Genomic DNA, 113,545 nt, shown 5'->3' with positions numbered 1-113,545 from the left:
TGGCCGACCATCCCGACCTGGTCCGGGTGCGCCTGGAACTGGCCCGGGCCCTGTTCCTGACCGGCGAGGACGACCTGCGCGCCACCTTCCAGTTCGAGCGCGTGCTGGCCGGCGACCTGCCTGAGACGGTGCGGGTGAACGTCGAGCGCTTCATCGCCGCCATCCGCCAGCGCCGGGTATGGTCGCTCAATGCCGCCGTCGCCATCGTCCCCGACAGCAACATCAATTCAGGCCCCACCAGCCGCGAGGTCATCATCGAGGGCTTGCCGCCGCTGGAGCTCAAAGAGTCCGTAACCGAGAAATCAGCCGTCGGGGTACAGGCGTCGCTGGGCGGCACCTATCGCTTCACCCTGAGCGACAAGATCCGGCTGCAGGTCGGCGGGTCGGTGTTCGAGAAGGCGTTCGAGGACAGCCGCTTCGACGACACGATCGTGCAATGGTCAGCCGGGCCGCGCTACCTGTTCGATCGGGGCGACGTCGGGGCCTCGCTGGTCGGCTATTACCGATGGTACGGCAATGATCCCTATACCCTGGCGCTGGGTGGGCGCCTCGACGGCAACTACCTGCTGACCGACCGGCTGCGCCTCGACGCCGCGGCCCAATTGCGCCGGCTCGACTATGTCACCGCCAATGAAAATGACGGCACTGCCTTCGACACCGACGCGACCTTGCGCTTTGCCGTAACCCCGGCGGTCCTGACCTTTGCCACGGTGCTGTTCACGGCGACCGATGCCGAACTGAAGACCCAAAGCTATGAATCGCGCGGCGTGACCCTTGGCACCTATGTCGACCTGCCGGCCGGCATTTCGGTCGGCCTGTCGGCCCGTTATGCCCAGACCGACTACCACGGCGTCAATCCCCTGTTCCGGGAGAAGCGCCGCGACGAGGACTGGCAGGAGTCGCTGTTGCTGCTGCACCGGGAATTCAAGCTGCTGGGCGCGACGCCGACCTTCCGCTACACCCGCATCGACCACACGTCGTCGATCGACGTCTACGAATACCCCCGCGACCTGTTCGAGATCGGCCTGACCCGGCAGTTCTGATCAGCGCCGGCGCAGGAAGGCGATGAAGCCCAGGGCGAACAACAGGTCGCCAAAGGCCGCGGCCAGGGCCGGCGCGGCCAAGGTGCCGGCAGCGAAGTGCCAGCCGATCAGGACGACGACGCCCAGCTTGCCGAAAATCCCTAAGGGCAGGATATAGCGGGCGGCCTCCAGGTTGCGCGCGACCATGGCATAGCCCAGCCCGAAATTGATCACCAGCAGCCCGACCATCTGCAGCAGCACGGCCACGACAGGGGCCGGATCGACCAGGCCGAAAAGCGCGCCGCCCTGGGCCGGCACCAGCAGCGGCGGCAGGCCGGCCAGCATGTTGTAGGCGGCGGCGATCCAGAAAAAGCTACGCCAATGCCGGTCGCTCATGGGTTCCCCTCCGCTGTTTTGCCCATCATCGGCCCGCGCCGGCGGATCGACCCCTGGGCAAAACGACGCGGCGCGCCAGGCCGCCAGCGCATCGTGCATTTGATAGGAAGCGCTTCGTCACCCACAAATTTCGTCATGACCGGGCTTGTCCCGGTCATCCACGTCGGGACGAGCCACATCCGTTGACAGCATAGGCAGCTTGCCGACGTGGATGGCCGGGACTTCGCCCGGCCATGACGGCTGGAGTATCGCACGTCAACCAGGAAGGGCGTTGGTCTAGCGGCAGGCGATGTCGCCGATCAGGCGCGAGACGCTCAAAGGATCGCCCCGCGATCCTTCAGGGCCTGCACGACACCGGCACTGTCGACACCCTGGACCGCGACCTTGTCGAGCACGGCATGGGCGGCGCAGATCCCGGCCGCCTCGCCGGCCATCATATAGGCCGGCTCCATCCGGTAGCTGCAATCGACCACGCGGGTGACCGAGGCGCAGACCGGCACGATCAGGTTACGGCACTGCCGCTCCAGCGGCAGCATGGCCCGCAGCGGCAGGTGATAGCGCTTGGCGCCCATGCCCGGGGTTGCGGCGGTATTGCTGCCCTCGATGATCAGTTTGCCCTCGGGACTTGCCAGATATTGCACCGGGTGGCTGTCGTAGTCGTAGCCCCAGATCAGGACGCCGTCGTCGAAGCGGGCGCCGGCGCTGGTCTCCTGCTGGCGCAGCTTGTAGACGCCCTTCATGCGCCGCGTTTCACGGACATAGAGCTGGCGCGGCCAGTTGTCGTTGTCGGTGAACTCGCTGAGCGCCAGGCCCCATTCGTTCGTCGAGTCGCGGTAGAACTGGGGCACGCGCGGGTCGGTCGCGAAGAAATAGAGTCGGCCGGCCTGATAGGTCCGATGGAAATCGACGATGCTCTTGCGCCGGGCCCGGGTGCCGTTGGGATAGCCCCAGTTCTCGCCCACCGGCTCGTCATTGTTGCGGTCGACCTTGGGCAGGTCGAGCAGTTCACCGCCCGCGTGCAGCCCGTCCGAGGGGAAGCTGCGCTCCAGGTCGATCAGGTACCAGTTGGAATTGTAATTGGGCGGCCTGGTCCAGGGGCGGCGGTCGGCCGGGTCGTTGGTCAGGCAGAGGCGGAAGTTGTAACCCATGACGGCCCGGTCGGCGGCGCCCACGACGGTGCTCGGGAACGGCTTGACCAGGGGAATGAGCTTGCCCGCCGCGGTGAGCACGTCGACCGAGGTCCGCAGCGACTGGGCCAGGCCGAAGCCGGCCGTCGGCTCGCCATACTCGGCCTGGCCGTCGCGGCCGGTCTCGTAGGAGACCCCGGCGGCCACCATCAGGTCGCCCTCGTAGCTGCAATCGACATAGACCGGGGCGGTCAACTGTACCCCGTCCTCGAGCTTCACGAACCGGATGCGGTTGCCTTCCATCATCAGCGGCCGGGTTTCGAGCAGGTCCTGGGCGTAGACGGTGATCCCGGCTTCCGTGAGCAGGCCGCGGAAATGCGCCTCGGCGACATGGGGTTCGAAGCGGAAGGCCGAGGGCAGGCCGTAATGGGCACCCATGGCCCTGAAGAAGGCGCCGGTGAGGCCGCCGATCGGCTGCTTTTCGTTGGCATCGGCCCGGCTCAGGCCATTGGCGGTCATGCCGCCGATCGGGTTGGGGCCGACCACCAGGGCAACCTTCATGCCTTCGCGCGCCGCCGCATAGGCCGCGAAGACCCCGGCCGAGGTGGCGCCGTAGACGATGACCTGAAAGGCCTGATTGGCCGCCGCCAGGGAGGCGCCGGCCGCCAGGAAGACGACGGTCGAACTGGTCGAGGCCAGAAAGCCTCGCCTGGAGATAAGCTGGGTCATCGCTTCTTCCAACGGGACACGCGTCAATGTCGTACTGGCGCCGCGCCCCTGGTCCCCCGGATGGCGCGACATCCCCGGCCGCAATATATACCCGGCCGGGCCGGCGAGCCACCGATGGATGCGCCGGATCCGGCAATTACCTCCCCGCGCGTGTGCGGTGTAGTCCAAATTGGGGATGCGGGCCGACCGATACCCGAGGAGGAATAGGAGCATGGGTCGGCCACAAGGCCCGGATGGGGGACAGTCGATGGAAACCGCCTATCTCGCCGCGCTCGGCATCATCGGGCTGCTGGGGCTCAGCACCCTGGGCGCCACCCTGCGCCAGGCCGGGCCTTACGGCCGGCACATGACGGCGGGCCAGACCGGCACCATGCCGGCCCGGGCCGCCTGGCTGCTGTTCGAAAGCCCGCAATGGTTCGCCTTCGCCCTGACCTTCTGGCTGGTGGCGCCGCCCGAAGCCGGCCCGTCGAGCGTGATGCTGTTCCTGTTCGGCCTGTGGCAGGCCCACTACTTCTATCGCGGGCTGATCTATCCCTTGCGGATGCGGGACCGGCACAAGAGCTTTCCCATCGTCGCGGTCTGCTTCGGCTTCGTCTTCAACCTGTGCAACGGCTTTGCCAATGCCTATGCGGTCGGCCATGCCGCGCACCTGATGGACACCGCGTGGCTGGGCGACCCGCGCTTCATCGTCGGGCTCGCCGTCGCCGCCTTCGGCTGGGTGGTGAATTTCCAGGCCGACAATATCCTGCTGTCCTTGCGCGGCGACGGCTTCACCGGCTATCGCATCCCCCACGGCGGCGCCTTCCGCTGGGTCTCGTCGGCCAATTACTTCGGCGAGATCGTGTTCTGGTGGGGCTGGGCGATCATGAGCTGGACCCCCGCCGGGCTGGTCTTCGCCCTGTTCTCCATGGCCAACCTGATGCCCCGGGCGGTCGCCCACCACCGCTGGTACCGCACCCGGTTCCCCGATTATCCCAAGAACCGCCGGGCCGTGATCCCCCACCTGCTGTGAACCCCCCTGTTGTGAACCCGAGGGATACGAGATGACCCCCGCCGCCCGCACCATCTTCTGGTTCTCGCTCTACATCTTCGCCGCCGGCGTGCCGATGATCCTGGCACCGGCCCTGATCCTTCAGGTCATGGGCTTTCCCGTGGAAGGCCTGGACTGGATCCGGTTCTTAGGCGTCGTCGTGCTGATCGTCGGCTACTACTACTTCAACCTGGCGCGCGCCAACGTCACCGCCTTCTTCTGCTGGTCGGTCCAGATGCGCACCGCCATCGTGCCGGTCTTCATCGCCCTGATCCTGGTCTTCGACATGCAACCGATCGTGTTCCTGTTCGTGGTGCCCGATTTCCTGGGCGCGATGTGGACCTGGTCGGCGCTGCGGCGCGAAGGGATCAATCCCTATCGGCCGGGATGACGGCATAGAGCGCAAAAAATAGGGCGACGGGTTGCCCCGTCGCCCAGGTCACCGAATGGGGGATGAGCTCACCCGGTGGGAGGAACTGGTGCTGCCCTTCAGGCGAAGTGCAGGCGGCGCACCGGCAGGTTGGCACGGGCGAGATTACGCGCCGCCGCCTCGATCTGGCCCAGGCGGCGGAAGTGGCTGCCGTCGAGCAGGCGGAAGCGGGGATCGGCGGCGACGAAGCGGAAGCCGGTGCGCTCGCGCAGGGCGACACCGGCGGCGATGTCGTCGACTTCGATGGTGAAGGCGGGCGTGGCCTCGAGGCCCGGAATGGCGATGGACATGGGTGCTCTCCTGGCCGGCCAGGCGTTTTGCCCGGGGCCGGCTCTATCTGCGGGATGTAACGTGCGGGGGTGGGGTCAGCCGCAGCGACAACAGGCGGCGCAGGGCGCCATGCCACAGGAGAAGAGCCCGGCGGTCGGCTCGAAATACTTGTTCATCGGTCCACTCCTTCATATCAGGGGGAACCACGACCACCGTCGTGGCGCTTTAGCTGGGGTAACGCGGTGCAAGCTGCTCCCGTCAAATGCCGCGGGTCCGTCACGGGACTAGGCGCCTCGTCCCGAGGGCTGGATAAGATTTAGCCAATAAGCGTTCGTGGTTCAAGCATGTTTTACATGATCGAACCCATGCACAATCTGAATAACTTATTGCGCGTGTGGAAAGAAGGCTTCAGCCAGCTCGATCACCGTCTCCAGCCGGTCGTGGTGGACCCAGTGGCCGGCCCGTTCCAGGGCCTCGACGCGGACATCCTTGAAATGCGCCGCCCTGCCCGTGCCGACCGGGTCGACGGCCCAGCTCTCGGTCCCGCGCACCAGCAGGACCGGGCAGGCGATGCGCCCCCAGAATCCGGCCATTTCCGCGCTGCCATGCCAGATCGGCGCCAGCACCCGGACATAGGGGTCGTATTTCCAGGAATAGGTGCCGTCCTCGTTCTGGGTCGCGGCGTGGACGGTGAGGTGGCGGGCCTGCTCGTCGGTCAGGCGGGTATTGGCGGCCTTCATCCGGGTGACGCATTCCTCGATCCCGGCATAGCGCGGCGGGCGCTTGTGGGCGACCGCGCGGGTATTCTCGATCCATTGGCGCAGGCGCTCGTGCGGGGCAAGGCCCGCCTGTGTCGCCTCCATCGCGGGCGAGGGGCCCCAGCCTTCGATCACCATCAGCCGGGCGACATTCTCGGGGTAGGTGCCGGCATAGATGGTGGAGACGGCGCCGCCCCAGCTATGGGCCAGGATGTTCACCGGGGCGAGCTGGCGCTGGGCGATCAGTTGCGCCAGGTCGAGCACGAAGCTGTGGGTGGGATAGTGGCTGCCCGGGGCGTGGTCGCTGTCGCCATGGCCGCGCAGGTCGAGGGCGATGACATGGAAGCGGTCGCACAGCGCCTGGGCCACCCAGTCCCAGCTCCGGCAATGGTCGTTGCCGCCATGGACCAGGATCAGCGGCGGCGCCGCATCATTGCCCCAGTCGACGTAATGGAGGCGGAGCCCCTGGCTGAAATAACGGTGCGAGGTGGGGCCCAGGCCTGACATGCGTTGCTCTCCGTCTGTTCTTATTGGTGTTCTTATTCGCGTGCGCGGCGCAGCAGCACATAGAGCGCCCCTTCGCCGCCGTCCTTGCGCTGGGCCGGGTGCCAGCCCAGCACCCGGTGGGCATGGTCCGGCGCGTTCAGCCAGCGCGGCACCATCTGATACAGCACACCATTGGGGGCTTCATCAATCGGCCCGCGCCCACGACCCGTGATAACGATCACGCAGCGCAGCCCCGCGCCGTGGGCCGAGGCCAGAAAGCGATCGAGCGCGCGATGAGCGCGTTCCTGGGTCAGGCCGTGCAGATCCAGGCGGCCTTCGATCGGCAGCTCGCCGCGAATGAAGCGCTTCTGCTTGGCCCCGTCCATGCCCTCGATGCGTTGGGCGGGGGCCGGGGCCTCGCCCGACAGGGGCAGGTAGTCGATCGAGGTGACGATGCGGCGCGGCCGGGCACCGGGCAGGGGTGCCAGCGGCGGCGCGACCACGGCTTTCGCCGCCGCGAGGCGCTTCACCCCGGTCATGGCATTCTCCAGTGCGGCCTTCTCCTCAGGCGTGGGCGGCCGGCCGGGAAACATGCCCCTGACCTTGGGCGCCTTGGGGTCGCGCGTCTTGGCCACCGCTCACCCCGCCGCGGGCAGGCGTGCGGCGACGGCATTGGGCAGCAGCAGCCACCAGCGGCCGGGCTGCTTCATCGCCCCCGCCAGGCGCTCGGCTTCCGCGCCGGGGCCGAAGAAGACGTCGCCGCGCACCGGGCCGCGAATGGCGCCGCCGGTGTCCTGGCCCACCATCAGCCGGTGCAACGGCACGGGTGTCGCCCCCTCCGCCGCCGCGGGCAGGGTGGCGTCCAGCCAGATCGGCAGCCCCAGCGGATAGAACTTGCGATCGACGGCGAGCGAGCGGCCGGGGGTCAGGGCCACGCCCTGGGCACCCAGCGGGCCGGGACCAGGGCCCAGATCGCGAAAGAAGACGTAGGACGGGTTGCGGTTCATCAGGGCCTGGGCCTCGCCCGGATGGGCGTTCAGCCAGGCCTTGATCGACTGCATGGAAACCCGCCCGCGCTCCAGCAGGCCGTCCTCCAGCATCACCTTGCCCAGGGCCACGTAAGGGTGGCCGTTCTGGCCGTCGAAGCCGACGCGCATGATCGTGCCGTCGGCCATGCGCACCCGGCCCGACCCCTGGATTTCCAGGAAAAAGGCATCGACCGGCGAGGCGACCCAGATCAGCTCCAGGCCCTTGCTGCCCAGGGCACCCTCGACGATCTTCGCCCGGTCCTCGAAGGGTTTCAGGCGGCCGTCCTGGACCCGGCCGGCGATACGCTGGCCCTTCAGTTCCTCGCGGAAGTCGCCCAGGTCGACCTGCACCAGATCGTCCGGCCGGCGGTAGAGCGGCGTGGCATAGGTCGCATCCGGTGCCATGGCGCCCAGCAGTTCAGGCTCGTAATAGCCGGTGAACAGGCCTTGCGCGTCACCATTGTTGGTGGCGGCGACCGGGGTGAAGCGGTCTTCGATGAAGGCGCGCACGGCCGCGGCATCGGGCGCCGCCAGGGCCAGCACCTCGGTACAGACGCCGGTCCAGTCGGCGGCCGTGCCGCCGATCCCCAGGTCGGTCTCGGGCTTGCGCTTCATCACCCGTTCGCACGACAGGCGCAGGGCGGGCCAGGCCTGGTCCTGGGCATCCTGCGTCCAGCCGGGCAGGTCGGCGAAGCGGGCGACTTCGAGGACCAGCTTGGGCGGGGCCGGCGGCGGCGGGGCCGGCCGGGGACCATGACCACCGCAAGTGCTGCAGCGCCGGCGCCGAGCAGGAAGGTGAGCAGGCCGAAGGCGGAGGATCGACGCACGATGAGCTGTCCGGCCTGCGATGGTCAGGTCGTGGGCGCGGTCGCGATCAGCGTCCAGTTGGGGTCGCGGCTGCGGGTATCGCGGGCGAAGGTCCAGACGTCGGAGAGTTCGCGCACGGCCGTCGGGTGGCCATCGACCACGTTGCCGCCGCCATCCCGGGTCACGGCGATGACATCGGCGACGAAGCGCACGGTGATTTCCGCGTTGCGCCCGACCATGGCGGCCCTTTCGATCTTGGCTTCCCGCAGCGCCACGATCGTCTCCTCGACGGTGTGGCCGGCAGCCTTGCGCCTGGCGATCACGCTCGAGAAGCCGGCGAAGACATCAGGCGCCACCAGCGGGCGCAGGGCGGCTTCATCGCCCTTGGCAAAGGCCCCGACGATGAGCTCATAGGCCCAGCGGGCGCCCTCGATGAATTGGGCGGGCTCGAAGCCGCGATCGGCCAGTTGCACCGCGGTCAGGCCCGGGATGTTCTCGTCGCCTGGAAAGGCGACCGGATCGGCCCGGCCGGGCAGCGGCACCACATTGTCGTCGCCCGGATTGGTCTTGGGGCGCGCCAAGGGATCCTGGCTTTGCTCGTGACCGGTCCGCTGGCCCAGCACGCTCCACAGGCGAAAGCCTATGAAACCGGCAATCAGGGCCAGGAACACGATGTCGAGATATTCAAAGCCGTTGCCCATGGTGGCTTTCACGTCGCTTTCATGGAGGGAGTCGAACCAGCATACCGGCAGGGCCGGCCTGAATCCAGCAATGCCGGCCACGCGCTACTCCCTTCACATAGGGTCTAAACATGGCAATGCCAAGGCGCCGCTTGTTGCCCTGGGTCCCTTGTGGTAGCGGAGGGGCGCTTTTCTTCAGGACCATCATCATGACCGACACCAATCCGGGCGGCACCGACCAGGCGCCCCAGCTCCAATTCTCGATCCTGGCGCAATATGTGCGCGACCTCTCGTTCGAGAATCCCGGCGCGCCCGGCAGCCTGCAGCTTCAGAGCCAGCCCAAGATCGACATCGGCGTCGACGTCCAGGCCCGCCGCCTGCCGGAAGACCGTTACGAGGTCGAGCTGCGCATCCGCGCCAGCGCCGCCGACGGCGAGGCCAAGCCGGTGTTCGTGGCCGAGCTGGTCTATTCCGGCCTGTTCCTGATCCGCAATGCGCCCGACGATGCCTTGCAGCCGCTGTGCCTGATCGAATGCCCGCGCGTGCTGTTCCCCTTCGCCCGCCGCATCGTCGCCGACGTCACCCGCGACGGCGGCTTCCCGCCCCTGATGCTCGAGCCGATCGACTTCGTGGCACTGTACCGCCAGCACGTCGCCCGCAGCCAGGCCCAGGCCCAGCAGGCGGTTCAGCAGTAGTATCGCCAACAAACTCGTTCGTCATCCCCGCGAAGGCGGGGATCCACGCTGGGGAAGTGCACGGGCAGACCCGTATCGCCATCACGGTGGATCCCCGCCTTCGCGGGGATGACGGACTATGAAGGTGATTCCAGCCTACTCCGCTGTCCAGATCGCGCCCTTGATCTCGGCGATCAGCGTCGCGTGGGCGGCCAGTTCGGTGTCGCTGGGGGCGTGGGGCCGGGCCGGGCGGGCTTCGCGCTGGCGGCTTTCCGCCCTGGCGGAGGCCGAGCGGACCAGGGAGAAGCCCTGCTGCCGGCCGCCCACCAGCTCCAGATAGACCGCCGCCAGCAATTCGCAGTCGAGCAGGGCGCCGTGCTTGCCGCGCTTGGACAGGTCGATGTCGAAGCGCTTGCACAGGGCGTCCAGGCTGGCCGGGGCGCCGGGGAATTTGCGCCTGGCGATCAGCACCGTGTCGGTCGCCCGCTCGATCGGGAACGGCACGCGCGCCAGCCGCGCGAATTCGGCGTTCAGGAAGCCGATGTCGAAGGCCGCGTTGTGGATGACGAAGGGGCTGTCGCCGATGAAGGCCAGGAACTCATCGGCCACGTCGCCGATCGGCGGCTTGTCGAGCAGGAAGTCGTCGGTGATGCCGGTAACCTGCAACGCCCCTTCCGACATCGCCCGGCCGGGATTGACATAGGCCTGGTAGAACTGGCCGGTGGGCACATGGTTCATCAGTTCCAGGCAGGCGATTTCGACGATGCGGTCCTCGCCGGCGAAGTCGAAGCCCGTGGTTTCGGTATCGAGGACGATTTCGCGCATCAGGGCAGCCTTCCGGGCATCTTCGGGGGCGGAGTCAGGATCAGGCGGTCGACGATCGCGCGCACATGGTCGCGCGCGACCTGCAAGCCCTGGTCGGTCGGGATGACGAAATCGGCGCCTGCGCGCTTCTGCGCGTCGGGCACCTGGCGGCTGAGGATCTCGTCGAGCTTTTGCGGCGTCATGCCCGGGCGCTCCAGCACCCGGCGGCGCTGCACTTGCGCCGGCGCGGACACCACGGCGACATAGTCCACCCGGGCCTCGCCCCCGGTTTCGAACAGCAGGGGGATATCGAGCAGGACCAGCCGGGCCTGGGCCGCCATCTGGGCCATCAGGAAATCCCGCTGCGCCTCGGCCACCAGGGGGTGGATCACCGCTTCCAGCCGCTTCCACGCCGCCGGATCGCCGGCCAGGTGGCGGGACAGGGCGGCGCGGTCGACGGCGCCGTCGGCGACCACGCCGGGAAAGGCCGCGCCGATCGGCCCGACCGCCTTGCCGCCGGGGGCGTAGAGGGCATGAACCGCGGCATCGGCGTCATAGACCGGCACGCCCAGGGCGGCGAACATCCTGGCCGTCTCGCTCTTGCCCATGCCGATCGAGCCGGTCAGCGCCAGTAGGATCGGCCTGGTATAGGGGTCAGGCGCCAAGGACATGGGCACGCAACTCCGCGGTGACTGTCGGGGTGGTGCCGAACCAGGCGGCAAAGCCTGGCACCGCCTGGTGCAGCAGCATGCCCAGGCCGTCGACCGCGACATTGCCCCGCGCCCGCGCCGCCGCCAGCAGCGCCGTCTCCAGCGGGGCATAGACGATGTCGGTAACCGTGGCGGTCGCGGGCAGGGCGTCGAGGGGCAGGTCCAGCGCCGGTTCGCCCACCATGCCGAGGCTGGTGGTGTTCACCAGCAGGTCGGCGCCCGCCAGCGCCTGCGCCCGCGCGTCCCAGGCAACGGCGCCGACCACCGGCGCGAAAGCCTCGACCAGGGCCTGCGTCCGCTCAGCACTGCGGTTGGCCAGGCGGATGCCGGCCACGCCGGCATCGATCAGGCCGACCACCACCGCCCGGGCGGCCCCGCCGGCGCCGATGACGACGGCGGTCTTGCCCGCAAGGTCCAGGCCCGGCGCACCCTGGCGCAGATTGGCGATGAAGCCCGGGGCATCGGTGTTGCTGCCGCTCAAGGTGCCGTCGGCCTCGACCACCACGGTGTTCATGGCGCCGATGCGCCGGGCCGCCGCATCGACCCGGTCGACGACGGCCAGCGCCGCCTCCTTGTGGGGAACGGTCAGGTTACAGCCGCGGAAGCCCAGCTTGGGCAGGGCGCGCAGGGCCGCGGCCAGGTCGTCCGGCCGGACCGCCAGCGGCACATAGGCGCCGTCGATACCGTGCTGCTCCAGCCAGTAGCCGTGCAGCCGGGGCGAGCGGGAATGGCCGACCGGCCAGCCCATCACCCCCGCCAGTTTGGCCTTGCCCGAAATGGTCATGACGCCAGCACGCCGCGCAGGCGCAGATAGTCGAGCACCGCGAGCAGGGGCAGGCCCAGAATCGTGAAGTGATCGCCCTCGATGCGATTGAACAATTGCAGGCCCAGCCCCTCCACCTGATAGGCGCTGACCGAGGCAAGAACCCGCTCGCCCGCCGCCGCCAGATAGGCATCGAGAAACTGGTCGCTAAACGGCCGCATTTCCAGTTTAGCGGTGGCCATATGACGCCAGACCACGGCCCCGTTTTCCGCGATGACCACCGCCGAGATCAGCTCGTGGCGGCGGCCGCGCAAGGCCTGGAGATGAGCCCTGGCATGATCGAGATCGGCCGGTTTGTCGAACACCACGCCGTTCTGCACCAGCACCTGGTCGGCACCGATCACCAGGGCGCCGTTCCAGCGGTTGGAGACGCGCACCGCTTTCAGTTCCGCCAGGAAGTCGGCGATGTCGCGCGGCGGCACCGCGTCGGCCAGCATGCTGCGTTTTAGTTCCGCCTCGTCGACATGGGCGGGATCGATGCCGATGGGGATGCCGGCGGCCTCGAACATGGCGCGGCGGGTGGTGCTGCCCGAGGCCAGCACCACGGCGCGGGCGACCGGCAGGGAGGACATGGCTTCGGCGCTTGGGGCGGTGGTCGGGGACATGCTATCTCTATGGACAGTTTCGCGGATCGACGCAACGGGTTGACGGGAACCGGCCGCCAGATGAGTGACTTTTCCGAACTCGACCGTCACTTCGCCGGCCCCGCCAGCGCCGGCGGCGACCAGTTTCTGTCGGCCCGGGACCGCCTGATCGAGTTCCTGCTGGGCTACTCCCTGATCGAGAGTTATTTCTCGTTCGTGCGGGCGCGCAAGGCCTATCCCTTCCTGCCCAAGACCAGCGTCGTCCCCGGCAGCGCGGTGCCGCGGGGCGAACACCGGCACCAGAACACGGCCTTCCTGATCCTGCTCGACGCGCCGCTGCCCTCACCCCTGATCAAGCATTTCCGCCTGCGCAAATCGAACCGGGTGACGGTGCAGAACCTGCGCCAGTTCTCGGCCGACCTGGTCATCGACCAGATCGACCCGCAGGCGCTGGACCTGGCCTCGCCCGAAAGCGACGACCTGCTGCGCCGCCTGTTGCCCCTGGACTATGCCATCCTGGCGGAACGCGGCCACCCGGGCGGGCCGCTGCAACTCTCCAATTGCCATGTGAAGATCGAGCGCCTGACCGACAACGCGATCCGCGAGCTGGGCCTCGACCTCGGCTATATCGAGCGGCGCCTGTTCGAGCGCGGCGAAGACTATGTCGATGCGCTCGAGGCCAAGTTCTATGAGTACTACGGCTTCCCCGGCAATGCCTCGGGCCGCAAGTCGGCCGCGGCCATGGCGGCCCAGATGCTGGCCAAGGCCGGCGCCCGCTTCACCGTGCTGCTGGCCAACCAGGACGATTGCCGGATCACCGTGCTCGACGACGGCGCCATCATCACCCAGTACATGCTGATCCGGCTGGACCGCGACGATACCGCGCAATTGCTGCGCACCGCCCGGGCCTTCGGTGCGGCCGACGCCGGCCCCTACACGGTCATCCGCGACGGCCGCAATGCGCCGATCGTGCTCTACCGGGTCGACTTCGCCCGCGCCGCCCCGGCCCGCGGCGCCCGCCGCTCCGATGCCGACCGGCTGCTGCGCGAACCCTGGCTCGAAATCGTCGACGAATGGATCCTGCGCGTCCCGACCGCCGAACATGTCGAAGGCACCGACGATTCCGCCGCCGGCCTGCCCGTCGCCCTGCCCTTCGTCTGGGCGCGGTTGCCATAAGAGCGTCATCCCGGCCGCAGAGCCGGGATCTTGTGCCGGATGGAGACCGAAACCACTGGTCCTGAGATCCCGGATCTGCGCTGCGCTTCGTCCGGGATGACGAAGCGAGGAGAACCTAAAAGCTCTTGCCGTCGACCTGTTTGACCGTCAGTGCACCGCGATCGATCCCTTCGACGCAGCGCAGGTTGACCGCGACCATCGGGCCCTTGGGCCCCTGCCCTTCGGCGAACGGCGCGCAGCCGCAGGCCGGGCAGAAGTGATGTTGCAGGACATGGCGGTTGAAGGTGTAGGTCGCGAGGTTTTCCCGGGGCGTCGTCAGGACCAGGGTATCGTGCGGGAAGAACGCCAGCAGGTAGCCCTTGCGCGAGCAGTGGGAGCAATTGCATTCGATCGCCTCGGTCGGCTCGGCCGCCAGGGTGAAGGCGATTTTTCCGCAGTGGCAGCTACCTTGGCGCATCGGCTGGCATCCTTTGAGCGGCGTGTGACCGCGGGCACATCCTGGAACGGCCCGCCGGGTTCTTGTCTCCCCCATCAGCCTGGGAGTTTGAGATGAGTAAAGTAGCGCGGGTCAACGAACTGATCGAGGCCTGGAAAGTCTATCGCAACGGCGAGACCGAACCCGGCCGGTACGACACGCTGCGCCAGGACCTCTACAATGTCCGCAACGGCATCGGCACCTACCCGCCCCACCTGCTCGACCCCGACGACGAAGTGTTGGCCTCGGTCGAGCATTACTTCCTGTGTCGCGGCTGGGTCGGCAACGGCCATTTCCCGGCCTGGCAGGTCACCGATCTGGTGCTGCTCTACGATGCCGGCAAGATGCTGAACCTCACCCCGCGGCACAACAAGAACAAGCCCACCACGCCCCTGTCGGCGATGCAGATCGCCTTCCAGGCCAAAGGCATCAAGGACGGCGAGACCGATGCCAAGGTCCACGGCATCGACGTGCCGATCCTGCCCCGGATGCCGCCCAAGTACTACTGATCGGCGCGCCGGCCCGCGGCCTTCACATCAGGTTGAGGCGGTCGTAGTAGAGGTTGAGGATGGCCGCGGCGGTTTCCTCGATCGAGCGGCGCGAGACATCGATGACCGGCCAGCCGTGCTTCACGAACAGGCGGCGGGCATCGGTCAGCTCGCGCTCGATCGCCTCGACATCGACATAGTCGGTCTGCTCGCTCTGGCCCAGCACCAGCATGCGGTGGCGGCGGATCTGCAGCAGCCGGTCGGCCGAAGTGGTCAGGCCGACCACCAGCGGGCCTGTCGCCTCGAACAGTTCGACCGGCAGCGGGCAATTCGGCACCACCGGGATATTGGCGGTCTTGATCCCGCGATTGGCGAGATAGACCGCGGTCGGCGTCTTGGAGGTGCGGGAGACGCCGACCAGGATCACGTCGGCCTCGAACAGGCCGGGCGAGCTCTGCCCGTCGTCATGGGCCAGGGTGAAATTCATCGCCTCGATCCGGCGGAAATACTCGGCATCCAGCACATGCTGGCGCCCCGGCATCGCCCGCGCCGGCACGCCGAGATAGGTCGCCAGGTTCTGGATGATCGGATCGAGCACGTTGATCACCGGCACATGGCGTTCCAGCGCGCCTTCGTCCATCGCCTGGCGCAGGCCGGCGTTGACCAGGGTATAGAGGATGATGCCGCCGCTTTCCCGGGCCATGTCCAGGGCGCGTTCGATCTGGGTCTTGGTCCGCGCCATGAAGGTGACGTGCAGCAGGGCGGCCACATCGGGGAACTGCGACATCGCCGCCTTGGCGACTGAAGACAGGGTTTCGCCGGTCGCGTCCGAGACCAGATAGAGGTGCAGCCGCCGCGCGCTCGTCGCTGTGGATAACGGGGGTTCCTGGGATAAGTCGGGTGACTCCGCCAAAACCTCGGCCAGGACGGATTCGATGGGCTTTTCGGTCAACGTAACGCTCCCTTGAGGGGCTTTTTTCTACCAGCCTGTGGACAGGAACGCAGCCCTTGCTTCTTGCGACGACGCTAGCAGATTTATCCCCGTGATCCCCAATCCTACGCGTCAAGGCGCCCCTCGACTCTCCCGGCTTTAACCACTACTGAAGGGGCAACCGGTCGCCCAACGGCTGTTCTGGGGACAAGATCGGGTGGCCCTGGGGAATACCGTGATCCACAGGCACCCACCACCTCCACTACCTTTTTCTATTTATATAAAGGTATAGAAGTTGTCAGAGCCCAAGCCGGCAACGCCCGCGCCGATCCCTGCCAAGAGCAAGCTGTTCCTGACCGCCCTGAAGGGTGAGCCGGTGGTGCGACCGCCGTTCTGGCTGATGCGCCAGGCGGGGCGCTACCTGCCGGAATACCGGGCGGTGCGGGCGACGACACGCGACTTCGTCTCGTTCTGCCTGGACCCCGAGAAGGCCTGTGCGGTGACGCTGCAGCCCATCGAACGCTTCGGCATGGATGCCGCCATCCTGTTCGCCGACATCCTGCTTGTGCCTCACGGCCTGGGCCAAGGCGTGCGCTTCGTCGAAGGCGAAGGCCCCCGGCTGGACCCGGTGACCGACCTGGAGGGATTGAAGCCCCTCTCCTTCGAGCGTTTCCATGAACGGGTCGGTGCGGTTTACGAAACCGTGCGCCTGCTGAGCCGGCAACTGCCCGGCGATGTCACCCTGATCGGCTTTGCCGGGGCGCCCTGGACGGTGGCGACCTATATGGTGGCTGGTGAGGGCACCAGCGACCAGAAGCCGGCCAAGCTGTGGGCCTACCGCGATCCGGTCGGTTTCGGCCAACTGATCGACCTGGTCACGACGGCGACGATCGACTATCTGGCGGCGCAGATCGAGGCCGGGGCGGAAGTCATCCAGATCTTCGATACCTGGGCCGGTTCGCTGGCCGATGATGAATTGCAGCGCTGGGTGTTTGCGCCGATCGCACGGATCAGGACCGAGCTGAAGCAGCGCTACCCGAATGTCCCGGTGATCGGCTTTGCCAAGGGGATCGGGCCGATGCTGGCCGAGTTCGCGCCGGCGACGGGTGTCGAGGCGGTGGGCCTGGACCCGACCGTGCCGCTGGCCTTTGCGCGTGACGCGGTGCAGCCCGCGGCGGTGGTCCAGGGCAACCTCGATCCGCTGCTGCTGGTGGCGGGCGGTGCGGCCATGGCGGCACGGGTCGAGACGATCCTGTCGACCCTGGGGCCCGGGCGCTTCGTCTTCAACCTGGGCCACGGCGTGGTGCCGGAAACCCCGCCTGAGCATGTCGCGGCCCTGTCGGCGCAGATCCGGAACTGGCGTGCATGACGCGCAAGCTGGCCGTCGTCCTGTTCAACCTGGGCGGACCGGATTCGGCGGCGGCGGTGAAGCCGTTCCTGTTCAACCTGTTTTCCGATCCGGCGATCATTCGCCTGCCCCAGCCCCTGCGCTGGCTGGTGGCCAAGCTGATTGCCGGGCGGCGGACGAAAACGGCAATCGAGATCTATAACCGCATCGGCGGCCGCTCGCCCATTCTGCCGCTGACCCAGGACCAGGCGTGCGCACTGGAACAGGCAATCGAGGGGCTTGGTCTGGGGGTCACGGTGAAGACCTTCATTGCCATGCGCTATTGGCATCCCCGGGCGGCCGAGACGGCAGCAGCGGTGGCGGCCTTCGCGCCTGACGATATCGTCCTCCTGCCGCTTTATCCGCAGTTCTCGACCACGACGACGCAATCCTCGTTGCAGGAATGGCACCTTGCCGCGGCCAAGGCCGGGATTGCGGCGCCGACCCGGGTGATCGAGAGCTATCCCACAGACCAGGGCCTGATCCAGGCCCAGGCCCTGCTGCTGGGCAAGGCGCTGGACGAGGTCCGCTCGCCGGTGCGGGTGCTCTTTTCCGCCCACGGCCTGCCGCAGAAGGTGATCGATGCGGGCGATCCCTATCAGCGCCAGGTGCAGCAGACGGCCGAGGCGGTGGCAAGGGCGGTCAGCCGGCCGGGCCTCGACTGGGTCGTGTCCTATCAAAGCCGGGTCGGGCCGATGGAATGGATCAAGCCCTATACCGAGGCGGAGATCAGGCGCGCCGGCAGCGAGGGCATCGCCCTGGTGGTGCTGCCGATCGCCTTCGTGTCCGAACATTCGGAAACCCTGGTCGAGCTCGATATCGAATATCGCCACCTGGCCGAGACCTGTGGCGTGCCGGCATATATACGGGTGCCGGCGGTTGGTACCGAACCTGCCTTCATTGCGGGCCTTGCCCGGCTGGTCGAGACAAGGCTGGCGACGCCCGCGGAGTAGACGTGATGGATTTCATTCGTAACAACTACGATCTCATCAAGGCATTGCACATCATCGCGGTGACGACCTGGATGGCGGGCATGTTCTATCTGCCCCGGCTGTTCGTCTACCATGTCGGCAAGGCGCCCGGCTCCGATGCCTCCGAGACCTTCAAGGTTATGGAACGCCGCCTGCTCAAGGCGATCATCAACCCGTCGATGATCGTGACCTGGATCCTGGGGCTGTGCCTTGCGGTCGCGACCGAGGCTTGGGGCTCCGGCGGCTGGTTCCATGCCAAGTTTCTGCTGGTCGTCATCATGTCGGGCATTCACGGCATGCTGGTGGGCCAGGTCAGGCGCTTTGGCCGGGACGAGCGGCCGCATGGGTCACGCTTCTACCGGATCCTGAACGAGGTGCCGACGGTGCTGTTCATCGTCATCGTCCTGCTGGTGGTTCTGAAGCCGTTCTAGTTGACAGCCGGGCGGTTGCAGCGCAAGGTGCGACCGTCTGGGCATGCCGGTGGCCTTGACCTTGGCCTGTTGCGGGCATCCATCGGACCTTTCCTCCTCTTCGGACCTGATCGCGGCAACTGGCCCATCCGGTTCGGCTTTGCAGTTCCTGCAGCCGGCACCGCCCGTCCGAATCCTCCCCCCTTATCCCCGCCTCAGGCGTCGGTGAAACGCATGAATCTCCAAGAACTCAAAGAAAAATCCCCGACCGAACTCCTGGCCTATGCCGAGGAGCTCGAGGTCGAGAACGCATCGACCCTGCGCAAGCAGGACATGATGTTCGCGATCCTCAAGCAACTCGCGGACCGTGACCTGGAGATCACCGGCGGCGGGGTGCTGGAAATCCTGCAGGACGGCTTCGGCTTCCTGCGTGCGCCGGAGGCGAACTACCTGCCCGGCCCTGACGACATCTATGTCAGCCCCAGCCAGATCCGCCGCTTCGGCCTGCGCACCGGCGACACGGTGGACGGCCAGATCCGCGCGCCCAAGGATGGCGAGCGCTATTTCGCCCTGCTGAAGGTCAACACCATCAATTTCGAAGACCCAGAGGCGATCCGCCACAAGGTCCACTTCGATAACCTCACCCCGCTCTATCCCAACCAGCGCCTGAACCTCGAGCCCCATGATCCGACCATCAAGGATCGCTCGGCCCGGGTGATCGACCTGATCTCGCCCCTGGGCAAGGGCCAGCGCGCCCTGATCGTGGCGCCGCCGCGGACCGGCAAGACCGTGCTGCTGCAGAACATCGCCCATGCCATCACCGGCAACCACCCGGAAGTCTACCTGATCGTCCTGCTGATCGACGAACGGCCGGAAGAAGTGACCGACATGAGCCGTTCGGTGAAGGGCGAGGTCATCTCCTCGACCTTCGACGAGCCGGCGGTGCGTCACGTCCAGGTCGCGGAAATGGTCATCGAGAAGGCCAAGCGCCTGGTCGAGCACAAGCGCGACGTGGTCATCCTGCTCGACTCGATCACCCGCCTCGCCCGTGCCTACAACACCGTGGTGCCGTCATCGGGCAAGGTGCTGACCGGCGGTGTCGACGCCAATGCCCTGCAGCGTCCCAAGCGCTTCTTCGGTGCCGCCCGCAATATCGAGGAAGGCGGTTCGCTGACCATCATCGCCACCGCGCTGATCGATACCGGCAGCCGCATGGACGAAGTGATCTTCGAAGAGTTCAAGGGCACCGGTAACTCGGAAATCATCCTCGACCGCAAGATCTCGGACAAGCGCACCTTCCCGGCCATCGATATCACCAAGTCGGGCACCCGCAAGGAAGAGCTGCTGGTCGACAAGGGCACCCTGTCCAAGATGTGGGTCCTGCGCCGCATCCTGATGCCCATGGGCCCGGTCGACGCCATCGAGTTCCTGCTCGACAAGCTCAAGCACACCAAGACCAACGGCGAGTTCTTCGACTCGATGAACTCGTAACCGGATTGGTTGCGCTCATTCTGGCCCTCTCCGCCCTTCAGGGGGGAGAGGGTTGGGAGAGGTGAGTCGGCGGCACAAAGCGCGGTCTCGATCACACACCACCTCACCCTCCCATCGCTCTTCGAGCGACGGGCCCCTCCCTCTCCCCGCAAGCGGCGGAGAGGTGTAATCTTCGAATTCACATCGGCGGGAAGTCGTCCGGGCGGCTGAGGCGGCGGCACAGGGCGTCGAGTTCGTCCAAAGTGCGGTAGTGGATGGTGACCGCGCCGCCGGTCTCGCCCTTGTGGGCGATGGCGACGGGCAGGCCGACGGCGGCCGACAGGTCGCCTTCCAGCAGCACGGTGTCGCGATCCTTTTCCGGTGCGCCGGGCTTGCCCGGCACGGCCGCGGCCGGGGCCTTGGCCTTCTTGGCGAGGTCTTCCATCTGGCGCACGGTCAGGCCCTGTTCCACCGCCTTGGCCGCCAGGGCCACGGCATTGGGCAGGCCGATCAGGGTGCGGGCGTGACCGGCCGAGAGCCTGCCCTGGTCGACGAAGTCGCGCACCGGGGCCGGCAGGGTGAGCAGGCGCACGGTGTTGGCGATATGGCTGCGCGACTTGCCCACCAGTTGGGCGATGACATCCTGGGTCTGGCCGAATTCGTCGATCAGGCGCTGATAGCCGGCGGCTTCCTCGATCGGGGTCAGGTCGGCGCGCTGGATGTTTTCGACCAGGGCGACTTCCATCACCTCGGTATCGGTGAAGTCCTTCACCACCACCGGCACGGTGTGGAGCTGGGCGGCCTGGGCGGCGCGCCAGCGCCGTTCACCGGCGATGATCTCATAGCGCTCGCCAGGGCCCAGGCGCCTCACCAGGATGGGCTGCAGGATGCCGTGGGTCTTGACCGAGGCGACCAGTTCTTCCAGGGCTTCGGGGGTGAAGCGCTTGCGCGGCTGGTTGGGGTTGGCCTGGACCTGTTCGATCGGCAGCTCGCGCAGGCCGCGCGGCTTTTCGCCGATCGCCGCCGCCGCGGGGGTAACTGCCTCGCGGACCTCGCCCATCAGGGCGGATAGACCCCGCCCCAGCCCCTTCTTCCGGCCCTCGTCTGCCATGTTCGTGCGATCTTTCTGGTGTGTCAGGCGGCGATGCGCGCTTCTTCACGGCGCAGCAATTCGCTGGCCAGCTTGATATAGGCCTGGCTGCCGGCACAACGGTGATCATAGATCAGGGCCGGCTGGCCATGGGATGGCGCTTCCGAGATGCGCACGTTGCGCGGGATCACCGTGTCATAGACCTTCGTCCCTAAGAAGCCGCGGACGTCGGCCGCGACCTGGTCCGACAGGTTGTTGCGGGCGTCGTACATGGTGAGCACGATGCCCTGGATTTCCAGCGCAGGGTTGAAGCTCTCGCGCACCTGGTCGATGGTCCGCAACAGCAGGCTGAGGCCTTCCAGGGCGAAGAATTCGCATTGCAGCGGCACCAGCACCGAATGGGCGGCGACCATGGAATTCAGGGTCAGCAGGTTCAGGGACGGCGGGCAATCGATCAGGACATAGTCGAAGTTGTCGACAATGGCGGGCGCCGACAGGGCTTCCTTCAGGCGGTGCGCGCGGCGGGGCTGGTCGACCAGTTCGAGCTCGGCACCCGACAGGTCGATGGTGGAGGGCACCAGGGACAGGTTGGGAATCGCCGTGTCGACCAGGGCTTCGGCCAGGGTCGCCTCGCCCATCAGGGCTTCATAGCTGGTGACGGCGCGATTGGCGCGCTCGATCCCCAGCCCGGTGGAGGCGTTGCCCTGGGGGTCGAGGTCCAGGATCATCACCCGGCGCCCCACGGCGGCCAAGGCCGTTCCCAGGTTGATGGCGGTGGTGGTCTTGCCGACGCCACCTTTCTGGTTGGCGACGGCGATGATACGCACCCCGGCCTCGGCGGCGTCAGTCATGGTCGGTCACTCTGATCTGGAAGATGGTGGCCGAGTTATCGGTTCGACTCTCGTGCCGTTTGACGTCCAGTGTGTAGCGCCGAGCGGCCTGGGTCAATTCAGCCTCTGCCTCCTTACCCTTGGGGATAAGGTGAATAGTGTGGGCAGTTCTGTGCGGTGCCGCCCAATCGAGCAGTTTTTCCAGCGGGGCAAGGGCCCGGGCGGTAATCACGTCCGCTTCCAACGGCGCCAGGGTCTCGATCCGCAAGGCGTGGATCTTGACCTCGGCGCCGGTGATTCGGGCGGCCTCGCGCAGGAAGGCGCACTTGCGCTGATCGCTCTCGACCAGATGGACCTCCCCCACCCCCAGGATGCCCAGGACCAGGCCGGGAAAACCGGCGCCAGAGCCCAAGTCGACCCAGCGCCGCGGCTTGGCCGGTTCGATCAGGGTGGCGAGTTGCGCCGAGTCCAGCATGTGGCGACGCCAGAGATCCGGCAGCGTGGCCGGGCCGACCAGGTTGATCTTGGCCTGCCACTTGGCCAGGAGATCGGCATAGGCGGTGAGCCTGTCCAGTGTTTCACGTGAAACACCGGTGGCAGCCGCGAAGTCCTCGCGGGTCATGGCACGGGGCAAGCGCATGGGTCATGCCACCTTGGCAGTGTCGGCAGCAGCGCGCTTTTTCACGTGGGCCAGCAAGGCGGTGAGCGCCGCCGGCGTGATGCCGGGGATGCGGGCGGCCGAGCCCAGGGTCGGCGGCCGGGCGGTGCCGAGCTTCAGGCGCGCCTCCGCCGACAGCCCGCCGACCACCCCGTAGTCGAGATCGGCCGGCAGGGCCAGGCCCTCGTCCCGGCGGAAGGCGCGGATATCCGCCTCGGCCCGATCGAGGTAGCCAGCATAGAGCGCCTCGATTTCCACCTGCTCGGCCACTTCGGCATCCAGGGTCTCGAGGCCGGGCCAGAGCCCGGCAAGGCGGCCGAGGGTGACGCCGGGCAGGCGCAGCAGGTCCAGCAGCGAGCGGCGTTGGCCATCCTGGTTCACCGGCAGGCCCTGCCTGGCGGCGTCGCTGGGCGTGATCTGCGTGGCGCGGGCATGGGCCAGGGCGGCCTCGACCGCGTCGCGCTTGGCGGTGAAGGCGGTCTGACGCGCCGAGCCGATGCAGCCCCAGGACAGCCCCTTGTCGGTCAGACGGCGGTCGGCATTGTCGGCGCGCAGCAGCAGGCGGTATTCCGCCCGGCTGGTGAACATGCGGTAGGGTTCGCTGGTGCCCTTGGTCACCAGGTCGTCGATCATCACGCCGATATAGGCATCGGCCCGATCGAGCGAGACCCCCTCGCCCCCGCCGGCCATGCGGGCAGCATTGAGGCCGGCCATCAGGCCCTGGGCCGCCGCTTCCTCATAGCCGGTGGTGCCGTTGATCTGGCCGGCCAGGAACAGGCCGGGGCAGCGCCGGGTCTCCAGCAGGTGGCTCAATTCGCGGGGGTCGACAAAGTCGTATTCGATGGCATAGCCGGGGCGCAGCATCACCGCCCGCTCCAGGCCGGGGATGGTCTTGAGCAGGTCCAACTGCACATCGCGCGGCAGCGAGGTGGAAATGCCGTTGGGATAGACCGTGTCGTCGTCCAGGCCTTCCGGCTCCAAGAAGATCTGGTGACGTTCCTTATCGGCGAAGCGCACCACCTTGTCCTCGACCGAGGGGCAATAGCGCGGGCCGACGCTCTCGATCTTGCCGGAATACATCGGCGCGCGATGGATGTTGGCGCGGATCAGGTCGTGGCTGGCGGCGCTGGTATAGGTGATGCCGCAGGCGATCTGGGGCGTGGTGATGGTGCGGGTCAGGAAGGAGAACGGCTGGGGCGGGTTGTCGCCCGGCTGCATGTCCAGGCCGGCCCAATCGATGGTCTTGCCGTCCAGGCGCGGGGGCGTGCCGGTCTTCAGGCGGCCCAGGGCGAAGCCCAGCCGGGACAGGGTGGCGGACAGGCCGATGGAGGGGGCCTCGCCCACCCGGCCGGCGGCGACGGTTTCCTCGCCGATGTGGATCACGCCGCGCAGGAAAGTGCCGGTGGTCAGCACCACGGCTTGGGCGGTGATTGTGCTGCCATCGGCCAGCACGACGCCGGCGATGCGACCGTCCCGGATGACCAGATCCTCGGCCGCGGCGGCCTTGATCGTCAGATTCGGCTGTTCCGCCAACAGGGATTGGACGGCCTGGCGGTAGAGCTTGCGGTCGGCCTGGGCGCGCGGACCGCGCACGGCCGGGCCCTTGGACTGGTTCAGGACACGAAACTGGATGCCGCCCCGGTCGATGGCGCGGGCCATGATGCCGTCCAGCGCATCGATCTCGCGCACCAGATGGCCCTTGGCCAGGCCGCCGATGGCCGGGTTGCAGGACATCTCACCGATGGTCTCGATCTTATGGGTCAGCAGCAGGGTGCGCGCGCCGAAGCGGGCCGCGGCACCAGCAGCCTCGCAGCCGGCGTGCCCGCCGCCGATCACAATCACATCGAAGTCCATCATGGCGCGCACTTTATGGATAAGCCGGCGCCAGTCAAACACGGAGATGTGTCATCCAGGGGGTGCCGTGCGTTTCACGTGAAACAGTGGCATGGCGGGCGCAGGGTGCGTCCTTCGAGACGGCCCTGCGGGCCTCCTCAGGATGAGGGGAATCTTTGTGGCATTAAAATTGTCCTCATCCTGAGGAGCCACCGAAGGTGGCGTCTCGAAGGACGCACCCCACTCACCCCAAGCCATGTTTCACGTGAAACATCACTTGCCGATGCAGAATTCCAGGAAGATCACGTCGAGCAGGTCTTCGACATCCACCGTGCCGACAATCCGGCCCAGCGCGCGCAGCCCCAGGCGCAAGTCTTCCGCCCGCAATTCCGGCGGCAGATCGCTGGCCAGTGCCCGGCCCAGCGCATCCGCCGCCGCTTCCACCGCCAGCCGGTGGCGGGCGCGGGTCAGGGCCGGGGTCTCGCCTGGCTCCAACTGGGCGGCGACCCGGGCGGTGATCTGCGCCAGCAGTTGCTCGATGCCGGCCCCGGTCAGGGCGGAAACGGGCATGGCGCCATCGGGTGCCGCGCCCAGGTCGGCCTTGTTCATCACCAGGATGGTGCCGGTATCGGCCGGGGGCGGCGCCTCGCCGGGGGCAAATACCTGCAGGCGCAGGTCGGCGGCCTGGGCCCGGGCGCGGGCGCGGCGCACCCCTTCCCGCTCTACCGGGTCTTGCGTCTCGCGCAGGCCGGCGGTGTCGATCAGCAGGACGCGGTAGCCGCCCAGGTCCAGCGCCACCTCGATGGTGTCGCGCGTGGTGCCGGGAATGTCGGACACGATGGCGACATCGGAATTGGCCAGGCGGTTCAGCAGGCTGGACTTGCCGACATTGGGGGCGCCCGCGATGGCGATCTCGAAGCCGTCGCGCAGGCGCTCGCCCTTGCCGCCATCGGCCAGATGGGCGCCGATTTCGGCCAGCAGCACCCGGGCGCCGGCGATCACCTCGCCCTCGATCGCCTCGTCCAGGCCCTCGTCAGGGAAATCGATCAGGGCCTCCAGGCGCGCCAGCAGCACCTTCAGCCGGTCGCGCCAGCCCTCGTAGAGCTGGCCCAAGGCGCCGTCGAGCTGACGCAGGGCCTGGCGGCGCTGGGCCTGGGTCTCGGCATCGACAAGGTCGGCGATGGCCTCGGCTTGTGATAAGTCCAGCTTGCCGGCCTCGAAGGCGCGGCGGGTGAATTCCCCCGCCTCGGCCGGGCGCAGCCCCAGGGCCAGGAGGACGCCTGACAGGCGCTGCAGGATCGCCCGGCCGCCGTGGACATGGAGCTCGACCACATCTTCGCCGGTGAAACTGGCCGGCCCGGGAAACCACAGGACCAGGCCGCGGTCGATGGTCTCGCCATCGTCGGGGTCGCGCAAAGCGGTCAGGTGGGCGGTGCGGGCCGTGGGCCTCCGGCCGGCCAGGGTTTCCAGCGCCGGCCCCGCCTGCGGCCCCGACAGGCGCAGCACGGCGATGCCGGCCCGGCCGCGGCCGCTGGCGACGGCGAAGATGGTGTCGCCGGCCATGGCCTATTCGGCGGCCGGCTGCTTCTGCTCCGGCAGCAGCATCAAGCGCTCGACCCGCCGACCCTGCTTCAGGTGGCTGTCGAGGATTTCGTCGATGTCGTCATGGGTGCGCGGGGCATACCAGATGCCCTCGGGATAGATCACCACCACCGGCCCCAGTTCGCAGCGGTCCAGGCAGCCGGCCTGGTTGATGCGGACATGGGTCAGCCCCAGCTCGCCCGCGCGGATCTTCATGTAATTGCGCAAGGGAATGGCGCCGCGCGCCTTGCACGAGCCGCGGGGGTGGCCTTCGGGACGCTCGTTCACACAGGCAAAGACATGGGCTTCGTAATAGGGCGCGGGATCACCCGGCCGTTGCCGATCATTCACTTGGTCTCTTCCTTGGCGTCGGTTCGCTTCTTGCCGCGCACACTACTTGCCGCCGACCACAGCATGTCCTGCAATTTCTCGAAGCCCTGCAAGCCGCCCTGGATACCCATGGGCAGCCATTGCTTGAAGATCGTCTCGGGATCGATCACGTTCAGGTACTGCATCATGCGCCCTTCCAGCTCGGCGATGATGCGCTGCTGCACCGGCTCGAGGTCCGGCAGGCCCAGGGCCTTGCGGGCTTCCTCGGGCGTGATATCGAACTCGATATTGATCTTCATGGGGACCCTCTTTGCGCTCGACCGGCCCGCGGCCTCGTGGAACAAGGTTGAGTGTAGATCAGCAGGACTGTGACGCAACATGACCCTTTCCAACGTGCTGGGCCGCGAGACCAGCCCCTATCTTTTGCAGCACGCCGAGAACCCCGTGCACTGGCAGCCCTGGGGTCCCGATACGTTGCGCCTGGCCGCCCGGCAGGACAAGCCGATACTCCTCTCGGTCGGTTACGCCGCCTGCCACTGGTGCCATGTCATGGCCCATGAAAGCTTCGAGAACGCCGAGATCGCGGCCCTGATGAACACGCTCTTCGTCAATGTGAAGGTCGACCGCGAGGAACGCCCGGATATCGACACGATCTACCAGACCGCCCTCGCCGCCCTGGGCCAGCAGGGCGGCTGGCCGCTCACCATGTTCCTCACCCCGTCGGGCGAGCCGTTCTGGGGCGGCACCTATTTCCCGCCCGAGGATCGCCACGGCCACCCCGGTTTCCCCGCGGTGCTGCGCGCCCTGTCGGACGCCTATGCCAACGACAAGGAAGCGATCGACAAGAACCGCCAGGCGCTCGCCCAGATCCTGGCCGAGCTCTCGGCCAAGGCCCATCCCGGCGAGCTGACCCGGGCGCTCCTCGACACCGGGGCCGAACAGCTTGGCCGGGCCGTCGACCCGCGCCATGGCGGCTTGAGCGGCGCGCCGAAGTTCCCGCAGCCCTTCGTCTTTGATTTCCTGTGGCGCGCCCATCGCCGCACCGGCCTGGAGGTCTATCGCCAACTGGTCGAGGTGACCCTGGTCAACATGGCCCAGGGCGGCATCTATGATCACCTGCGCGGCGGCTTCGCCCGCTATTCGACCGACGATCGCTGGCTGGCGCCGCATTTCGAAAAGATGCTCTACGACAATGCCCTGCTGATCGATCTCTACACCCAAGTCCACGCCGCCACGGGCGAGAGGCTCTATGCCCAGCGGGTGGAGGAGACCATCGGCTGGGCCCTGGCCGAGATGCGCCGGCCCGAGGGCGGCTTTGCTGCCAGCCTGGACGCGGATTCGGAAGGCGAGGAAGGCCGCTTCTATGTCTGGACCAAGGCCGAGGTGGCGGGGGTGCTGGGGGCGGCCGACGCCGAATTCTTCGGCGTAATCTATGACGTTACCCAAGGCGGCAACTGGGAGGGTCATACGATCCTCAACCGCCTGCGCTGGTCTGAACTGGTCGACGCGGCGGCGGAGGCGCGCCTGGCCGATTGCCGCGCCCGCCTGCTGGCGGCACGGAACAAGCGGGTGCGCCCCGGCTTCGACGACAAGGTGCTGTCGGACTGGAACGGCCTGATGATCGCAGCACTCGCCCATGCCACCCCGGTGTTCGACCGCACCGACTGGCTGGACGCGGCAATCGGCGCCTTCGACTTCGTCATGACCGCGATGCGGCCCGGCGGCCGGCTGCACCAATCCTGGCGCAACACCCTCTCGCCCGTGCGCGGCACCATCGATGCCGTCGCCGACATGGCGCGCGCGGCCCTGGCCCTGTTCGAGGCGACCGGCGAGGCCCGCTTCCTCGATGCCGCCCGCAGCCTGGTGGCGGAGGCGGAGGCGCATTACGCGGACACCGCCAAGGGCGGCTTCTTCCTCACCGCCGACGATGCCGAGGCGCTGATCGTGCGCACCCGCAACGCCCACGACAACGCGACGCCCAGCGGCAACGGCACCATGGTCCATGTCTATGCCAGGATCGGCCTGCTGACCGGCGAACGGTCCTCTATGGACAAGGCAGAAGCCCTGGTCCGCGCCTTCGCCGGCGAGGTGACGCGCAACTTCGTCCCCCTCACCACCCTGATGACCGCCCACGACCTCCTCGCCGACCCAGTCGAGGTGGTGGTGGTCGGCGCCAAGGCGGACCCGGCGACCGCCCGACTGCGCCGCGCCGCCTATCTCGCCGGCCACCCGGACCGGGTGGTGCTGACGGTCGAGCCCGGCACCGACCTGCCCGCCGGCCATCCCGCCCACGGCCGCACCGGGGTCACGCGGCCGACCGCCTATGTCTGCCGCGGCCGCACCTGTTCCCTGCCGCTCGAGCAGGCAGCAGCGGTAACCGCTGAAGTTGCGGGCAGGCACCATGGCTGAAGCCGGGGTGAAGACGCCGCTCGGCACCTTCTACATTATGGTCCAGGCCGAGGCGATCACCCGCGCCGGCTGGTCGCCCGGCGGCGATGTGAAGCCCAAGCCCAAGAGCGACGACGCCATCCTGCTGCGCCTGGCCCAGGCCCAGGTGGAGGACTACTTCGCCGGCCGCCGCCAGGCCTTCGACTTAGCCATCGCGCCCCACGGCACGCCGTTCCAGCGCAAGGTCTGGCGCCGCATCGCCCAGATCCCCTGGGGCCGCTACGAGACCTATGGCGTCCTCGCCCGCGATCTCGACGACGTTGCCGCCCAGGCGGTGGGCCAGGCCTGCAGCCGCAACCCCGTCGGTCTCCTGGTCCCCTGCCACCGGGTGCTGGCCGCCGGCCCCCGGCTCGGCGGCTACGGCGGCGACGGCCACATCAAGGCCTGGCTGCTGGAACACGAGGGGATCACGGGGATCGGGGTGTAGCGGCGCGCTGCAGATACAGCGAAAAGTGGTAGGCGGTGCCCGGCCACTGCTATGATCGGCGTTCAGACTTCTGCCCCCTCGGAGGGTCGTGACCATGGCGGACAAGGGCTTGCCTCGCGAAGGTGAAATCCTCCTCTATACCGGCGCCGGCGGGCATGTCCGGGTCGAGGTTCTGTTCGAGGAAGAAAGCTTCTGGCTCACCCAGAAGCGCATGGCGGAGCTCTTCGAGGTGAGCGTTCCAACGATCAGCTATCACCTCAAAGAGATATTCGATTCAGGCGAACTCCAGCGGGAGTCAACTGTTCGAAAATTTCTAACGGTTCGAGTTGAAGGCGACCGCGAGGTTAGCCGTGAAATCGAGTTCTACAACGTCGATGCCATCATCGCCGTGGGCTACCGCGTCAACAGCCGGCAGGCGACGCAGTTCCGCATCTGGGCGACCTCGGTGCTGCGGGAATTCATCGTCAAGGGCTTCGCCCTCGACGACGAGCGCATGAAGCTGGCCAAACGCTTCGGCAAAGACTATTTCGACGAACTGCTCGAGCGCATCCGCGAAATCCGGGCGAGCGAGCGGCGCTTCTACCTGAAGATCACCGACATTTACGAGCAGTGCAGCATCGACTACGCCAGGGACGCGGAAGTAACCCAGCGGTTCTTCAAGGTCGTACAGAACAAGCTGCATTGGGCGATCACGGGCAACACGGCCGCCGAGATCATCAGTGCTCGCGCCGACGCCGCCAAACCCAACATGGGATTGCAGACCTGGAAGAATGCGCCGGGCGGCAAAATCCTGAAATCGGACGTGGCGGTCGCGAAGAATTACATGTCCGAGACCGAAATGAAGGATCTCGAACGCATCGTCAGCATGTACCTCGACTATGCCGAGAATCAGGCCCGGCGGCAGATCCCCATGAAGATGAACGATTGGGTCCAGAAGCTGGACGCCTTCCTCACCTTCAACGAGTATGAGATCTTGAAGGACGCAGGCAAGGTATCCCATGAGGTTGCCAAGGCATTGGCCGAGCAGGCGTATGAATCCTTCCGCGTGATCCAGGACGCGAATTTCGAAAGCGACTTCGAGCGCGAGGCGACACAGGCGATCGCCCGCGCAAAAGTGGAGAAGCCCCGCCGTGCCAGGAAACCGAAAAGTGACGGTGATTGATGTTGGCGGCCTTGAGCCGGGCCACCATGGCGGTGGCAGGGCCACATCAAGGCCTAGGCGATTCTGCGCTGGCGGCCTTCAGCATTTCTACGATCTTTGGCGTCCCCGGCCGGCCCGCTGTTCGGGCAATGTCGATCAGGGGAATACCCCAGCAGCGGCTTTGAAGGTCGGGGTGGAGGGCCAGGATTTCAGCAAGAATTTCCGGCTCGCCAGACAGGACGGCGGCGCATAAGACGCCGCGCTTCACTTCGGCGCTGGCATCCCTCATACCGCCCAGGGACAGGAGCTTGCGCATCAGCGCCAGTCGTCCGCCTGCCGCGGCAACTTCGACGGACGATCGTTCGCTTCCCATGGCGGGGCAGGTGCCATTCGCACGGATACCGGCTTGCAACAGGGCGAAAGCCTGATCGTCAGAAATGCTTTCCAGTGAACAGGCGAAGCCGTCAGCAAGTATCTGCGAATCCGCGGAAATGTCTTGCTCCTTTAGGCCTTCGACCGTATCCGGCCCCAGCACAATCCATCGGCGTGTGCCTGCAACCCTGTCAATTTCCCGTTCCAGATCTTGCAGGCCGGCCGGCGCCCCGACATGGGACCCCATACTGTCGATCACAGTCTTCTTCCTACCATCGATCTGTAACGAAATCTCGTAGGTCGGCGCATCATCAACCCCGGCATCATACCGATCTTCCAGCGAGAAAAAGTCGGCCGCCTTGAACTTTTCCAGGAGATCAGCGACGTCTCGCGTGGAAATTCGGTAGTCAATGGATGTTGCCACTGCGACAAAGTATCCGCCATCAAATGTAACCTTTCCGTCCCCATCAATCGTTACCTCATAGACGGGACAGCTCCCCATACAGACCCCCCGCCGCAGTGTGATAACCGTGTTAGACGCGGAGGGATCGTCGACAGGCTCCGATGTACAGGCGCCAAGCAATGCGAGCAGAACGATGGAGAGAATGGCTGACCGCAACATGTTCATGGCTGTCGCTCCAGGATCTGCACCACCTTCGACCACTGGTTTTCACGGGCATAGTCGAGCACGGACTGACCCGAATTCGAGCGGGCCGTCGTATCCGCGCCCGCCTCGATCAGAGCGATGGCAGCATCTTCCGATTTGGCTGAGAGCAGCGGCGTCCTGCCGAAGGTGTTTCGCAGGTTGATGTCTGCGCCCACAGCGACGAGGGCTTTGACACTTGCCGCGTCCGAGCGGTTAAAGGCTATCGTGCCGCCGTCGGCGAAGCGGCGGTTGAGATCAATACCCGCCGCGATGAGCAGACGCAGGATTCGGATAGTCTTGTCCCGGCCATCAGATTCTCGAGCTTCGCAAGCTCCCAGCGCCAGGCCCAGCGGCGGAATGAAGTCAGGCTCGCTCGACACTTCAAGATCAGGCTTCAATGTAAGCGCGGCGGCTACCAGATCGGGCTCGCACCACATGATGCCGGATATCAGAAAGTTATTTCTCGATCTCTGGCTGGCGCCTTCTGCGCCCCCCGCCTCGACAAGGACCTTGAATGCCCCGGCACGGGCGGCATACGCAGCATTTTCGACAGCGCTGTGGTCATCGCAGGTGCCATTGGTGGGGACACCTGCCGCCAGCATTTCCGATACCAACCATCCGGGGGCACCAGTGGCGCTGCAGGCCAGCACATCCGCGGCCTGCCTGGAGCGGAAATCCCAGTTGGCGGCGCGCAGCATGGGCATGGTCTCGTCGGTGCCGCTGATCCACCGCTCCACCTTTGCTGCGCGGTCAATCGCGACTTCGATCGCCGTTACCGTTGCCGGCATGCCGACCGATTGGCCGATATAGTCGGTTACTGTTTTCACGGCATCGCCGATCTTGATGGATACCTCGTAGGTCGGACTGTCCGTTACGGTTGCTTCGTACTTGTCTGCGAGCGAGAAGAAGCCCGCGGCCCTGAACCGTTCGACCAAGGCGGCGACCTCTTCGGGGCCACGCGATAGTCGAGGGTCCCTGCAAAGGCGACATAGCGATAACCGCTCCAGGTCACGTCGCCCGTGCCGCGTATCGTTACGCCATAGATCGGGCAGGGGCCGTAGCAACTACCGCGTCGCAGGGTGATCTCGGTCGAAGCCAGGTCGTTCTCGGGAAAGTCCGTCTTGCGCCCCTGGGGCGCCGCCGGCGACAGGGAGGCTGCCGGCTCCGGCGTACCGCAACCGGTCAAGAACATCGGGAGGGCAAGCAACACAAAGACAAGCAACCGGGCGGTCATTTTTCCCTACCGCTGCTTTGCAACCAGCTCGCTCACATCGCGCCATTTCTGTTCCTGGGCGATCTGGGCAATCGTTCGGCCGCCGGGGTCTTTCACGTGGACGTCGGCGCCGGCGATGATCAGGGCTTTCACGGTGTCGCGGCGGCTGGCTTCGGCGGCCAGGGCCAAGGTGCTGATGCCGTCGCAGGCGCCGTTGGGGCCGACGCCGGCGGCGAGCAGGTCGGCGATCAATCTCTCGGGCATGCGCTGGATGCCGCAGGCGAGCATCTGGGCGGCGTCGGGGGATTCGAAGCGCCAGCCGGCGCGCTTCAGCGCCGGGATGGTCTCGGGCGTGCCCTTGATCCACAGCTCGGTCATGGCGGCCTGGTCGACCGCCTTCTCCAACTGCTCGACACTCATCGGCATGCCCACGGCGTAACCGATGTAATCCTTCACCGACTTGGTCTTGCCGCCGAGGCTGAGGGTGAGCGTGGTGGTCGGGCCGTCGGTGATCTGCGCGCGGTAGCTGTCGTCGAGCGAGAAGAAGCCGGCCTGGCCGAACCGCTCGACCAGGCCAGAGACGTCCTGCGGCGGCACCTGGTAGATCACGGCGCCGGGGATCGCGACATGGGATTGGCCCTGCCAGGTGACGTGGCCGCTGCCCTCCAGCGTGACCTTGTAGACCGGGCAGGTGCCATAGCACGCGGTGCGTGTCATCGTCACCTGGGCCGTGGCGGGGCTGCCCGCCGGCATGGGCAGGGTGCGCGCCGGCGGGCGCTCCCGCGGCAGGACCTGGACATAGTCGACGAAGACGGCGGGCACCGCCTTGCCCTCGCGCAGGAAGGGCTTGTAGCGGGTGCGGCGCACGGCCTCCTCGGCCGCCGCGTAGTAGTTGGTCTTGCCGCCGATCACCTTGGCCTCGGTCACCTGGCCCCGGGCGTCGACGGCGACGGTCAGCGAGATGCTCTCGAACAGGTCGTCCTGGGTCGCGTCCCGGATGAAGATGAAGGGATCGGGCCCCTCCCGGTGGGCATCGACCTCGTCGCGCGGGATGGTGGGCTGGCCCCCGGCGGTGATTGCCGCGATGCCGCCGGTCGCGGCGACCTCGGTACGGGGCGAGGAGCTGCACCCGGCCAGGGCGGCGCTGGCGAGCAGGGCCAGGATGGGCCACGAAATCGCGCGGTATGCGCCGGTCATGGACGCCTCTTGAAATTGTATGCTGCCCGCCTGTCCCGTCGCGATGGTATCCGCGCGGCGGGCGCCTGTCGACGCCCGCTATCGCCGGCGAGAGCGGCCGCTCAGGCGTAGACGAAGGCCTCGTCGTCGAGGTCGATCGCGGGCAGCTCCTTTCGCTCGGCCCAATAGTCCTGGGTGTGCTGCCATTCGGGCTTGTCGCCCCGCTTGGGCAGCAGGTGCATGCCGCGCATCAGGTAGCCGGGGTTGAAATTCTCCGGGTCGATCCAGGGCAGCAGCGGCATGTCGCGGTCCTGCGGCCGCAGCGCCACCTCCACGCGACTGGCCCCCTTGGCCTTCATGTGGTTGAGCAGGCGGCAGACGAAATCGCCGATCAGGTCGGCCCGCAGGGTCCAACTGGCGCGGAAATAGCCGAAGACCCAGACCAGGTTGGGCATGCCGGTGAACATCATGCCGCGATAGGTCACCGTGTCGGCAAAGTTCAGCGGCTTGCCGTCGACGGTGAAGGCGATGTCGCCCAGGACGTTGAGGTTGAAGCCGGTGGCGGTGACGATGATGTCGGCCTCCAGCTCGAGGCCCGATTTCAGCAGGATGCCCTTGGCGGTAAAGCGCTCGATCTCGTCGGTGACGACCGAGGCCTTGCCGGCACGGATGCCCTGGAACAGGTCGCCGTCGGGATGAAGGCGATACGCTGGCGCCAGGGGCGGTAGCGCGGCGTGAAATGCTTGACCACGTCGTCCTCGTCCAGGAACAGGCGGGCGGCGTCGAGCAGTTCCTTGGTCACCGCCTCGGGCTCCTCGAACGAGCGCCGGGTGAACTCCGCCTGCTCCTGGAGGATCTTGCGCCGGGTGATCTCGTGGATCCAGGCCTCGTCGACCTCGAGCTGGCGCAGCGTGTCGGCCAGGTCGTTGGCGTTGCGCGCCGGGATGAAATAGGTGGGCGAGCGCTGCAGCAGCGTGACATGCCGGCAATCGCCGGCGATGGCGGGTACCAGGGTCGCCGCGGTCGCGCCCGAGCCGATGACGAGGACATTCTTGTCCTTGTAGTCCAGGTCTTCCGGCCAGGTCTGCGGGTGCACGATCCGCCCCTGGTAGGTCTCCATGCCCGGCCACTCGGGCGTATAGCCCTGGGCGTGGCGGTAATAGCCCTGGCACATCCACAGGAAGCCGGTGGTGATAAGGGAGGTTTCGCCCGTGTCGCCGGCGGTAACCTCCAGGGTCCACAGGTTGTCGGCGCTGGACCAGGTGGCCCGGGTGATCTTACGCTGGTAGCGGATGTGCCGCGCCAGGTCGTTGTCGGCGATCACCTCGCCCATATAGGCCAGGATTTCCTGTCCCGTGGCGATGGGCGTGCCGGTCCAGGGCTTGAAGCGATAGCCGAAGGTATAGAGGTCGCTGTCCGAACGGATGCCGGGATAGCGATGCATCTGCCAGGTGCCGCCGAAACTCTCCAGGGCTTCCAATACGACGAAGCGGGTACCCGGGCATTGCGTCGTCAGGTGATAGGCCCCGCCCACGCCGGAGATCCCCGCCCCCACGATCACCACGTCGAAATGCTCGGCCGGTTGGGGCTCGGTCTCCCGCGCCAGTGCTGTCGCCGCCATGATTGTTCTTCCTCCCGTTGTTTTTGTTGATGGTGCCGAAAATGACGCCTGCGTCAACTTTTATCGACAAGGCGCCCCGCCGCCTTGATCGAGATCAATCGGGTGATCCGGCTTCCTGGCCGCTATGCCATGACAACGCCATTTCTTGCCGCTAGCATCCACCCCCTAGAGACAGGGAGGCCAAAGCCCATGACCGGTTCGACCATCACCATCGGCGCCAACGACGGCGGCAGTTTCTCGGCCTATGTGGCCCGTCCCGCCGGGGCGGCGCCCGCGCCGGCGATCGTCGTCATCCAGGAGATTTTCGGCGTCAACCAGGTGATGCGCGATATCTGCGACTGGCTGGCCGGCGAAGGCTACATCGCCGTCTGCCCCGACCTGTTCTGGCGTATCGAGCCCGGTATCGACATCACCGACAAGTCCAAGGCAGAATGGGACAAGGCCTTCTCGCTGTTCTCGGCCTTCGACCGCGCCCATGGCATCGCCGATATCGAGACGACCCGCGCCGTGGCGGCGACGCTGCCCGGCTGCACCGGCAAGGTGGGTGCCGTCGGCTATTGCCTGGGCGGCCACATGGCCTATCGCACCGCGGCCCAGACGGTGATCGATGCCTCGGTCGGCTATTACGGCGTCGGCATCAACGATGCGCTGGACGTGGCCGGCGGCATCAGCAAGCCCTTGATGCTGCACGTCGCCGAGAAGGATGCCTTCGTGCCGCCCGAAGCGCAGGCCAAGGTGGCGGCGGCGCTGGGCGCCAACCCGCTGGTCACCCTCCACAACTATGCCGGCCAGGACCATGCCTTCGCCCGCGAAGGCGGCGAGCACTACGACGCGGCAGCGGCGAAACTGGCCAACAGCCGCACCCTCGACTTCTTCAAGACCCATCTGGCCTGAGGCGAGGCGGCGCATGATGGTGAACAGCCAGGCGATCCGCTTCCACGCCCCCGGCGGGCCCGATGTCCTGCGGCTGGAGCCGGTCGACCTGCCCGATCCCGGCTTCGGCGAGGTGCGCCTGCGCCAGACCGCGGTCGGGGTCAATTACATCGATACCTATCACCGCACTGGCCTCTATCCCGTGCCCCTGCCGTCGGGCATCGGGCTGGAGGCGGCCGGCGTGGTGAAGATGGTCGGCCCGGGCGTCGAGGGTGTCGCGGTCGGCGACCGGGTGGCCTATTGCACGGCGCCGATCGGCGCCTATGCCACCTGGCGCAACTTCCCGGCCGAGATGCTGTTCAAGATCCCCGACACGGTCGAGGACGAGCAGGCGGCCTCGATCATGCTCCAGGGCCTGACCGCGTGGTATCTGCTGCGTCGCACCTATGCCGTGAAGGCGGGCGAGACCGTGCTGTTCCATGCCGCCGCCGGCGGGGTCGGCCTGATCGCCTGCCAGTGGGCGCGGCACTTAGGGGTACGCCTGATCGGCACCGCCGGCAGCCCGGAAAAGGCGGCCCTGGCCCGGGCCCATGGCGCGGCCGAGGTGATCCTCTACCGCCAGCAGGATGTGGCGGCCCGGGTGCGCGAGCTGACTGGGGCAAGGGCGTGCCGGTGGTCTATGACGGTGTCGGCAAGGATACCTGGGAAGGCTCGCTCGACAGCCTCAGCCCACGCGGCCTGATGGTCAGCTTCGGCAATGCCAGCGGCGCCGTGCCGGCCTTCAATCCCGGCATCCTGTCGGCCAAGGGCTCGCTGTTCCTGACCCGCCCGACCCTGTACCACTACATCGCCGACAAGGCGGAACGGGCAACGGCGGCGGCCGAACTGTTCGACCTGGTCGGCCGCGGCATTATCAAGACCAACGTCCGCCAGCGCTATGCCCTGGCCGAAGCGGCCGAGGCACACCGGCAGTTGGAAGCCCGGCAGACGGTGGGCTCGACGGTGCTTCTGCCCTGAGTTCCCTCGCCCCCAGCGGGGGAGAGGGCTAGGGTGAGGGGGTGTCGGGCAATCGTCGTGGCTCCAGCAACCCCTCACCCCAACCCTCTCCCCGCTTGCGGGGCGAGGGAGTCAGAGGCTATCGCCGGCCGGCGCGGGCGGCGACGCCGGCGATCCGCATCAGGGCGCGGGCGGTCAGGGCGTCGGTCGGGTTGCCGGTGGTCTTGCAGTCGAGCTCGGCCTCGATCAGCAGGTCGACGGCATCGTTCAGGTGCCGCCCGCTCCAGCGGTTGAGCTGGGCCTTGAAGGCGCGGTCGCGGGGAAAGCGGACCGGCGGGCGAAGCTGCATCAGGGCCCGCTCGGCCGGGGTGCCGCTGTCGACCAGGCTGCGCGCCAATTGCAGTTGCAGCACCTGGCGGCTGACGCTGCGCAGGATCACGACCGCATTCTCGCCCGCCTGGCGGCACCGCTCCAGGCTGCGTTCGAGACGCGGCATGTCGCCGCTCAAGGCAGCCTCGACCACGTCGTCGATGCCGATATCGGAAGCGTCGCCCACGGCCGCGCGGACATCCTCCAGCGTTACCCGCTTCGCCCCCTCGCCCATGTAGAGCACCAGCTTGTCGAGCTCGCCGCGCGACAAGGCCCGGTCGGCACCCAGCCGCTCGATCAGCCAGGACTGGGCGCCCGGGTCGATGTCCAGCCTGGCCTTGCGCAGGACCGCGTCGATCAGGTCGTCGAGGCTCGCGGAATCGTCGGCGTAGCAGGCGATGGCGGCGCCATTGGCGGCCTCCTCGACGGCGGTGCGCAGGGCACTGCGCTTGCCCGGCAGGTCGCCGGCCTCGGCGACGATCATGGCATCGCCGGCGGGATCGTCGAGGAAGCCGGCGATCGCCTTGGCGTGCTTGTCGCTCAAATCGCGCAGGCGGATCACCCGGCGCCCGCCGATCATGGAAATGGCGGCCGCTTCGTCGGCCAGGCGCGCCGGATCCTCGTCCAGGGATGCCCCGGTCAGCTCGGCAACGCGGAAGGGATCGTTGAGGTCGGGCACCACGGCGCGGGCGATGGCGGTTGCCCGCTCGCGCACCAGCCCGCCGTCGGGCCCGAAGACCAGGGCCAGGCGCACCGCCGGGTCCGGTCTGGCCAGGAAGCGCTCGATCGACGGGCCGGTCAGCTTCATGGCGCAGGCCGCACGCGCGCCTCAGCTCCGGTGGGTTTCGAGGAAGCTGGCCACGCGGGCGCGGATCTCGTCGGCCAGGGCGCCGGAAGCCCGGTTATAGGCGTCCGACTGGGCCGAGATCGCGGCATATTCGGATTCCGGCACGTTGTAGGCGGCGGTGGTGCGCGCGGCCTCGGTCATCACCGAGTTGCCAGTCGCGACATCGACCAGGCGGAAATTGCCGCGCAGGGTGACGACATAGCGGGTGATCGAGGCGTCGGTCTGGACCAGGCCGCCCAGTTCGCTGCGCTCGAGCTTCACATCCAGGCGGTAACGCGGGTTGCTGGCCGAGCGGCCGGCCGAAATCCGGTCGATCAGGTCGTTGCGCAGGACCTGGGAAATCCGGTCGTCGCCGATCGGGGCGATGGCGACGCTGCCCAGCAGGGCCTCCGCCTCGGCGGAGGTCGACTCGCTGCCGTACATCGGCCGAAAGCCGCAGGCGGACAGGCCAAGGCCGAGGCCAAGGACGAGGACGGCGGCGATGCGGGCAACTGCCATGACTCAAACCACCAGGTTGACGATGCGACCGGGCACCACGATGACCTTGCGCACCGGGCGCCCGTCAATCGCTTTCTGCACCGGGTCGAGGTCGAGGGCCAGCTTCTCCAGTGTCTCGCGGTCGGTCGCGGCCGGCACCAGCAGGGTGCCGCGCAGCTTGCCCTGGACCTGGACCGCGATGGTGATCTCGTCGTCCGCCGACAGGGCGGGGTCGGCGACCGGCCAGGGGGTGGCCGTCAGCAGGGTCTTGGCGCCCAGCAGGGACCACAATTCCTCGGCCAGGTGCGGCATCATCGGCGCGACCAGCTGGACGATGGTCTCCAGCGCCTCGCGGGTGGCGGCGGGGCTGGCGCCGGTCTTGCCCAGGGCGGCATCCTGGGCCGCGTTGGCGAACTCGTAGAGGCGGGCGACGGCCTTGTTGAAGTGGAAGGCCTCGATGTCGGCGGTGACGCCGACGATGGTCTTGTGGGTGGCGCGGCGCAGGGGCGCATCCTCGGGCCCGTAGGCGCTATCGCCGACGGGGCCCAGGCGGCCCATCGCCTCGGTCACCATGCGCCACAGGCGCTGGGTGAAGCGCCAGGCGCCTTCGATGCCGCCCTCGGTCCATTCCAGGTCGCGCTCGGGCGGGCTGTCGGACAGCATGAACCAGCGGGCGGTGTCGGCGCCGTAGCGGTCGATGATGTCGTCGGGGTCGACGACATTCTTCTTCGACTTCGACATCTTCTCGACCCGGCCCGAAGTCACCGCTTCGCCGGTCGCCAGACGCACCAGGGCACCGCTCTCGCTCTTGCCGACCTCGGCCGGGGTCAGCCACTCGCCATCGGCCGACTTGTAGGTCTCGTGGTTGACCATGCCCTGGGTGAACAGGCCGGCGAAGGGCTCGGCGATCCCCAAGTGCCCGGTCACCTGCAGGGCGCGGACGAAGAAGCGGGAATAGAGCAGGTGCAGGATCGCATGCTCGATGCCACCGATGTACTGGTCGACCGGCAGCCAGTAATCGACCGCGTCACGATCGAAGGGTGCATCGCTGCGCGGCGAGCAGAAGCGCGCGAAATACCACGACGAATCGATGAAGGTGTCGAAGGTGTCGGTCTCGCGCCGGGCCTCGCCGCCGCATTGCGGGCAGGTCACGTGCTTCCAGGTCGGATGGCGGTCCAGCGGATTGCCCGGCACGTCGAAGGTCACGTCGTCGGGCAGGGTGACCGGCAACTGGTCTGCCGGCACCGGCACGATGTCGCAGGTGGCACAATGGATGACCGGGATCGGCGCGCCCCAATAGCGCTGGCGCGAGACGCCCCAGTCGCGCAGGCGGTAGGTGGTGGTGCCCTTGCCGGCCTGGAGTTCCTCGATCCTGGCGATCGCGGCGCTCTTGGCCTCGACGACGCCCAGCCCGTTCAGGAAGTCCGAATGATAGATCGTGCCGTCGCCGGTATAGGCCTCGGTCTCGACATCGAAGGTCGCCGGGTCGGCGCCGGGCGGCAGCACCACGGGGGTGACCTCCAGGCCGTATTTGCGGGCGAAGTCCAGGTCGCGCTGGTCATGGGCCGGGCAGCCGAAGATGGCGCCGGTGCCGTATTCCATCAGCACGAAATTGGCGACGTAGACCGGCAGGGTCTCTTCGGGCAGGAACGGGTGCTGCACTTCCAGGCCGGTGTCGAAGCCCAGCTTCTCGGCGCGCTCGATCTCTTCCTGCGAGGTGCCGCCCTTGCGGCATTCCTCGATGAACTTGGTCAGCACCGGGTCGGCCTTGGCCAGGGCGGCGGCCACCGGGTGGTCGGCGGCGATGGCGACGAAAGCCGCGCCGAACAGGGTATCGGGCCTGGTGGTATAGACCTCGACCGAATCCGCCGGCGCGCCGCCCTTGAACTTGAAGCTCAGGTTGGCGCCTTCCGACTTGCCGATCCAGTTCTCCTGCATCAGGCGCACCTTGGGCGGCCAGCGGTCCAGGGTCTCCAGGCCCTCTTTCAGTTCGTCGGCGAAGGCGGTGATCTTCAGGAACCACTGCGACAGCTTGCGCCGCTCGACCACCGCGCCCGAGCGCCAGCCGCGGCCGTCGATGACCTGCTCGTTGGCCAGCACGGTATTGTCCACCGGGTCCCAGTTGACCCAGGATTCCTTGCGATAGACCAGGCCGGCCTTGAGGAAATCCAGGAACAGCTTCTGCTCGTGGCGGTAATACTCGGGGTGGCAGGTGGCGATCTCGCGGCTCCAGTCTAGGGACAGGCCCATGGACTTGAGCTGGGTGCGCATCGCATCGATGTTCTTGTAGGTCCAGTCCGCCGGGTGAACCTTGCGCTCCATCGCGGCGTTTTCGGCCGGCATGCCGAAGGCGTCCCAGCCCATGGGGTGCAGCACGTTGTAGCCCCGCGCCCGCTTGTAGCGCGCCACCACGTCGCCCATGGCGTAGTTGCGCACATGGCCCATGTGGATGCGCCCCGACGGATAGGGGAACATCTCCAGGACGTAATACTTGGGCTTGCTCTTGTCGTCGCCCGCACGGAAGGCATCGGCCGCCTCCCAGGCGGCCTGCCACTTCACTTCCGCCGACCGGGGATTGTAACGCTCGTTCGACATCAGGGGGAACTATCGGCTTTCTGGCGGGAGACAGAGATATAGGGCGAGGGCTTCCACGCTGACAATGGAATATTGCCGGACATCCCTCACCCGGCCCAGTAACAAGTTCCCTCGCCCCCGACGGGGGAGAGGGCTAGGGTGAGGGGGTGTGGATCACACACGCGGAAGCAGAAATCCATGCCCGATCCAGCCATTGCTCGCGCCAGGCGCCTGCGCCGCGACGCCACCGAGGCGGAGCGGCTGCTCTGGCGGCTGCTGCGGGAGGCGCCGTTGCCCTTGCGGGCGCGGCGGCAGCATCCGGTGGCCGGCTATTTTGCCGATTTCGCCTTTACCAGCCCCGGCTGATCGTGGAGATCGACGGCGGACAACATGCCGGGAGCGATGCAGACGAGCGACGAACGGTGGCGCTCCGGGGCGCGGGCTGGCGTGTCCTCCGCTTCTGGAACAACGAGGTCCTGGAAAATCCCGAGGGGTCCTGGCGGCGATCGTCGCAGCCCTGGAGGCCCCTCACCCCGGCCCTCTCCCCGCAAGCGGGGCGAGGGAGTGAGGCGGTGCCTGCTACTGCCCGATGCTCTGGACGCGAAGCTGGCGGGCGCGGGTCAGGATGGCATTCTCGAGCTGGGCGACGGTCTCGGCCGAGACCGGCACGTCCAGCCACTGCCGTTCCGGCCCGATCTGCTGGCGGAACAGCGCGACCTTCAGGCCATCGGCGCGCAGGCGCCGGTCGAGGATGTAGACCGTGGCCTTCATGCGCTCGGACGGGCGATCGGGCGAGGAATACCAGTCGGTGATGATGACCCCGCCAAAGGGGTCGGCCGAGGCCAGGGGCATGAACGACAGGGTGTCGAGCGACGCGCGCCACAGCAGGGCGTTAACGCCGATGCCGCTGGTCGCCCCGTCGTCCCGGTTCTTACCGCCATCGAACAGGGTCAGGCCGTCAGGCCCCAGAATGCCGCCTTGCGGGGCGTTGGGGTCGGGCGCGGGGATGGAGCGGCCGCTGTAGGTCGACTGCGAGGGATACTGCTGGACCGGCTCACCGGCGCTCTCGCAGCCCGCCAGACCCAACCCAACCGATAGAAAAACGAGCGCTGCACGCAAACGCAGACCGATCATCAATGATTCCTCGCGCCTTGACACACGGGCTGACGCACCTGTGCGAAGGCCTTTGAATAAGGGATGCGGCCCGCCAAGGCAATGGCGGCCCGCGACGGCGGCGGGGCTAGAATGCCAGAAAACAAGTTCTCGGTTTCGTTAACGGGCGGTCACAAGTTGTTTCATTGATGCAACAGCCGCCACGCATTGTCTTCGTGACGCGCCGCACCATCGGGCATTCAGCTTGACCCGCCGCGCGCCGTGGGCCTCCCTATGCCCGGGTAACGACCGCAAGGTCGGATCGTCCGGGGGCCATTCCGGATAACACTTATCCCTCAGGGGGTTTTATGAAGAAGATTCTGTTGGGCACGACGGCGCTTGCCACCGCCGTTTTGATCTCCGCCGGCGCGCAGGCTGCTGCGGAACCGGTCTCGCTGAAGATCAGCGGCTATTTCAAGGGCTTGGTGGCTTTCGGCGACAACGGCGTCACCGACGCCCGCAACGTCGCGGTGAAGAGCTGGGACTCCGAAGTCCACTTCACGGCCAAGGGCGTGGCCGACAACGGCTTGACCTACGGTGCGCGCATCGAGCTGGAAGGCAACACCACCGGCAACCAGATCGATGAGGCCTTCCTGTTCTTCGAAGGCGGCTTCGGCAAGATCGAGGTCGGCTACGACGACTCGGTCGCCTACCAGATGCTCAATACCTCGCCGGCGCCCGACAAGCTCGGCATGCTCGCCCTCAACACGCCGAACTACGCCTGGGGCGGCGCGACCGCGCAGACCCTGGATGCGCTGTTCAACAACGACGCCGCCAAGCTGATCTATTTCACGCCGCGGCTCGCCGGTTTCCAGCTCGGCGTCTCCTATGCGCCGGACGTCAACTATAACAACAACGCCACCAGCATCGGCTCCGATGCCGACTTCACGCTCGACAACGACGCCGCCTACGGCCAGGGCACTTCGGTCGGCTTGAACTACAACCAGAAGCTCTCGACAGTCACTGTGGGCCTGTCGGCAACCTACAGCTGGTACGAAGCGGAACTGGCACCCGACGATGCGAGCTACTGGGGCCTCGGCGCCAGCTTGGGCTTCGGCATCGGCGAAGGCACCCTCACCGTCGGCGGCTCCTACGCCGAGAACAACGACCGCTTCGCCAGCGGCGTCCTCGCCGACACCCAGGCCTACGATGTGGGCGTCAAGTACGCCATGGGCCCGTGGAGCCTCGGCGCCAACTACATCTGGCAGGACTACGGGCGTAGCAGCGACGACGAGATGTGGGGCGCTTCGGTCGGCGGCGGCTATACGCTGGCGCCGGGCCTCGAGCTGTCGGCGGGCTACATCCACTACGACCGCGATGCCTCCCTGACCACGGTCCCCGCGGACGGCGACGCCAGCGCGGACGTCTTCGTCCTGGGCACGGGCCTGTCGTTCTGATCTGCGACAAAGCGTCGACCAAGAAGAAGAGGGCGGTTTCCGCCCTCTTTTTTCTTGGGCGGCGCGCGTATATAGGTGCCGTCGTCGCTTGATGGAGGGTCCGGGTTTGGGCCAACTGATCTGGCTCGCGTCCTTTCCCAAATCGGGAAATACCTGGCTGCGAACCTTCCTGCACCACCTGTTGATCAATCCGCCCGCCCCCCTGCCGCCGGACCAGTTGATCCGCTTCACGGTCGGGGATTCCATGCGCGTCTGGTACGACAAGGTCGCCGGCAAGCCGACCCAGGGCATGACAGAGGCTGAAATCGCGGCCTTGCGGCCGCGCGTGCAGGCCTCGATGACCGGCGCCTTTCCCGATTCCGTCTTCGTCAAGACCCACTCGATGCTTGGCGAACGCGACGGCACGCCGCTGATCTCCGAGGCGGTGACAGCCGGCGGGATCTATGTCGTGCGCGATCCGCGCGACGTCGCCATCTCGGGCGCCGACCACTTCGGCCTGTCGATCGACGAGATGATCGACAAGATGGCGGATACGCGGGCGATCGCCGGCGGCGACGTCAAGCATGTGGTCACCCATGTGTCGAGCTGGAGCCAGCATGTCATCAGTTGGACCGCGCAGCCGCTGCCGCAATTCCACGTTGTGCGCTACGAGGACATGGAACAAGCGCCGTTCAAGACCTTCGGCGGCATCGCCCGCTTCCTGGGGCTGAAGCCGCCGCGCGACCGGCTCGACCGGGCGATCAAGTTTTCCTCGTTCAAGGTGGTTCAGAACCAGGAAGCCAAGCACGGCTTCCAGGAGCGCAGCGGCCATTCGCAGCGGTTTTTCCGCGTCGGCAAGTCGGGGCAGTGGAAGGCGACGCTGACGCCGGCCCAGGTGGCGCGGATCGAAGCCGACCACGGCGAGCAGATGCGCCGTTTCGGTTACCTCTAGGCCCGACTCTCCCCGGTTTTTGCGGTCCGCGGGCAGGCGCGGCGCGGCTTTGGTGCCGGTTTCCGGCAGCAAGTCGGCTCTCCGATGTGTTACCCCACGGCCACAGGGCCGTCACAATGTCGGCGGCCAGTGCTGCGCTGCGGCGCCTTTCGCTTGACCCGGGGGGTGGGATGGAAATTCTATCGCCCAGTAGCGATCCACATCCGGATCGTCCGGGGGCCACTCCCGGCTGCATTGACCGAATGAGGGGATGATGAAGAAGATTCTACTTGGCACGACGGCGCTTGCCACCGCTGCTCTGCTTTCCGCCGGTGCCGCCCAGGCGGCTGCCGAGCCCGTGAAGCTGACCGTCAGCGGCTATTTCAAGGGCCTGATCGCTGCCGGCGACAACGGCGTCACGGACGCGCGCAACGTGGCCGTGAAGAGCTGGGATTCGGAAATCCGCTTCGAGGCCAAGGGCGTTGCCGACAACGGCCTGACCTATGGCGCGCGCATCGAGCTGGAAGGCAACACCACCGGCAACCAGATCGACGAGAGCTACCTGTTCTTCCAGGGCGGTTTCGGTCGTCTCGAAGTCGGCTACAACGACAACGTCGCCAACCAGATGCACTATCAGGCGCCCTCGCCTGACGCGCTCGGCCTGCTCGGCGTGAACTCGCCGAACTACGCCTGGGGTGGTTCGACCGCCCAGACCTACGATTTCGTCGACAATGACTCTGCCAAGCTGATCTATTTCACCCCGCGTATGGGTGGCTTCCAGCTCGGCGTGTCCTACTCGCCGGACATCAGCTACAACAACAACGCCGGCAGCGTCGGCGCTGACAGCGACTTCAACCTCGACGACGATCTGGCCTACGGTTCGAACGTCGCGGTCGGCCTGAACTTCAACAAGGAGTTCTCGGGTGTCACCCTCGGCCTGTCGGCTACCTATAGCTGGTACGAAGCCGAGTTGGCTCCGGAAGATCTGACCTACTTCGGCTTCGGTGGCAACGTGGGCTTCGGCGTCGGCGTCGGCACCCTGACCGTCGGTGGGTCGTACGCTCAGTACGACTCGGACGATACCTTCCTGGATACCGAATCCTTCGACGCTGGCGTCCAGTACGCCCAGGGTCCGTGGACCGTCGGCATCAGCTACATCAACGAAGACTACTCGACCCTGTTTGGCACCCCGACCAGCGATGGTTCGATGTGGGGCGTGTCGGCCGGCGGCGGCTATCAGGTCGCCCCGGGCCTCGACGTGTCGCTGGGCTACATCCACTACGACCGCGAGGCCGCTGTGACCACCGACACGATCGACGACACGACCTCGGACGTGTTCATCCTCGGCACGGGTCTCTCGTTCTAATTCAGAACGGAACCTGCGGGAAAAGGGGGCGGTTTCCGCCCCCTTTTTTTGTGCCCGCGCCCAAAACTTTCGCGCCGTCTACATCCTTCGGTCAACTTGCGCCGCCGGGGCCTGCTTCGCATAATCCGGCCCACAAAAGGCCAACCGGGAGGATGCCTCATGAGTTCGGAACCCCTGTACCCTGTGCTTCCCGCGTTTGCCGCCGGTGCCCACGTCGATGCGGCCGGCTATGCCCGTGACTACCGCCGCTCGGTCGAGGATCCGGCCGGCTACTGGGGCGACGTCGGCCGCCGCCTCGACTGGATCAAGCCGTTCTCGGCCGGCGCGGTGAAGGACACGTCCTTCGGCCCCGGTGACGTCCACATCCGCTGGTTCCACGACGGCGTGTTGAATGTCGCCGCCAACTGCCTCGACCGGCACCTGGCCACGCGCGGCGAGCAGGTCGCCATCATCTGGGAAGGCGACAATCCCGCCGACAGCCGCCGCATCACCTACCGCGAGCTTCACGCCGAGGTCTGCCGCTTCGCCAATGTCCTCAAGGCCCAGGGCGTCAACAAGGGCGACCGCGTCACCATCTACCTGCCCATGATCCCGGAAGCCGCGGTCGCCATGCTCGCCTGCGCCAGGATCGGCGCCATCCATTCCATCGTCTTCGGCGGCTTCTCCCCCGACAGCCTCGCCGGCCGCGTCACCGACTGCGCCTCAACCATCATCATCACCGCCGACGAGGGCCTGCGCGCCGGCAAGACCGTCCCCCTCAAGGCCAATGCCGACAAGGCCCTGGAACAGTGCCCCGACGTCAAATCGGTCATCGTCGTGCGCCGCACCGGCGGCAAGGTCAATGTCGTCCCGGGCCGCGACCTCTGGTACCACGAGGCCATGGCCGCGGTGGCGGCGGATTGCCCGCCCGAGCCCATGGGCGCCGAGGATCCCCTGTTCATCCTCTATACCTCCGGCTCCACCGGCAAGCCCAAGGGCGTGCTCCACACCTCCGGCGGCTACCTCGCCTATGCCAGCCTCACCCATGAGCTGGTCTTCGACTACCATGCCGGCGACGTCTACTGGTGCACCGCCGATGTCGGCTGGGTCACCGGCCACAGCTACATCGTCTATGGCCCGCTCGCCAACGGCGCCACCACCCTGATGTTCGAGGGCGTGCCCAACTTCCCCGATCCCAGCCGCTTCTGGCAGGTCATCGACAAGCATCAGGTCACCATCTTCTACACCGCCCCCACCGCCATCCGCGCCCTCATGCGCGAGGGCGAGGACTGGGTTGCCAAGACCGCCCGCACCTCCCTGCGCCTGCTCGGCTCCGTCGGCGAGCCGATCAACCCGGAAGCCTGGACCTGGTATCACCGCGTCGTCGGCGACGGCCGCTGCCCCATCGTCGACACCTGGTGGCAGACCGAGACCGGCGGCATTCTCATCACCCCCTGCCCGGCGCCACCGACCTGAAGCCCGGCTCCGCCACCAGGCCCTTCTTCGGCGTCCAGCCGGTCATCGTCGATGCCGAGGGCCACGAGCTCGAAGGTGCCACCGAAGGCAACCTGTGCATCGCCGACTCATGGCCCGGCCAGATGCGCAGCGTCTACGGCGACCACGAGCGCTTCGTGCAGACCTATTTCTCGACCTATCCCGGCAAGTACTTCACCGGCGACGGCTGCCGCCGGGATGCCGACGGCTACTACTGGATCACCGGCCGGGTCGACGACGTCATCAACGTCTCGGGCCACCGCATGGGCACGGCCGAGGTCGAGAGCGCCCTGGTCGCCCATCCCAAGGTCGCCGAGGCAGCCGTCGTGGGCTATCCCCACGACATCAAGGGCCAGGGCATCTATGCCTATGTCACCCTGAACGCCGGCGAGCAGCCCTCCGAGCCCCTGCGCAAGGAACTGGTCGCCTGGGTGCGCCAGGAGATCGGCCCCATCGCCAGCCCCGACCTGATCCAGTTCGCCCCCGGCCTGCCCAAGACCCGCTCGGGCAAGATCATGCGCCGCATCCTGCGCAAGATCGCCGAGAACGAACACGGCGCCCTGGGCGATACCTCCACCCTCGCCGACCCCAATGTCGTCGAAGACCTCGTCACCAACCGCATGAATCGCTGAGACCTAGCACCCCTCCTCACCCAACCCTCTCCTCTCAGAGGAGAGGGCTCTGTAACCCCCTCTGCCCTTCAGGGCGGAGGGGTTGGGGGAGGGGGGTCAGCCGCACCACCCGACCCGCGCCTTGCCGTCGTAAGGACGGGCGAGGCCTGCGGCGATGAGCTGGTCGGTCAGGGCCCGGCCGTCGGCGGTCGAGACCAGGGCCAGGACGCGGCCGCCGTATTTGTCGTAGCGGACATCGCGCAGGGTGACGGTGCCGCCGGCCACCAGCCGAGCCAGCAGGTCGCGGGCGGCGGCGGCCTTGCGCTTTTCATCGTCGCAGTCGCCGCGCAGTTCAGGGGTATCGATCCCGACCAGGCGTACCCGGGTGACCACTTCCTGGCCCAGCCAGATCATCACCCGCACTTCCAGCGTGTCGCCGTCCACCACCTCGAGGACATCGGCGGTGAAGGGGCCGGGCATGGCATCGGCCAGGCGCGCGCCAAGGCGGTCCGGGCTGGTGGCCCAGGCGCCGATCCCCAGCGCGCCGACGACGGCCAGGGCCAGAAGAATCAGAATCGGGCGAAGTCCGTGGGCCATGGCGCGAACAATAAGAGAACGAATGGCAGGCCGGCAAGCGGCGCAGTGGCGGCCTGTGCCACCCGATGCTAAGAGACACGCAAATTCGTCCTGCCCACAGATTTCAGGTTCCCCATGATCGCCCGCGCCCTCCTCTCGGTCTCGGACAAGACCGGCCTCGTCGAATTCGCCTTTGCCCTGGCCGAGCGTGGCGTCGAACTGCTCTCGACCGGGGGCACCGCCAAGGCGCTGCGCGATGCGGGCCTGAAGGTGGTCGAGGTGGCGGACCACACCGGCAGCCCGGAAATCCTCGACGGCCGGGTGAAGACCCTGCACCCCAAGGTCCATGGCGGCCTGCTGGGCCGGCGCGACGTGCCCGACCATGTCGCCCAGATGGCGGCCCACGGCATCGCCAATATCGACCTGGTGGTGGTCAACCTCTACCCGTTCGAGGCGACGGTGGCGCGCGGTGCCGATTGGGACGAGACGATCGAGAACATCGATATCGGCGGCCCGGCCATGATCCGCTCGGCCGCCAAGAACCATGACCATGTGACCGTGGTGGTCGAGCCGGCCGACTACAAGGCGGTGCTGGACGATCTCGCCACCCACGGCGGGGCGACCACGCTCACGCTGCGCCGGCGCCTGGCGGCCAAGGCCTATGCCCGCACGGCCGCCTACGACTCGGCGATCTCGGGCTGGTTCGCCAGGCAACTGGACGACACCTTCCCCGAACGCCTGACCCTGGCCGGCAGCCGTGTCGCGACCTTGCGCTATGGCGAGAACCCGCACCAGTCGGCCGCCTTCTATGCCACGGCGGAGAAGCGCCCCGGCGTTGCCACGGCCCAGCAGCTCCAGGGCAAGGGACTGTCCTACAACAATCTGAACGACACAGACGCGGCCTTCGAGCTGGTGGCGGAGTTCGACCCGGCGGAAGCGGCCGCCGTGGTGATCGTGAAGCATGCCAACCCCTGCGGCGTGGCCACGGCGCCGACCCTGATCGAAGCCTGGAAGAAGGCCCTGCTGTGCGATCCGGTCTCGGCCTTCGGCGGCATCGTCGCCACCAACCGTCCCTTGGACGGCGAAACCGCCGAGGCGATCGCCCAGATCTTCACCGAGGTCATCGTGGCGCCGGAAGCCGACGGGGCCGCCCGCGCGGTGCTGGCCGCCAAGAAGAACCTGCGGGTGCTGGTCACCGGCGGCCTGCCCGATGCCAAGTCGCCCGGCCTGATCGCCAAGACCCTGGCCGGCGGCCTGCTGGTCCAGACCCGCGACACGGTGGGCGCCGACGCCAGCCGCTTCGAGGTGAAGACCGCGCGGGTACCCAGCCCCCAGGAAACCGCCGACATGGCCTTCGCGATCAAGGTCGCCAAGCACGTGAAGTCAAACACCATCGTCTTTGCCCGGAACGGCGCCACGGTGGGCATCGGCGCCGGCCAGATGAGCCGGGTCGACAGCGCCCGCATCGCCTTCCGCAAGGCCCAGGACGCGGCCAAGGCGGCCGGGCTGGAAGAGCCGCTGACCAAGGGCTCCGTCGCCGCCTCCGACGCCTTCTTCCCCTTCGCCGACGGGTTGGACGTGCTGGTCGAGGCGGGCGCCACGGCGGTCGCCCAGCCGGGCGGCTCGATCCGCGACGGCGAGGTGATCGCCGCGGCCGACGCCGCGGGCCTCGCCATGGTCTTCACCGGCGAACGGCATTTCAGGCACTAAGCCCTCCGGCGCTCAATGCGCCTTGGGTTCTTTGACGCCTGAGAGCAGCCACAGGCCCAGGGCGAGGAACGGCAGGACCACGGCCAGGCCCCAGCGCTGGCTGTGGGTCAGGTCGGTGACCAGGCCGATCATGAACGGGGCCAGGAAGGCGGTCGCCTTGCCCGACAGGGCGAACAGGCCGAAGAACTCCGTGACCATCCCCGGCGGTGCCAGCCTGGCCATCAGGCTGCGGCTGGAGGCCTGGGCCGGGCCGAAGGGCAGGCCTAAGATCAGGGTGCAGGCCAGGAAGGCATGCTCGGCCGGGCTCGCGAACAGGCCGCGATCAGGGGCGGGGGCCGCCACCTCGATCACGAAGAATATCCGCTCGGGGCCGATCGACAGGATGCCAAGGATGCCGACGATCATCATCACGATCGCCAGGGCGATGGTGCGCTTGGAGCCGATGCGCGGCTCCAGCACGCCGCCGATGAACGAGCCGGTCATGGCCAGCACGTTCAAGAGGATGCCGAAGATGCCGATGGTCAGCAGGTCCCAGCCGAAGGTGGCACGGGCATAGATGCCGCCGAAGGCGAAGATGGCGAGCAGGGCATCGCCATAGATCATGTGGGCCAGCAGGTAACGCACCACATTGCGGTAGTGCTTCAGCCCGCGCAGCGTCTCGCCCAGTTGCCGCAGGCCCGCACCGACCGCGGCCCCGATCGCGACGCCGCGTGATTTCTGGTCGGGCACGAAGGCGAACATGGGCAGGATGAAGACGGCCAGCCAGAGCGCGGACAGGGGCCCCACCATCCGTTCGGCATCGAATGTCGCCTTGTCCAGGCCGAAGGCCGGCACCTGCGGCAGGACGAACAGGCCCAGCACCAGGCCCAGCGAGATCAGCCCGCCGACATAGCCAATGCCCCAGCCGATGGCCGAGAGCACGCCGATGCGCTCGGGCGGCACCAGGCTGGGCAGCATGGCATTGTTGAAGACGATGGCGAATTCGGCGCCGATGGTGGCGATGGTAATCGCCGCCAGGATCCCGAACAGCATGCCGCCGTCGATCCCCGGCACTGCCCACCACAGCACGGCGCAGCCGGCAAAGGTCAGGCAGGCCAGGGCGAAGATCCACGGCTTGCGCGGGCCGGCCGCATCGGCAATGGCGCCCAGCACCGGCGACAGCAGGGCGATGGCAATCCCCGCCACGGTCTGGGTGTAACCCCAATAGGCCTGGCCGGTCACCGGATCGGCGACGACGGCGCTGGTGAAGTAGGGGGCGAAGATGAAGGTGGTGACCAGGGTGAAAAAGGGCTGGAACGCCCAGTCGAAGGTCGTCCAGGACGCCTGCGCCAATTTGGAAGCCACTGCGCTATCCCCCTCCCCCAACCCCTCCGCCCTCAAGGGCAGAGGGGCGTCATCGAGCCCTCTCCTCCTGGGAGGAGAGGGTTGTGTGAGGAGGGAACCACGGAATGCCGTCGGTCCGCTACACCGAGAACTGGCCGCGCAGGTGGCGGCCGGCGAAGGTCAGCTTGGCGAGGCTGGCGCCGCCTGTCGACAATTCGTTGACCAGGGCCTGGGTGCGGCCGATGCCCGCCGCATTGACCTCGACCCAGCCGTCGACCCCGCCGGGCGCGGCACTGGCGGCCGCGGCCAGCAGGCGCTGCTGGGTATAGAGGTCGTCGACCAGGGCGTTGAGGGCCAGGCGTTCCCAATGGTCGGCCGGATCGATGGAAGCGGCCGCGTCGCGCAGGGCGTCGAGGCCGATGACATCGCCCAGGCGGAAATAGGTCCCGCCCATGGCGATCACCGCGGTCTGGGTGCCGGTGGCGGCGGCAACGATGTCGAGGCCGCCGGCCAGCGACGGCAGGGCGGCGATGGCCTGGGCCAGGTCGGCCGGCACGCCGGTGGCGACCAGGCTGTCGCGGGCGGCGGCCAGGCGCTGAGCCGGGCGTTGCGGCAGCAGCTCGCCCAGGGCGGCCGAAAGGGCGGCCATGCCGCCCTGGAAGCGGTCCACCGTGTTGCCGATGGCCATGGGCTGCACCTCGTTGTGCAGCAGCCACATGGTGGCCTGCCTGGTGGCGTCGCCGGTGCCCAGCAGCATCGCGGTCTGGGTCGCCGCCGGCACCCTGCCGTCCAGGGCGTCGATGGCCTGGCATACCCCGCGCAGGTCGAAGATGGCGCGGGCGGCGGTATAGGCCCTTGCGATGGTGCCGACATCGAAGCCGGTCGATTCCTGGATCCGGCTGATGAAGGTCGGCCCCACCCAGTTGACGATCGAATTAGCCAGTTGCGTGGCGATGATCTCGCGCCGCAGGCGATGCTTCTCGATGCCGGCGGCAAAGCGCGCTTGCAGCAGCTCGGGGAAGTAACGCAGCAGGTGCGACGAGAGATAGGAATCCTCGGGCGCATCGCCCTCGAGCAGGGCTTCCTGCAGGTACATCTTGGCATAGGCCAGCAGCACGGCCAGCTCCGGCCGGGTCAGGCCCTGGCGGGCCCGGGCGCGGGCGGTCATTTCCTCCTCCCCGGGCAGGAACTCGACCGCCCGGTCGAGCATGCCGTCGGCCTCCAGCATGCGCATCAGGCGCGACTGGGACTCGAGCGCCTTGTGGCCGCGCGCCTCGATCATGCTGATCGCCTGGGTCTGCAGGTAGTTGTCGCGCAGCACCAGGTCGGCGACGTCGCCGGTCATTTCCTTGAGCAGGCTGTCGCGTTGCTTGCGGGTCAGGTCGCCGTCGGCCATGACGCCGTTCAGCAGGATCTTGATGTTGACCTCGTGGTCCGAGCAGTCGACGCCGGCGGAATTGTCGATCGCGTCGGTGTTGATGCGCCCGCCGGCCAGGGCGTATTCGATGCGCCCGCGCTGGGTGGTGCCCAGATTGGCGCCCTCGCCCACCACCCGTGCCCGTAGGTCGCGGCCGTCGATGCGGATGGCGTCGTTGGCCTTGTCGCCGGCCTGCAGGTTGGTCTCGCCCTGGGCCTTCACATAGGTGCCGATGCCGCCGAACCACAGGAGGTCGACCCGCGCCTTCAGGATCGCCTGCATCAATTCCTGCGGCGTGACCTGCGCGGCGGTGAGGTCGAGCATGGCCCGGACCGGTTCGCTGAGCGGGATCGATTTGAGGTTGCGCGAAAACACCCCGCCGCCGGCCGAGATCAGGCCCTTGTCGAAATCGTCCCAGGACGAGCGCGGCAGGGCGAACAGGCGCTGACGCTCGGCAAAGGTCCTGGCCACGTCCGGGTCGGGGTCCAGGAAGATGTGGCGGTGGTCGAAGGCGGCGACCAGCCGGATCACCGGCGACAGCAGCATGCCGTTGCCGAAGACGTCGCCCGACATGTCGCCGATGCCGGCCACGGTGAAGGGCGTCACCTGGGTGTCGTGGCCCAACTCCCGGAAGTGGCGCTTCACCGCCTCCCAGGCGCCCTTGGCGGTGATGCCCATGACCTTGTGGTCATAGCCGGCCGAGCCGCCCGAGGCGAAGGCGTCGTCCAGCCAGAAGCCGCGCTCCTGGGCGATGCCGTTGGCGATGTCCGAGAAGGTGGCGGTGCCCTTGTCGGCCGCGACCACCAGATAGGGGTCGTCCTGGTCGTGACGCACCACGTCGCGCGGGGGCACGATGGCGCCCGCCTTGATGTCATCGGTTACATCCAGCAGGCCGCCGATGAAGATCTTGTAGCATTCGATCGCTTCGGCCTGGACCGCCTCGCGGCTGCCGGCCGCGGGCATGCGCTTGGGGTAGAAGCCGCCCTTCGAGCCGGTCGGCACGATCACCGCGTTCTTGACCATCTGGGCCTTCACCAGGCCCAGCACCTCGGTGCGGAAATCCTCGCGCCGGTCGGACCAGCGGATGCCGCCGCGCGCCACCCGGCCGCCGCGCAGGTGGATGCCCTCGACGCGCGGGCTGAAGATCCAGATCTCGACCAGCGGCTTGGGCTTGGGCAGGCCCTCGACCTGGCGCGAGTCGAGCTTGATCGCCAGGCAGGGCTTGGCCGCGCCCTTGGGGCCGGCCTGGAACAGGTTGGTGCGCAGGCTGGCATCGATGATGTTCAGGAAACGCCGCAGGATGCGGTCTTCGTCGAGGCTGGCGACCTCGTCGAGGGCCGCGACGATGGCCTCGCGCCGGGCGGCATAGAGGGCGGCGCGATCGCCGGCCAGCCGCGGATCGTGGCGCAGGCGGAACAGGGCGACCAGTTCCCGGGCGATCGCCGGCCAATGGGCCAGGGTCTCCTCCATGTATTCCTGGCTGAAGGCGATGCCGATCTGGCGCAGGTACTTGGCGACGGCGCGCAGGATCATGACGTCGCGTGCCGGCATCGCCGCCAGGACCACCAGGCGGTTGAAACGGTCGTCCTCGGTGCTGCCGGCCCAGGCCTGGGCGAAGGCGTCCTCCAGCAGGGGGCCCAGGGCATCGAGGGTCAGCTTGCCGCCATTGGGCTCGATCAGGCGGAAGTCGAGCATCCACACGATCAGCCCGTCGGCCAGGCGCAGGGCATAGGGGATCTCGTCCATCACCTTGAGGCCCATGTGCTCGAGCAGCGGCAGGCAGTCGGACAAGGGGACGGGCAGGCCCAGGCGATACAGCTTGAAGCGCAGGACGGACTGGTCGTCCTCGAGCCGGCGATAGACCGCCTGGGTGACGGCACCCAGCTCGCCGCGGGCGACCAGCGGCTCGGCCCGGGCGATATCGGCCAGGGCCGCGTCGGGCCCCTGGATCTCGCGATAGCCGGCGGGAAAGGCATTCTGCCAGCGCCGGTTCAGGCGCAGGCCCTGATCCTCGCCCTGGGCGCCGATCAGGGCCTCGCGCAGGCGGTCGGTCCAGCCGCGCGCGGCCAGGGTGATTTCTGCCTCGATCGCGGCAGCGTCCAGGGCCGGCACCTTCTCGGCCGTCGCATGCACCACCAGATGGACCCGGGCCAGGTCGCCCTGGCCGACCAGGCTGGTGCGCGACATCACCTCGCCGCCCGCGGCACGCATCAAGATCACCTCGATGGCCTGGCGCAGCGCCGTGTCGAAGCGGTCGCGCGGCAGGTAGACCAGGGCCGAGATCCAGCGCCCGAAGGGATCGACGCGCAGGAACAGGCCGGTGCGCGGCCGCTCCTCCAGGCGCAGGATGCCCAGGGCGATGCCGGACAGCTCGTCCTCGGAAAGCTGGAACAGCTCGTCGCGGGGATAGTTTTCCAGGGCATTGACCAGGGCTTTGCCGTCGTGGCTGCCCGGGGCGAAGCCGGCCCGGGCGACGACGCGGGCGACCTTGCCGCGCAGCAGCGGGATATCGCGCGGCCGCAACTGATAGGCGGTCGAGGTGAACAGGCCGTAGAAGCGGCGCTCGCCCACGGCTGCGCCCGCGGCATCGAACTGCTTCACGCCGACGAAATCCATCACCGCCCGGCGATGCACGGTCGATTCGATGTTGGCCTTGGTGATGATCAGGGAATCGGGCAGGTCCAGGACCTGGTGAATCCCGCCGGTCAGGTCCTGGCGCCCCATGCCGTGGCGATCGGCATCGCGCAGCAGGCCCAGGCCGGCCGCCTGGACCAGCGCCCCATCCTTGACGACATAGTCGCGGGCCCCCAGCAGGACGAAATTGTCGGCCGCCAGCCAGCGCAGGAATTCGCCGTATTCGGCGCGCTGGGCCTCGTCCTCGGGCGCGGCGGCGAGGCCGGCGATCGCCGATTCGAGCAGCGCCCGCATGGCCCGCCAGTCTTCGACCGCCGCCCGCACGTCGCCCAGGATCTTGTCCAGGGTGGCCGCCAGGGCATCGCGCGAGGCGGCGTCGCCATCCTCGTCGATTTCGATATGGATCATCGATTCGAGCACAGCGCCGGGCGCGTCCGGGGCCAGCAGGGCGCCGCGGCTGCCGTCGGCGCGCCGCTCGACCGCCAGCACCGGATGGGCGATCAGGTGTACGCCGCGGCCCTGGCGGGCCAGTTCGGCGGCGATCGAATCGACCAGAAAGGGCATGTCGTCGGTGACGGTCTCGACCACGGTATGGGCGCTTTGCCAGCCGTGGACGTCGAGCCTTGGATTGAAGACGCGCACCTTGTGATGGCCGGGCAGGCGCTCCTCGGCGAAACGCCAATGGCCCAGGGCGGTCCCGAACAGGGCATCGGGGGTGCGGGCGGTCAGGTCGTCGGTGGCCAGGCGGTCGAAGTAGCGCTCGACCATGGGCACGATCGCCTCGGCCCGGTCGCCCATTCGCTCGCGGACATGGTCGATCAGCGCCGTCATCTGGTCGCGCCGCGCCTGCGCCGCCTTGCTTTCGCCCATGATTATGTGCCCCGCTTGTGCCCTCGGTTGGCCGGAGCCTAGCCGAGCATCATGGCGGGGCCAAGGCCGATCAGGGCGGCTGACGTTGCGTCAGGGCCGAATTCGGCGGGCGATTTCTAAAGCCGGGTTTGAGGACTAGACTGCGGCAAACGGCCAAGGGATGGGACCGATCATGAATCTGTTCAAGGTTGTCACGGCGCGGGACGAGGTCGTGATCGGCGTGCCGGCCGAGGCCGCGTCCGAGCCCATCCACGGGATCCCGCTCGATACGCTGGCTGCCCGCCTGTTCGCCGCGGGCCATGTCGTGGTCTGGCAATACGCGGCCCAGCGCGGCCCCGACGGGGCGATTCGCCAGGCCCCCCTGCGCCGGATCGCGCTGGCCGCCGCCGGCGTGGTGCGGATCGAACCCTTTGTCAGCGAGCAGGAAGTGGTGGCACCCGACTGAGCCTGCCGCCTAGTCGCCGGCCTCGTCACCCACGGCCCCGTCACCCCCGGGCGGCACCGCCCGCCACATGGGCTGGCTGCCGCGCTTTTGCGCGCGCCGGTCCAGGAGCGCGAGCCAGCCCCGATAGGCGGCCAGTTCGATCCGGTCGAGGAAGCGGAAGGGCAGGCCGGGCAGCGGGTTGAAAGGATTGGTGCGGGCCATCGACCAGATTTCCAGCCGGCTGGCCGGCCGGTCGGTGGCCTCGCCCCGGCGATGCAGGCCGCGGGTATCGGCCACCACCAGGGTGTTGCGCCTGACCGCGAAGGCTTTGGGCGGCGGCAGGCCTAGGGCCGCCAATTCATCTTCCTGCGCCCGGAACGAACCCTTGGCGGAATAGCGATCGGCCAAGGTCGAGGCCGCGATGCTGCGCCGCCATTCCCAGGCCATGCGCTTAAGGGTCAGCCGGTGCGACCCGGGCACGTAGGTGAACGGGCCGTTGCGCGTGTCGACGTCGTCGAGGAACAGCCAGGCCTTCATGGTCGGCTGGAAGGTGTCGGCATGCAGGTTGCGCTGCGGGTCGGGCTGGCCGGGCAGCACGCCGGTGCGGATGGTCTGCACCCACTGGCCCGGCACCCGCAGGCGCCCGGCGACATAGCCCAGCAGGCGGCGGTAGCGGCGGTCCCGCAGCAGGGCGGCGGTGGCCGGCAGCCGGGCCAGCGCCTCACCGTCGAGCAGGATGCGGTGGGTGATGGTGTCGCCCTGGTGACATTCCCGGCCCGGCGCGCGCAGGGCGCGAACCTCGGCCTCCAGCGCGGCGAAGGCCTCGGCCGGCAGGAAATCGCCCTTCAGGATGAAGCCGTCACGTTGGAAGGCCCGCCGATCGGCCGCCCCTACCAGCGGGGCGAGCATGGCGCGGCGCAGCCACATGATTCGATCGGCGAGAATCAGGCGCACGACATGAAGGCCCAGGCGGTTCAGGAGCACGCTGCCGATTGCCGCATTCCCAATAAACGACTTGGCGCCGGTGCCCAGCGCCAGGATATCGACCGGCAACCGCAGGATTGTGCGGATGCGACGTGTTGTCTCAGGGTTGATCTGGGTCATGGCACAAACGGGAAAATTGTCGGTGTGCGGCAACAAAATGCGCATCCGGGACCGCAACGCAAGGAAGTGGAGTCAATTCTTGATACTATTTGCAATATGATCATGGCATGCTAGCTATCGTGTGGGGGCGTCATTTTTGGCAGTTTGTTGGTGGCTTGCGTGGTGTGACAGCCAAAGCCGGCGCCGAAGGAACTCAAGGAGAATACTCGATGCCAACCAAGGCAAACCCGGTCGACATTCATGTTGGTGCGCGGGTCAAGCTGCGCCGTCAACTTCTCGGCTTCAGCCAGACCGAACTGGGTAATGCTCTGGACCTTACTTTCCAGCAGGTCCAGAAATATGAAAAGGGCACCAATCGCATTTCGGCGTCCAAGCTGCACAAGATGGCCGAAGTGCTGGATGTGCCGATCTCGTTTTTCTTTGATGGTGTCGAAGGTGCCAAGCGGGATTCCGATTCGGGCGATCTCGACATGATGTCCCGGGCCGAGACCATCAACCTGGTGCGCGCCTATTACTCGATCGACGACGATGCCGTGCGCCGCAAGGTGATCGAGCTTCTCCGCACCCTGGGCCGCGAGGTTCCGGCCGAGGATTGATTCGACGAACGCTGCCGCCGCCCCTTCCGGGGGGCGGGCAGCTTGCGCTATAGTGGCCGCATGGCCACGATCCGCCGCTCCGCAAGCTCTCTCACGCGCAAGCGCGTGCTGCTGATTCATTGCGCCCGCATCGGTTACACACCGCCCTATTGATCGTCCTGGCCGCCCGGCATCCGCCGGCGCGGGCCACTTGTCGTCATCTTGTATTTCTTACCCGACGAGGCCGATCATCATGACCGTTCAACCCTTGCGCAATTCCACCAAAGCCTGGCAGGAAAGCGACGCCCGCCACCATCTACACCCCTTCACCGATCACGCCGGCCTGGCCGCCAAGGGCGCCCGGGTGATCACCAAGGCGTCGGGCGTCCACCTGTGGGATTCCGAAGGCAACAAGCTGCTCGACGGCATGTCGGGCCTGTGGTGCGTGAACGTCGGCTACGGCCGGCCGGAACTGGCCCATGTGGCACAGCAGCAGATGCTGGAACTGCCCTATTACAACACCTTCTTCCAGACCACCCACCCGCCGGTGGTGGCGCTCAGCGAGAAACTGGCCCAGATCGCGCCCGCGGGCATGGACATGGTCACCTATGCCGGCTCCGGCTCCGAGGCGAATGATTCGATCGCCAAGCTGGTGCGCTATTTCTGGAACCTGCAGGGCAAACCCAAGAAGAAGACCATCATCAGCCGGCAGTATGCCTACCACGGCGTCACGGTGCAGTCGGCGTCGCTCTCCAGCCTGGGCGGCATGTATCAGCAGTTCGACCTGCCCCTGCCCGGCGTGGTCCATGTCGAGGCGCCCTATTGGTATGCCCATGGCGGCAACCTGAGCCCCGACGAATTCGGCCTGAAGGCGGCCCGCGCGGTCGAGCGCAAGATCCTGGAACTGGGGCCTGAAAATGTGGGCGCCTTCATCGGCGAGCCGATCCAGGGCGCCGGCGGCGTGATCATTCCGCCCGGCACCTACTGGCCCGAGATCATGCGCATCTGCCGCCGGTACGACGTGCTGGTGATTGCCGACGAGGTGATCTGCGGCTTCGGGCGGACCGGCAACTGGTTCGGCAGCCAGACCTTCGGCATCGAGCCCGACTTCATGACCATGGCCAAGGGCCTGACCTCGGGCTACATCCCAATGGCCGGGATCATGATGGGGGGCGGGTCTCGGACGCCTTCCGCACCGCGGGCGAGGATCTGGCCCACGGCTTCACCTATTCCGGCCACCCCGTCGCCGCCGCCGTCGCCCTGCGCAATATCGAGATCATGGAGGAGGAGCATCTGGTCGACGCCGCGGGCGGCGAGATCGGCGCCTATTTCCAGGAACGCCTGGCGACCCTCGCCGACCACCGGCTGGTGGGCGAGGTGCGCGGCGTTGGCATGATCGCGGCCATGGAACTGGTCGAGCACAAGCCCAGCCGCGCCTTCTTCGACCCCAAGCGCAACGTCGGCCTGACCTGCCGCAACCATTGCTTCGCCAACGGCCTGGTGATGCGGGCCTGCCGCGACGTCATGGTGCTGGCGCCGCCCCTGTCGATCACCAAGGCGCAGATCGACGACCTGGTTTCGATGGCGGCCAAGTGCCTGGACCTCACCGCCCAGGACCTGGGTCGCTAGCGGTTGCCCGGCCTCAGGCCTTGGCCCCCGGCGCCGCGGCAGCGGCGTCGAGGGGCCAGCGGGCGCGGGGTTTCAGGTCCAGGGGATCGCTGCGGCCCAGGCGGAAATGTTCGAGGCCGGCCCAGGCGATCATCGCCGCGTTGTCGGTACACAGGCGGATCGGCGGGGCGATGAAGGCGGTGCCGTGGCTGGCCGCCAGCGCTTCGAGGCGGGTGCGCAGATGGACATTGGCGGCGACGCCGCCGGCCACCACCAGGGGTGCGCCGGCCGGCATCAGGGCCAGGGCCCGGCGCGTGCGGTCGACCATGACGGCGCCCACCACCTGCTGGAAGGCGGCGGCGATGTCGGCCTTGTCCCGGTCGGACAGCGGCTTGGGCAGGCTGGCGGCCAGGTCCCGCACCGCGGTCTTGAGGCCTGAGAAGGAGAAATCGCAGCCGGGCCGGCCGATCATCGGCCGGGGCAGGGTGAAACGCGAGGGATCGCCCGCCTTGGCTGTCGCTTCCACCGCCGGGCCGCCGGGATAGCCGAGGTTCAAGAGTTTCGCCGTCTTGTCGAAGGCTTCGCCCACCGCGTCGTCGATGGTGGTGCCCAGCCGGCGATAGCGGCCGACGCCCTCCACCGCCAGCAACTGGCAGTGCCCGCCCGAGACCAGCAGCAGCAGATAGGGGAAGGGCACATCGGCGACCAGGCGCGGGGTCAGGGCATGGCCTTCCAGGTGATTGACCCCAATCAGCGGCTTGCCAGCACCCAGGGCCAGGGCCTTGGCGGTGGTCAGGCCGACGATGACGCCGCCGATCAGGCCAGGCCCGGCGGTCGCGGCGATCGCCGAGAGGTCGCCCAGACCCACCCCCGCCTCGTCCAGGGCGCGGCGAATCAGGCGGTCCAGGTGGCTGACATGGGCGCGCGCGGCGATTTCGGGCACGACCCCGCCATAGGCGCGGTGATCGTCGAGCTGCGACAGCACCACGTTGGAGCGAATGCGCTTGTCACCGTCGACCACCGCCGCCGCGGTCTCGTCGCAGGAAGTCTCGAGGCCCAGCACCAGAAGGGGTGCGGCCATTCCAGGGGTTTCCATGGCACCTGACAGAATGTTATGTGGCGTGCGGTAACACCGGAACCATGTCCCTTGCAAGCAGCCTTGAAAATCGGTACCCGCGGCAGCCCGCTCGCCCTGGCTCAGGCCAATATGGTGCGCGACCTGCTGATTGCCAGCCATCCGGGCCTCGGCACGGTCGAGATCGTGATCATCAAGACCACGGGCGACAAGGTGCAGGACCGCCCGCTGGCGGAAATCGGCGGCAAGGGCCTGTTCACCAAGGAGATCGAGGAAGCCCTGCTGGCCGGCTCGGTCGACGTCGCCGTGCATTCGATGAAGGACGTGGCGACCATGCCCCCGCGCACGCTGACCATCGACTGTTTCCTGGAGCGGGAAGACCCGCGCGACGCCCTGATCGGCGCCGCCAGCCTGGACGCCTTGAAGCCGGGCGCCCGGGTGGGCAGCGCCTCGCTGCGCCGGGGTGCCCAGGTCAGGCTGCGCCGGCCCGATCTGGTCGTCTCCTCCCTGCGCGGCAATGTCGGCACGAGGCTGGCCCGTATCGCCGAAGGGGCCTTCGACGCCACCTTCCTGGCCCTGGCCGGCCTGAAGCGCTTGGGGTTGGCCGACCGTGCCGACGCCGTGATCGAACCCGAGGTCATGCTGCCGGCCATTGCCCAGGGCATCATCGGCATCCAGCGGCGCAGCGACGATCATCGCGCCGCCGCCCTGCTCGCCCCCTTGAACCACGCCCCCAGCGCGGCGGTGGCGGCCTGCGAGCGGGCCTTCCTGCGCGGGCTGGACGGTTCCTGCCGCACGCCGATCGCCGGCCTCGCCCGTCTCGACGGCGCCGGCGGCCTGCATTTCCTGGGCGAAACCCTCGCCCCCGACGGCAGCGCCCACCTGACCGTCGAACGGCGCGGCCTGGCCGCGCAGGCCGCACAGATCGGCACGCAAGCGGCGCAGGAACTGCTGGCCCGGGGGGCCGGCGCGCTGCTCGGCCGGGGCTGATGCGCCTGCTGATCACCCGCAGCGCCGAGGAGGCGGACAGCCTGGCAACGCTGCTGGGCGCCAAGGGCCATGACTGCCTGGTGGCGCCGCTGATCGAGATCGTGCCCCGGCCCGGCGTCGCCATCGATACCACGGGGGTCCAGGGCTTCCTGGTGACCAGCGCCAATGGTGCCCGCGCCTTGAGCCGGGCCACGGCGCGGCGCGACCTGCCCGTCTACGCCGTGGGTGATGCCAGCGCCCGCTGTGCCGCCGATCTGGGTTTCGTGCCCGTACACAGCGCCGACGGCGATGTCGAGGCGCTGGCCGCCCTGGTTGCCGCAACGGCGCGGCCCCGGGACGGCCGGCTGGTCCATGCCGCCGCGGCGACCCTGGCCGGCGACCTCGCCGGGCGGCTGCGCGGCGCCGGTTTTAGCGTCGACTGCATCACCCTTTATGATTCGGTCACTGCCACGTCCTTGCCGCCGCCGCGGCACAAGGCCTGGCTGCACGGGCATTTGACGGGATTCTGTTTTTCTCTCCCCGCACCGCGGCGACGTTTGTTACCCTCGCCCGGTCCGCGGGTGCCGATTTGGCCACGGGGACGGCCTACTGCCTTTCGGCGGCGGTGGCGGCGGCGGTGGCGCCCCTCGGCTTCGGCCGGGTTCTGGTCGCCGCCCGCCCCACCCAAGCCGACCTGATCGCGCTGATCGACGGAGCATGAGATGACCGAGCGCCCCGACCAGCCGGGCACCCCACCCGAACCGCGGCCGGATCCGGTCGATCTCGAGGTTGAAGTGGACCCGGCGGCCGCCCAGGCTCGGCCCGAGGGGTCCGAGCCGCCGATTGTCGACAAGCCCCTGGAGGATCCGCCGCGGCTGGATGCGCCCTATGTCGCCCCGCCGCCCGCCCGCGGCTTCCGCCGCAGCCTGTGGCTGGGGGTCGGCGCCATCGTTCTGATCGGCGCCGGCGCCGTCCTGTGGCACCGTTACGGCGACGCGGTCAGCGGCACCGTCACCGCCCCGATCGCCGCCCCCAGCATCCCGGCCCCCGCCGCTGCGGACGATACCCGCCTGTCGGCGGTCGAACGTGCCGTGGCCGGCCTCGACCGCAAGCTCGAAGCCCTGGAAGGCCGTGTTGCCGAATTGCCGAGCGAAGCCGCCGCCCCGGTGGACGAGGCCCTCGAGGAACTGCGCACTGCCATCGCCGAACTGCGCGAGCGCCAGGGCGTGCTGGAAGAATCCTTCGCCGCCGTCGACCAGCCGCCCGATACGGCCGAACCCGCCCCGGCGCCGGGCGGCGGCACCATCGGCGAAGCTGCCCTGTCCTCCCGCTTGGCCTCGCTGGAAGCGAAACTGGCCGAGCTTTCGCCCGCGGTCCCGGCCGTCGATCCGGCCGAATTCGCCGCCCTGCAGCGCGAGATGGCCGCGCTGAAGGCCCAAGGCGCCGAAACCGCCCAGCGCGTCAGTGCTGAGATCGATCGCCTGAAGGCCGTGGGCCGCGGCGTGTCGCTGGTCTATGCCATCGGCCGGCTGCGCGGCGCCGTCGCCGGCAGCGTCCCCTATGCCGGGGCGCTGGACACCGTGCGCGGCCATTTCGAGGCCTTGGACCTGCTGCGCGAACCGGCTATCGGCAAGGCGCTGGAAACCTTGGGCGCCCATGCCAAGGAGGGCCTGCCGACCCGCGCCGACCTTGCCGCCGGCTTTGGCCCGCTGGCCCGGGCCGCGGTCCAGGCCAGCAACGTGCCGGCCGACGGCGATCTGGTCGACCGCCTGCTGGCCGAAGCCGGCAACCTGGTCACGGTGCGCCCGGTCGGTGACGTTCAAGGCAACGACGTCGCCGCCCGCGTCGCCCGGCCGAGCTGCGCCTGGCCCGCGGCGATCTCGACGGGGCGCTGGGCGAGGTCAAGGCGCTGGAGGGCGGCGCGGCCGCGGCCCTGGCACCCTGGCGCGTCCAGGCCGAGGCGCGCCTCGCCGCCGAGAGTGCCGTGGAACTGCTGGATGGCGAGGTTTCCGCCCGCTTTGCCGAGGCGAACTGAGCGATGCGCGCCACCCTTCGCGTTGCCCTCTGGTTCGTCGCCATCGCCGTCGTCGCCGGGCTCGCCGCCTGGCTGGCGGATCGGCCGGGCACCATCGCGGTCGACTGGCTGGGCTACCGGATCGAGACCACGGTCGGGGTGCTGATCGCGGCGCTGGTGCTGCTGGGGGCCATCCTGGCGGCCCTGGCGCGCCTGATCGTGATGGCCCTGCGCGGCCCCCGCCTGTTCGCCGAACTGCGCCGGCGGCGCAAGCGGCGCCAGGGCGAACTGTCCCTGGTGCGCGGCCTCGTCGCCGTCGCCGCGGGCGACGCCAAGGATGCCAAGCGCCAGGCCATCGCCGCCGAGGGCTTGACCGACGGCTCGCCCCTCGCCCTCCTGCTGGCGGCCCAGGCGGCGCAGTTGAACGGCGACACCGCCGCCGCCGAGCGCGCCTACAATCTGATGCTGACCGACGACGAGACCCGCTTCCTGGGCCTGCGCGGCCTGATCGTGCTGGCCCAGCGCCAGGGCGACAGCACCACCGCCCTGAGCCTGGCGCGTGAGGCCCAGGCCCTGCGCCCGGGCGCGCCCTGGGTGGCGAGCGAGCTGTTCGGCCTGCAGGCGGCCCTGGGCGAATGGCACGCGGCCGAGGAGACCCTGGTCGGCGCGGTGCGCCACAAGCTGATCGACCATGCCCAGGGCAGGCACAACCGGGCGGTCGTGCTGATCGGCCGGGCCGACGAAGCCCTGGCCAAGGGCGACAATCGCGAGGCCCTGGGCCTGATGGAAACCGCCCACACGCTGGCCCCGATTTCGCGCCTGCCACCGCCCGCCTGGCCCGCCTGCTGGCCGGCAGCGGCAAGGTCCGGCGGGCCGAGAAGCTGATCGAGGCGGCCTGGGGCGAGGCGCCCCATCCCGAACTGGCGGCCGCCTACGGCGACCTCGTCGCCGAGGAGGCGCCCGAGGACAAGGCCCGGCGGCTGGAACGCCTGGCGGCCAACGGCGATAGCCGGGAAAGCCGCCTGCTCAAGGCCGAGCAAGCCCTGGTCCGGCGCGACTGGCACGCGGCCCGTACCGCCCTGACCGCGATGATCGACGCGGGCGAGGCCACGAGGCGCACCTTCGACCTGCTGGCCGAGCTGGAACGCCGCGAGAAGGGCGATGAGCGCCGCGCCGCCGAATGGCACGAGAAGGCCAATACCGGCGAGGCCGAGCCGCGCTGGTACTGCGATGCCTGCAATCACACGCCGCCGCAATGGACGCCGCATTGCCCCGCCTGCCGTTCCTTCGATACCCTGGAATGGCGGGCACCCGGCGCCGCTGCCGAAATCCTGCCGCCGCCCGCCCTGCCGGCCGACGGCACCCTGGCCGCCGCCAGCGTCGGCAAGATCGCCTAGGGCATGCGATCGGGGACTTCATATCGGCATGGCGCCGCGCCGCACGGCGCAACGACCAAAGAGGGAATGTCATGAGCCTGAACGAAGATGCCGCGACACTTGCCACCGTGCCGTTGTTTCAAGGTGTCGACCCCGCTCGATTGAAGCTGATCGCCTTCGCCGCCGAGCGGCAGACCGTTCCGGCCGGCAGCGTGCTGGTCGCCCAGGGCGAGGCCGGCGACGCCGTCTATGTCGTGCTCTCGGGCGAGGCCGATGCCCTGGTCACCACGGCGGACGGCTCGACCATCAGGGTCGGCGGCATCCCGGCCGGCACCTTGTTCGGCGAGGTCGCCCTGCTGGCCGACGTGCCGCGCACCGCGACGGTGAAGGCCACCACCGAGATGATCGTGCTGCGCCTGGGCGCCGACCTGTTCTTCGAGCTGATGAACGAATTCCCCGCGGTGGGCGTCGCCGTGATGCGCGAACTGGCCCGCCGCCTCGACCGCTCGACCACGCTGCTCCAGAAACGGGGATAGGGATCGGCCAAAGGATCGGCCAATTTCCCTTGCTCAAATCGACTTTCGCCCTGATATCATGCGTTTATGAAAACACATGATCGGCCAATCGGGTGACTGAAGAAAGCGTTCAGCGCATCGAGCCTGCGCGCCTGGACGACACCCCGGAAGCCATTGCTGATGCCGTTGCCGAACTTGCGGCGGCCTCGGCGACACTCGGGCGCGCATTGCACCCGCGAACCGCGGCCAGCCTCGCGGGCCTCGTCCGGATCATGAACACCTACTACAGCAACCTGATCGAGGGGCACAATACCCGCCCGCGGGATATCGAGCGCGCCTTGGCGGGGGAATTCGATAGCGATCAGGGGCGCCGCGACCTTCAGGTCGAAGCCGCTGCCCACGCGCGCGTCCAGGCCGAGCTGGATCGCCAGGCCGTGGAAGGGAACCTGCCGGAACCGGCGGGCGCCGCGTTCCTGCGATGGCTCCATCGTGAATTCTATCGCGATGCCCCGGCCGCCATGCTGCGCCTTCGGGGCGCCGGCCATGAGTTCGTCATGGTCCCCGGCGCATGGCGCTCCTCGCCCGAGCACGAGGTCGTGGTCGGGCGGCACCAGCCACCATCAAGCGCCCGCGTCGGCGACTTCATGCAGTATTTCGAGGATCGCTATCGGTTCGATCGCATGGGCAAGGCCGCTCGCATTCTGGCGATTCCCGCTGCCCACCACCGGTTCAATTACATTCACCCGTTTCCTGACGGCAACGGCCGGGTGAGCCGGCTCATGAGCCACGCGATGGCCCATCAGGCCGGCGTCGGGGCCCAGGGTCTATGGTCGATATCGCGTGGGCTCGCCCGAGGGCTCGAAGGCCGCGGCGAATACAAGCGCATGATGGATCACGCCGATATGCCCCGCCAGGGCGATCTCGACGGTCGCGGCAACCTCTCACAACGCGCCCTCGTCGACTTCATCCGGTGGTTCCTGCGGGTCTGCATCGACCAGGTTACCTTCATGGCCGGTCTCTTCGAAATGAACACGCTCGCGCGACGGCTTCGTACCCACGTAGAGCGGCATGAGAGTTTCAAGCCGCAGGCGGCAGGCCTGCTCGAGGAAGCGCTGATCCGCGGCGAATTCGAGCGGGGCGAGGTGCCGCGCATCACCGGCCTGCCAGAGCGCTCGGCCCGGCGCGTTTTCAACGATGTCCTCGCCAGCGGCCTGCTGGCATCGGATACGCCAAAGGGTCCGGTGTCGCTGCGCTTTCCTGTCGACACCCTCGACAGCCTCTTTCCGCGCCTGTTTCCCGAGGTTTGACGGGACGGATCAGCGCTCCAAGGTCACCAGGACCGGCACGTGATCCGATGGCCGGTCCCAGCCGCGGGCCTCGCGCAGGGTCGAGGTCGAGACCAGCCCGTCTTTCAGCGCCGGCGTCACCCAGACGTGGTCCAGGCGCCGGCCGCGATCGGCGGCGTCCCAGTCGGCGGCGCGGTAGGACCACCAGGAATAGAGCTTTTGCCGTAGCGGCACGAAGTGGCGCACCGCGTCGACCCAGTCGTGGGCGGCGAAGACCTGGCCCAGCAGGTCGGTCTCGACCGGCGTGTGGCTGACGATCTTCAAGAGCTGCTTGTGGTTCCAGACATCGTGTTCGTGAGGGGCGACGTTGAGGTCGCCGACCATGATGGCGCGGGTGTCCGAGCGCCGGCGCCGGTCGCCCCATTGCGCCAGCTCGCGCAGGAACTTGAGCTTGTGGGCGAACTTCGGGTTGATCGCGGGGTCGGGCTCGTCGCCGCCGGCGGGGACGTAGAAATTGTCGACGATCAGGTCGTCCTCGAAGCTGACCCGCAGGTGGCGGGCATCGCCCATGGCACACCAGTCATCACGCTCGACGGTCTTGAACGGGTGCTTCGAGGCGATGGCGACGCCGTGATAGCCCTTCTGCCCGGCAATCGCGATATGGGCATAGCCCGCCGCTTCCAGCGCCTTGCGCGGGAAGGCGTCGTCGAGCGTCTTGGTCTCCTGCAGGCACAGCACGTCGGGGGCGTGGGCGCCCAGGAATTGCTCGACCAGGCCGATGCGCAGGCGCACGGAGTTGATGTTCCAGGTGGCGATGGTAAAGGGCATGGGGACAGGTTCCAGTCAGCCGGCAGTGAGGGCGTCGAGTTCGGCCTGGGTATAGAAGGCGTCGGCGTGGCAGTCTTCCGGCCGGATGCCCTTGTCGATCAATACCGCGCGACAGGTCTCGACCATTACCGGCGGGCCGCACAGATAGGCCTTGGTACCATCGGCCGCGCCGTCGGCGATATCCGCGCGCAAGGCATCGGCCAGGTTGCCGGTGCGCAGGCCGGTCGGGCCGCCGGGCTCCGAGAGGACCTGGATCACGGTCAGGTTCGGCGACCTGGCCGCCAGATCCGCCAGGTAGTCGTCAAGGTAGAGGTCGCGCTGCGCCCTGACCCCGAAATAGAGCCGGATCGGCTGGCGGAGGCCGGCCGCCAAGGCTTCATCCAGGATCGATTTGATCGGCGCCAGGCCCGAGCCGCCGGCCAGCAGGTAGATCGGCCCGCGATGCAGCTTGCGCAGATAGGAGGCACCGTAGGGCCCCTTCACCGTCACCGGGTCGCCCACCTTGGCGTGATCATAGACATGGCGGCTGACGGCGCCGGTGGCGCTGACCCGGACATGGAATTCCAGGGTGGCGCTGCCCGGCCGGTTGGCGAAGGAATAGTCGCGCGGCGGCAGGCCGGGCAGCGCCAGTCTGGCGAACTGGCCGGCGGCGAAATCGAGCGGCGCCCCCGTCGTTTCGATGCGCAGGATCGCCGTGTCGTGGGTCACGCGATCGATCGCGGCAATGGCCCCTTCGAGGCTGCGCAGGCGGTATTCCGCCGGCTCGTCCAGGTCGACGAAGGCGACTTCGCAGTCAGACAGCGGCAGCGCCCGGCAGGCCAGGATCAGGCCCTGCTCGCGTTCCTCGTCGGACAGGGCGAAGGCGGCATAGGGCTTCAGCTCGACCTTGCCGGCGATCAGTACCGTCCGGCAGGTGCCGCAGGTGCCGCCCCGGCAGATGAAGGGATAGTCGTAGTCCTCCTCGAGCGCCGCCTCCAGGATGGTCTGGCGCGGGGCAACCTCGATCGGCCTGTCGAACTGGCGGACCTTGACCGTGAACGTCATCGCTCTTCCCCGGGATCAGCGCAGGCCGCGAAACTAGGGAAGGGGTCAGGCCGCGTCAAAGAGAAAGCGGTTCCCCGGTTGCGCACCACACAGATCCGTCATCCCGGACGAAGCGCAGCGCAGATCCGGGATCTTGGGACCAGTGTTTCGGGCGTCCGGGCGTCACGAGATCCCGGCTCAAGGCCGGGATGACGCCTTGTAAGACAGGCTATTGAGGCCAAAAACAAAGCGCCCGGCCGAGGGGGATCGGCCGGGCGCAGTCGCGTTTGTCACGCGAAGCGGCATCGAGGGGGTAATGCCGCTGGGGATGGTCGCCCGGGTCATCGGGGGGATCGCCCATACGGCAACCATCCTGTTGAACCCAAGATGGGGTTAACCATGCGATTGTTCAACGCCTCACTTCATGCAGCGGATGCACCCCTGTGATGCACATCGGCGACAGGGTTCGATAATAATTTTTCAACCCTTAGTCGTTCGCCGCGGCCGCCATGCGTTCAGCCCGTTGTCGTTCGACCGTCGCCCGTTTCTGCAGGATCGAGGCGAAGATGACGCCCACCGCCACGATCGTGATCATGATCGTGGACAGGGCATTGATCTCGGGCTTCACCCCCAGCTTCACGGCCGAGAAGATCTTGATCGGCAGGGTGTCCCAGCCCGGCCCGCTGGTGAAGGACGAGATCACCACATTGTCCAGGCTCAAGGTGAAGGACAGCAGCCAGCCCGAGACCAGGGCGGGCGCGATCACCGGCAGGGTGATGACGAAGAAGGTCTTCAGGGGGGTGGCGCCCAGGTCCTGGGCCGCCTCCTCGATCGAGCGGTCGAACGAGACCAGGCGCGACTGCACCACCACCGCGACATAGGACATGCAGAACGAGGTATGGGCGATGATCATGGTGCCCAGACCCCGGCTCCATTCGATCGCCACGAACAGGAGCAGCAGCGACAGGCCGGTGATCACCTCGGGCATGACCAGCGGCGCATAGACCATGCCGGAGAACAGGGTGCGGCCGCGGAAGCTGGTGAAGCGTGCCATGACGAAGCCGGCGATGGTGCCCAGGATCACCGACAGGGTCGAGGTCGCGGTGGCCAGCACCAGCGAGACCCAGGCGGCGGCGAGCAGGTCTTCGTTCTGGAACAGCTCGCCATACCATTTCAGCGAAAAGCCGCCCCAGACGTTCACGATCCGCGACTCGTTGAACGAGAAGAAGATCAGGATGAGGATGGGGACATAGAGGAAGGCGAAGCCGAAGGTCAGCGCCGCCAGGTTGATGCCGGTCAGCCCCTTCTTCATTGCCCGGCCTCCTGCAGCCGTGCCTGCTGGCGCTGGAACAGCATGATCGGCACGATCAGGATCAGCAGCAGCACGACGGAGACCGCCGCCGCCAGGGGCCAGTTGCGCTCGCTGGAGAAGTCGGTGAACAGCTTGCGGCCGATGACGCGGACATTGTCGCCGGCCAGCAGTTCCGGGATCACGTATTCGCCCACCGCCGGGATGAAGACCAGGAAGCAGCCGGCGATGATGCCGGGGATCGCCAGCGGCACGGTCACCACCCAGAACGCCTTGATCGGCCGGCAGCCGAGGTCGGCCGCGGCCTCGAGCAGGGTCATGTCCATGCGCTCGAGATTGGCATAGAGCGGCAGGACCATGAACGGCAGGTAGGAATAGACGATGCCGATATACATGGCCCATTCGGTGTTGAGGATGTGCAGCGGCTCGTCCGGCCCCAGGATCCCCAGGTACATCAGCAGCCCGTTCAGCACGCCGCCCTCAGGCTTCAGAATCACGATCCAGGCATAGACGCGGATCAGGAACGAGGTCCAGAACGGCAGGATCACCAGCATCAGCAGGGTCGGCCGCACCCCTTCGTCGGCCCGCGCCATGGCATAGGCCATGGGGAAGCCGATCCCTAGGCACAGCAGGGTCGAGATCGCCGCGATCTTGGCCGAGTTCAGATAGGCCCGGACATAGGTATCTTCCGAGAAGATGGTCCAGTAGTTGCCCAGGTTCAGCTTCAGGTTCAGGAAATATTCGAAGCCGTCGTCGACCACCTCGATCAGGTCGGTATAGGGCGGAATCGCCACCGCCGTTTCCGAAAAGCTGATCTTCAGCACGATCAGGAACGGCACCACGAAGAAGAACAGCAGGAAGGTGAAGGGGATCGCGACGACCAGGCCGCGGCCGGTGATGCCCAGCCTCTGCGCCAACACCAGCGCCCAGCGATAGGGCGGAAAGCCGAGCAGGCGGCGGTGCAGCAGTTCGAGCTGGGAATGGACCTCGCCCGCCAGATAGGCGGAAGGCGGGCGGTCGTCGTGGTGGCCGTTGCCCGCGCTCATGATACCAGCACCACGGCGCTGTCGGGCATCCAGGTGAAATAGACCTGGTCGTCCCAGGTGATCGGGCGGTCGCGCAGGCGCGTCCGGTTGGCGACCGCTGCCGTCACCTTTTTGCCGTTGGCGAGGCGCACGTGATAGATCGTGAGATTGCCGAGGTAGCCGATATCCCAGACCTTGCCGGTGACGCAATTATAGGTCGGATCGTCGGGCGGGGTCAGGCCCACGTCGATCTTTTCCGGCCGCACCGCGACCCACACGGTGGCGCCCGGCGCCGCCGAGGTGCTGCGGTCGACATAGATATATGCGTCGGCCTCGGCCGAATGGATCAGCACATGATCGGGTTGGGCCTCGGTCAGGCGGCCCTCGAACATGTTCACGTCGCCGATGAACTCGGCGACGTAGCGGCTGTTGGGGAATTCGTAGAGTTCGGTCGGAGTCGCGACCTGGGCGATGCGGCCGTGGTTCATCACCGCGATGCGCGAGGAGACGGTCATCGCCTCCTCCTGGTCGTGGGTGACGATGACGAAGGTGATGCCGACCTGTTCCTGGATGTTCATCAGCTCGAACTGGGTCTGCTCGCGCAGTTTCTTGTCGAGCGCGCCCAAAGGCTCGTCCAGCAGCAGCATCTTGGGCTTCTTGATCAGGCTGCGGGCCAGGGCCACGCGCTGGCGCTGGCCGCCCGAGAGCTGGTGCGGCTTGCGCTTGCCGAATTTGCTGAGCTGGACCAGGCCCAGCATTTCCTCGACGCGCTTGTTGCGCTCGGCCTTGGGCACGCCGTCCTGGCGCAGGCCGAAGGCGATGTTGTCCTCGACCGTCATGTGCGGGAACAGGGCATAGGACTGGAACATCATGTTCACCGGCCGCTCGTAGGGCGGCACCGCCGACATGTCGACCCCGTCCAGTTCGATGCGGCCCGAGGTCGGCCGCTCGAAGCCGGCCAGCATGCGCAAAAGCGTGGTCTTGCCGCAGCCCGAGGGCCCGAGCAGGGAGAAGAATTCCCGCTGATAGATGTCCAGGCTGATGTTGTCGACCGCGACGAAGTCGCCGAAGGTCTTGGTGACGTTGACGATGCGGATATAGGGCTTGGCCTGCGGATCTTTCCACGGCTCGAACGGCACCCGCGAGGCGCTGGCCACACTCATCCCCTGATCCCCCTAGTGCTGAAAACGCTTAAGATCACAACGAAAACGGCCGGCACCTTTGGGAGGAGCCGGCCGCTGGTCGGGCGATCACTCGCCCAGTTTGATGGTTTCCCAGACCTTGTTCAGGATCCGCTGCTCTTTCTGGGAGTAGGCGGTGATCAGGTAGAGGATCTTCATCGTGTCGGGCGTCGGATAGATCCCCGGGTTGTTGACGACTGAGGCATCCATCAGCGGCTTGGCCCCGGCATTGCCGTTGGCGTACTGGGTCGCGGCCGAGTTACGCGCGATCACCTCGGGCTTCATCATGTAGTTGATGAAGGCATGGGCCGCATCGGGGTGCGGCGCATCGGCCAGGATCACCATCGAATCGAACCACAGCTGCGCCCCTTCCTTGGGCACATAGAAGGCCAGCTCGACGCCGTTCTTGGCCGCTTCCGCCGCCGCCTTGGCCTGGAACAGGTCGCCGTTCCACATGATGCCGAGGCAGATGTCGCCGGTCGCCATCTTGTCGATCATCGACGAGGATTCGAAGCGCTGGATGAAGGGGCGGATGGCCTTGAGCACCGGCAGCGCCTTCTTCAGCACCTCCGGGTCCTTGGAATTGGGATCCTCGCCGATGTATTTCAGCACCGCCGGGATCACTTCGTCGGGCGCGTTCAGCAGGGTGACGCCGCAGCCCTTGAACTTCGCCACCACCTTGGGATCGAATACCAGCTTCCAGGAATCGACCGGGGCATCCGGCATCAGTTCCTTGATCTTCTTGACGTTGTAGGCGACGCCGGTGACGCCCCACATGTAATCGACGGCGTATTCATTGCCCGGGTCGAAGACGCCAAGCTTCTCCATGATCGCCGGGTCCATGTTGGTGATGTTGGGCAGCTTGGACTTGTCCAGCTTCTGGTAGGCGCCGGCCGCGATCTGGCGCTGCAGGAAGGCGCCCGAGGGGAAGACCACGTCATAGCCCGACTTGCCGGCCAGGATCTTGGCTTCCAGCGTGTCGTTGGAATCGAAGGTGGAATAGACCACCTTGATGCCGGTTTCCTTCTCGAAATCGGCCAGAGTGGTGTCGTCGATATATTCTTCCCAGTTGTAGACGTTGACGACCTTTTCCTCGGCCCAGGCCGGGCCCGCGAAGGCCGCGGCGGCCATACAGGCCCCCAGGAAATACTGTTTCAACGAACCCCTCATCATCATTCTCCGCCTTTGGGCGAGTGGAGCCCCCGCCTCATTGCACCCGCCGAATTAGAACCGTGGGGCACGCGCAGGGTCAATCAAAACCGGGATATAGGCCCGCCGAACCGGCGAAAGCGGTTCAGCCGCTCGCTTCCGCCTGCCCAAGGGCGCCTCACCAGCGCACCGGGGCGGCCTGGTCCTTCTTCAGCAGGGCGCCGACGGCGTGCTGGTAGGGGATATTGCGGATCGGGGCCAGGCGGAACAGGTTGTCGGTTTCGAGCGGGCGATAGGGCAGCGGGAAGCTGTCGATCAACTGGCTGTGGTCGATGGCCAGCGGCACCCAGGCCTCGTCGATCGCGCGGATCAGGCGGGGCCAGTCGCCGGGCGTATCGTGCGGCCATTCGTAATGGCTCAGGCGCTGCCGGCCCGCGCCCAGGTAGAAATCCACCATGCGCTTGTCGATGCGGGGCTTGGCCGTCAGGTCGACCTGGGTCAGCCCGGCCGCCCCGCGCGGCGAGAAATAGAGGCATGGAATGCCGAAGGTCTCGGCGATGACCATGCCGTGCAGGCTGGTCGAGACGATGCGCCGGCACGACAGGATCTCGGCCATCTTGGCCTCCAGCCCGTCGGCGCCGATCGGCGTCAGGGTGTTGATCAGGCGCACCTCGCCGGCGAGGTCGGGCGGGACATGGTAACGCGCCAGTTCCTGCTTGGGCCCGGCGGTCAGCGCGCGGCCGTCGAGTTCGGACAGGTGCAGGATGACACCGAGTTCGTGGCGCTTGGCCACGGGGGCCTTGTAGAACTGCGGCAGATGGGCCACCGGGTCGCCATAGGCCCGGGTCGTGCTCCCGGTGGCGGCGCTCAGGATCCTGGCGGTCACAGGGCCGCGGGTGGCGCAGACGGTGAAGCGGGTGTCGGGCGGCGGTGCCCACTTGCCGGCGTCGGCCTGGCCGGGGCGCCTCGCCTCGCTCATCCCCGTGCCCCAGACGAAGACGTCGCCGCCCTCGAAGCCGTGGGCGATGGTGCCGACGCAGGACATGCGCACGGACTTGGACGCCATCGGCCGGCGGTCGACGGCCAGGCCGCTGAAGGCCGCGACCATCACCGGGCTCAAGGCATCGCCCAGGTTCAGGTAGTTCTGGGCCTCGGTCGCCGCCGCCCAGATCAGGGGAACGGCGCCGTTGCGGGCGACGACATCGGCAAAGCGCTGGGGCATCGGTCTTCTTTGCAGCAAAAAGGGCGCCCCGCCGGCGGGGCGCCCTCGATGGTGTTACCCGATCAGTAGATCGAGAACGGGAAATACTTGTCGTTGATGGTCTTGTAGGTGCCGTCGGCCAGGATTTCGGCGATCGCCTTGTTGAGCGCGGTCAACAGCTCGGTATCGCCCTTGCGCACGGCGATGCCGACACCGTTGCCCAGGATCGACTTGGGCTCGAACATCTCCGGTCCGGCGAAGGCGCAACAGGCGCCCGGCGGGGTCTCGAGCCAGGTGTAGGTCACGGTCTTGTCGACCAGGCCGGCATCGACCCGGCCCGACGCCAGGTCGGCGTAGAGCTCGTCGACGGTGGCGTAGAGCTTGATCGTCGATTCCTTGTAGAGGGCTTCGAGCAGGTCGGCCTGGATGGTCGCGCTCTGGGCGCCCAGGGCCTTGCCCTTGAGGGCGGCGGGAGTGGTTTCGGTGATGCCGGCCGACTTCACGGACACGAACTGGGTGGGCGTGTCGTAGTATTTGTCCGAGAAGTCGACGACCTTCTTGCGCTCGTCGGTGATCGCCATCGAGGCGACGATGGCATCGAACTTCTTGGCCTGCAGGGCGGGAATGATGCCGTCCCAGTCCTGGGTGACGAACTCGCACTTCACCTTCATCTTCTCGCACAGCGCCTTGGCGATATCGACGTCGAAGCCATAGAGCTGGCCGCCGGCATCGATGGCGTTGAACGGCGGATAGGCGCCCTCGGTGCCGATCTTGACGACCTTCTCGGCGGCGGAGGCCGGCGTCAGGCCGGCCAGGGCCACTGCGGCCGCGGCAGCCGCGACGAAGCGCAGGCCGAACCGCGCGCGTTTACCAAACAACATGATTTCATCCCCCATGCGTTGCGGAGGATATCAGCGTCGCGCGCCTGTCGGAGGAGATCAAGCGCCAAGCGCGGCGCGGAATCAGTCGCCCGGCGCCAACTCGGCCGCGGGGGTGGCGAGGGCATCGAGCCGGGCAAGGCGGCGCCGGCGGCGCCAGACCACGAATAGGGCGCCGATGCCGCCGATGCCGCCGCCGATCACCGCGCCGATCAGCGCGGTCGAGCCCATGGCCTGCCATTCGTTACGGCTGGGCACCGGCAGGGGCGCCGGCGGGGCGGCCGGGTCCTCGTTGACGAATTGCAGATCCTCGATGCCGGCCTTCAGGCGCCGGGTCAGGTTGCTCAGCACCGCGACGCCAGTCTTCTGGCTGCCGTCATAGGCACTGAACAGGTTGACCGTGACCGAGGTGTGGCGGATCAGGGTGATGGCGGCCAGGCCCGCGATGACCGTGCGCCGCTTGCCGTCGACCTGGAGCTTTGCCGTGCCGATATAGAAGGCCTGGTCGTCGTGGTCGAGGACGGCGACGATTGGCGCGGGGGCATCCTTGCCGGCGGCCTTCATCTGCGCCTCGCCGTTGGCGGCGATATCCTCGATCCGGCCGGGGGAAACGTCAGTTGCTTGGCGATCGAGTCGAGGTAGGTCGCCTTGGAGTCGTCGCTCTGCTGCACCACGCCTTCGGCATTCGCCAGCAGCAGGATCTGCCCGAAATTGTCCAGGATCTGGCGCTCGCCCGCCCGCAGTTCGACCAGTTCGGTGCAGTCGCCGAAGGCCAGGGCCACGCGCATGGCGCTGCCCACGGTGGCGCGGATGGTCTTGAGGAACTCGGCCTCGGCCGGGCGGCTCTCGTCGAGCACACAGTAGCCGTCGATGGGGGCGACCTCCATGGTCTGCCCTGGCGCGGTCGGCACCTGCTCGGCCGTGGCGGACCCGGCGACGGCGGTCAGGCCGGCGACCAGCGCCCAGGCCAGGGGCGATGGGGCGGGGCGTGAGGGCGACAGGCAGCAGGGACGCATCATTCGGGCAAAACCATGAATCAGCCGGCTTGAGGTGGCGGCTTGCGCCAAGTTACCGTCCGATTCGCGCGGGGAAAGACAAAAATGCCCGCGTCGTCGCCAGATGGGAGGGGAATGTGATTGCGTTTCGTGAAATAGCCTCGGGGCTTCGGTTTCCGGAAGGGCCGGTGGCCCTGCCCGACGGGGATGTCCTGGTCGTCGAAATCGCGCGGGGCACCTTGACCCGCGTGGCCCCGGACGGCCGCCTGACCGTGGTCGCCAGCCTGGGCGGCGGGCCCAACGGCGCCGCCATCGGGCCGGACGGCCATGTCTATATCTGCAACAACGGCGGCTTCGAATTCACCGATCTGGGAGGGATTCTGGTCCCCGGCCACCAGGCGCACGACTATGCCGGCGGCTCGATCCAGCGGGTGGACCTGTCGACCGGCAAGGCCGAAACGCTCTACACCGGGGCGGGCGACGTCCGCCTGCGGGGCCCTAACGACCTGGTGTTCGACGGCACCGGCGGCTTCTGGTTCACCGACCACGGCAAGTCGCGGGCGCGCGAACGCGATACCACCGGCGTGTTCTATGCCAAGGCCGACGGCAGCTTCATCGAGGAAGTCATCTTCCCGCTCCAGGCGCCCAACGGCATCGGCCTGTCGCCCGACGGCAAGGTGCTCTACGTGGCCGAGACCTTCACCGGCCGGGTCTGGTCCTTCGCGGTGGCGGGGCCGGGCAAGATCGGCGGCGCCAACGGCCTGCTCGGGCACCCCGGGCAGTTGCTGGCCGGCCCCGGCGGGCTCAACCTCTACGACAGCCTCGGCGTCGACGGCGAAGGCCATGTCTGCGTCGCGACCCTGCTCAACGGGGGCATCACCGCGATCTCCCCCGACGGCGCCAAGGTGGAGCACATCCCCTTCCCCGATCCGTTGACGACCAATATCTGCTTCGGCGGCCCGGCCCTGCGTACCGCCTTCATCACCCTGTCGGGCACCGGCAGGCTGATCGCCTGCGACTGGCCCCGGCCCGGCCTGCGCCTTCATCACCAATAGGGCACGCCGGCATTCCGGTCTTTCGGGCACTACTTTCAGTGGTGCCCGAAATGCCTTCATGACGCGACGAAAACCGAAAAAACACCCATAATGGCGGCAACTGAATCGGGGTGGCCGGTTGTGCCGATTTGTCGCGGAAAAGCCCCAAAGTGACAAAATGTCACCGTAAGTCATTGCCATCGCGTGGCTTTTTCTGGTGTGGCGATTCTGCAACTGTTGCAATGCGAGAAAGCACCTCGCGCGCCGGTCGAGACTTGACACCGTTTTGGGAACGGTGTCGGGTAGATCGGTCATGCGGCTCTCGCAGCGCTGCAATGCAATAACGATAAAACATAAATAACGAAAACGCCCGGTCAGGGCGCCGGGGCTTAAAGGGTGGGAGGTCACGTTGAGGAAAGATAGTTCTGTTCGTACCCGTTTGACGCGGGCGACCGCGCTTGGCGCGGGCTCACTCGCCGTCGCGTTCGGGCTGCTGGGGGCCGGCACGGCGCAGGCCGCCAATTTCGAGGTCGGCGAAGTCACGATCAACACGCAGGTGTCAATTTCGGCGGGCTTCGGGATTCGTACCGAAGGCCGGGACGGTCGGCTGATCTGCCCGGCGAACTTGCCCGGGGTTGGTACGTCGACTACCTGCAACGGCGACAATGGCAACCTGAATTTCGACAGCGGCGATTTCGTCAATGCGCCGGTTCGGGTACAGGGTGAGGTTGAGGCGAGCTGGCAGAACTTCACCGTCTATGCTCGTGGCCAAGCCTTCTACGACTACATCTACGACAACGGTGATCTCGCCTTTATGGGTGGGGCTGCCAACTACCGCGATCTGGCAGGCCGCCAGACCGAAGCGGGGCAAAACACGGCATCCCATGGCTATGAAATCATGGATTTGTGGGTGCGCGGGAAGTTTGATATCGGCGACAATCAGTTGATCGCCAAGATTGGCCAGCAGTCGATTTCCTGGGGCGAGGCGCTGTTCACGCCTTTGAGCTTTGCCCAGGTCAACTCCTTCGATATCTCCAAGTTGCGCCAGCCCGGCGCCGAACTGCGCGACGCTGTGCGTTCGATGCCCGCAGCGCTGCTGACCTACGAAGTCGGCAGCGGCCTGAGCGTCGAGGCGTTTTACCAGTTCGAATTCCGCCCGACCATTGCCGACGCTTCGGGCAGCTTCTTTTCGACCAGCGATATCGTCGGACAGGGTGGCACCGGCTTTGGCGCCGGCCAGGACTACGACGTGATTTTCCCCAACGTCGGCGGCTTCTCTTCACCGGTCTATGTTCAAGACGACGAGAACAACGACGGTAAGAATTATGGCGTGGCCATGCGCTATTTCTCGCCGGAACTCAACAACACGGAATTCGGCCTCTATTACGCCAACATCACCGCACGCCTGCCGGTACCGACCTTTGTCACCCCGGCAGTGCTGACAGCGAGCCCGTTTGTCAACGCCAACAACGGCCGGCTCGAGGTCACCTACCTCGAGGACGTGAAGATGCTGGGCACCAGCTTCAACACGTCGATCGACGCGCTCGGTGTCTCGCTCGCCGGCGAAGTCGCCTGGATGCATGACTACCCGCTGCTGATCGACGGCGAGTCTTTTGCGACAGCCTACATCTGCGCATTGATTCCCGCCCCCGGCGCGCCTTGCAGCGCGGTTGGTTTCCCCAACCAGGTGAGCACGCAGAACGGTTTGACCGCCGGCATGCCCGGGCAGCGCATCGAGGGCTTTGTCCGCGACGACATCTATACCTTCATGCTGCGCGGCATCAAGACGCTGGGCGGCTCCGACTTTCCGACGTCGGCGATCGGCGCCAACAGCATCAGCCTGATCGCCGAGTTCGGCGGCGTCTACGCCGACCTGCCCAACGAAAAAATCCTGGCCTTCGACGTCTTCGGCAACGGCACTCCCGGCAGTGGGGCGTTCACCGATCCGTTGACCGGCAAGTACGAGGCGGCGACCGATTTCTCGGTTGGCGTTACGGCGGTGGCCTCGGCAAGCTATCCCGACGCCTTCGCCGGGGTGAATCTGACGCCGAGTCTCCGCTATGCCACCGGCCTCTACGGCAACTCCCCGGTTGCCGCCGGCTATATCGAGCGAGCCAGCGCGTTGAGCTTCCAGCTCGATGCGGACTACCTGCTCGCATGGCGCGGCTCGATTGGTTACACCACCTACTTCGGCGGCCGTCAGAATCCGTTGAACGATCGTGACTTCTTCTCGGCCTCGATCAGCTACACGTTCTGATGTCCGCTGTTTACGTAACATTAAACATAACATAAGAAAAACATGTCGGGCCGCGCCAGGGTGGCGCGGTCCCTCCGGGAGGCTCCTGATGAAACGTATTGCGTATCTTGGTCTGACCCTCGGCCTGGCGGCCCTGCTGGGCGGCACGGCCCTTGCCAAGGGCGGCCCCGACCAGATCGCCCGGCTGGGCGCCGATCTCACCCCCATGGGCTCCACCAAGGCCGGCAATGCCGATGGCTCGATCCCGGCCTGGGACGGCGGCATCAAGACCGCACCGGCGGGCTATGCCCCGGGCCAGCGCCTGGTCGATCCCTTTGCCAGCGATCCCGTGCTGTTCACCATCACCGGCGCCAATGCCGACCAGTACGCGGCCAAGCTGTCGCCCGGCCAGCTCGCCCTGCTGAAGACCTACCCGACCTACAAGCTCAACGTCTACAAGACCCATCGCAGCTGCGCCTACAAGCAGGCGGTCTATGACGCCAACAAGAAGAATGCCGAGGTCGCCAAGCTGACGCCCGACGGCAACGGCCTGGCGGAAGGCCTGGTCGGCGTGCCCTTCCCGCTGGCCACCGAAGGCGTCGAGTTCTTCTGGAACCACCGCTTCCGCCCGCGTCTGGGCTTCAAGTTCCGCCGCGCCTTCGCGCTGGCCGCGGTCACCCGCACCGGCGACTACACCATCGTGAAGGCCCAGGACGAAGGCATCCTGCACTACATGGGCCCGGGTGTGCGCGCGGTGGGCGACGTCACCCAGCTCAGCCAGCTCAACAACGTCTGGATCACCTATCTCTCGATGACCACGGCGCCGGCGCGTATCGCCGGCTCGATCATCCTGGTGCTGGACAATATCAACGACAGCCAAGGCCCGCGGCAGGCTTGGCAGTACAACCCCGGCACCCGCCGGGTGCTGCGCGCGCCCGACCTGTCCTTCGACAACCCGGGCACCAATTCGGACGGCCTGACCACGATCGACCAGTTCGATATCATGAACGGCTCGCCCGAGCGCTATACCTGGAAGTACAACGGCCTCCAGGAGGCCTATATCGGTTACAACGCCTACAAGGCGAACAACACGCCCTACAAGGAGTTCCTGACCGGCCAGCATCCCAATCAGGATGTCATGCGCTACGAACTGCACCGGGTGCATAATGTCGAGGCCAACCTGCGGGAAGGCGCGCGTCACATCTATTCCAAGCGCGTGATCTTCCAGGACGAGGACAGCTGGACCTTCACCAACGTCTCGCTGTTCGACACCCGCGGCTCGCTCTGGCGGGTCCAGGATGCGCCGATCATCCAGTACTACGACGCCCAGTCCTGCAACCAGATCTTCGAGGTCGACTACGACCTCCAGTCCGGCCGCTATCTCGCCCAGACCATGAACATGGAAGAGAAGCCGCTGGAGTGGAACGTCGAGGAACTGCAGCCCGAGCGCTACACCCCCGACGCGATCCGCCGCCTCGGCACCCGCTGAGTGTCACCGCGGTCATGACGAAACGGGCGGCTTCGGCCGCCCGTTTTCTTTTGGGGCAGGCCTGCGCCACACTGGCGCATGATGCCGTCGCATCGGGGCCAATAGCCGGAAATTGCCCCCAAGTCTTCTGTCAATAATATTGACAATCCTCCCCCATGCCCGAAAATTCGCAGCACAAGCGAGAAAACTCGCATCTCAACAGGCGTGACCGATCGGGACTGATCGGCGCGGCGTTGATCAGGGGGGAGGGGCGTCCGCATGAGGTCGCGTCATGTCTTGGGGCCGCGCGGGTCGACCGCGTTGGCGGCATTGTTTGTCGGCCTGGGCTTGGGCGCGGGGGCCGGCCTTGGGGTACAGTCGGCGCAGGCCCTGGACATCGAATGGGGCGAGGTCAGCGGCAGCATCATCACCTCGCTGTCGGTCAGCACCCAGATCCGCATGGCGGACCGCGACCCGCGCAACGTCGGCATCAGCAACGGCGGCAATTTTCCCTCCGCCGGCAATGACGACGGCAACCTGAACTTCGACAAATACGACCTGACGACGCTGATCGGCACCGCCACCAGCGAGATCAATCTCAAATGGCAGAACCTGGGGCTCTATATCCGGGGCACGGCCTTCTACGACTATATCGCCGACAACAACGAGCTGGCGGTGAACGGCCCGCCCGAGCGCGGCGAACGCGGCGTCTACACCATGGATGGCCAGGAAAAGGCCCGCTACGACGCCTATATGCAGGACTATTTCGTCTCGGGCAATTTCCAGGTGCTCGACCGCAACCTCAGCGTCCGGATCGGCAGCCAGGTGCTGAACTGGGGCGAGGCGCTGTTCACCATCAACGCGATTTCGGTGATCAACCCGATCGATGTCGGGCGCATCCGCGTGCCCGGCGCTGAATTGCGCGATGCCCTTATCCCGGTGCCCATGGCCTGGGCCTCCTACGAACTGGCCGACGGCCTGTCGCTGGAAGGCTTCGTCACCTTCGGCTTCGAGCCGTTCAAGCTCGAGGCCTGCGGCGCCTTCATGTCGGCCACGGATTCGTTCTGCGACGGCACCCGCGGCGTCGGCGTCGGCACCGATTTCAAGGACACCCGCTCCTACTACAAGGGCCGCGACAACCCGCAGGACAATGCCCGCAACTACGACGGCATCTCGGCCGACACCACCATCGACGACGATGCCGAAGGTAACGACTGGGGTATCGCCCTGCGCTACTATTCGCCCGAGTTGAACAATACTGAATTCGGCTTCTACTACATCAACTATCAAAGCCGGCTGCCGTCGATCAACGCCTTCGGCGACTACAAGAATCCGGCGACGGGCACGCTCTTCGGCATCCCCGGCCTGACCGATCCCGGCTTTGGCACCGCGCCCCGCTCGGTCGTGCTCGACAATCTCGATCACGGCAAGCTGACGATCTACTACCCCGACGATGTCGAGCTCTACGGCATGAGCTTCAACACGACGGTGGACAGCCTTGGCCTCGCCATCAACGGCGAAATCTCGCTGAAAACCAATGCCCCGGTCTGGGTCTCCGAACCCGTCCTGACCTTCACCGTCTACAACAACGCCGGCGGCAACCCGCTGCTGGCTAACCAGGCCTTCGGCATCGCGCCCTATGTCGAGAACGGCCAGCCCTTCGACCCCGATGCGCCGCCCCCGCTCGACCTCAACCTCGACGAGCCGCACGATCTGTGGAACGCCAATCTGCGCTTCACCAAGATCCTGCCGACCACCCACTGGATCGTCTCGGCCCTGGGGGCCAATTCGATCATCGCCCTGCTCGAGGCGGCGACGATCTATGTCGATATCGATCCCGACGGGCCTTACGATTACGCCGCCTATGGCCAGAACGGCTTTTCCGGCTTCTCGACCCGGCCGCTGAATCCCCTGGTCGATATCGGGGCGCCCGCGGTACCCGCCCTGTCCCTGCCCGAACAGGGCGACGCCCGCGTGAAGGCGACCTGGAAGCCGCCGACCCAATGGTCGGGCGGCTTCACCACCCTGTTCATCCTCGACTATCCCGCCGCCTTTGGCACGCCCATCAACCTCACCCCGATCGTCGCCTTCCAGACCGGCCTGTTCGGCTCCACCCCCGCCCCCAATCCCGGCTTCACCAAGAGCATGAATTCCATGTACCTGGCCTTGAAGGCGGACTACCTCGGCTCCTATTCCGCGCAGATTTCGTACTTCAAGAGCTGGGGCGCCGGCGGTGGCCTGGGCGGTTCGCGCAACCCGGCGCTCGACCGCGATTTCATCGGCCTGACCGTCTCCTATGTCTTCTGAGGACGGGGTCTGAGGCTGTTGCTCCCCTCCGCCCGCGTGCGGGGGGAGGGGCTGGGGGAGGTGGGCCGGGCCGCTCCGAGATGCAGGACGCCCTGCCCTACAACCTCCTCACCCCACCCTCTCCTCCCGTGGAGGAGAGGGCTTTGCACCCCCCAAAAAGATGACGCCGATTCTGGTTCATGTTTCTGCGGCGGGTTTTTTCAGTTGCAGCGCAGCAAGATGACCCCGCATTGGGCCAATTCCCGAAAGCCCCGGTTTCAATTGATCGGGACAGCCGCCCCCTGTTGTGCCTTAAAAAAGGCGCGCCCCTCTTGACGGTACGGGCGTAGTCGCAGGCCTGCCGGCGTCGCCGGCGGAAAATGCCTGCCGTAAAAGGGTTGCGTTGGAGGGGAATCAGGGAATGGAAGAGGCACAGGCCCGTGGGCCGAGGATCGCAGCAGCGGTGAAATTGGCCCCGAAAAAAATGACGCCATTTTCGCGCCCGATGCTTCGCGGCGGCATCATGGCGACGGCGGCGGTTGCCCTGTGCCTGGCCCTGCCCGCCCTCGGCGCCGAATTCACTATTGGCGACGAGGTCGAAGGCCAGATCATCACCTCGCTGTCGACCGGCTTCCAGATGCGCCTGGCCGACCGCGACCCGCGCAATGTCGGCCTCTACAACGGTGGCACCCACCACGCCAGCAGCACCGACGACGGCAACCTGAATTTCGACAAGTACGATATCATCAGCCAGATCACCACGGTGACCTCGGAAATCAGCCTGAAATGGCAGGATTTCTTCGTCTATGCCCGGGGCACGGCATTCTACGATTCGATCGCCGACAACAACGACCTGGCGGTGAACGGGCCGCAGGAGCGGCCGTACCGGGGGCAGTACAACCCCTATGCCCAGGACCGGGCGCGCTACGACGCCGAAATGCTCGACTACGTCGTCGGCTACAATTACAGCATCGGCGACCATTTCGGCCTGGTGAAGATCGGCAACCAGGTGCTGAACTGGGGCGAGGCCCTGTTCACCATCGGTGGCATTTCGGTGATCAACCCGATCAACGTCAGCAAGATCCGCGTGCCCGGCGCCGAGCTGCGCGACGCGCTGATCCCGGTGCCCATGATCTCGAACTCGATCGACCTGTTCCAGGGCGTCTCGCTGGAAGCCTTCTATCAATGGGGCTTTGAGCCTTTCAAGCTGGAGGCCTGCGGCAGCTATTTCTCCTTCACCGACACGTTGTGCGACGGCGCCACCGGCGTGCCCAGCCTGACCGACTATGGCGATTCCCGCGCCTTCAACGCCGGCAGCGGGCAGGATCCGAGCGATTTCGACTTTCCGGCCTCGGTGGGCGGGCCGCAACTGGTCTCGGCCAACATGCGGCTGCAGGACGACGAGCCCTCCTCCGTCAACGACTGGGGCGTGGCGATCCGCGCGCTGGTGCCGGAACTCAACAATACCGAGTTCCAGTTCTACTACATGCGCTATACCAGCCGCCTGCCCTCGATCAAGGCGGTGGTGCCGCACGATGCGCCCGGCACCGGCCACGTCAGCGGCACCGAACTGGTCACCAACGCCCCGGCCCTGCTGGGCGGCGTGCTCAACGGCCTGGGCGTGAATGAGCTCGACGGCCTGGTCTCGGCCCTCGCCGGCCTGCTCAATTCGCCGGTGGGCAACAGCGTCACGGACATTGTCGCGGCCCTGGCCGATCCGCTGGCCCAGCCGCTGGTCGACGCCCTGGTCGGCAACGGTTCGGGCGGGATCTACGGCACCTATCCGCGCTCGGCCGTGCTCGAGAACCTCGACAACACGATCCTGCACAAATACTACCCCTCCGGCATCGACATGCTGGGCTTTGCCTTCAACACGATGGAGGAATGGACCGGTATCGCGATCAATTTCGAGCTGTCCTACAAGCACGACGTGCCGGTCTATGTCGCCGAGACCAATTTCCTCGTCACCACCTACAATGCGGCGGGCGGGGTACCCGTCGATCCGGTGACAAATGCACCCATTACGGCGCTGGGCCTGCCGGCGACCAATCCCGGCATTGCCCCGATCGTCAACGTGCCTGGAACTGACACGCCCAGCCTGTCGGGGGCCAGCCCCAACACGGTCTATCTCGACAAGCGCCAGGACATGTGGCTGGCGTCCATGCGCTTCACCAAGCTGTTCGCTTCCACCGACAATATCACCAGCGTGCTGGGCGCATCCTCGGTGACGGCGCTGGTCGAATTCGGCGCGCTGTACTTCGATTTGGCCGACGATCTGAAATATGCCTCCTACGGCCAGTTCGGTTACAGCGGCTTCGGCACCGCGCCGCTCACCGTCGGCGGCCTGACCGTGGTGCCGCCCCTGATGGCCACCGGATTACCCCCATATGGGGACTATGATTTCTATTTCCCCGCCACCGGGAAAGCACCTACGCGCTGGTCTGGGGGCGTCCAGGGCTTGATCTTCTGGGATTACCCCGACATTCTGTCAGGCGTGACGCTTACCCCCGCCATCGGTTTTTCGGCGGGCTTGTTCGGTACCACGCCGGCGCCGCACCCCGGCTTTACCAAAGGCGTCAACTCGATCAATTTGCAGCTCAAGGCGGAATATCTGTCCAACACGGCGGTGATCGTCAACTACTACAAAAGTTGGGGCGGTGGCGGCGGCGAAGGCGGCTCGCGCAACCCGTACATCGACCGCGACTTCATGGGTGTAACCTTTAGCTATCAGTTCTGAAGAAAAAATCGGGTCAGGGTACTCAGGAGGAGACAGAAGATGACACTCAAGATGGCCGCGCTTGCGGGCCTGATGATGGCCAGCGTCGCCGGTACGGCGGCTCTCGCCAAGGCGCCGCAGGCCGAAGTCGACCGGCTGGGCAAGGACTTGACGCCCATGGGGGCGATCAAGGCCGGCAATGCCGACGGCACCATCCCGGCCTGGGAAGGCGGGCTCACCACACCGCCGGCCGGCTACAAGCCGGGCGGCAAATATGTCGATCCGTTCCCCAGCGACCAGGTCAAGTTCACTATCGATGGCAAGAACCTCGACCAGTACAAGGCCAACCTGTCGCCGGGCCAGATCGCGTTCTTGAAGACCTATCCGACGGCCAAGCTGCGCGTCTTCCAGACCCGCCGCACCTGCTCGCTGCCCGAGCGGCTCTATGAGGCCAACAAGAAGAATGCCGCCACCGCGACCCTGACCGAGGACCAGAACGGCCTCAACGACGCGCTGCTGGGCAACCCCTTCGTGATCCCCAGCAACGGCGTCGAGGCGATCTGGAACCACCGCCTGCGCTATCGCGGCTTCAAGTTCCGCCGCTATTTCGCCTCGGCCGCGGTGAACCGCGACGGCTCCTACACCATCTTCAAGAACGAGGATTTCGGCATCCTCCACTACAACGGCCCCGGCCTGAAGACGGTGGGCGACGTCACCGATATCAAGCAGCTCAACAACATCGGCATTTCCTACATCAACATCACCACCTCGCCGGCCCGCCTGGCAGGCAGCGTGGTGCTGGTGCATGACACCATCAACGCCAAGGAACTGCCGCGCCAGGCCTGGGTCTACAATCCCGGCACCCGTCGCGTCCTGCGCGCGCCGGAACTGGCCTACGACAACCCGTTGTATAACACCGACGGTCTCGCCACCACCGACCAGTTCGACATGTACAACGGTGCCACCGACCGCTACAATTTCGAGCTGAAGCCCAAGCAGGAAACCTATATCGGCTATAACAACTACGCGGTGAACGCTAAGTATGCCGAGCTGCTGACCCCCAGCCATCTCAACCCGGAATTCGGCCGCTACGAACTGCACCGGACCTGGGTGGTCGATGCCAAGCTGAAGGAGGGCACCCGCCACGTCTTCGGCCGCCGCGTCTTCTACATGGACGAGGACAGCTGGAACATCGCCCAGGTCGACCTCTATGACACCCGCCAGCAGCTCTGGCGCTTCCAGGAAGGCCCGATCTCCAACGCCTACGAACTGCCGCTGTGCTCCTCGGCCCTGGAAGTCACCTATGACCTGCAGTCGGGCCGCTACATCGTCTTCGCCCTGAAGAACGAGGAAAAGCAGTTCAACCTGAACGCCCAGGATGTTGACCCGTCGCAGTTCACGCCGGACGCCATCCGCCGCCTCGGCACCCGCTGAGCCGATCGGGCACCGCAACAAGAAGGGCGCGGCGCAGGTCGCGCCCTTCGTCGCTTCCGTGCCCCCGTGGGCGCCGTCGGGCCGGGTCGCGCCGGTCGTGTGGGAGACCGGGGCCATCACAGCCAATTGCATCCGTTTTGGGCAGAAAGGCGCCTTTCCCTTGGCGCCCGTCCAGGATTTTATTTAACTGACAAAGAATCGGACACCTGAGACCGCGGCAACGCGGCAAGTCCGGCAGTAAGGGTAGGGATTATACGAGGTACGCGCCGCGAGTAGCTGCGGCAGCGCGCCCGACCGGGGGATCGATTATGGAAATTGCGCAGAACGGCGCTGGCGCGAAGTCGGTTGCACACCGGCTCGCCAAGGCAACCACCGGCCGCCGAGCCATCGGGCTGATGATGACCGCTGCCTGCGCGTTCGGCCTGGCCGCGTCGGCCTCGGCTTTTGAATTCGATCTCACCGACGAGATCAGCGGTTCGGTGCTGGTGTCGCTGTCGACCGGCGCGCAGATGCGCGTCAGCGACCGCGATCCGCGCCAGATCGGCTACTACAACGGCACGCCCGACCCCAGCGGCGACGGCACCTACAACGGCGGCAAGCTGATTTCCGCCGGCAATGACGACGGCAACCTGAACTTCGACAAATATGACGTCATCAGCCAGGTCTCCACCGCCTCGGCCGAACTCAGCCTGAAATGGCGGAACTTCTTCACCTTCGTGCGCGGTGTCGCCTTCTACGATTCGATCGCCGCCAATAACGACCTGGCGGACTGGAATCCCGAGCAGCGCGTCTTCACCAGCGGCCGCTATCCCGACGGTGCCGACAACAAGGCGGACTGGGACGCCACGATCCTCGACTATTACGTCGGCGGCAGCTTCACGGTGTTCGACCGCAACCTGACGGTGAAGGTCGGCAGCCAGATCCTGAACTGGGGCGAGGCGCTGTTCACCATCAACGGCATTTCGGTCATCAACCCGATCGATGCCAGCAAGATCCGTACGCCCGGCGCCGAACTGAAGGACGCCCTGATCCCGGTGCCGATGATTTCTGCGACCTTGGAAGTGGCAGAGGGCCTGTCGGCGGAGGCGTTCTACCAGCTCGATTTCCAGGGCTACAAGCTCGACCCCTGCGGCAGCTTCTTCTCCTTCACCGACAATTTCTGCGACGGCGTGAAATACTCGTCGAGTTTCACCGATCCCAAGGATACCCGGTCCTATACGACCGGGACCGGCCTCAACCCGGCGGATTATGACGATCCCAACAGCGTGATGCTGGCGGCCAATGCCCCGATCGTGCAGGAAGACGACCCCGACATTCACGACTGGGGTGCCGCGCTGCGTTACTTCTCGCCGGATCTCAACAACACCGAATTCCAGCTCTACTACGTCAACTATACCTCGCGCCTGCCGTCGCTGCGGGCCGAAGGGCCGGCGCAGTATGCACCTGGTACAGGCGAGTTGAACCTCGCGGCGCTGCCGGCGCCGCTGGTGCAAAGCCTGCTGGACCAGCTTCCGACCGATGCGCTGAACGGCTTGAGCTCCGCGCTGGCCGGTCTGCTCGGCGGCCCGGTACAGGATATCATCGGTGCCCTCACCGGCCCGGTCACCAGCGCCTTGATCGACCCGCCTTACGGCACCGCGCCGCGCTCGACGGTCCTGGAGAATCTCGAGAACGGCCGCCTGGTCATGTATTACCCCAAGGGTATCAGCATGATCGGCTTTGCCTTCAACACGACCTACGACCCGCTGGCCGTGGCGATCAACGCCGAGATCAGCTACAAGCACAATGCGCCGGTGTGGATCTCCGAGCCGGCCTTCCTGGCCGGATCCTACGACGGTGCCGGCGGCGTGCCGATCGACCAGGCGACCAAGGCACCCACGCCGCTCGGGGTCAACAACCCGGGCATCGCGCCGATCCTGGATACCAGCTTCCAGCAGTTCGATAACGACTACACGCCGAACCGCAGCCTGCGCCTCGACCTCAAGCACGATGTCTGGCAGGCTGCGATCCGTTTCACCAAGATCCTGGGTGGCACCAATATCGTTACCAGCATCCTGGGCGCCAACCAGCTCTTCGCCCTGGTCGAGTTCGGCGGCATCTATATCGACCTGAAGGACGGCTTCCAGTACGCCTCCTACGGTCAGAACGGCTTCACCGGGTTCCAGACCCGGCCGCTCGCGGCCGGCCCGATCGAGATCCTGCCGCCGATCGAGGCAACCTCGCTGGGCGAGCAGTTCCCGCCGACCTGGAAGCCGCCCACCCGCTGGTCCGGCGGCGTGCAAGGCCTGTTTTTCTGGGACTATCCCAACGTCATGGACGGCGTGACCCTGACCCCGTCGATCGGCTTCGCCCACGGCCTGTTCGGCACCACCCCGGCACCCAACCCCGGCTTCACCAAGAGCGTCACCTCGCTGAACTTCGGCCTCAAGATCAATTACCTTGAGAACTGGGCAGCCAACTTCAACTATTTCAAGAGCTTTGGCGGCGGCGGCGGCAACGGCGGTTCGCGCAACCCCTATCTCGACCGCGACTACGTCGGCTTCAGCGTCTCCTACACCTTCTGATCGGGGGGCGTGAGGGTCCGTTTGCCGGGATTTGGCCGGCGAGCGGGTCTCTGCGCTTCTCCCGCATTGAATTGGCGGCGCAGTCACGCTAGAAGCCACTTATAACGGTGGCAGACCACAATAAAATTCCGGGGAGAGTGCCTGATGTCCGTCCTTACAGCCCTTGCACGTCGCGTTTCGTCCGCCGCCCTGGTCGCGGCCACAATCGCGGTGGTGCCGGTGTGGGCGCAGGATGGGCAGCCCGCGGCGGCCCCGCCTGCGGCCGAAGCCACCCCGCCCGCTCCTGCCGTGGATGCGGCGCCCCCTGCCCCGGCAGCGGATGCAGCCCCGCCGGCGTCAGGCGACGGCCTTACCAGCCTGCTCAACCAGATGGGCAGCAAGGGCGCCGAGGATGCCAAGCCGATCCCCTCGGTCATGGAGCCGCTTTCGGCCCAGACCCTGATCACCGCGGTCACCAAGGCCGGCCCCAATCTCGTCGCGGTCGGTGCCTGGGGCCATGTGCTGCTCTCGCCCGACGAAGGCAAGACCTGGACCCAGATTGCGACCCCGGTCGACGTCAGCCTGACCTCGGTCCATTTCGTCGACGAGAAGCTGGGCTTTGCCACCGGCCATGACGCGGTCATCCTGCGCACGGAAGACGGCGGCCAGACCTGGGCCCTGGTCCATTTCGATCCGGCGGCGGAATCGCCGCTGTTCGATCTCTACATGAAGGACGCCACCACCGGCTTTGCGGTCGGCGCCTACAGCCACGTGGTGACCACGGCCGATGGCGGCAAGACCTGGACCCGCAAGGACCTGGGCGACCTCGATTTCCACATGAACGGCATCGCCAAGGCGCCCGACGGTCGTCTGTGGATCGCCGGCGAAATGGGCCACATCTTCGTGACCGATGCCACCTTGAGCCAGATCCAGGATATCGAGACGCCCTATTCCGGTTCGTACTGGAACGTGCTGGCGCTGAAGGACGGTTCCATCCTGGCCTTCGGCCTGCGGGGCAACGTCTGGCACACCACCGACAGCGGCGCCACCTGGTCCCAGGTGCCGACCAGCACCATCGCCTCGCTGCAATCGGGTGTCGAACTGCGCGATGGCCGTATCATCCTGGTCGGCCTGGAGGGGACCGTCCTGGTCTCGGCCGATCGCGGCAAGAGCTTCACGCCGGTGTCGCGCAAGGAGCGCGCCTCGCTGACCACGGCCTACCAGACCTCGGACGGCACGGTACTGCTGTTCGGCGAAGGCGGCGCTGGTGCCACCCTGACCAACTGAGCCCGGTTTTCTCAGGGGGGTTTTGGCGTGGGACGCGTGGACGGCAAGATCGCCCTGGTGACCGGGGCGGCATCGGGACTGGGCCGGGCGACCGCCCGCATGCTGGCGCGCGAAGGCGCCAGGGTGGTGGTTACCGACATCAATGTCGACGGTGTGGGCAAGGTCGCGGCCGAGATCGGCCCGGCCGCCCTGCCGCTTGCCCATGACGTGACCCAAGCCGAGGACTGGCAACGAGTCCTGGCCGCGGCGGACGATCATTTCGGTGGGCTCAACATCCTGGTCAACAATGCTGGGATCGGCCCCTCGGGCACGGTCGAGGAGACCAGCCTGGAGCTGTGGCGGCTGGTCCACGCCGTCGACCTGGACAGCGTCTTCCTGGGCTGCAAATACGCCATTTCGCTGATCGCCAGGTCGGGCGGCGGCTCGATCGTCAATATATCGTCGATTGCCGGTGTCATCGCCGGCCACAACATGGCGGCCTATAATTCGGCCAAGGCCGGGGTCCGGCATCTGTCCAAGTCGGTCGCCCTGCATTGCGCGCGCAAGGGCTATGGCATCCGCTGCAATTCGGTCCACCCGACCTTCATCGACACGCCCATCCTCGACAATCTGACCAAGGCGATCGGCCGCGACGAGGGCCTGGCCAAGCTGGGGCGCCAGGTGCCGCTGGGGCGCGTGGGCGAGCCCGACGACGTCGCCTATGCCGTGCTCTATCTGGCCAGCGACGAAGCGAAATTCGTCACGGGTGCCGAACTGTTCGTCGACGGCGGCATCAGCGCGATGTGACCCGGCCCGGCCTGGGTTCAGGTCATGCGGCGAATGGTGGCATGGGTGATCAGCACCGTGGTCTTGCCCGTGCCGAACAGCCCGTCCGTCGCCTTCTGCAGCAGCCCGGTCATGTGCATGACATTGGGCGCGGTTTTCAGGTCGATCCGGTCCAGATAGGGGTCGAGCGCACGCAGATAGGCGTCGCGCAGCCGGGGCAGTTCGCGCGCGATCCGTTCGCGTATGTCGAGATCGGTGACATCCAGATTGGACGCGATGGTCATGATCGCGCGCACCTTGCCCCGCCGCACCACCGACATATAGATCGGCGCCAGCACAACGATATCGCCGACAATGTCGAGCCCGTCCCGCGCGGCTTCGGCCCGGGCCGCGGCGGCGGGCAGGCCCATGGCGGCGAAGGCGAGAAGGCCCAGGAAGTGGCGTCGGCTGGCGATCATGGTCATGAGGAGGCAGACTAGCGGGCAATGGTTAACTCTCCGCAAAGGGCCCGCGTCATGACCAGATTTTTGCCGCTGGCGGCCCTCGCCCTGCTCTGCCCCGCCATGGCGGGCGCCCAGACCGAACCGGTCGGCACCCGCCTGTCGGTCGATCCCGCCGCCCTGCCCGCCCCCTATGCCACCGATAGCGCTTCCAACAGCCCGCGCGAAGTCGCCCGGCCGGCCGGGGTGCTGCCGGCCGTGCCGCCCGGCTTTGCCGTCCAGCTGTTCGCCGAAGGTTTCGAGCACGCCCGCTGGCTGGCCGTGGCCCCGGACGGGGCGGTGTTCCTGGCCCAGCCGCAGGCCGGGACGGTGACGCGGCTGATCGACGCCGACGGCGACGGCATCGCCGAAGGGCGCAGCGACTTTGTCACCGGCCTCAACCTGCCGCACGGCCTGGCCCTGCACGACGGCCAGCTTTACATCGGCGACGCCTATGGGGTGTGGCGGGTCGCCTATGATGGTGGCGAAAGGGCAGCGGCCCCCGTGCGGATCACCGACGACGGGGCCTTCGGCGACCCCGGCGGTCACTGGACCCGCAACATCGCCTTCTCGCGCGATGGGGCGGACCTGTTCGTTGCCATCGGCAGCCAGGGCAATATCGCCGAGGAGGCTCTACCCCGTGCCACCATCCAGCGTTTCGCGGCCGGGGGCGGTGCCGGGCACAGCTTCGCCACCGGCCTGCGCAACCCGGTGGGCCTCGCCGTGCACCCGCAAACCGGCGCCCTGTGGACCGTGGTCAACGAGCGTGACGGCCTGGGCGACGAGTTGGTGCCCGATTATCTGGCGCAGGTGATCGAAGGCGCCTTCTACGGCTGGCCCTATGCCTATCTGGGGCGGCCCGACCCGCGCCTGGGCGGGCGCCGTCCGGAGCTGGCGGCGGCCATGCGCCGGGGCGAGGTCCTGTTCCGCAGCCACTCGGCGCCGCTGGGCCTGGTGTTCTACGACGGCGGGCAATTCCCGGCCGACTTCAAGGGCGATGCCTTCGTCGCCCTGCACGGCAGTTGGAACGCCGGGCGCCCGCGCGGCTATCAGGTGGTGCGGGTGAAGTTCGACCATGGCCGCCCGGCGGCCGACGCCTACGAGGTCTTCGCCAGCGGCTTCTGGCAGGCGGGCCGCGACCGGGCGTCGGTCTGGGGCCGGCCCTGCGGCCTGGCGGTGGCCAGGGACGGCGCCTTGCTGGTGGCCGACGATGTCGCCAATGTCATCTGGCGCATCTCCTACCGCGGGAGCCTTTGAGCGATGAAGCCCTGGAAGCGACTGGCCCGCCGCACGGTCTACCAACGCCCGCCATTCCTGGCCGTCCATGTCGACACGGTCGAACTGCCCGACGGCCGCATCGTCGAAGGCTTCCACCGCCTGGAGATGCCGCCCTATGTCGTCGTCCTGGCGGAGACGCCGGCCGGCGAACTCCTGCTGTTCCACCAGTACCGCCATGGGCTGGGTGCTGCCTGCCTGTGCCTGCCCGGCGGCATGATCGATCCGGGCGAGGCGCCCGAGGCCGCCGCGCGCCGCGAACTGCGGGAAGAGACGGGTTACACCGCGGAAAACTGGCGCCCGGTGCAGTCGGTGGTGACCATGGCCAACATGCACGGCGCTTGGGGCCATGTCTTCCATGCGACTGGTGCCCGCTTCGTGCAGGCGGCGGACTCGGGCGATCTCGAGGAGGCCGAGCTGCGCCTGATGACGCGCGACGAACTGCGCGCCGCGATCGGCGCCGGCCGGATGCCGGTCGCCAACAACCTGATGGCCGCCGCCCTCTGGCTTGCCGGGTTCTGAGGGTCAATCCGCCCAGCGGATGCGGTTGCCGCCCAGGCTGGCGGCACGGCCGAGGGCCTCCAGGGCGCGCGCCTCGGCCGCGCCGGCGGCGGTCTTGAGGCCGGTTGTGGCGATGCCGATGGAAATGGTCAGGCTGTCGGCGCCGCGGGCGAAGTCGTGGGGCAGGCGGCGGGCCTCGACCAGGTCCAGGATCTGCCGGGCCTGGGCGGCCGCGGCCGGCCGGTCGATATCGGCGGACCACAGGCCCCAGCCCTGGCCCGGCCCCCTGACGTGCAGTATGTCGCCCAGGCGCGCCGGGCAGCGGACGAGCAGGGCAGCGGTGGCGCGTTCGGCGTCCTGCGCCGCGTCGATGCCGGCGCCGGCGCGCAAAGCCGCGAGGTCGTCGATCGCGATCATCATGATGGTTGCCGCCCGGTGCTCGAGCAGCAGTTGCGCCTGGTAGCGGCCGGTGGCGGGAGAGAGGATCAGGCCGCCGCGCTCGAACGGGCCAGGACACGCAAGGCATCACGCTCGGCCAGGACCTGGGCCCTCTCGGCCTCCATGACGCGCCGCCTCGCGGCCTCGCCCCACAGGCGGGCGGCGGTGCGCAAGTGGCCGGCGAACGCGGCATCCGACACGGACTCGGGCAGGATCTCGGCCCCGCACAGGGCCGCGGCGGCCTGCAAGCCGGGAGGGACTTCCTCGGCGATCACCAGGACGACGGCGCCGTCGGGACTCAGGCGCGCCAGCAGCGCCCCGGCCGGTTCCGCGAAAGGCCCGCCGACGATGACCAGGCCGGCGGATGGCTCTCGATCTTCGCCAAACGGTAGGGCCTCGTAGCCAAGTGCCGCCAGGCGTCCCAATAGCCGGGCGCGCGCGTGCCGTCATCATCGAGCACGGCGATCAGCATGGCGCGGTCCCCGGGCTGGAGCCGGCGAGCAGGAGCAACCCCCAGGACAGGACCAGCAAGGTCGGCGAGCGATGATGCGCGAGACCGGCAACGACGGCGGCCGGTCCAGCGATCTGGCCCGGCGTTACGGTGCCGCCGCCAAGGCCGTGCAGCAGCGCGGCCAGGGCGGGGGCCGCCAGCAGGCCCGCCAGGATCAGGCGGTCGGGGCTCGGCATGGTCACCGCCCGCCAGAGCAACGGCACCGTCACCGGGGCCAGGGCAACCCAGGTCAAGCCCAAGGCGGGGTCGATACCGGCGCTCCCCAGCAGGCCCGCGAAAGGCTGTGTCGGATCGCCGCCATAGATCGCGGCGAGGGCGCCATAGGCGGCGGTCAGGGCGCCTAAGGGAAACAGGCCCAGCAACAGGGTGCCGGTAAAGCCGCGCCCGGCGATCAGGGCGGGGGACAGGGCCGCGATGCCCAGCGGCGCACAGATCAGGGCGAGGGCGGCGCCACCGGCGTGGGCGAAGGGCATCATACCGGCGGCAATGCCGGCCCCGATCAGTGGCAGGGGGCCGTCTCCCGCCCGAAACTGCTGCAAGGCCAGCCCAAGGCATAGCATGAGCAGGCAAAGCAGCACGACGCCGGGCCCCTCGACCAGGGCCAGGGCCAGCCCCGGTGCCCAGACCGCTGCCCGGCCGCGGACAACGGCCCCGCGGTGCCGGCGATCAGGACCGACAGGACATCGGCGGCCGAGGGCAGAAGACCGGCGGTCAGGTTGTCGAGCAGGGCGGTCAGCAGGACGGGAAGGGGTGGATAGGCGGCGACCTGGCGGTCGATTGCCCGGGCGGCCAGGTCGATCACGCTGGCCTCATGGCCCTCTATGCCGAAGCGACGGGCGAGTGCCAGCAGCAGCGCCGCCATGGTCGCCGTGAACACGAAGGCCCGCCATCGCGGTGGCGTGGTCATGGCCCCCGCTCCGCCACGGCGGCGGCATGGCCGGCCAGGGTCGCCCTGACCTTGCGGCTGTTGCCGTGGCGGGTCTTTTCCCACAGGAAGGGGCGCGAGAAGTACTGCCACAGGGCCCGGTAGCCGGCGAGCGAGATCAGTGCCCAGTAGGGCGTCGCGGTCAGGGCCCAGGGCGCGAGATCGTACCAGTTACGCCGGAACGGCGCGATCATGGCAAGGTAGAGGAAGATGAAATTGCCGACCAGCCAGGCCAGCAGGCTGGCCGCCAGCACGAAGGACGGGAACAAGGCATCCAGCGCACCGCTCCCCGTCGCCAGCCACCAGGCGCAGGTGGCCCAGACCACGGGATTGAGCAGGCCGGAGAGCACGGTGCCGCCGATGAAGAACTGAAAACCCAGGAAGCCGACCGGCCCCAGGCGCCGCCAGAGGTCACGCGGCGCCCGCATATGCACGGCCCAGGTCTGGATATAGCCCTTCAGCCAGCGCGTGCGCTGGCGCAGCCAGTTGTGGGCCTGGCAGGTGGCTTCCTCGAACGTGGTCGAGTCGACCGTGCCCACCCGGTAGCCGCGGCGGCGCAGGCGAATCCCCAGATCGGCGTCTTCGGTTACATTGTACGGGTCCCAGGCCAGAACCTCTCGCAAAATGGGGGTTCTGAAATGATTGGAGGTGCCGCCCAGGGGCAGGGGAATGCTCAACCGCTCCAGGCCCGGCAGCAGGAAATCGAACCACAGCGCATAGTCGAGGGCGAACATCCGGGTCAGCCAGTTCTCCTCGGCATTGTAGAAATTGAGACGCGCCTGGATACAGGCGAGATCGGGCGGGGCATCGCGGAAGATCGCGGCGGCCTTGCGCAACTGGTCCGATTCCGGCTTGTCCTCGGCATCGAAGATGACCAGCAGGTCGCCGCGCGCCAGGGGCAGGGCATAGTTGCAGGCCTTGGGCTTGGTGCGGGGATGGGATGGCGGCACCAGCACGACGTCGTAGCGATCGGCCAGGTTCAAGGCCTGTGCCGCGGCCAGCGTCGCCTGGTCGTCGGCCTCCATGATCAGCTTGATGTCGAGCAGGGGCCTGGGATAGTCGAGCCGGTCGAGCGCGCCCGCCAGGATCGGCAGGATCGCCGGCTCGTCATGCAGCGGCACCAGGACCGTGTAACGGGGCAGTTCGCCATCGGCCATGGCCTGTGCTGCCGGGGCCGGCGGCTGCCTGGCCCCGCCGGCGATCACCAGCACCCCGCGCAGCAACAGATTGCCCAGATAGAAGACGGCGATCAGGGCGTTGGCGATGGTCAAGGCGATCCACGGCGCCAAGGCCGCCGCCGCTGATACCGCCGCCAGCCCCAGCCACCAAGGCCAGGCGGTCGCGAGACCTTTGGGCCGGCCGGCCGAATTTTCAGGATCGGCCCGGGCCAGCAGATTGATGGCCTCATCGCTCAGCCTGGGCGCAAAGGCCGCGGTCATGGCGGTGATCAGGGCTGCCCGCGTCGTCACGGCCAGGATCGCCGGCCCGCCGACCATGGCCTCGGCCATGGCGAGCAACGCGATCGAGGGCGAGACGCAGGCAACGACGGTAAAATCGCCTTCGCGCCGCCAGGGCAGCAGCAGGAAGCGGCCGTAATCGGCCAGCCGCGAGAAGTCGAGCCGGGCAGGATCGGGTGGTGCGGCCGCCAGATCGATCCGGCGCAGGCCCAGGCCCTGGGCATAGGCGTCCGCGATCCTGGCGGCATCCGCCCCGGTCTGTGCCAGCAGGATCGTGGTGGGATCGGCGCGCCAGCGCCGGGCCTCGTCGATGGCCGCCTCCCGCGCCGGCGCCCGGACGATGCCGCGGGCGATCAGGGCATCGCCGGCGGGGCCGGCGAGGGCGCCGCCCCAATCGAACCCCGTCATCGGTCACGGCGGCGATGGCGGTGGCGGCGCGCCAGCGCCAGTGCGGCGGTAAGGCCGATCCAGCCGATTGACAGCAGCGGCGCCCAGCCGATCGCCGAAATCATGCAGCCCGCCTTTCACAATCCGTCGATCCGGCTCAATCGGCCTTGGGTTCTCGTTATGATGCCCATATCATGCCCATAGGCAACAATGAGATGAAGTTGAATGCCGGGGCACGATCTGGCGGGGTAGTTCATGGAGGATGGGGGCAGGGCAGGGCGGCGCATCCTGGTGGTCGAGGACAACCACGACCTGCGCGATGAATTGATGACCGGGTTTGTCGCTCGTGGCTTCCAGGTGACCGCTGCCGGCGACGGCGCCCTGGGCGCCCGCGCGGCGACCGACGACCGTCATGACGTGGTCTTGCTGGACCTTGAGATGCCCAGCCTGGACGGCCTGCGCCTGGCCCAGGTGCTGAGCGCCGTGGCCCCCGCCACCCGGCTGGTGATCATGAGCGGGCACGGCTATCTGCGCACGGCCGCGCGTGACCTGCTGGGTGGCAGCGTCCCGGTGCTGGCCAAGCCGTTCGATCTCGACGACTTGCTGCACCTGATCGCTGCGCCGCCGCTCAGAACCTGACCCACAGGGCCAGGAAGGCGGCGGTCTCCTGGTCGACATTGGTGCCGGCGAAGGTATAGATCCCGCCGACCTGGAGGGACGTGCCCCAGCCAAGCTCGGTCACGGTGGACGACTGCAACTGATACTTGGCATAGCTGCCCAGTTCGGAGTCGAGCGGCAGCTTGTTGATCGACTGCAGCAGCAACTGGGTATCCTCGCGCATCGAATAGCCCAGGGTGGCATCGATCTCCAGCTCGACCGGCGGCCCGCTGCCTTCGGGCAGGCGCGGCGCCAGTTCGAGCACGCAGAAGGCCGGCATTTCGTCGTCGTCGCTGAACGGGTCGGGGATGGTGAAATTGTGCCCCCACAGCAGGCGCAATTCGGCGATGGCGTCACCCCCGCCCAGCAATTGCGCGCGCACACGGTCGCCGGGGCTGAAGGTGATGCCGGGCTGGACCGAGAGGACATCGCTCTCGTCCTGGAACAGGCGATGGCGCAGGCCGAGGAAAACTTTGGAGAAACCTTGCTCGCTTGTCGCCTCGGGCTGCGTCGTGCGGGCCTGGGCATAGGTCGGCTGGACGATCGCGGTCCAGCCGTCGAAGACGCCGTATTGCAGATAGGGGCTGAACTCGATCCGCCGCTTCACCGGGGCGACATAGAGTTCGCCGTTCGCGTCGAAATTGGCGCGCGAGAAGGTAATGGTTACAGTATTGATGACCAGGCCGTGGCCCTCGGGCTCGGTCCAGGCGGCATGCGCCGGCCAGGCCGCGGCCGCCAGCAGCAGGCCCCACAGGCATTGGCGGACGGTTCGGGCAAACCCTCGCAAGGCACCTCCTGACGCGGCGGCGTCTCGGTGCCTTATTCCATCATGGGTAGTAGTGTTGCCGCAACCGTGACGTTATGCCGCCGAGCGCAGGGCCAGCCAGTCGGCGGCGATGGTCCAGGTGGTGCGCGGGGCTTTCGAGCCGGCGAAGACCCCGGCATGGCCGCCCGGCGCCTCGGCGAACTGCTTGTCGGCCGACGGCACCACGTCCATCACCTTGCGGGCGGAGTCGAGGGTCACGATCTGGTCGGTCTTGCCGGCGATGGCGAGATAGGGGCAGTTGATGGCGCCGAAATTGCTGACGGCCTTTTCGCCTAAGTCGATCTTGCCCTTGGACAGGGCGTTGTCGAGGCCGACGCGGACCAGGAAGTCCTTCACGATGCCGCCGGGATAGGCGTGCATGTCGTTGAACCATTTGGCCACCGTGCGGTTCTCGACCAGGTATTCCCGGTCCCACAGGTTCATCAGCAGGTCGGCATAGCCTTGGACCACGCCCGTGGGATTGGTCAGCTTGAACAAGGCCGAGGCGGCCCAGCCCGGCATCATCAGGCGCTGGGCGCTGATCTTGTCGATGCGGAACGGGGTCAGCCGCCGGATCAGGCGGGTCGGGATCTCCATCGCCTCCACCATCCAGCCGGCCATGCCCACGGCGCGGGAATCGATCGGGCTGGCGATGGTGACGATGTTGCGGATATTGGGATCGACCGCCCAGCCCTGATAGACCAGGGCGAACAGCCCGCCCATGCAGTAGCCCAGCAGCGAGATTTCCCGGTCGCCGTGATGCGCGCGCAAGGCCGCGAGGGCATCGGGCAGCATGCGGGCGGCATAGTCGGCGAGGTTATAGTCGGCATGGCGGGCCTTGGGGCTGCCGAAATCGACCAGGTAGACCTTGAAGCCCTTGGCCAGGAGGAAGCGCACCAGGCTGCGGTTGGGCAGCAGGTCGAAGTTCAGCGGGTCGGCCGCCAGGGGCGGCACCAGCAGGATCGGCACCGGGTGGGTGATGGTGGCGACCGGCATGGTCTCCGCGCCGATCTCGATCTCGCTCTGCTTCAGCGGCGGATAATAGCGCAGGGTCATCAGCCCGCCCTTCACCACCACCTCATAGGGGGTCTGCTCCGAGATATCGAAATTCTCGGCGAAGAGCGTGCTTTCGACCGCGTTGCTGATCCATTGGATCGCCCGCTCGCCCGCGAAGCTCGACATTTCGACCAGCCGGTTCAGGACCATGACTTTCCCCGCCAAAGGCGCTGCCGCCTTCTATTCGCATGAAATACGCAATTACCGGAACAGGGCAGGGGATAGTCGCGTTACGGGCGATTGGCAAGCGTAGCCTTGTCGCGGCCGGCCGAAGTGTATCAGGCAGCCCGAGGGCGGATCTCTTCGACAATGGCGTGCCCGATCTCGGCCCGCGCCTTGGAAAGATCGTGATTGGTCTGGAGATTGAGCCAGAGCTCGGGTGTGGTGCCGAAATAGCGGGCAAGGCGCAGGGCCGTGTCGGCGGTGACCTGACGGCGACCGCGAACCAGGTCGGAGATCCGGTTCGCCGGCACCTTTAGAAGGCCGGCCAAGGCATTCGCACTGAGCCCGAGCGGCTTCATGAATTCTTCAAGCAGCATCTCGCCGGGATGGGTGGCGATCCGCCCCGTTGGCCGCGACAGCTTAGTGGTAGTCGACGATTTCGACATCATGGGCTCCCGATTTGTCCCGCCAGACGAAGCAGATCCGCCACTGATCGTTCACCCGAATACTGTGCTGCCCTTTGCGATTGCCGGCCAAGGCTTCCAGCCGGTTGCCCGGCGGCGCGCGCAAGTCCAGGAGGGCTTGGGCCGCATCGAGATAGTCCGGCTTTCGCCTCGCCTGCACCGCGATCGCCGAAAATCGCCGGATGGCTTTGCCATGCCAAAGGGCTTCCGTGTCTCGGCACTTGAAGCCAGCGATCACGCATTCGCCTCATACGTTATACGCACAATATATAGATTTGCCCTGGGCCGGCAAGGGATGACTGGCCGCACGCTACATCCGGAAGACGCCGAAATGGGGCCGGTCGATCGGCCTGTTCAGGGTGCAGCTCAGCGCCAGGCCCAGGGCATTGCGGGTATCGACGGGGTCGAGGATGCCGTCGTCCCAGAGTTCGGAGGTCGAGTAGTAGGCGCTGGACATGCGCTTGTAGTCGTCGATCACCGGTTCGCGGATGGCGGCGATCTGCTCCGGGGACAGGGTCTCGCCGTTGCGCGACAACTGGCGGATCTTCACCTCGCTCAGCACGTTGGCCGCCTGTTCGGCGCCCATGACCGAGATCTGGCTCTGCGGCCACATGAACAGGAAGCGCGGGTCGAAGGCGCGGCCCGACATGCCGTAGTTGCCCGCCCCGAACGAGCCGTTGACGATCACGGTGATCTTGGGCACCTCGAGGCCCGACACCGCCATGATCATCTTGGCGCCGTCCTTGGTGATGCCCCGGTGCTCGTATTCCTTGCCCACCATGTAACCGGTGATGTTTTGCAGGAACAGGATCGGCGTGCGGTTCTGGTCGCACAACTGCATGAAGTGGGCGCCCTTGAGCGAGCTGTCGTTGAACAGCACGCCGTTGTTGCCGATGATGCCCACCCGCATGCCGAAGATATGGGCGAAGCCGCAGACCAGGGTGGTGCCATAGGCCGGCTGGTATTCGTGGAAGCGGCTGCCATCGACCACGCGGGCGATTACCTCGCGCATGTCGAACTGCACCTTGATGTCGCGCGGGATGACGCCGTAGAGCTCGGCGGGATCGTAGTGCGGGGCTTCCGGCGCGATGCGCTCGATCTTCAGCTTCTCCGCCCGTTTCCAGGTGCCGACGATCTCGCGCGCGATGGCGATGGCGTGGCGCTCGCTGTTGGCGGGATAATCGGCGGTGCCGGAGATCTGGGTGTGGGTGTCGCAGCCGCCCAGTTCCTCGACCGAGACGATCTCGCCCGTCGCCGCCTTCACCAGGGGCGGGCCGCCGAGGAAGATGGCGCCTGTGCCGCGCACGATCACATTGTATTCCGACAGGGCGGGAATATAGGCGCCGCCCGCCGTGCAATGGCCCATCACCAGCGAGACCTGGGGCACGCCCAGCTTGGAGAGGATCGCCTGGTTGCGGAAGATGCGCCCGGCGTAATAGCGGTCGGCGAAAGTATCGGCCTGCAGGGGCAGGAAGCCGCCGGCGGAATCGCACAGGTGCACCACCGGCAAGCGGTTCTCGATGGCGATGTCGAGCGCCCGGACGATCTTCTTCACGGAGAGGGGATACCAGGCGCCGCCCTTCACGCTGGCGTCGTCGGCATGGATCACCACTTCCTGGCCGGCGACGATGCCGATGCCGGTGACGATCGCGGCGCCGGGCGCCTCGCCGCCATAGGCCATGTTGGCGGCCAGCGTCGAGAGTTCCATGAACGGCGTGCCGGGATCGAGCAGGGCCTCGATACGCTCGCGCACGAACAGCTTCTCCTGGCGGGCGAGACGGTCCATGTCACGCTGGGGCCGGACGAAGCGGGCCTTGTGGTGGCGTTCGCGCAAGGCGGCGGCCAGGCCCTGATTGTGGGCGGCGTTGGCCTGGAACTCGGCCGAATTGACGTCGATGGACGATTGGATCTGGCGCATGTCTCTCAGCCCTCGGTCGCGGGGGCGAGGGCGACCAGCGGCGCCCCCTTGTTGAAGGTCGCGGCGGCGGCGACGTGAACCATGTCGATGGTGCCGGCGCGCGGCGCCTTGATGGCGGTCTCCAGCTTCATGCTCTCGATCACCAGCAGCACCTGGCCGGCGGCGACGCTGTCGCCCGCGGCGACATTGACCGCGACGACCGAGCCCGGCATGGGCGCGATGATCACGTCGTCGGCGCCGGCATGGCCGGTATGGGCATAGCGCTCGACCGCGTCGACGAATTCGACCCGCCAGGCCCGCCCGTCGAGATGGACGTGGGCGACATCGCCCTCCAGCGCGACGGCGACCGGCTCGCTGCGCCCGGCCACGGTCAGGCGGCCGTCGGCCAGCGCCACGGGAATGTCCGCGTCGCCCAGCAGCAGGCGGTAGCCGGTGTCGGCGGGGAGGAGCCCGGCCTCGACCTCTTGCTCGTCGATCAGAAACAGGTGGCGCATGGGGCGTTTCCCGGACCTTTGTTATTTTTGTCATCCCGGCGCAGGCCGGGAACCATTGGGACATCGCGCGCTGGACGGCGATGGATCCCGGCCTGCGCCGGGATGACACAAATGGAAGGATGAACCATCACGCGCTCCGCCAGCCGCCGATGGCGGCGTGGACCGGCTGGATGCGGTCGGCCGAATCCTTGACCGGGCGCAGGGACAGGGCCGCGGCGGCGATCAGGCGGGCTTTCAGGTCGTCGGTCAGCGCCGGTTCGGCGGCGATGTCGGGCCTTGCATCCAGGGTGCCGGTGTGGACCTCGCCCTTGGCGAAGGCATCGTCGGCCAGCAGGCGGTCGAGGAAGGCGGCATTGGTCTCGCAGCCCAGCAGGACCAGGTCGCGCAGGGCGGCGCGGCCCTTGGCGATCGCCTCGGCGCGGGTTGCACCATGCACGATCACCTTGGCCAGCATGGGGTCGAAGGCGGTGGTGATGCTCTGGCCTTGCGTGATGCCGCTGTCGACGCGCACGCCTTGGGGCAGGCGCAGGGCCAGCACCTTGCCGGTGGTGGGCACGAACCCTCGTGCGGGGCTTTCGGCATAGAGGCGCAGTTCGATCGCATGGCCCGCGCTGGGCACCGCGTCCTGGGCGAGGTCCAGCTTCTCGCCGGCGGCGACGCGCAACTGCACCTCCACCAGGTCCAGGCCGGTAATCATCTCGGTTACCGGATGTTCGACCTGCAGGCGAGTGTTCATTTCCAGGAAGAAGAACTCGCCGGCGCCATAGATGAACTCGACCGTGCCGGCGTTGCGGTAATTCGCCGCGCGGGCGATGCCGGCGGCGGTCTCGCAGATCTGCTTGCGCTGCTGCGCGGTGAGGGCGGGCGAGGGGGTTTCCTCGACGATCTTCTGGAAGCGGCGCTGGACCGAGCATTCGCGCTCGTGCAGGTGGATGACGGTGCCGTGGGCGTCGCCCATCACCTGCACCTCGATATGGCGCGGGTTCTCGACGAAGCGCTCGACATAGAGCCGTCCGTCGCCGAAGTAACGCTGCCCTTCCGAGCGGGCGCGGATGATTTCCTCTTCCAGCACGCCCAGGTCACGGACGATGCGCATGCCCTTGCCGCCGCCGCCGGCCGACGGCTTGATCAGCAGCGGCGTGCCGACCAGGCGCGCGCGCTCGACGAAACTGGCCGGATCGTCATCCTCGATCGCCGAGGGGGCGACGGGGAAGCCGCGGTCGGCGACGAACTTGCGCGCCCGCACCTTGTCGCCCATCAGCTCGATCGCGGCGGGTTCCGGCCCGACGAAGCGGATGCCGGCGGCGGCGACCGCCCTGGCGAAGCCCGCGTTCTCCGACAGGAAGCCGTAACCGGGGTGGACCGCGCCGGCGCCGGCCTTGAGGGCGGCGGCGATGATCTGCTCGCCGTCCAGAAAGGCGGCCACGGGGGTCTTGCCGGTGATCTCGATGGCGATGTCGGCCAGGGCGATTGCCGGCGCGCCCTTGTCGGCGACGTGGTAGACGACGGCGCCTTTCAGCCCTAGGCGCTTCACCGTGCGCAGGATGCGCGCGGCGATCTCGCCGCGATTGGCGACCAGGACGGTATCGAAGGGAAAATGGGGCATGGACCTCAAGCCTTCACGGGCAGGCAGACGCCGCCACAGAACAGGGCGGTGACGGCGGCGGCGCTGGCCTTCACGTCGAGACGGGCGTCGCCGTTCACATGGGGCCAGGCAAGATGTTCGATGGCGCCGAACAGGATATCGCGCACCAGGCGCGGCGAAACGTCGGGCTTCACCTCGCCCTTGGCGATGCCATCCTCGATCAGGGCGGTCAGCACCTTGGTATAGCGGCGGTTCAGGTCCTGGATGGCCGAGCCCTGATAGTCGCTGGCGACGCGCACCTCGGTCAGGAACAGGCGGCACAGGCCGCGATCGGCGACGAAGACCTCGACATGGCGGCGCACCAGGCGGTGCAGCTTGTCCTCGAAGCCGACCCCCTGGGCCACCTGCGCCTCGACCTGCGGCAGCAGCCGTTCATAGAAGGCCTGGAGCACGCGGTAGAGCAGGTCGCGCTTGTTGGCGAAATAGCGATAGATCAGCCCGTCCGAGACCTGGGCGGCGCGCGCGATCTCGGCGATCGAGGCGGCCTCGAAGCCCTTGGTCGAAAAGGTGACGGAGGCGGCCTCGACGATGGCGTCGATCCGGTCCTGCATCCGCTTGGCGCTGATCACCGGCATCTAGAGCTGGCTTCCCCCTGTAAGCCCCCTCCGCCCATTGGGGGAGGGGGTTGGGGGAGGGGGGCTTGCGCCGGCAGCCGGCGTCCCCCTCCTCACCCCAACCCTCTCCTCTCGAGAGGAGAGGGGGCTCTTGCTTCTCGGGCCATATTGAATATGCTTCATTTTAGACATGTCAACCGGAGACATGGGGAGGAACCAGGATGAGTGCGACAGCGGCGGCGGCCGACCTGCGGGCGAACAGCTACGCCACCAACGGCTTTCGGCTGACCCCGGACCAGCAGGAGATTCTCGACCAGGCCGACAAGTTCGGCCGCGGCGAACTCCACGACCTGTGCCCCAGGATGGACAACGAGGAATGGTGGCCGCCCCAGGCCATGCCGGCGCTGGCCCGCATGGGCTTCCTGGGCGTGACCGTCGAGCCGGAACTGGGCGGGGCGGGCAGCGACTTCTTCACCTCAGGCCTGATCACCCAGGGCCTGGCGCGCTGGAACCATGCGGTGGCCCTGTCCTATGTCGCGCACGAGAACCTGTGCGTGAACAATATCGCCCGCAATGCCAGCCCCGCCTTGCGCGAGCGCTATCTCCCCGGCCTGCTGGACGGCACCAAGATCGGCGCCCTGGGCCTGACCGAACCGGGCGCCGGCTCGGATGCCCTGGGCTCGATGGCGACGACGGCGCGGCGCGAGGGCGACCATTACATCCTCAACGGCGCCAAGCTGTTCATCACCAACGGCCCCGTGGCCGACGTCATCCTGGTCTATGCCAAGACGGACAAGGCCGCGGGCGCCAAGGGCATCTCCGCCTTCATCGTCGAGAAGGGCTTCCCGGGCTTCAAGGTCGCCCAGAAGCTGGACAAGATGGGCTTCCGCGGTTCGACCACGGCGGAACTGGTGTTCGAGGACTGCAAGGTCCCGGCTGAAAACCTGGTCGGCGTCGAGAACAAGGGCGTGGCGGTGGTCATGTCCGGCCTGGATCTCGAACGCGCCATCGTCGCCATGATCAACCTCGGCATGGCGGAGCGGGCCTTCGAACTGGCGCTGGACTATGCCAAGACCCGCACCCAGTTCGGCAAGAAGATCGGCGAATTCCAGATGGTCCAGGCGAAGCTCGCCGAAATGTGGACGACCATCGAGACCATGAAAACCTATTGCTACCGCACCCTGGCCGAGGCGAACGACCTGGAGGAGGGCGCCGGCGGCCGCGGCGACATCCACAAGCTGACCGCCTCGTGCATCCTCTATGCGGCCGAAGGCTGCACCAGGGTGGTGTCGGACGCGGTGCAGATCTTCGGCGGTGCGGGCTATATGCGCGAGACCGAGATCAACCGCCTCTACCGCGCCTCCAAGCTGCTGGAGATCGGCGCCGGCACCTCCGAGATCCGCAAGCTGATCATCGCCGGCGAATTGCTGCGCTGACAATTTTCCCTCGCCCCGCTTGCGGGGAGAGGGTTAGGGTGAGGGGTCTCGAGGCTGCTTTGTCGGCTAAGACAAGGATCGGCCCTAACACCCCTCACCCCGGCCCTCTCCCCGCAAGCGGGGCGAGGGAGTCTCAGGTCGGCAATGCTCACCGACGACCAACTCGACCGCTATGCCCGTCACATCATCCTGCGTCAGGTCGGCGGGGCCGGCCAGGCGCGCCTGCTGGCCTCCAAGGTGCTGATCGTCGGCGCCGGCGGCCTGGGCGCGCCGGTGGCGCTCTATCTGGCGGCGGCGGGGGTGGGCACCATCGGCTTGGTCGACGATGACACGGTGGCCCTGTCCAATCTCCAGCGCCAGGTGATCTATCAGACCGCCGATGTCGGCCGGCCCAAGGTGGCGGCGGCGGCGGCGGCGCTGAACCGGCTGGACCCCAACGTGCGGGTCGTCACCCATGCCCTGCATTTGGATGATGCGGCCGCGCGCAGCCTGGTGTCTGGTTACGACCTGGTGCTGGACGGCACCGACAATTTCGCCACCAGGCACGCGGTCAACCGTGCCTGCGTGGCGGTCGGCAAAGCGCTGGTATCGGGGGCTGTTGCCCAGTTCGAGGGACAGGTCGCGACCTTCAAGGGCCACTTGAAGGGTGACCAGCCCTGTTATCACTGCTTCGTGCCCGAGGGGACGACCGAAGCCGCCAATTGCGCGGGCCAGGGCATCCTCGGCGCCGTCACCGGCGTGGTCGGCAGCCTGATGGCGGTCGAGGCGCTGAAGGAATTGACCGGTATCGGCGACACGCTCGCCGGCCGGCTGGTTTTGTACGATGCGTTGAGTACCCGCTTCCGCACCCTCCGCCTGCATCGAGACCCTGCCTGCACGGTTTGTAGCGGGGGTTAGGACCCGCCATGACCGACGCCGCCCCGCCTGTCGCCCCCTTCACCGACGAGGACTACGCCAAACTCCGCAAGCGGCTGGGCCCGGCGATCGACAGCTGGACGGCCCTGACCGATCCGGTGTTCGAGGGGCTGGAAAACGTGCCCCTGCAAGGCCCCGCTCTGTTCATCGGCAATCACACCCTGATGGGCACGCTCGATGCCTCGGTCATGACCTTCGGCCTGAAGGAGCGTACCGGTGTCTGGCTGCGCGGCCTGGCCGACAATGTCCACTTCAAGGTGCCCTACTGGCGCGAGCTGTTCTTAGGCTCGGGTGCCGTTGCCGGCAATCCCGACAATTTCCGCGCCCTGATGGCGCTGGGCGCCCATGTCATCGTCTTCCCCGGCGGGGTCGGCGAGGTCTTCAAGCGCAAGGGCGAGCAGTACAAGCTGCGCTGGAAGGAACGGCTGGGCTTTGCCCGCCTGGCGATCGAGGCGGGCTGCCCGGTCATTCCCTTCTCGGCGGTGGGCGCCGACGACAGCTATTCGATCCTGCTGGGCTCGGACGAGATCATGAAGGTGCCCGGCGTCGCGTCGCTGACCCGGCGCCTGGGCCTGAAGCCCGACTACCTGGGCCTTTACCGCGGCTTAGGGCTAACCGCCCTGCCGCGGCCCGAGCGCTATTACTTCCGCTTTGCCCCGGCGATCGACACCAGCCGCTGGCATGGCGAGGTCAACGACGACAATGCCTGGGCCCTGCGCCGCGAGGTGGAAGCCGCGATCGGGGACGGTCTCGACCTGCTACTGGCGCAGCGCGAGAACGACCCCAAGCGCAAGTTCCGCAACCGCCTGCTGCCGCTCGCCGGGCGGCTGGCCCGCAGGCTTCAATCGTAGGCCTTCAGGCGGAACGAGGCATAGCCCAGCAGGGAGACCATTTCCGGCGTCGGCCGCATGGGTTTCAGGAACGGAACCTTGGGCGTCTTCTGGCCTGTCACCTTGGCGTGGAATTCCAGCGCCTCCTTGATCTTCTTCATGATGTCGATGGCGAGGCCGGCGCCTTCCTTGAACTGGAATTCGCCTTTGCCCTCGGACCAGATCTGGCCCAGGTTCACGCACAGGCCCATGCGGCCAGAGACGCGATCGGTCTCAAACCCGTGCGGCACCTCGTTGGTGCCGTACCATTCGCCCGGCACGATTTCCTTGGAAAAGCCCGGCACGCCATAGGCGACGGCGCGGAATTTGGGCGTGTTGCTGGTGAAATAGCCGATGTGCGTGGGGTCCCAGAAGAATTGCAGGAAGGCGACGCCGGATCGCGCGGTGTCGGCCGTGACGCTCTCGGCCTCTTCGCCCTTGGGGTTGAAGAGCTTCAGCCGCCCGCCGAAGGCCGCATCGACCTCGACGAAGTTCAGCTGCGCCGTGGCCCCCAGGATCGGGCGCCCGGACCAGGATTCGCACTGACAGATCAACAGCCCGGGATTCAGGTTGCCCGCCATGATGTCCTCCCAAGAAAATCGAGAGGCCAAGGCTAGCACCGCCGCGCGACCGTTCTGTGATCGCGCTCACGCGACGGTCGATTCGCGGCCGCCTGAATGCCGGGCAATGCCCGGGCCGGGTCTACTTCGGCGCTGTGGGCGTCGACGGGAAGGTCGAGCCGTCCTTCTGGTACTGGTCCGCGAGGTAGGGGCCGGCGGGCAGGCCCTGGCCGGCCGTGGCGGAGGCGAGGAGGTTGGCCTGCTTGGCCAGCGGGATATAGTTGGGCGCGGCCTTTTCCACGGCGGCGACGATCGCCATGACGATCAGGTCGGCGAAGATGTTGCCGCTGGAATTGGCCTGGGGCGAATAGACGACGGTGCGCTTGTCCTGCCACAGCACGGCGTTGGTCTTGCAGCTGCGCAATTCGTAGGTGAAGCCGACCTTGGTCGCCGTCGCCAGGACCGCGTACTCGCTTTCCCAGTTCTCGATGATCACGAACAGCACCGCGTCGCAACCGAACAGGTTACTGATCCGGCGGGCATCGGCATTGTGGACGAGCCCGGGATCGGAGAGGCCGTTCTCCTCCATCACCCGCTTCACCATGAACGACGGGAAGACATAATAGCCCCGTTCGGCGAACGGCGGGGCGATGGTCGAGACGAAATAGTCCGCCGCTTCGACGGTCTGCGAATTGTTGATCGCGGGGACGACCAGAATGCTGCGCGGCCCTTCGGCGCGGAACGGGGTGTAGTCCTTCGGCGTCGGCGGCTGCACGCAGGCGGCGACCAGCGGCAGGAGGGCCAGGGCGGCGACGGTGCGAAGCTTGGAACCCAGGATCATGACTGCACCTCCGGCGCGGCGGCAGCGGTCGGCGCGGGCACGGGAGCGCCCTGGAGGCGCTTGATCATATCGGTCAGGAAGGGCCTGGATTCGGGAAACTGGGCCATCTCGTCCTCGAAGAGCTGAATGGCACGGCCCTTGTCACCCTCTTCCAGGTAGAGGTAGCCGAGTTCGGCCTGCAGGCCGGGTGCCAGGCGATTGGTTTGCTTGCCCTTGTCGATCGCGTCCTGCAGCGACTTGCGATAGGCGTCGCGCTGGTCCGGCGCCTTGGCGTAGAGATAGAGCGATTCCTGATAGCTGCCCCATTCGAAGCGCGTCTGCGGCGCGCAGCCGGCCAGGAGGGCCGCGCCCAGGGCGAGGGAGACGAGATGTTTCATGTTACTGACCCTTGATCTCGACCTGGGAACCGGCGCCGACGAACACCGGCTTGTCGTAGAGCACGCTCTGGCCGAGCTTCAGGGTGACCTGATGCGGCCCCGGCGGGACCACCAGAACGGCCTGCTTGCCGTTGTAGAGGGTGGCATCGCCGGCATCGCTGCCGTCGACGAACACCCGCGTGCCCGCGGCGGCGGCGGTGAAGTACAGGCCGCTGCTGGCGGCACCCTGCTGCACCGTGGTATCGGGATAGGCGCAGGCCCCCAGCAGGAGCGTGGCGGCGAGGGCCACCGTCGCAATGGCGCGCATCAGCGGATCTCCGTCACGATCAGGGATTTCGCCTGGGCGGCATTCACCTTGCCTTCGACCACGCGGGTCACCGCGCCTTGCGCCTCGGGCTGGTCGCCGAAGAAGGAGACGATCTCGAGTGTGGCGACATAATCGCCCGGCAGGGCGATGGGCAGCCCGGTCTGCCCGCTGGTCACGGTCTGGCCCGGCCGTTCGACGCGCAGCCGGTCGCCGATCTTCAGGCCTTGCGCGGGGCCGCCGCTGATCAGCACGTCGCCGCCCTTGACCTGGAGGATATCGGTCGACCAGCTGCGTTCCTGCAGTTTCTGCATGACGCCGGTCATCAGGTCGGCGACCGCGGCCGCGATGGCCCGGTCGTTCAAGGTGCCGTCGTAGGAGGCATTGGAGCCGAAGCCGGCGATCTCGCCCGCCTCGACCACGGCATCGCCATGGCCGCTGGTCGAGAAGAAGGCCCGGCCGGTGTGGACGTCGACCAGCCGAACCTCGACCGTGGCGCTGGCGGTCTGGCGCTTGGTCGACGACAGGAAGCCGGTCTGGCCGTCGGTCTTGCGGCCGAATTCGGTCACCGAGCCGATGATCAGGGCGTCGACGCCGACAAGCTGGGCCGAACCGCTGCCTTGCAGGGCCTGTTCGGCGCGCACCACGTCGAGGTCTGAACGCTCGAAGACCATGAACTTGCCGGATTCGACCAGCCGTGCCGACAGCATGTCGGCCGCCTGATCGGCCAGCGGATCGCGCTCGGTCGCCAGCAGCAGGGCGCGGCCATAGTTGGTGCTGTTGGAGAAGCGGCCGATGGCGACCTTGCGCTTCAGCGTCGGCATGTCCGGGGCCGGGGCGGCGGCAAGAGAGGGGGCCGGTGCGCTGACTTCGGTCGGCACCGGGGCCGGCGTGGCGCAGGCAGCAAGGGCCAAGCTCCCCGCAAGGATGAGCGCCCAACGAAAATCTACCCGCAAACGTGCCTCCCACAACCGCGCATACGCTTATTGCGGGCGGGAGCTTAGCCGAGAGAAATCAACCCACGCTAGCGGTCTGGCGACAGAATCTCGCGCTGTGGCTGAACCGACACAGTCGCCCGCGCCTCACCCGAAATCCTGCGCGAGCGACGCGCGGATTTCCGGCGGGATCACGGCCATGTGGCCGTATTCCGGGTGGGCGAAGGCGATGATCGCTTCGTTGGCCGGGTCCTGGAAGGCGGCGATCGCTTCCGCGCTGAAGGGGAAGTGCATGAAGTGGACGGCGGAGGTCTTGCCGTCCTCCTTGGTGCGCTCGACGTCGCCCTCGGGTACCGCCTGGATGGTGTGGCCGCCCACCCTGATGGTCAGGGCATCCTCGACGCCGCCCAGGCGCTGGAGGATGCGGGCGCGGCGGTAGGCGTCCTCGATCTCGAACATGATGGTGGCGGTCAACTCGGCGCCTTGCGGGATCATCGGGTTGTAGGCGGCCAGTTCGTCGGCCAGTTGCGCGTCGCCGCCCTTCTCGATGTAGAGCATTTCCTGCACCTGCATCCACATCGTCTCGAAACACTCGAAATGGAAGGTGGCATAGGGGCCGACGGCCATGCGCCGGCGCTTCTTGAGGTCCACCACCGCCGCGCGGCGGGC

The 113,545-nt window shown here is 67.1% G+C and carries 105 protein-coding genes and 6 pseudogenes (2 of these 111 running past the window's edge); 47 read left to right on the top strand and 64 right to left on the bottom strand.

Going from position 1 to position 113,545, the window contains the following annotated elements; all coding sequences use genetic code 11:
* Positions 1-1,043: the 3' portion of a surface lipoprotein assembly modifier gene (locus D3874_RS24080; RefSeq protein WP_119781786.1), read on the top strand. The gene continues 190 nt to the left of window position 1, outside the view; 1,043 of the gene's 1,233 nt are visible here — the last part of the coding sequence; its start codon lies off the left edge, out of view; it ends in the stop codon at positions 1,041-1,043.
* Here D3874_RS24080 and D3874_RS24075 read toward each other — a convergent pair whose 3' ends face one another.
* On the bottom strand, positions 1,044-1,418 hold the full coding sequence (locus tag D3874_RS24075; RefSeq protein ID WP_119781785.1) for a hypothetical protein: 375 nt from the start codon (positions 1,416-1,418) through the stop codon (positions 1,044-1,046). It abuts the gene before it with no gap.
* Positions 1,419-1,732: 314 nt separating this feature from the next.
* A complete protein-coding gene (locus D3874_RS24070; RefSeq protein WP_158596196.1) occupies positions 1,733-3,274 on the bottom strand; it encodes an FAD-dependent oxidoreductase in 1,542 nt (513 codons plus the stop codon).
* Between the two features lie 247 nt (positions 3,275-3,521).
* Here D3874_RS24070 and D3874_RS24065 point away from each other — a divergent pair, with 247 nt between their 5' ends.
* The gene (locus D3874_RS24065) at positions 3,522-4,286 is read left to right on the top strand and encodes a DUF1295 domain-containing protein (protein WP_119781781.1); all 765 of its coding nucleotides are present in this window, start codon (positions 3,522-3,524) and stop codon (positions 4,284-4,286) included.
* 31 nt (positions 4,287-4,317) lie between these two features.
* Positions 4,318-4,695: a hypothetical protein gene (locus tag D3874_RS24060; RefSeq protein WP_119781779.1), complete on the top strand. Its 378-nt coding sequence runs from the start codon at positions 4,318-4,320 to the stop codon at positions 4,693-4,695.
* A 98-nt stretch (positions 4,696-4,793) separates the two neighbouring features.
* On the opposite strand, the gene D3874_RS24055 is transcribed toward D3874_RS24060, so the two are convergent.
* The 5 genes from D3874_RS24055 to D3874_RS24035 form a co-directional block, all read right to left on the bottom strand.
* Entirely contained in the window at positions 4,794-5,024 is a 231-nt protein-coding gene (locus tag D3874_RS24055) for a hypothetical protein (RefSeq protein ID WP_119781777.1), read from the bottom strand.
* 363 nt (positions 5,025-5,387) lie between these two features.
* Positions 5,388-6,269: an alpha/beta fold hydrolase gene (locus D3874_RS24050; protein WP_119781775.1), complete on the bottom strand. Its 882-nt coding sequence runs from the start codon at positions 6,267-6,269 to the stop codon at positions 5,388-5,390.
* 32 nt (positions 6,270-6,301) lie between these two features.
* Positions 6,302-6,883 carry a Smr/MutS family protein gene (locus D3874_RS24045; protein WP_119781773.1) on the bottom strand — a complete coding sequence of 194 codons (582 nt, stop codon included), beginning with the start codon at positions 6,881-6,883 and terminating at the stop codon, positions 6,302-6,304.
* Between the two features lie 3 nt (positions 6,884-6,886).
* Positions 6,887-7,891 carry a murein transglycosylase A gene (gene mltA / locus D3874_RS24040; protein WP_233560135.1) on the bottom strand — a complete coding sequence of 335 codons (1,005 nt, stop codon included), beginning with the start codon at positions 7,889-7,891 and terminating at the stop codon, positions 6,887-6,889.
* A gap of 236 nt (positions 7,892-8,127) precedes the next feature.
* Positions 8,128-8,865: a Tim44/TimA family putative adaptor protein gene (locus D3874_RS24035; protein ID WP_199699239.1), complete on the bottom strand. Its 738-nt coding sequence runs from the start codon at positions 8,863-8,865 to the stop codon at positions 8,128-8,130.
* A 107-nt stretch (positions 8,866-8,972) separates the two neighbouring features.
* Here D3874_RS24035 and secB point away from each other — a divergent pair, with 107 nt between their 5' ends.
* Positions 8,973-9,458 carry a protein-export chaperone SecB gene (secB, locus tag D3874_RS24030; RefSeq protein ID WP_119781769.1) on the top strand — a complete coding sequence of 162 codons (486 nt, stop codon included), beginning with the start codon at positions 8,973-8,975 and terminating at the stop codon, positions 9,456-9,458.
* Positions 9,459-9,593: 135 nt separating this feature from the next.
* Here secB and dnaQ read toward each other — a convergent pair whose 3' ends face one another.
* The 4 genes from dnaQ to D3874_RS24010 are packed head-to-tail and all read right to left on the bottom strand — an operon-like array spanning position 9,594 to position 12,379.
* Positions 9,594-10,262: a DNA polymerase III subunit epsilon gene (gene dnaQ, locus D3874_RS24025; RefSeq protein ID WP_119781768.1), complete on the bottom strand. Its 669-nt coding sequence runs from the start codon at positions 10,260-10,262 to the stop codon at positions 9,594-9,596.
* On the bottom strand, positions 10,262-10,912 hold the full coding sequence (gene coaE, locus D3874_RS24020; RefSeq protein ID WP_119781766.1) for a dephospho-CoA kinase: 651 nt from the start codon (positions 10,910-10,912) through the stop codon (positions 10,262-10,264). The genes dnaQ and coaE overlap by 1 nt, the downstream gene beginning before the upstream one ends.
* On the bottom strand, positions 10,896-11,735 hold the full coding sequence (locus D3874_RS24015; protein ID WP_119781764.1) for a shikimate dehydrogenase: 840 nt from the start codon (positions 11,733-11,735) through the stop codon (positions 10,896-10,898). Before D3874_RS24015 ends, coaE begins: the two co-directional genes overlap by 17 nt.
* Positions 11,732-12,379, bottom strand: coding sequence for a Maf family protein (locus tag D3874_RS24010; RefSeq protein WP_233560133.1), 648 nt, complete (start codon positions 12,377-12,379; stop codon positions 11,732-11,734). The genes D3874_RS24015 and D3874_RS24010 overlap by 4 nt, the downstream gene beginning before the upstream one ends.
* A 60-nt stretch (positions 12,380-12,439) precedes the next feature.
* Between D3874_RS24010 and D3874_RS24005 the strand changes: the two genes are divergently transcribed.
* Positions 12,440-13,534, top strand: a complete 1,095-nt coding sequence (locus D3874_RS24005; RefSeq protein WP_119781761.1) for a hypothetical protein — start codon at positions 12,440-12,442, stop codon at positions 13,532-13,534.
* Between the two features lie 115 nt (positions 13,535-13,649).
* Here the strand turns inward: D3874_RS24005 and D3874_RS24000 are convergent, their stop codons facing one another.
* Positions 13,650-13,991, bottom strand: coding sequence for a GFA family protein (locus D3874_RS24000; protein WP_119781759.1), 342 nt, complete (start codon positions 13,989-13,991; stop codon positions 13,650-13,652).
* 92 nt (positions 13,992-14,083) lie between these two features.
* Between D3874_RS24000 and D3874_RS23995 the strand changes: the two genes are divergently transcribed.
* A complete protein-coding gene (locus D3874_RS23995) occupies positions 14,084-14,518 on the top strand; it encodes a hypothetical protein (RefSeq protein WP_199699238.1) in 435 nt (144 codons plus the stop codon).
* Positions 14,519-14,540: 22 nt separating this feature from the next.
* Here D3874_RS23995 and D3874_RS23990 read toward each other — a convergent pair whose 3' ends face one another.
* Positions 14,541-15,449, bottom strand: a complete 909-nt coding sequence (locus tag D3874_RS23990; protein WP_233560131.1) for a pyruvate, water dikinase regulatory protein — start codon at positions 15,447-15,449, stop codon at positions 14,541-14,543.
* A 274-nt stretch (positions 15,450-15,723) separates the two neighbouring features.
* Here D3874_RS23990 and hemE point away from each other — a divergent pair, with 274 nt between their 5' ends.
* From hemE to rho, 4 genes are all read left to right on the top strand, one after another.
* Positions 15,724-16,797 (top strand): uroporphyrinogen decarboxylase, encoded by a 1,074-nt coding sequence (gene hemE / locus D3874_RS23985; RefSeq protein WP_233560130.1) that lies wholly within the window; start codon positions 15,724-15,726, stop codon positions 16,795-16,797.
* Entirely contained in the window at positions 16,794-17,768 is a 975-nt protein-coding gene (hemH, locus tag D3874_RS23980; RefSeq protein ID WP_119781758.1) for a ferrochelatase, read from the top strand. Before hemE ends, hemH begins: the two co-directional genes overlap by 4 nt.
* Before the next feature lie 5 nt (positions 17,769-17,773).
* Positions 17,774-18,217, top strand: a complete 444-nt coding sequence (gene hemJ, locus D3874_RS23975; protein WP_119781756.1) for a protoporphyrinogen oxidase HemJ — start codon at positions 17,774-17,776, stop codon at positions 18,215-18,217.
* A gap of 213 nt (positions 18,218-18,430) precedes the next feature.
* Positions 18,431-19,687 carry a transcription termination factor Rho gene (gene rho, locus D3874_RS23970; protein WP_119781754.1) on the top strand — a complete coding sequence of 419 codons (1,257 nt, stop codon included), beginning with the start codon at positions 18,431-18,433 and terminating at the stop codon, positions 19,685-19,687.
* Positions 19,688-19,865: 178 nt separating this feature from the next.
* On the opposite strand, the gene D3874_RS23965 is transcribed toward rho, so the two are convergent.
* From D3874_RS23965 to D3874_RS23935, 7 genes are all read right to left on the bottom strand, one after another.
* Positions 19,866-20,777 carry a ParB/RepB/Spo0J family partition protein gene (locus D3874_RS23965; protein ID WP_119781752.1) on the bottom strand — a complete coding sequence of 304 codons (912 nt, stop codon included), beginning with the start codon at positions 20,775-20,777 and terminating at the stop codon, positions 19,866-19,868.
* Between the two features lie 23 nt (positions 20,778-20,800).
* Positions 20,801-21,607, bottom strand: coding sequence for a ParA family protein (locus D3874_RS23960; protein ID WP_119781750.1), 807 nt, complete (start codon positions 21,605-21,607; stop codon positions 20,801-20,803).
* Complete coding sequence (rsmG, locus tag D3874_RS23955) at positions 21,600-22,226, bottom strand: 16S rRNA (guanine(527)-N(7))-methyltransferase RsmG (protein ID WP_456306433.1); 627 nt, start codon at positions 22,224-22,226, stop codon at positions 21,600-21,602. The genes D3874_RS23960 and rsmG overlap by 8 nt, the downstream gene beginning before the upstream one ends.
* Before the next feature lie 3 nt (positions 22,227-22,229).
* Complete coding sequence (mnmG, locus tag D3874_RS23950; protein WP_119781748.1) at positions 22,230-24,101, bottom strand: tRNA uridine-5-carboxymethylaminomethyl(34) synthesis enzyme MnmG; 1,872 nt, start codon at positions 24,099-24,101, stop codon at positions 22,230-22,232.
* Positions 24,102-24,350: 249 nt separating this feature from the next.
* Complete coding sequence (mnmE, locus tag D3874_RS23945) at positions 24,351-25,640, bottom strand: tRNA uridine-5-carboxymethylaminomethyl(34) synthesis GTPase MnmE (RefSeq protein WP_119781746.1); 1,290 nt, start codon at positions 25,638-25,640, stop codon at positions 24,351-24,353.
* A 3-nt stretch (positions 25,641-25,643) separates the two neighbouring features.
* Positions 25,644-26,009, bottom strand: a complete 366-nt coding sequence (locus D3874_RS23940; RefSeq protein WP_119781744.1) for a (2Fe-2S) ferredoxin domain-containing protein — start codon at positions 26,007-26,009, stop codon at positions 25,644-25,646.
* Positions 26,006-26,287, bottom strand: coding sequence for a DUF6489 family protein (locus D3874_RS23935; protein ID WP_119781742.1), 282 nt, complete (start codon positions 26,285-26,287; stop codon positions 26,006-26,008). Before D3874_RS23935 ends, D3874_RS23940 begins: the two co-directional genes overlap by 4 nt.
* 79 nt (positions 26,288-26,366) lie before the next feature.
* Between D3874_RS23935 and D3874_RS23930 the strand changes: the two genes are divergently transcribed.
* The 3 genes from D3874_RS23930 (at position 26,367) to D3874_RS23920 (ending at position 30,025) form a co-directional block, all read left to right on the top strand.
* The gene (locus D3874_RS23930; RefSeq protein WP_119781740.1) at positions 26,367-28,397 is read left to right on the top strand and encodes a thioredoxin domain-containing protein; all 2,031 of its coding nucleotides are present in this window, start codon (positions 26,367-26,369) and stop codon (positions 28,395-28,397) included.
* Positions 28,390-28,863 carry a methylated-DNA--[protein]-cysteine S-methyltransferase gene (locus D3874_RS23925; RefSeq protein ID WP_119781738.1) on the top strand — a complete coding sequence of 158 codons (474 nt, stop codon included), beginning with the start codon at positions 28,390-28,392 and terminating at the stop codon, positions 28,861-28,863. Before D3874_RS23930 ends, D3874_RS23925 begins: the two co-directional genes overlap by 8 nt.
* Positions 28,864-28,957: 94 nt before the next feature.
* A complete protein-coding gene (locus tag D3874_RS23920) occupies positions 28,958-30,025 on the top strand; it encodes a virulence RhuM family protein (protein ID WP_119782463.1) in 1,068 nt (355 codons plus the stop codon).
* A gap of 46 nt (positions 30,026-30,071) precedes the next feature.
* On the opposite strand, the gene D3874_RS23915 is transcribed toward D3874_RS23920, so the two are convergent.
* The 5 genes and pseudogenes from D3874_RS23915 to D3874_RS23900 all read right to left on the bottom strand — a co-directional run bounded on the left by D3874_RS23915 (position 30,072) and on the right by D3874_RS23900 (position 35,032).
* Positions 30,072-31,004, bottom strand: a complete 933-nt coding sequence (locus D3874_RS23915; RefSeq protein ID WP_147385840.1) for a DUF6438 domain-containing protein — start codon at positions 31,002-31,004, stop codon at positions 30,072-30,074.
* Positions 31,001-32,214, bottom strand: a pseudogene (locus tag D3874_RS23910) (DUF6438 domain-containing protein). Before D3874_RS23910 ends, D3874_RS23915 begins: the two are co-directional and overlap by 4 nt.
* A gap of 48 nt (positions 32,215-32,262) precedes the next feature.
* A complete protein-coding gene (locus tag D3874_RS31385; RefSeq protein ID WP_119781732.1) occupies positions 32,263-33,432 on the bottom strand; it encodes a DUF6438 domain-containing protein in 1,170 nt (389 codons plus the stop codon).
* A 101-nt stretch (positions 33,433-33,533) separates the two neighbouring features.
* The gene (locus D3874_RS29655) at positions 33,534-33,896 is read right to left on the bottom strand and encodes a hypothetical protein (RefSeq protein ID WP_199699237.1); all 363 of its coding nucleotides are present in this window, start codon (positions 33,894-33,896) and stop codon (positions 33,534-33,536) included.
* Between the two features lie 116 nt (positions 33,897-34,012).
* A complete protein-coding gene (locus D3874_RS23900; RefSeq protein ID WP_199699236.1) occupies positions 34,013-35,032 on the bottom strand; it encodes a flavin-containing monooxygenase in 1,020 nt (339 codons plus the stop codon).
* A 189-nt stretch (positions 35,033-35,221) separates the two neighbouring features.
* On the opposite strand from D3874_RS23900, the gene D3874_RS23895 reads away from it, so the two are divergent.
* Both D3874_RS23895 and D3874_RS23890 read left to right on the top strand, forming a co-directional pair.
* Positions 35,222-35,926: a dienelactone hydrolase family protein gene (locus tag D3874_RS23895; RefSeq protein WP_119781731.1), complete on the top strand. Its 705-nt coding sequence runs from the start codon at positions 35,222-35,224 to the stop codon at positions 35,924-35,926.
* Between the two features lie 16 nt (positions 35,927-35,942).
* A pseudogene (locus D3874_RS23890) lies at positions 35,943-36,922 on the top strand (quinone oxidoreductase family protein).
* Between the two features lie 118 nt (positions 36,923-37,040).
* On the opposite strand, the gene holA reads toward D3874_RS23890, so the two are convergent.
* From holA to leuS, 3 genes are read right to left on the bottom strand one after another with little or no spacing between them, the layout of a single operon-like run.
* Positions 37,041-38,078 (bottom strand): DNA polymerase III subunit delta, encoded by a 1,038-nt coding sequence (gene holA, locus D3874_RS23885; RefSeq protein WP_119781729.1) that lies wholly within the window; start codon positions 38,076-38,078, stop codon positions 37,041-37,043.
* A gap of 21 nt (positions 38,079-38,099) precedes the next feature.
* Positions 38,100-38,615: an LPS assembly lipoprotein LptE gene (gene lptE, locus D3874_RS23880; RefSeq protein WP_119781727.1), complete on the bottom strand. Its 516-nt coding sequence runs from the start codon at positions 38,613-38,615 to the stop codon at positions 38,100-38,102.
* 3 nt (positions 38,616-38,618) lie between these two features.
* Positions 38,619-41,189 (bottom strand): leucine--tRNA ligase, encoded by a 2,571-nt coding sequence (gene leuS, locus D3874_RS23875; RefSeq protein WP_119781725.1) that lies wholly within the window; start codon positions 41,187-41,189, stop codon positions 38,619-38,621.
* Positions 41,190-41,366: 177 nt separating this feature from the next.
* Between leuS and D3874_RS23870 the strand changes: the two are divergent.
* Positions 41,367-41,602 (top strand): annotated as a pseudogene (locus D3874_RS23870) (DUF559 domain-containing protein); the annotation flags it as partial.
* A gap of 145 nt (positions 41,603-41,747) precedes the next feature.
* On the opposite strand, the gene D3874_RS23865 reads toward D3874_RS23870, so the two are convergent.
* Positions 41,748-42,302 (bottom strand): DUF3576 domain-containing protein, encoded by a 555-nt coding sequence (locus D3874_RS23865; RefSeq protein WP_119781724.1) that lies wholly within the window; start codon positions 42,300-42,302, stop codon positions 41,748-41,750.
* 326 nt (positions 42,303-42,628) lie between these two features.
* Between D3874_RS23865 and D3874_RS23860 the strand changes: the two genes are divergently transcribed.
* The 4 genes and pseudogenes from D3874_RS23860 to acs all read left to right on the top strand — a co-directional run bounded on the left by D3874_RS23860 (position 42,629) and on the right by acs (position 48,098).
* A complete protein-coding gene (locus tag D3874_RS23860; protein ID WP_119781722.1) occupies positions 42,629-43,717 on the top strand; it encodes a porin in 1,089 nt (362 codons plus the stop codon).
* A gap of 106 nt (positions 43,718-43,823) precedes the next feature.
* Positions 43,824-44,648 carry a sulfotransferase domain-containing protein gene (locus D3874_RS23855; RefSeq protein WP_119781720.1) on the top strand — a complete coding sequence of 275 codons (825 nt, stop codon included), beginning with the start codon at positions 43,824-43,826 and terminating at the stop codon, positions 44,646-44,648.
* 253 nt (positions 44,649-44,901) lie between these two features.
* Complete coding sequence (locus D3874_RS23850) at positions 44,902-45,993, top strand: porin (RefSeq protein ID WP_158596195.1); 1,092 nt, start codon at positions 44,902-44,904, stop codon at positions 45,991-45,993.
* A gap of 159 nt (positions 45,994-46,152) precedes the next feature.
* Positions 46,153-48,098 (top strand): annotated as a pseudogene (gene acs, locus D3874_RS23845) (acetate--CoA ligase).
* A 96-nt stretch (positions 48,099-48,194) separates the two neighbouring features.
* Here the strand turns inward: acs and D3874_RS23840 are convergent.
* Positions 48,195-48,674, bottom strand: a complete 480-nt coding sequence (locus D3874_RS23840) for a thermonuclease family protein (RefSeq protein WP_119781716.1) — start codon at positions 48,672-48,674, stop codon at positions 48,195-48,197.
* Between the two features lie 114 nt (positions 48,675-48,788).
* Between D3874_RS23840 and purH the strand changes: the two genes are divergently transcribed.
* The gene (gene purH, locus D3874_RS23835; RefSeq protein WP_119781715.1) at positions 48,789-50,363 is read left to right on the top strand and encodes a bifunctional phosphoribosylaminoimidazolecarboxamide formyltransferase/IMP cyclohydrolase; all 1,575 of its coding nucleotides are present in this window, start codon (positions 48,789-48,791) and stop codon (positions 50,361-50,363) included.
* Between the two features lie 12 nt (positions 50,364-50,375).
* On the opposite strand, the gene D3874_RS23830 is transcribed toward purH, so the two are convergent.
* The gene (locus D3874_RS23830) at positions 50,376-51,707 is read right to left on the bottom strand and encodes an MFS transporter (RefSeq protein WP_199699235.1); all 1,332 of its coding nucleotides are present in this window, start codon (positions 51,705-51,707) and stop codon (positions 50,376-50,378) included.
* A gap of 118 nt (positions 51,708-51,825) precedes the next feature.
* Positions 51,826-56,607: an NAD-glutamate dehydrogenase gene (locus D3874_RS23825; RefSeq protein WP_119781711.1), complete on the bottom strand. Its 4,782-nt coding sequence runs from the start codon at positions 56,605-56,607 to the stop codon at positions 51,826-51,828.
* Between the two features lie 172 nt (positions 56,608-56,779).
* Here D3874_RS23825 and D3874_RS23820 point away from each other — a divergent pair, with 172 nt between their 5' ends.
* Entirely contained in the window at positions 56,780-57,052 is a 273-nt protein-coding gene (locus D3874_RS23820; protein ID WP_147385838.1) for a hypothetical protein, read from the top strand.
* A 9-nt stretch (positions 57,053-57,061) separates the two neighbouring features.
* Here the strand turns inward: D3874_RS23820 and D3874_RS23815 are convergent, their stop codons facing one another.
* On the bottom strand, positions 57,062-58,135 hold the full coding sequence (locus D3874_RS23815; RefSeq protein WP_158596194.1) for a phytanoyl-CoA dioxygenase family protein: 1,074 nt from the start codon (positions 58,133-58,135) through the stop codon (positions 57,062-57,064).
* Between the two features lie 209 nt (positions 58,136-58,344).
* On the opposite strand from D3874_RS23815, the gene D3874_RS23810 reads away from it, so the two are divergent.
* The 3 genes and pseudogenes from D3874_RS23810 to D3874_RS31710 all read left to right on the top strand — a co-directional run bounded on the left by D3874_RS23810 (position 58,345) and on the right by D3874_RS31710 (position 60,339).
* Complete coding sequence (locus tag D3874_RS23810; protein ID WP_119781705.1) at positions 58,345-58,731, top strand: helix-turn-helix domain-containing protein; 387 nt, start codon at positions 58,345-58,347, stop codon at positions 58,729-58,731.
* Positions 58,732-58,963: 232 nt separating this feature from the next.
* A pseudogene (locus D3874_RS31715) lies at positions 58,964-59,821 on the top strand (aminotransferase class III-fold pyridoxal phosphate-dependent enzyme); the annotation flags it as partial.
* A complete protein-coding gene (locus tag D3874_RS31710) occupies positions 59,716-60,339 on the top strand; it encodes an aminotransferase class III-fold pyridoxal phosphate-dependent enzyme (RefSeq protein ID WP_338016768.1) in 624 nt (207 codons plus the stop codon). The pseudogene D3874_RS31715 and the gene D3874_RS31710, both read left to right, overlap by 106 nt.
* 13 nt (positions 60,340-60,352) lie before the next feature.
* Here D3874_RS31710 and tsaD read toward each other — a convergent pair whose 3' ends face one another.
* On the bottom strand, positions 60,353-61,399 hold the full coding sequence (gene tsaD / locus D3874_RS23800) for a tRNA (adenosine(37)-N6)-threonylcarbamoyltransferase complex transferase subunit TsaD (RefSeq protein WP_119781703.1): 1,047 nt from the start codon (positions 61,397-61,399) through the stop codon (positions 60,353-60,355).
* Positions 61,400-61,477: 78 nt separating this feature from the next.
* Here tsaD and hemC point away from each other — a divergent pair, with 78 nt between their 5' ends.
* From hemC to D3874_RS23775, 7 genes and pseudogenes are all read left to right on the top strand, one after another.
* A complete protein-coding gene (gene hemC / locus D3874_RS23795) occupies positions 61,478-62,383 on the top strand; it encodes a hydroxymethylbilane synthase (RefSeq protein ID WP_338016746.1) in 906 nt (301 codons plus the stop codon).
* A pseudogene (locus tag D3874_RS32215) lies at positions 62,383-63,083 on the top strand (uroporphyrinogen-III synthase). The gene hemC and the pseudogene D3874_RS32215 overlap by 1 nt, the downstream one beginning before the upstream one ends.
* Position 63,084: 1 nt before the next feature.
* Complete coding sequence (locus D3874_RS30835) at positions 63,085-64,542, top strand: COG4223 family protein (protein ID WP_233560126.1); 1,458 nt, start codon at positions 63,085-63,087, stop codon at positions 64,540-64,542.
* Positions 64,536-65,261 carry a heme biosynthesis HemY N-terminal domain-containing protein gene (locus tag D3874_RS23785; RefSeq protein WP_233560300.1) on the top strand — a complete coding sequence of 242 codons (726 nt, stop codon included), beginning with the start codon at positions 64,536-64,538 and terminating at the stop codon, positions 65,259-65,261. Before D3874_RS30835 ends, D3874_RS23785 begins: the two co-directional genes overlap by 7 nt.
* Positions 65,262-65,464: 203 nt before the next feature.
* Positions 65,465-65,773, top strand: a complete 309-nt coding sequence (locus D3874_RS28835; RefSeq protein ID WP_158596193.1) for a hypothetical protein — start codon at positions 65,465-65,467, stop codon at positions 65,771-65,773.
* 71 nt (positions 65,774-65,844) lie between these two features.
* Positions 65,845-66,288, top strand: coding sequence for a cyclic nucleotide-binding domain-containing protein (locus D3874_RS28830; protein WP_158596192.1), 444 nt, complete (start codon positions 65,845-65,847; stop codon positions 66,286-66,288).
* A 92-nt stretch (positions 66,289-66,380) separates the two neighbouring features.
* Positions 66,381-67,574 carry a Fic family protein gene (locus D3874_RS23775; RefSeq protein WP_119781694.1) on the top strand — a complete coding sequence of 398 codons (1,194 nt, stop codon included), beginning with the start codon at positions 66,381-66,383 and terminating at the stop codon, positions 67,572-67,574.
* 9 nt (positions 67,575-67,583) lie between these two features.
* On the opposite strand, the gene xth is transcribed toward D3874_RS23775, so the two are convergent.
* The 10 genes from xth to D3874_RS23725 all read right to left on the bottom strand — a co-directional run bounded on the left by xth (position 67,584) and on the right by D3874_RS23725 (position 77,166).
* Positions 67,584-68,381: an exodeoxyribonuclease III gene (gene xth, locus D3874_RS23770; protein WP_119781692.1), complete on the bottom strand. Its 798-nt coding sequence runs from the start codon at positions 68,379-68,381 to the stop codon at positions 67,584-67,586.
* Between the two features lie 15 nt (positions 68,382-68,396).
* A complete protein-coding gene (locus tag D3874_RS23765; RefSeq protein ID WP_119781691.1) occupies positions 68,397-69,425 on the bottom strand; it encodes a 2Fe-2S iron-sulfur cluster-binding protein in 1,029 nt (342 codons plus the stop codon).
* Between the two features lie 466 nt (positions 69,426-69,891).
* Positions 69,892-70,716: an ABC transporter permease gene (locus tag D3874_RS23760; protein WP_119781689.1), complete on the bottom strand. Its 825-nt coding sequence runs from the start codon at positions 70,714-70,716 to the stop codon at positions 69,892-69,894.
* Positions 70,713-71,759, bottom strand: coding sequence for an ABC transporter permease subunit (locus tag D3874_RS23755; protein ID WP_119781687.1), 1,047 nt, complete (start codon positions 71,757-71,759; stop codon positions 70,713-70,715). The genes D3874_RS23760 and D3874_RS23755 overlap by 4 nt, the downstream gene beginning before the upstream one ends.
* Entirely contained in the window at positions 71,756-72,901 is a 1,146-nt protein-coding gene (locus D3874_RS23750; RefSeq protein ID WP_119781685.1) for an ABC transporter ATP-binding protein, read from the bottom strand. Before D3874_RS23750 ends, D3874_RS23755 begins: the two co-directional genes overlap by 4 nt.
* Before the next feature lie 87 nt (positions 72,902-72,988).
* On the bottom strand, positions 72,989-74,077 hold the full coding sequence (locus tag D3874_RS23745) for a polyamine ABC transporter substrate-binding protein (protein ID WP_199699234.1): 1,089 nt from the start codon (positions 74,075-74,077) through the stop codon (positions 72,989-72,991).
* Positions 74,078-74,246: 169 nt separating this feature from the next.
* Positions 74,247-75,290, bottom strand: coding sequence for a polysaccharide pyruvyl transferase family protein (locus D3874_RS23740; protein ID WP_199699233.1), 1,044 nt, complete (start codon positions 75,288-75,290; stop codon positions 74,247-74,249).
* 62 nt (positions 75,291-75,352) lie between these two features.
* On the bottom strand, positions 75,353-76,150 hold the full coding sequence (locus D3874_RS23735; RefSeq protein ID WP_119782461.1) for a lysine/arginine/ornithine ABC transporter substrate-binding protein: 798 nt from the start codon (positions 76,148-76,150) through the stop codon (positions 75,353-75,355).
* 81 nt (positions 76,151-76,231) lie between these two features.
* Positions 76,232-76,711 carry a hypothetical protein gene (locus tag D3874_RS23730; RefSeq protein WP_119781681.1) on the bottom strand — a complete coding sequence of 160 codons (480 nt, stop codon included), beginning with the start codon at positions 76,709-76,711 and terminating at the stop codon, positions 76,232-76,234.
* Positions 76,708-77,166, bottom strand: a complete 459-nt coding sequence (locus D3874_RS23725) for a hypothetical protein (protein WP_147385836.1) — start codon at positions 77,164-77,166, stop codon at positions 76,708-76,710. Before D3874_RS23725 ends, D3874_RS23730 begins: the two co-directional genes overlap by 4 nt.
* A 113-nt stretch (positions 77,167-77,279) precedes the next feature.
* On the opposite strand from D3874_RS23725, the gene D3874_RS23720 reads away from it, so the two are divergent.
* From D3874_RS23720 to D3874_RS23675, 9 genes are all read left to right on the top strand, one after another.
* Positions 77,280-78,197 carry an SMP-30/gluconolactonase/LRE family protein gene (locus D3874_RS23720; protein ID WP_199699232.1) on the top strand — a complete coding sequence of 306 codons (918 nt, stop codon included), beginning with the start codon at positions 77,280-77,282 and terminating at the stop codon, positions 78,195-78,197.
* 388 nt (positions 78,198-78,585) lie between these two features.
* Positions 78,586-80,433, top strand: coding sequence for a DUF1302 domain-containing protein (locus D3874_RS23715; RefSeq protein ID WP_119781675.1), 1,848 nt, complete (start codon positions 78,586-78,588; stop codon positions 80,431-80,433).
* 88 nt (positions 80,434-80,521) lie between these two features.
* Positions 80,522-81,901: a DUF1329 domain-containing protein gene (locus D3874_RS23710; RefSeq protein ID WP_119781673.1), complete on the top strand. Its 1,380-nt coding sequence runs from the start codon at positions 80,522-80,524 to the stop codon at positions 81,899-81,901.
* 258 nt (positions 81,902-82,159) lie between these two features.
* Positions 82,160-84,187 carry a DUF1302 domain-containing protein gene (locus D3874_RS23705; RefSeq protein WP_119781671.1) on the top strand — a complete coding sequence of 676 codons (2,028 nt, stop codon included), beginning with the start codon at positions 82,160-82,162 and terminating at the stop codon, positions 84,185-84,187.
* 463 nt (positions 84,188-84,650) lie between these two features.
* Positions 84,651-86,903 carry a DUF1302 domain-containing protein gene (locus D3874_RS23700; RefSeq protein ID WP_158596191.1) on the top strand — a complete coding sequence of 751 codons (2,253 nt, stop codon included), beginning with the start codon at positions 84,651-84,653 and terminating at the stop codon, positions 86,901-86,903.
* 39 nt (positions 86,904-86,942) lie between these two features.
* On the top strand, positions 86,943-88,316 hold the full coding sequence (locus D3874_RS23695) for a DUF1329 domain-containing protein (protein ID WP_119781667.1): 1,374 nt from the start codon (positions 86,943-86,945) through the stop codon (positions 88,314-88,316).
* Between the two features lie 308 nt (positions 88,317-88,624).
* Positions 88,625-90,880 (top strand): DUF1302 domain-containing protein, encoded by a 2,256-nt coding sequence (locus D3874_RS23690; protein ID WP_119781666.1) that lies wholly within the window; start codon positions 88,625-88,627, stop codon positions 90,878-90,880.
* A gap of 144 nt (positions 90,881-91,024) precedes the next feature.
* Positions 91,025-92,146, top strand: a complete 1,122-nt coding sequence (locus tag D3874_RS23680; RefSeq protein ID WP_158596190.1) for a WD40/YVTN/BNR-like repeat-containing protein — start codon at positions 91,025-91,027, stop codon at positions 92,144-92,146.
* 27 nt (positions 92,147-92,173) lie between these two features.
* The gene (locus tag D3874_RS23675; RefSeq protein ID WP_119781661.1) at positions 92,174-92,932 is read left to right on the top strand and encodes an SDR family oxidoreductase; all 759 of its coding nucleotides are present in this window, start codon (positions 92,174-92,176) and stop codon (positions 92,930-92,932) included.
* A gap of 17 nt (positions 92,933-92,949) precedes the next feature.
* Here D3874_RS23675 and D3874_RS23670 read toward each other — a convergent pair whose 3' ends face one another.
* Positions 92,950-93,375 (bottom strand): hypothetical protein, encoded by a 426-nt coding sequence (locus D3874_RS23670; RefSeq protein ID WP_119781659.1) that lies wholly within the window; start codon positions 93,373-93,375, stop codon positions 92,950-92,952.
* Positions 93,376-93,426: 51 nt separating this feature from the next.
* Between D3874_RS23670 and D3874_RS23665 the strand changes: the two genes are divergently transcribed.
* Both D3874_RS23665 and D3874_RS23660 read left to right on the top strand, forming a co-directional pair.
* Positions 93,427-94,647, top strand: a complete 1,221-nt coding sequence (locus D3874_RS23665) for a PQQ-dependent sugar dehydrogenase (RefSeq protein ID WP_119781657.1) — start codon at positions 93,427-93,429, stop codon at positions 94,645-94,647.
* Between the two features lie 3 nt (positions 94,648-94,650).
* Positions 94,651-95,187, top strand: coding sequence for an NUDIX hydrolase (locus D3874_RS23660; RefSeq protein WP_119781656.1), 537 nt, complete (start codon positions 94,651-94,653; stop codon positions 95,185-95,187).
* A 3-nt stretch (positions 95,188-95,190) separates the two neighbouring features.
* Here D3874_RS23660 and D3874_RS23655 read toward each other — a convergent pair whose 3' ends face one another.
* The 5 genes from D3874_RS23655 to D3874_RS23635 all read right to left on the bottom strand — a co-directional run bounded on the left by D3874_RS23655 (position 95,191) and on the right by D3874_RS23635 (position 98,905).
* Positions 95,191-95,586 (bottom strand): hypothetical protein, encoded by a 396-nt coding sequence (locus D3874_RS23655; RefSeq protein ID WP_147385834.1) that lies wholly within the window; start codon positions 95,584-95,586, stop codon positions 95,191-95,193.
* 65 nt (positions 95,587-95,651) lie between these two features.
* Entirely contained in the window at positions 95,652-96,029 is a 378-nt protein-coding gene (locus D3874_RS23650) for a hypothetical protein (protein WP_119781652.1), read from the bottom strand.
* Between the two features lie 40 nt (positions 96,030-96,069).
* Positions 96,070-96,654 carry a hypothetical protein gene (locus D3874_RS23645; RefSeq protein WP_147385833.1) on the bottom strand — a complete coding sequence of 195 codons (585 nt, stop codon included), beginning with the start codon at positions 96,652-96,654 and terminating at the stop codon, positions 96,070-96,072.
* Positions 96,615-97,022: a hypothetical protein gene (locus D3874_RS23640; RefSeq protein ID WP_119781648.1), complete on the bottom strand. Its 408-nt coding sequence runs from the start codon at positions 97,020-97,022 to the stop codon at positions 96,615-96,617. Before D3874_RS23640 ends, D3874_RS23645 begins: the two co-directional genes overlap by 40 nt.
* Entirely contained in the window at positions 97,019-98,905 is a 1,887-nt protein-coding gene (locus D3874_RS23635) for a glycosyltransferase (protein ID WP_119781646.1), read from the bottom strand. Before D3874_RS23635 ends, D3874_RS23640 begins: the two co-directional genes overlap by 4 nt.
* A 234-nt stretch (positions 98,906-99,139) precedes the next feature.
* Between D3874_RS23635 and D3874_RS23630 the strand changes: the two genes are divergently transcribed.
* Positions 99,140-99,523, top strand: a complete 384-nt coding sequence (locus tag D3874_RS23630) for a response regulator (RefSeq protein ID WP_119781644.1) — start codon at positions 99,140-99,142, stop codon at positions 99,521-99,523.
* On the opposite strand, the gene D3874_RS23625 is transcribed toward D3874_RS23630, so the two are convergent.
* From D3874_RS23625 to D3874_RS23590, 8 genes are all read right to left on the bottom strand, one after another.
* The gene (locus tag D3874_RS23625) at positions 99,513-100,328 is read right to left on the bottom strand and encodes a hypothetical protein (protein ID WP_119781642.1); all 816 of its coding nucleotides are present in this window, start codon (positions 100,326-100,328) and stop codon (positions 99,513-99,515) included. The genes D3874_RS23630 and D3874_RS23625 overlap by 11 nt on opposite strands.
* Positions 100,329-100,400: 72 nt before the next feature.
* Positions 100,401-101,552: an alpha/beta fold hydrolase gene (locus tag D3874_RS23620; RefSeq protein WP_119781641.1), complete on the bottom strand. Its 1,152-nt coding sequence runs from the start codon at positions 101,550-101,552 to the stop codon at positions 100,401-100,403.
* A 128-nt stretch (positions 101,553-101,680) separates the two neighbouring features.
* Positions 101,681-102,013, bottom strand: a complete 333-nt coding sequence (locus D3874_RS23615) for a HigA family addiction module antitoxin (protein ID WP_119781639.1) — start codon at positions 102,011-102,013, stop codon at positions 101,681-101,683.
* Positions 101,985-102,266, bottom strand: a complete 282-nt coding sequence (locus D3874_RS23610) for a type II toxin-antitoxin system RelE/ParE family toxin (RefSeq protein WP_119781637.1) — start codon at positions 102,264-102,266, stop codon at positions 101,985-101,987. Before D3874_RS23610 ends, D3874_RS23615 begins: the two co-directional genes overlap by 29 nt.
* A 72-nt stretch (positions 102,267-102,338) precedes the next feature.
* The gene (locus D3874_RS23605; protein ID WP_119781635.1) at positions 102,339-103,946 is read right to left on the bottom strand and encodes an acyl-CoA carboxylase subunit beta; all 1,608 of its coding nucleotides are present in this window, start codon (positions 103,944-103,946) and stop codon (positions 102,339-102,341) included.
* Between the two features lie 5 nt (positions 103,947-103,951).
* Complete coding sequence (locus D3874_RS23600; RefSeq protein ID WP_119781633.1) at positions 103,952-104,440, bottom strand: acetyl-CoA carboxylase biotin carboxyl carrier protein subunit; 489 nt, start codon at positions 104,438-104,440, stop codon at positions 103,952-103,954.
* Positions 104,441-104,567: 127 nt separating this feature from the next.
* Positions 104,568-106,046, bottom strand: coding sequence for an acetyl-CoA carboxylase biotin carboxylase subunit (locus tag D3874_RS23595; RefSeq protein WP_119781632.1), 1,479 nt, complete (start codon positions 106,044-106,046; stop codon positions 104,568-104,570).
* Positions 106,047-106,051: 5 nt separating this feature from the next.
* Positions 106,052-106,660, bottom strand: coding sequence for a TetR/AcrR family transcriptional regulator (locus D3874_RS23590; RefSeq protein ID WP_119781630.1), 609 nt, complete (start codon positions 106,658-106,660; stop codon positions 106,052-106,054).
* Positions 106,661-106,860: 200 nt separating this feature from the next.
* Here D3874_RS23590 and D3874_RS23585 point away from each other — a divergent pair, with 200 nt between their 5' ends.
* The 3 genes from D3874_RS23585 to D3874_RS23575 all read left to right on the top strand — a co-directional run bounded on the left by D3874_RS23585 (position 106,861) and on the right by D3874_RS23575 (position 109,841).
* On the top strand, positions 106,861-108,075 hold the full coding sequence (locus tag D3874_RS23585) for an acyl-CoA dehydrogenase family protein (protein WP_119781628.1): 1,215 nt from the start codon (positions 106,861-106,863) through the stop codon (positions 108,073-108,075).
* 144 nt (positions 108,076-108,219) lie between these two features.
* The gene (locus D3874_RS23580) at positions 108,220-108,972 is read left to right on the top strand and encodes a HesA/MoeB/ThiF family protein (RefSeq protein ID WP_119781626.1); all 753 of its coding nucleotides are present in this window, start codon (positions 108,220-108,222) and stop codon (positions 108,970-108,972) included.
* An 8-nt stretch (positions 108,973-108,980) separates the two neighbouring features.
* On the top strand, positions 108,981-109,841 hold the full coding sequence (locus tag D3874_RS23575; RefSeq protein WP_119781624.1) for a lysophospholipid acyltransferase family protein: 861 nt from the start codon (positions 108,981-108,983) through the stop codon (positions 109,839-109,841).
* Here the strand turns inward: D3874_RS23575 and D3874_RS23570 are convergent.
* The 6 genes from D3874_RS23570 to D3874_RS23545 all read right to left on the bottom strand — a co-directional run.
* A complete protein-coding gene (locus D3874_RS23570; protein WP_119781623.1) occupies positions 109,832-110,440 on the bottom strand; it encodes a hypothetical protein in 609 nt (202 codons plus the stop codon). The genes D3874_RS23575 and D3874_RS23570 overlap by 10 nt on opposite strands.
* 121 nt (positions 110,441-110,561) lie before the next feature.
* On the bottom strand, positions 110,562-111,260 hold the full coding sequence (locus tag D3874_RS23565) for a DUF799 domain-containing protein (RefSeq protein ID WP_119781621.1): 699 nt from the start codon (positions 111,258-111,260) through the stop codon (positions 110,562-110,564).
* Complete coding sequence (locus tag D3874_RS23560; protein WP_119781613.1) at positions 111,257-111,637, bottom strand: DUF4810 domain-containing protein; 381 nt, start codon at positions 111,635-111,637, stop codon at positions 111,257-111,259. Before D3874_RS23560 ends, D3874_RS23565 begins: the two co-directional genes overlap by 4 nt.
* A 1-nt stretch (position 111,638) precedes the next feature.
* Positions 111,639-111,944, bottom strand: coding sequence for a hypothetical protein (locus D3874_RS23555; RefSeq protein WP_119781611.1), 306 nt, complete (start codon positions 111,942-111,944; stop codon positions 111,639-111,641).
* A complete protein-coding gene (locus D3874_RS23550; protein WP_233560123.1) occupies positions 111,944-112,855 on the bottom strand; it encodes a CsgG/HfaB family protein in 912 nt (303 codons plus the stop codon). The genes D3874_RS23555 and D3874_RS23550 overlap by 1 nt, the downstream gene beginning before the upstream one ends.
* Before the next feature lie 168 nt (positions 112,856-113,023).
* Positions 113,024-113,545: the 3' portion of a DUF3501 family protein gene (locus D3874_RS23545; protein WP_119781609.1), read on the bottom strand. 72 nt of this gene lie beyond the right edge of the window; only the last 522 of its 594 coding nucleotides appear in the window; the start codon falls outside the window, past its right edge; it ends in the stop codon at positions 113,024-113,026.

The organism is Oleomonas cavernae (assembly GCF_003590945.1).
In the GTDB taxonomy this organism is placed as follows: domain Bacteria; phylum Pseudomonadota; class Alphaproteobacteria; order Zavarziniales; family Zavarziniaceae; genus Zavarzinia; species Zavarzinia cavernae.
Note: the sequence above shows the minus strand (reverse complement) of the source record. Positions and strands in the feature narration are given on the sequence as shown.

Coding starts and splice junctions, on each gene's coding strand:
- D3874_RS24075 (WP_119781785.1), bottom strand. CDS start 1,418: ATGAGCGACCGGCATTGGCGTAGCTTTTTCTGGATCGCCGCCGCCTAC.
- D3874_RS24070 (WP_158596196.1), bottom strand. CDS start 3,274: ATGACCCAGCTTATCTCCAGGCGAGGCTTTCTGGCCTCGACCAGTTCG.
- D3874_RS24065 (WP_119781781.1), top strand. CDS start 3,522: ATGGAAACCGCCTATCTCGCCGCGCTCGGCATCATCGGGCTGCTGGGG.
- D3874_RS24060 (WP_119781779.1), top strand. CDS start 4,318: ATGACCCCCGCCGCCCGCACCATCTTCTGGTTCTCGCTCTACATCTTC.
- D3874_RS24055 (WP_119781777.1), bottom strand. CDS start 5,024: ATGTCCATCGCCATTCCGGGCCTCGAGGCCACGCCCGCCTTCACCATC.
- D3874_RS24050 (WP_119781775.1), bottom strand. CDS start 6,269: ATGTCAGGCCTGGGCCCCACCTCGCACCGTTATTTCAGCCAGGGGCTC.
- mltA (WP_233560135.1), bottom strand. CDS start 7,891: ATGAAGCGCAAGCCCGAGACCGACCTGGGGATCGGCGGCACGGCCGCC.
- secB (WP_119781769.1), top strand. CDS start 8,973: ATGACCGACACCAATCCGGGCGGCACCGACCAGGCGCCCCAGCTCCAA.
- dnaQ (WP_119781768.1), bottom strand. CDS start 10,262: ATGCGCGAAATCGTCCTCGATACCGAAACCACGGGCTTCGACTTCGCC.
- coaE (WP_119781766.1), bottom strand. CDS start 10,912: ATGTCCTTGGCGCCTGACCCCTATACCAGGCCGATCCTACTGGCGCTG.
- D3874_RS24015 (WP_119781764.1), bottom strand. CDS start 11,735: ATGACCATTTCGGGCAAGGCCAAACTGGCGGGGGTGATGGGCTGGCCG.
- D3874_RS24010 (WP_233560133.1), bottom strand. CDS start 12,379: ATGTCCCCGACCACCGCCCCAAGCGCCGAAGCCATGTCCTCCCTGCCG.
- D3874_RS24005 (WP_119781761.1), top strand. CDS start 12,440: ATGAGTGACTTTTCCGAACTCGACCGTCACTTCGCCGGCCCCGCCAGC.
- D3874_RS24000 (WP_119781759.1), bottom strand. CDS start 13,991: ATGCGCCAAGGTAGCTGCCACTGCGGAAAAATCGCCTTCACCCTGGCG.
- D3874_RS23995 (WP_199699238.1), top strand. CDS start 14,084: ATGAGTAAAGTAGCGCGGGTCAACGAACTGATCGAGGCCTGGAAAGTC.
- hemH (WP_119781758.1), top strand. CDS start 16,794: ATGACGCGCAAGCTGGCCGTCGTCCTGTTCAACCTGGGCGGACCGGAT.
- hemJ (WP_119781756.1), top strand. CDS start 17,774: ATGGATTTCATTCGTAACAACTACGATCTCATCAAGGCATTGCACATC.
- rho (WP_119781754.1), top strand. CDS start 18,431: ATGAATCTCCAAGAACTCAAAGAAAAATCCCCGACCGAACTCCTGGCC.
- D3874_RS23965 (WP_119781752.1), bottom strand. CDS start 20,777: ATGGCAGACGAGGGCCGGAAGAAGGGGCTGGGGCGGGGTCTATCCGCC.
- D3874_RS23960 (WP_119781750.1), bottom strand. CDS start 21,607: ATGACTGACGCCGCCGAGGCCGGGGTGCGTATCATCGCCGTCGCCAAC.
- rsmG (WP_456306433.1), bottom strand. CDS start 22,226: ATGCGCTTGCCCCGTGCCATGACCCGCGAGGACTTCGCGGCTGCCACC.
- mnmG (WP_119781748.1), bottom strand. CDS start 24,101: ATGATGGACTTCGATGTGATTGTGATCGGCGGCGGGCACGCCGGCTGC.
- mnmE (WP_119781746.1), bottom strand. CDS start 25,640: ATGGCCGGCGACACCATCTTCGCCGTCGCCAGCGGCCGCGGCCGGGCC.
- D3874_RS23935 (WP_119781742.1), bottom strand. CDS start 26,287: ATGAAGATCAATATCGAGTTCGATATCACGCCCGAGGAAGCCCGCAAG.
- D3874_RS23930 (WP_119781740.1), top strand. CDS start 26,367: ATGACCCTTTCCAACGTGCTGGGCCGCGAGACCAGCCCCTATCTTTTG.
- D3874_RS23925 (WP_119781738.1), top strand. CDS start 28,390: ATGGCTGAAGCCGGGGTGAAGACGCCGCTCGGCACCTTCTACATTATG.
- D3874_RS23920 (WP_119782463.1), top strand. CDS start 28,958: ATGGCGGACAAGGGCTTGCCTCGCGAAGGTGAAATCCTCCTCTATACC.
- D3874_RS23915 (WP_147385840.1), bottom strand. CDS start 31,004: ATGAACATGTTGCGGTCAGCCATTCTCTCCATCGTTCTGCTCGCATTG.
- D3874_RS31385 (WP_119781732.1), bottom strand. CDS start 33,432: ATGACCGGCGCATACCGCGCGATTTCGTGGCCCATCCTGGCCCTGCTC.
- D3874_RS23900 (WP_199699236.1), bottom strand. CDS start 35,032: ATGGCGGCGACAGCACTGGCGCGGGAGACCGAGCCCCAACCGGCCGAG.
- D3874_RS23895 (WP_119781731.1), top strand. CDS start 35,222: ATGACCGGTTCGACCATCACCATCGGCGCCAACGACGGCGGCAGTTTC.
- holA (WP_119781729.1), bottom strand. CDS start 38,078: ATGAAGCTGACCGGCCCGTCGATCGAGCGCTTCCTGGCCAGACCGGAC.
- lptE (WP_119781727.1), bottom strand. CDS start 38,615: ATGGCAGTTGCCCGCATCGCCGCCGTCCTCGTCCTTGGCCTCGGCCTT.
- leuS (WP_119781725.1), bottom strand. CDS start 41,189: ATGTCGAACGAGCGTTACAATCCCCGGTCGGCGGAAGTGAAGTGGCAG.
- D3874_RS23865 (WP_119781724.1), bottom strand. CDS start 42,302: ATGATCGGTCTGCGTTTGCGTGCAGCGCTCGTTTTTCTATCGGTTGGG.
- D3874_RS23860 (WP_119781722.1), top strand. CDS start 42,629: ATGAAGAAGATTCTGTTGGGCACGACGGCGCTTGCCACCGCCGTTTTG.
- D3874_RS23850 (WP_158596195.1), top strand. CDS start 44,902: ATGAAGAAGATTCTACTTGGCACGACGGCGCTTGCCACCGCTGCTCTG.
- D3874_RS23840 (WP_119781716.1), bottom strand. CDS start 48,674: ATGGCCCACGGACTTCGCCCGATTCTGATTCTTCTGGCCCTGGCCGTC.
- purH (WP_119781715.1), top strand. CDS start 48,789: ATGATCGCCCGCGCCCTCCTCTCGGTCTCGGACAAGACCGGCCTCGTC.
- D3874_RS23825 (WP_119781711.1), bottom strand. CDS start 56,607: ATGGGCGAAAGCAAGGCGGCGCAGGCGCGGCGCGACCAGATGACGGCG.
- D3874_RS23820 (WP_147385838.1), top strand. CDS start 56,780: ATGAATCTGTTCAAGGTTGTCACGGCGCGGGACGAGGTCGTGATCGGC.
- D3874_RS23815 (WP_158596194.1), bottom strand. CDS start 58,135: ATGACCCAGATCAACCCTGAGACAACACGTCGCATCCGCACAATCCTG.
- D3874_RS23810 (WP_119781705.1), top strand. CDS start 58,345: ATGCCAACCAAGGCAAACCCGGTCGACATTCATGTTGGTGCGCGGGTC.
- tsaD (WP_119781703.1), bottom strand. CDS start 61,399: ATGGCCGCACCCCTTCTGGTGCTGGGCCTCGAGACTTCCTGCGACGAG.
- D3874_RS30835 (WP_233560126.1), top strand. CDS start 63,085: ATGACCGAGCGCCCCGACCAGCCGGGCACCCCACCCGAACCGCGGCCG.
- D3874_RS28835 (WP_158596193.1), top strand. CDS start 65,465: ATGATCGACGCGGGCGAGGCCACGAGGCGCACCTTCGACCTGCTGGCC.
- D3874_RS28830 (WP_158596192.1), top strand. CDS start 65,845: ATGAGCCTGAACGAAGATGCCGCGACACTTGCCACCGTGCCGTTGTTT.
- xth (WP_119781692.1), bottom strand. CDS start 68,381: ATGCCCTTTACCATCGCCACCTGGAACATCAACTCCGTGCGCCTGCGC.
- D3874_RS23765 (WP_119781691.1), bottom strand. CDS start 69,425: ATGACGTTCACGGTCAAGGTCCGCCAGTTCGACAGGCCGATCGAGGTT.
- D3874_RS23760 (WP_119781689.1), bottom strand. CDS start 70,716: ATGAAGAAGGGGCTGACCGGCATCAACCTGGCGGCGCTGACCTTCGGC.
- D3874_RS23755 (WP_119781687.1), bottom strand. CDS start 71,759: ATGAGCGCGGGCAACGGCCACCACGACGACCGCCCGCCTTCCGCCTAT.
- D3874_RS23750 (WP_119781685.1), bottom strand. CDS start 72,901: ATGAGTGTGGCCAGCGCCTCGCGGGTGCCGTTCGAGCCGTGGAAAGAT.
- D3874_RS23740 (WP_199699233.1), bottom strand. CDS start 75,290: ATGCCCCAGCGCTTTGCCGATGTCGTCGCCCGCAACGGCGCCGTTCCC.
- D3874_RS23735 (WP_119782461.1), bottom strand. CDS start 76,150: ATGTTGTTTGGTAAACGCGCGCGGTTCGGCCTGCGCTTCGTCGCGGCT.
- D3874_RS23730 (WP_119781681.1), bottom strand. CDS start 76,711: ATGAAGGCCGCCGGCAAGGATGCCCCCGCGCCAATCGTCGCCGTCCTC.
- D3874_RS23725 (WP_147385836.1), bottom strand. CDS start 77,166: ATGATGCGTCCCTGCTGCCTGTCGCCCTCACGCCCCGCCCCATCGCCC.
- D3874_RS23710 (WP_119781673.1), top strand. CDS start 80,522: ATGAAACGTATTGCGTATCTTGGTCTGACCCTCGGCCTGGCGGCCCTG.
- D3874_RS23705 (WP_119781671.1), top strand. CDS start 82,160: ATGAGGTCGCGTCATGTCTTGGGGCCGCGCGGGTCGACCGCGTTGGCG.
- D3874_RS23700 (WP_158596191.1), top strand. CDS start 84,651: ATGACGCCATTTTCGCGCCCGATGCTTCGCGGCGGCATCATGGCGACG.
- D3874_RS23695 (WP_119781667.1), top strand. CDS start 86,943: ATGACACTCAAGATGGCCGCGCTTGCGGGCCTGATGATGGCCAGCGTC.
- D3874_RS23690 (WP_119781666.1), top strand. CDS start 88,625: ATGGAAATTGCGCAGAACGGCGCTGGCGCGAAGTCGGTTGCACACCGG.
- D3874_RS23680 (WP_158596190.1), top strand. CDS start 91,025: ATGTCCGTCCTTACAGCCCTTGCACGTCGCGTTTCGTCCGCCGCCCTG.
- D3874_RS23670 (WP_119781659.1), bottom strand. CDS start 93,375: ATGACCATGATCGCCAGCCGACGCCACTTCCTGGGCCTTCTCGCCTTC.
- D3874_RS23665 (WP_119781657.1), top strand. CDS start 93,427: ATGACCAGATTTTTGCCGCTGGCGGCCCTCGCCCTGCTCTGCCCCGCC.
- D3874_RS23660 (WP_119781656.1), top strand. CDS start 94,651: ATGAAGCCCTGGAAGCGACTGGCCCGCCGCACGGTCTACCAACGCCCG.
- D3874_RS23655 (WP_147385834.1), bottom strand. CDS start 95,586: ATGATGATCGCGATCGACGACCTCGCGGCTTTGCGCGCCGGCGCCGGC.
- D3874_RS23640 (WP_119781648.1), bottom strand. CDS start 97,022: ATGACCACGCCACCGCGATGGCGGGCCTTCGTGTTCACGGCGACCATG.
- D3874_RS23635 (WP_119781646.1), bottom strand. CDS start 98,905: ATGACGGGGTTCGATTGGGGCGGCGCCCTCGCCGGCCCCGCCGGCGAT.
- D3874_RS23630 (WP_119781644.1), top strand. CDS start 99,140: ATGGAGGATGGGGGCAGGGCAGGGCGGCGCATCCTGGTGGTCGAGGAC.
- D3874_RS23620 (WP_119781641.1), bottom strand. CDS start 101,552: ATGGTCCTGAACCGGCTGGTCGAAATGTCGAGCTTCGCGGGCGAGCGG.
- D3874_RS23615 (WP_119781639.1), bottom strand. CDS start 102,013: ATGATGTCGAAATCGTCGACTACCACTAAGCTGTCGCGGCCAACGGGG.
- D3874_RS23605 (WP_119781635.1), bottom strand. CDS start 103,946: ATGCGCCAGATCCAATCGTCCATCGACGTCAATTCGGCCGAGTTCCAG.
- D3874_RS23600 (WP_119781633.1), bottom strand. CDS start 104,440: ATGCGCCACCTGTTTCTGATCGACGAGCAAGAGGTCGAGGCCGGGCTC.
- D3874_RS23595 (WP_119781632.1), bottom strand. CDS start 106,046: ATGCCCCATTTTCCCTTCGATACCGTCCTGGTCGCCAATCGCGGCGAG.
- D3874_RS23590 (WP_119781630.1), bottom strand. CDS start 106,660: ATGCCGGTGATCAGCGCCAAGCGGATGCAGGACCGGATCGACGCCATC.
- D3874_RS23585 (WP_119781628.1), top strand. CDS start 106,861: ATGAGTGCGACAGCGGCGGCGGCCGACCTGCGGGCGAACAGCTACGCC.
- D3874_RS23580 (WP_119781626.1), top strand. CDS start 108,220: ATGCTCACCGACGACCAACTCGACCGCTATGCCCGTCACATCATCCTG.
- D3874_RS23575 (WP_119781624.1), top strand. CDS start 108,981: ATGACCGACGCCGCCCCGCCTGTCGCCCCCTTCACCGACGAGGACTAC.
- D3874_RS23570 (WP_119781623.1), bottom strand. CDS start 110,440: ATGGCGGGCAACCTGAATCCCGGGCTGTTGATCTGTCAGTGCGAATCC.
- D3874_RS23565 (WP_119781621.1), bottom strand. CDS start 111,260: ATGATCCTGGGTTCCAAGCTTCGCACCGTCGCCGCCCTGGCCCTCCTG.
- D3874_RS23560 (WP_119781613.1), bottom strand. CDS start 111,637: ATGAAACATCTCGTCTCCCTCGCCCTGGGCGCGGCCCTCCTGGCCGGC.
- D3874_RS23555 (WP_119781611.1), bottom strand. CDS start 111,944: ATGCGCGCCATTGCGACGGTGGCCCTCGCCGCCACGCTCCTGCTGGGG.